The sequence below is a fragment of the Mesorhizobium sp. KACC 23794 genome (assembly GCF_052180275.1).
In the GTDB taxonomy this organism is placed as follows: domain Bacteria; phylum Pseudomonadota; class Alphaproteobacteria; order Rhizobiales; family Rhizobiaceae; genus Kumtagia.
Genome location: NZ_CP197465.1, coordinates 444,666 through 556,384, shown reverse-complemented (window position 1 = coordinate 556,384; position 111,719 = coordinate 444,666). Strand labels below are relative to the sequence as shown.

General features: G+C 64.2%; 112 protein-coding genes and 1 tRNA gene (1 of these 113 only partly in view). 44 read left to right on the top strand and 69 right to left on the bottom strand.

Annotated features, from left to right (window positions below; translation table 11 throughout):
• Positions 1 to 38: 38 nt before the first annotated feature.
• The 6 genes from rbsD to ACSBOB_RS02875 all read right to left on the bottom strand — a co-directional run bounded on the left by rbsD (position 39) and on the right by ACSBOB_RS02875 (position 6,227).
• Entirely contained in the window at positions 39 to 497 is a 459-nt protein-coding gene (gene rbsD / locus ACSBOB_RS02900; RefSeq protein WP_442580969.1) for a D-ribose pyranase, read from the bottom strand.
• On the bottom strand, positions 494 to 1,444 hold the full coding sequence (locus ACSBOB_RS02895) for a ribokinase (protein WP_442580968.1): 951 nt from the start codon (positions 1,442 to 1,444) through the stop codon (positions 494 to 496). Before ACSBOB_RS02895 ends, rbsD begins: the two co-directional genes overlap by 4 nt.
• A gap of 138 nt (positions 1,445 to 1,582) precedes the next feature.
• Entirely contained in the window at positions 1,583 to 3,100 is a 1,518-nt protein-coding gene (locus ACSBOB_RS02890) for a sugar ABC transporter ATP-binding protein (RefSeq protein ID WP_442580967.1), read from the bottom strand.
• A 206-nt stretch (positions 3,101 to 3,306) separates the two neighbouring features.
• Entirely contained in the window at positions 3,307 to 4,278 is a 972-nt protein-coding gene (locus tag ACSBOB_RS02885) for a sugar ABC transporter substrate-binding protein (RefSeq protein WP_442580966.1), read from the bottom strand.
• A 36-nt stretch (positions 4,279 to 4,314) separates the two neighbouring features.
• Entirely contained in the window at positions 4,315 to 5,337 is a 1,023-nt protein-coding gene (locus ACSBOB_RS02880; RefSeq protein WP_442580965.1) for an ABC transporter permease, read from the bottom strand.
• A gap of 113 nt (positions 5,338 to 5,450) precedes the next feature.
• Positions 5,451 to 6,227, bottom strand: a complete 777-nt coding sequence (locus ACSBOB_RS02875) for a phytanoyl-CoA dioxygenase family protein (RefSeq protein WP_442580964.1) — start codon at positions 6,225 to 6,227, stop codon at positions 5,451 to 5,453.
• A gap of 183 nt (positions 6,228 to 6,410) precedes the next feature.
• Between ACSBOB_RS02875 and ACSBOB_RS02870 the strand changes: the two genes are divergently transcribed.
• Together ACSBOB_RS02870 and ACSBOB_RS02865 are read left to right on the top strand one after the other, a co-directional pair.
• Positions 6,411 to 7,289, top strand: coding sequence for an AraC family transcriptional regulator (locus tag ACSBOB_RS02870; RefSeq protein WP_442580963.1), 879 nt, complete (start codon positions 6,411 to 6,413; stop codon positions 7,287 to 7,289).
• Between the two features lie 80 nt (positions 7,290 to 7,369).
• Complete coding sequence (locus ACSBOB_RS02865) at positions 7,370 to 7,666, top strand: hypothetical protein (RefSeq protein WP_442580962.1); 297 nt, start codon at positions 7,370 to 7,372, stop codon at positions 7,664 to 7,666.
• Positions 7,667 to 8,108: 442 nt separating this feature from the next.
• Here ACSBOB_RS02865 and atzF read toward each other — a convergent pair whose 3' ends face one another.
• The 8 genes from atzF to ACSBOB_RS02825 form a co-directional block, all read right to left on the bottom strand.
• The gene (gene atzF, locus ACSBOB_RS02860; RefSeq protein ID WP_442580961.1) at positions 8,109 to 9,911 is read right to left on the bottom strand and encodes an allophanate hydrolase; all 1,803 of its coding nucleotides are present in this window, start codon (positions 9,909 to 9,911) and stop codon (positions 8,109 to 8,111) included.
• Positions 9,908 to 10,258, bottom strand: coding sequence for a cupin domain-containing protein (locus ACSBOB_RS02855; protein ID WP_442580960.1), 351 nt, complete (start codon positions 10,256 to 10,258; stop codon positions 9,908 to 9,910). Before ACSBOB_RS02855 ends, atzF begins: the two co-directional genes overlap by 4 nt.
• The gene (locus tag ACSBOB_RS02850; RefSeq protein ID WP_442580959.1) at positions 10,251 to 10,919 is read right to left on the bottom strand and encodes a cysteine hydrolase family protein; all 669 of its coding nucleotides are present in this window, start codon (positions 10,917 to 10,919) and stop codon (positions 10,251 to 10,253) included. Before ACSBOB_RS02850 ends, ACSBOB_RS02855 begins: the two co-directional genes overlap by 8 nt.
• The gene (locus ACSBOB_RS02845) at positions 10,919 to 12,463 is read right to left on the bottom strand and encodes an ABC transporter ATP-binding protein (RefSeq protein ID WP_442580958.1); all 1,545 of its coding nucleotides are present in this window, start codon (positions 12,461 to 12,463) and stop codon (positions 10,919 to 10,921) included. The genes ACSBOB_RS02850 and ACSBOB_RS02845 overlap by 1 nt, the downstream gene beginning before the upstream one ends.
• Entirely contained in the window at positions 12,460 to 13,152 is a 693-nt protein-coding gene (gene biuH / locus ACSBOB_RS02840; RefSeq protein ID WP_442583949.1) for a biuret amidohydrolase, read from the bottom strand. The genes ACSBOB_RS02845 and biuH overlap by 4 nt, the downstream gene beginning before the upstream one ends.
• Positions 13,153 to 13,172: 20 nt before the next feature.
• Positions 13,173 to 14,099, bottom strand: coding sequence for an ABC transporter permease (locus tag ACSBOB_RS02835; RefSeq protein ID WP_442580957.1), 927 nt, complete (start codon positions 14,097 to 14,099; stop codon positions 13,173 to 13,175).
• Positions 14,099 to 15,217: an ABC transporter permease gene (locus ACSBOB_RS02830; protein WP_442580956.1), complete on the bottom strand. Its 1,119-nt coding sequence runs from the start codon at positions 15,215 to 15,217 to the stop codon at positions 14,099 to 14,101. Before ACSBOB_RS02830 ends, ACSBOB_RS02835 begins: the two co-directional genes overlap by 1 nt.
• A gap of 195 nt (positions 15,218 to 15,412) precedes the next feature.
• The gene (locus tag ACSBOB_RS02825; RefSeq protein ID WP_442580955.1) at positions 15,413 to 16,540 is read right to left on the bottom strand and encodes a BMP family ABC transporter substrate-binding protein; all 1,128 of its coding nucleotides are present in this window, start codon (positions 16,538 to 16,540) and stop codon (positions 15,413 to 15,415) included.
• A gap of 276 nt (positions 16,541 to 16,816) precedes the next feature.
• Between ACSBOB_RS02825 and ACSBOB_RS02820 the strand changes: the two genes are divergently transcribed.
• Positions 16,817 to 17,482, top strand: a complete 666-nt coding sequence (locus ACSBOB_RS02820; RefSeq protein ID WP_442583948.1) for a GntR family transcriptional regulator — start codon at positions 16,817 to 16,819, stop codon at positions 17,480 to 17,482.
• A 209-nt stretch (positions 17,483 to 17,691) separates the two neighbouring features.
• On the opposite strand, the gene ACSBOB_RS02815 is transcribed toward ACSBOB_RS02820, so the two are convergent.
• Positions 17,692 to 18,531: an aldose 1-epimerase gene (locus tag ACSBOB_RS02815; RefSeq protein WP_442580954.1), complete on the bottom strand. Its 840-nt coding sequence runs from the start codon at positions 18,529 to 18,531 to the stop codon at positions 17,692 to 17,694.
• A gap of 134 nt (positions 18,532 to 18,665) precedes the next feature.
• On the opposite strand from ACSBOB_RS02815, the gene ACSBOB_RS02810 reads away from it, so the two are divergent.
• The 10 genes from ACSBOB_RS02810 (at position 18,666) to ACSBOB_RS02765 (ending at position 29,899) form a co-directional block, all read left to right on the top strand.
• Complete coding sequence (locus tag ACSBOB_RS02810) at positions 18,666 to 19,406, top strand: FadR/GntR family transcriptional regulator (RefSeq protein WP_442580953.1); 741 nt, start codon at positions 18,666 to 18,668, stop codon at positions 19,404 to 19,406.
• A gap of 75 nt (positions 19,407 to 19,481) precedes the next feature.
• Positions 19,482 to 20,654: a galactonate dehydratase gene (gene dgoD, locus ACSBOB_RS02805; protein WP_442580952.1), complete on the top strand. Its 1,173-nt coding sequence runs from the start codon at positions 19,482 to 19,484 to the stop codon at positions 20,652 to 20,654.
• A 2-nt stretch (positions 20,655 to 20,656) separates the two neighbouring features.
• The gene (locus tag ACSBOB_RS02800; protein ID WP_442580951.1) at positions 20,657 to 21,433 is read left to right on the top strand and encodes an SDR family oxidoreductase; all 777 of its coding nucleotides are present in this window, start codon (positions 20,657 to 20,659) and stop codon (positions 21,431 to 21,433) included.
• Positions 21,434 to 21,509: 76 nt separating this feature from the next.
• Positions 21,510 to 22,499: a substrate-binding domain-containing protein gene (locus tag ACSBOB_RS02795; protein WP_442580950.1), complete on the top strand. Its 990-nt coding sequence runs from the start codon at positions 21,510 to 21,512 to the stop codon at positions 22,497 to 22,499.
• A gap of 52 nt (positions 22,500 to 22,551) precedes the next feature.
• A complete protein-coding gene (locus ACSBOB_RS02790; protein ID WP_442580949.1) occupies positions 22,552 to 24,075 on the top strand; it encodes a sugar ABC transporter ATP-binding protein in 1,524 nt (507 codons plus the stop codon).
• Positions 24,072 to 25,058, top strand: a complete 987-nt coding sequence (locus ACSBOB_RS02785) for an ABC transporter permease (protein WP_442580948.1) — start codon at positions 24,072 to 24,074, stop codon at positions 25,056 to 25,058. The genes ACSBOB_RS02790 and ACSBOB_RS02785 overlap by 4 nt, the downstream gene beginning before the upstream one ends.
• Before the next feature lie 2 nt (positions 25,059 to 25,060).
• Complete coding sequence (locus ACSBOB_RS02780) at positions 25,061 to 26,026, top strand: ABC transporter permease (RefSeq protein WP_442580947.1); 966 nt, start codon at positions 25,061 to 25,063, stop codon at positions 26,024 to 26,026.
• A 30-nt stretch (positions 26,027 to 26,056) separates the two neighbouring features.
• Positions 26,057 to 27,139 (top strand): ABC transporter substrate-binding protein, encoded by a 1,083-nt coding sequence (locus ACSBOB_RS02775; RefSeq protein WP_442580946.1) that lies wholly within the window; start codon positions 26,057 to 26,059, stop codon positions 27,137 to 27,139.
• An 8-nt stretch (positions 27,140 to 27,147) separates the two neighbouring features.
• A complete protein-coding gene (locus tag ACSBOB_RS02770; RefSeq protein ID WP_442580945.1) occupies positions 27,148 to 29,664 on the top strand; it encodes an ATP-binding cassette domain-containing protein in 2,517 nt (838 codons plus the stop codon).
• Position 29,665: 1 nt separating this feature from the next.
• On the top strand, positions 29,666 to 29,899 hold the full coding sequence (locus tag ACSBOB_RS02765; RefSeq protein ID WP_442580944.1) for an SMP-30/gluconolactonase/LRE family protein: 234 nt from the start codon (positions 29,666 to 29,668) through the stop codon (positions 29,897 to 29,899).
• A gap of 172 nt (positions 29,900 to 30,071) precedes the next feature.
• On the opposite strand, the gene ACSBOB_RS02760 is transcribed toward ACSBOB_RS02765, so the two are convergent.
• The 12 genes from ACSBOB_RS02760 to ACSBOB_RS02705 all read right to left on the bottom strand — a co-directional run bounded on the left by ACSBOB_RS02760 (position 30,072) and on the right by ACSBOB_RS02705 (position 39,457).
• Positions 30,072 to 30,146: transfer RNA gene (locus tag ACSBOB_RS02760), tRNA-Gly, on the bottom strand.
• A gap of 287 nt (positions 30,147 to 30,433) precedes the next feature.
• The gene (gene ruvB, locus ACSBOB_RS02755; RefSeq protein ID WP_442580943.1) at positions 30,434 to 31,474 is read right to left on the bottom strand and encodes a Holliday junction branch migration DNA helicase RuvB; all 1,041 of its coding nucleotides are present in this window, start codon (positions 31,472 to 31,474) and stop codon (positions 30,434 to 30,436) included.
• Between the two features lie 127 nt (positions 31,475 to 31,601).
• A complete protein-coding gene (gene ruvA / locus ACSBOB_RS02750) occupies positions 31,602 to 32,222 on the bottom strand; it encodes a Holliday junction branch migration protein RuvA (protein ID WP_442580942.1) in 621 nt (206 codons plus the stop codon).
• On the bottom strand, positions 32,219 to 32,635 hold the full coding sequence (locus tag ACSBOB_RS02745) for a type II toxin-antitoxin system VapC family toxin (protein ID WP_442580941.1): 417 nt from the start codon (positions 32,633 to 32,635) through the stop codon (positions 32,219 to 32,221). Before ACSBOB_RS02745 ends, ruvA begins: the two co-directional genes overlap by 4 nt.
• A complete protein-coding gene (locus ACSBOB_RS02740) occupies positions 32,613 to 32,882 on the bottom strand; it encodes an AbrB/MazE/SpoVT family DNA-binding domain-containing protein (protein ID WP_442580940.1) in 270 nt (89 codons plus the stop codon). The genes ACSBOB_RS02745 and ACSBOB_RS02740 overlap by 23 nt, the downstream gene beginning before the upstream one ends.
• Positions 32,883 to 32,904: 22 nt before the next feature.
• Entirely contained in the window at positions 32,905 to 34,383 is a 1,479-nt protein-coding gene (locus ACSBOB_RS02735) for an RtcB family protein (protein ID WP_442580939.1), read from the bottom strand.
• 132 nt (positions 34,384 to 34,515) lie between these two features.
• On the bottom strand, positions 34,516 to 35,028 hold the full coding sequence (gene ruvC / locus ACSBOB_RS02730; RefSeq protein WP_442580938.1) for a crossover junction endodeoxyribonuclease RuvC: 513 nt from the start codon (positions 35,026 to 35,028) through the stop codon (positions 34,516 to 34,518).
• Positions 35,029 to 35,095: 67 nt separating this feature from the next.
• Positions 35,096 to 35,632, bottom strand: coding sequence for a protease adaptor protein RcdA (gene rcdA / locus ACSBOB_RS02725; RefSeq protein ID WP_442580937.1), 537 nt, complete (start codon positions 35,630 to 35,632; stop codon positions 35,096 to 35,098).
• A gap of 284 nt (positions 35,633 to 35,916) precedes the next feature.
• Entirely contained in the window at positions 35,917 to 36,363 is a 447-nt protein-coding gene (locus tag ACSBOB_RS02720; protein ID WP_442580936.1) for a hypothetical protein, read from the bottom strand.
• A 210-nt stretch (positions 36,364 to 36,573) separates the two neighbouring features.
• The gene (locus ACSBOB_RS02715; protein ID WP_442580935.1) at positions 36,574 to 38,232 is read right to left on the bottom strand and encodes an acyl-CoA synthetase; all 1,659 of its coding nucleotides are present in this window, start codon (positions 38,230 to 38,232) and stop codon (positions 36,574 to 36,576) included.
• 76 nt (positions 38,233 to 38,308) lie between these two features.
• Positions 38,309 to 38,938, bottom strand: a complete 630-nt coding sequence (locus ACSBOB_RS02710; protein WP_442580934.1) for a pyridoxamine 5'-phosphate oxidase family protein — start codon at positions 38,936 to 38,938, stop codon at positions 38,309 to 38,311.
• 48 nt (positions 38,939 to 38,986) lie between these two features.
• Positions 38,987 to 39,457: a nuclear transport factor 2 family protein gene (locus ACSBOB_RS02705; protein WP_442580933.1), complete on the bottom strand. Its 471-nt coding sequence runs from the start codon at positions 39,455 to 39,457 to the stop codon at positions 38,987 to 38,989.
• A gap of 172 nt (positions 39,458 to 39,629) precedes the next feature.
• On the opposite strand from ACSBOB_RS02705, the gene ACSBOB_RS02700 reads away from it, so the two are divergent.
• Positions 39,630 to 40,544 carry a LysR family transcriptional regulator gene (locus ACSBOB_RS02700; protein WP_442580932.1) on the top strand — a complete coding sequence of 305 codons (915 nt, stop codon included), beginning with the start codon at positions 39,630 to 39,632 and terminating at the stop codon, positions 40,542 to 40,544.
• On the opposite strand, the gene ACSBOB_RS02695 is transcribed toward ACSBOB_RS02700, so the two are convergent.
• Entirely contained in the window at positions 40,504 to 41,688 is a 1,185-nt protein-coding gene (locus tag ACSBOB_RS02695; RefSeq protein WP_442580931.1) for an OpgC family protein, read from the bottom strand. The two genes, ACSBOB_RS02700 and ACSBOB_RS02695, sit on opposite strands and share 41 nt — an antisense overlap.
• Positions 41,689 to 42,029: 341 nt before the next feature.
• Here ACSBOB_RS02695 and ACSBOB_RS02690 point away from each other — a divergent pair, with 341 nt between their 5' ends.
• Complete coding sequence (locus ACSBOB_RS02690) at positions 42,030 to 42,881, top strand: SDR family NAD(P)-dependent oxidoreductase (RefSeq protein WP_442580930.1); 852 nt, start codon at positions 42,030 to 42,032, stop codon at positions 42,879 to 42,881.
• Between the two features lie 24 nt (positions 42,882 to 42,905).
• On the opposite strand, the gene ACSBOB_RS02685 is transcribed toward ACSBOB_RS02690, so the two are convergent.
• Positions 42,906 to 43,112 carry a DUF1737 domain-containing protein gene (locus ACSBOB_RS02685; protein ID WP_442580929.1) on the bottom strand — a complete coding sequence of 69 codons (207 nt, stop codon included), beginning with the start codon at positions 43,110 to 43,112 and terminating at the stop codon, positions 42,906 to 42,908.
• Between the two features lie 51 nt (positions 43,113 to 43,163).
• A complete protein-coding gene (locus ACSBOB_RS02680; RefSeq protein WP_442580928.1) occupies positions 43,164 to 44,039 on the bottom strand; it encodes an HpcH/HpaI aldolase/citrate lyase family protein in 876 nt (291 codons plus the stop codon).
• 96 nt (positions 44,040 to 44,135) lie between these two features.
• Here ACSBOB_RS02680 and ACSBOB_RS02675 point away from each other — a divergent pair, with 96 nt between their 5' ends.
• The 9 genes from ACSBOB_RS02675 to ACSBOB_RS02635 all read left to right on the top strand — a co-directional run bounded on the left by ACSBOB_RS02675 (position 44,136) and on the right by ACSBOB_RS02635 (position 51,605).
• Positions 44,136 to 45,305 carry an NAD(P)/FAD-dependent oxidoreductase gene (locus ACSBOB_RS02675; RefSeq protein WP_442580927.1) on the top strand — a complete coding sequence of 390 codons (1,170 nt, stop codon included), beginning with the start codon at positions 44,136 to 44,138 and terminating at the stop codon, positions 45,303 to 45,305.
• Positions 45,306 to 45,333: 28 nt separating this feature from the next.
• Positions 45,334 to 45,798 carry a GFA family protein gene (locus ACSBOB_RS02670; RefSeq protein ID WP_442580926.1) on the top strand — a complete coding sequence of 155 codons (465 nt, stop codon included), beginning with the start codon at positions 45,334 to 45,336 and terminating at the stop codon, positions 45,796 to 45,798.
• Between the two features lie 76 nt (positions 45,799 to 45,874).
• Complete coding sequence (locus ACSBOB_RS02665; protein ID WP_442580925.1) at positions 45,875 to 46,546, top strand: amino acid ABC transporter permease; 672 nt, start codon at positions 45,875 to 45,877, stop codon at positions 46,544 to 46,546.
• Complete coding sequence (locus ACSBOB_RS02660) at positions 46,546 to 47,217, top strand: amino acid ABC transporter permease (RefSeq protein ID WP_442580924.1); 672 nt, start codon at positions 46,546 to 46,548, stop codon at positions 47,215 to 47,217. The genes ACSBOB_RS02665 and ACSBOB_RS02660 overlap by 1 nt, the downstream gene beginning before the upstream one ends.
• A gap of 1 nt (position 47,218) precedes the next feature.
• On the top strand, positions 47,219 to 47,953 hold the full coding sequence (locus ACSBOB_RS02655) for an amino acid ABC transporter ATP-binding protein (RefSeq protein WP_442580923.1): 735 nt from the start codon (positions 47,219 to 47,221) through the stop codon (positions 47,951 to 47,953).
• On the top strand, positions 47,954 to 48,871 hold the full coding sequence (locus tag ACSBOB_RS02650; protein ID WP_442580922.1) for an isoaspartyl peptidase/L-asparaginase: 918 nt from the start codon (positions 47,954 to 47,956) through the stop codon (positions 48,869 to 48,871). It abuts the gene before it with no gap.
• A 27-nt stretch (positions 48,872 to 48,898) separates the two neighbouring features.
• Positions 48,899 to 49,690: a transporter substrate-binding domain-containing protein gene (locus ACSBOB_RS02645; RefSeq protein ID WP_442580921.1), complete on the top strand. Its 792-nt coding sequence runs from the start codon at positions 48,899 to 48,901 to the stop codon at positions 49,688 to 49,690.
• 63 nt (positions 49,691 to 49,753) lie between these two features.
• Positions 49,754 to 50,512 carry a copper homeostasis protein CutC gene (locus ACSBOB_RS02640; RefSeq protein ID WP_442580920.1) on the top strand — a complete coding sequence of 253 codons (759 nt, stop codon included), beginning with the start codon at positions 49,754 to 49,756 and terminating at the stop codon, positions 50,510 to 50,512.
• An 82-nt stretch (positions 50,513 to 50,594) separates the two neighbouring features.
• Entirely contained in the window at positions 50,595 to 51,605 is a 1,011-nt protein-coding gene (locus tag ACSBOB_RS02635) for a LacI family DNA-binding transcriptional regulator (RefSeq protein ID WP_442580919.1), read from the top strand.
• Positions 51,606 to 51,822: 217 nt separating this feature from the next.
• Here ACSBOB_RS02635 and ACSBOB_RS02630 read toward each other — a convergent pair whose 3' ends face one another.
• Positions 51,823 to 52,524 carry a fumarylacetoacetate hydrolase family protein gene (locus ACSBOB_RS02630; protein ID WP_442580918.1) on the bottom strand — a complete coding sequence of 234 codons (702 nt, stop codon included), beginning with the start codon at positions 52,522 to 52,524 and terminating at the stop codon, positions 51,823 to 51,825.
• A 122-nt stretch (positions 52,525 to 52,646) separates the two neighbouring features.
• On the opposite strand from ACSBOB_RS02630, the gene leuD reads away from it, so the two are divergent.
• The 6 genes from leuD (at position 52,647) to ACSBOB_RS02600 (ending at position 57,247) form a co-directional block, all read left to right on the top strand.
• Positions 52,647 to 53,252, top strand: coding sequence for a 3-isopropylmalate dehydratase small subunit (gene leuD / locus ACSBOB_RS02625; protein ID WP_442580917.1), 606 nt, complete (start codon positions 52,647 to 52,649; stop codon positions 53,250 to 53,252).
• An 8-nt stretch (positions 53,253 to 53,260) separates the two neighbouring features.
• The gene (locus ACSBOB_RS02620) at positions 53,261 to 54,103 is read left to right on the top strand and encodes a hypothetical protein (protein WP_442580916.1); all 843 of its coding nucleotides are present in this window, start codon (positions 53,261 to 53,263) and stop codon (positions 54,101 to 54,103) included.
• 11 nt (positions 54,104 to 54,114) lie between these two features.
• A complete protein-coding gene (locus ACSBOB_RS02615; protein ID WP_442583947.1) occupies positions 54,115 to 54,510 on the top strand; it encodes a RidA family protein in 396 nt (131 codons plus the stop codon).
• A 499-nt stretch (positions 54,511 to 55,009) separates the two neighbouring features.
• Entirely contained in the window at positions 55,010 to 55,600 is a 591-nt protein-coding gene (locus ACSBOB_RS02610) for a hypothetical protein (RefSeq protein ID WP_442580915.1), read from the top strand.
• Between the two features lie 89 nt (positions 55,601 to 55,689).
• The gene (gene leuB, locus ACSBOB_RS02605; RefSeq protein WP_442580914.1) at positions 55,690 to 56,802 is read left to right on the top strand and encodes a 3-isopropylmalate dehydrogenase; all 1,113 of its coding nucleotides are present in this window, start codon (positions 55,690 to 55,692) and stop codon (positions 56,800 to 56,802) included.
• A 91-nt stretch (positions 56,803 to 56,893) separates the two neighbouring features.
• On the top strand, positions 56,894 to 57,247 hold the full coding sequence (locus ACSBOB_RS02600; RefSeq protein ID WP_442580913.1) for a DUF1428 domain-containing protein: 354 nt from the start codon (positions 56,894 to 56,896) through the stop codon (positions 57,245 to 57,247).
• A 43-nt stretch (positions 57,248 to 57,290) separates the two neighbouring features.
• On the opposite strand, the gene ACSBOB_RS02595 is transcribed toward ACSBOB_RS02600, so the two are convergent.
• The 5 genes from ACSBOB_RS02595 to rplS all read right to left on the bottom strand — a co-directional run bounded on the left by ACSBOB_RS02595 (position 57,291) and on the right by rplS (position 60,200).
• On the bottom strand, positions 57,291 to 58,058 hold the full coding sequence (locus ACSBOB_RS02595; RefSeq protein WP_442580912.1) for a DUF805 domain-containing protein: 768 nt from the start codon (positions 58,056 to 58,058) through the stop codon (positions 57,291 to 57,293).
• 99 nt (positions 58,059 to 58,157) lie between these two features.
• On the bottom strand, positions 58,158 to 58,622 hold the full coding sequence (locus ACSBOB_RS02590) for a hypothetical protein (RefSeq protein WP_442580911.1): 465 nt from the start codon (positions 58,620 to 58,622) through the stop codon (positions 58,158 to 58,160).
• A 10-nt stretch (positions 58,623 to 58,632) separates the two neighbouring features.
• Positions 58,633 to 59,031: a DUF6152 family protein gene (locus ACSBOB_RS02585; RefSeq protein WP_442580910.1), complete on the bottom strand. Its 399-nt coding sequence runs from the start codon at positions 59,029 to 59,031 to the stop codon at positions 58,633 to 58,635.
• A 92-nt stretch (positions 59,032 to 59,123) separates the two neighbouring features.
• Complete coding sequence (locus tag ACSBOB_RS02580; RefSeq protein ID WP_442580909.1) at positions 59,124 to 59,654, bottom strand: GNAT family N-acetyltransferase; 531 nt, start codon at positions 59,652 to 59,654, stop codon at positions 59,124 to 59,126.
• A gap of 66 nt (positions 59,655 to 59,720) precedes the next feature.
• A complete protein-coding gene (rplS, locus tag ACSBOB_RS02575) occupies positions 59,721 to 60,200 on the bottom strand; it encodes a 50S ribosomal protein L19 (RefSeq protein WP_442580908.1) in 480 nt (159 codons plus the stop codon).
• 290 nt (positions 60,201 to 60,490) lie between these two features.
• Between rplS and ACSBOB_RS02570 the strand changes: the two genes are divergently transcribed.
• Positions 60,491 to 61,243 carry a sulfite exporter TauE/SafE family protein gene (locus tag ACSBOB_RS02570; RefSeq protein WP_442580907.1) on the top strand — a complete coding sequence of 251 codons (753 nt, stop codon included), beginning with the start codon at positions 60,491 to 60,493 and terminating at the stop codon, positions 61,241 to 61,243.
• Here the strand turns inward: ACSBOB_RS02570 and trmD are convergent.
• Both trmD and rimM read right to left on the bottom strand, forming a co-directional pair.
• Positions 61,225 to 61,929, bottom strand: a complete 705-nt coding sequence (gene trmD / locus ACSBOB_RS02565; protein ID WP_442580906.1) for a tRNA (guanosine(37)-N1)-methyltransferase TrmD — start codon at positions 61,927 to 61,929, stop codon at positions 61,225 to 61,227. The genes ACSBOB_RS02570 and trmD overlap by 19 nt on opposite strands.
• The gene (gene rimM / locus ACSBOB_RS02560; protein ID WP_442583946.1) at positions 61,926 to 62,513 is read right to left on the bottom strand and encodes a ribosome maturation factor RimM; all 588 of its coding nucleotides are present in this window, start codon (positions 62,511 to 62,513) and stop codon (positions 61,926 to 61,928) included. The genes trmD and rimM overlap by 4 nt, the downstream gene beginning before the upstream one ends.
• Before the next feature lie 144 nt (positions 62,514 to 62,657).
• Here rimM and ACSBOB_RS02555 point away from each other — a divergent pair, with 144 nt between their 5' ends.
• From ACSBOB_RS02555 to ACSBOB_RS02535, 5 genes are all read left to right on the top strand, one after another.
• On the top strand, positions 62,658 to 63,596 hold the full coding sequence (locus ACSBOB_RS02555; protein WP_442580905.1) for a tyrosine recombinase XerC: 939 nt from the start codon (positions 62,658 to 62,660) through the stop codon (positions 63,594 to 63,596).
• Positions 63,597 to 63,664: 68 nt separating this feature from the next.
• Positions 63,665 to 64,726, top strand: coding sequence for a TraB/GumN family protein (locus ACSBOB_RS02550; RefSeq protein ID WP_442580904.1), 1,062 nt, complete (start codon positions 63,665 to 63,667; stop codon positions 64,724 to 64,726).
• A 92-nt stretch (positions 64,727 to 64,818) separates the two neighbouring features.
• A complete protein-coding gene (locus tag ACSBOB_RS02545) occupies positions 64,819 to 65,019 on the top strand; it encodes a hypothetical protein (protein ID WP_442580903.1) in 201 nt (66 codons plus the stop codon).
• Between the two features lie 186 nt (positions 65,020 to 65,205).
• The gene (locus tag ACSBOB_RS02540) at positions 65,206 to 65,664 is read left to right on the top strand and encodes a hypothetical protein (RefSeq protein WP_442580902.1); all 459 of its coding nucleotides are present in this window, start codon (positions 65,206 to 65,208) and stop codon (positions 65,662 to 65,664) included.
• Between the two features lie 184 nt (positions 65,665 to 65,848).
• Positions 65,849 to 66,229, top strand: coding sequence for a hypothetical protein (locus tag ACSBOB_RS02535; RefSeq protein WP_442580901.1), 381 nt, complete (start codon positions 65,849 to 65,851; stop codon positions 66,227 to 66,229).
• A 57-nt stretch (positions 66,230 to 66,286) separates the two neighbouring features.
• On the opposite strand, the gene lpdA is transcribed toward ACSBOB_RS02535, so the two are convergent.
• The 22 genes from lpdA to ACSBOB_RS02425 form a co-directional block, all read right to left on the bottom strand.
• Positions 66,287 to 67,693: a dihydrolipoyl dehydrogenase gene (gene lpdA / locus ACSBOB_RS02530; RefSeq protein ID WP_442580900.1), complete on the bottom strand. Its 1,407-nt coding sequence runs from the start codon at positions 67,691 to 67,693 to the stop codon at positions 66,287 to 66,289.
• 80 nt (positions 67,694 to 67,773) lie between these two features.
• A complete protein-coding gene (locus ACSBOB_RS02525) occupies positions 67,774 to 68,331 on the bottom strand; it encodes a hypothetical protein (protein ID WP_442580899.1) in 558 nt (185 codons plus the stop codon).
• Between the two features lies 1 nt (position 68,332).
• Positions 68,333 to 68,761 carry a VOC family protein gene (locus ACSBOB_RS02520; protein WP_442580898.1) on the bottom strand — a complete coding sequence of 143 codons (429 nt, stop codon included), beginning with the start codon at positions 68,759 to 68,761 and terminating at the stop codon, positions 68,333 to 68,335.
• Positions 68,762 to 68,925: 164 nt separating this feature from the next.
• Positions 68,926 to 69,105 carry an MAPEG family protein gene (locus tag ACSBOB_RS02515; RefSeq protein ID WP_442580897.1) on the bottom strand — a complete coding sequence of 60 codons (180 nt, stop codon included), beginning with the start codon at positions 69,103 to 69,105 and terminating at the stop codon, positions 68,926 to 68,928.
• A 342-nt stretch (positions 69,106 to 69,447) separates the two neighbouring features.
• A complete protein-coding gene (locus ACSBOB_RS02510; RefSeq protein WP_442580896.1) occupies positions 69,448 to 69,678 on the bottom strand; it encodes a hypothetical protein in 231 nt (76 codons plus the stop codon).
• A 15-nt stretch (positions 69,679 to 69,693) separates the two neighbouring features.
• Positions 69,694 to 71,004: a 2-oxoglutarate dehydrogenase complex dihydrolipoyllysine-residue succinyltransferase gene (gene odhB / locus ACSBOB_RS02505; RefSeq protein WP_442580895.1), complete on the bottom strand. Its 1,311-nt coding sequence runs from the start codon at positions 71,002 to 71,004 to the stop codon at positions 69,694 to 69,696.
• Between the two features lie 31 nt (positions 71,005 to 71,035).
• Positions 71,036 to 74,029 (bottom strand): 2-oxoglutarate dehydrogenase E1 component, encoded by a 2,994-nt coding sequence (locus ACSBOB_RS02500; protein WP_442580894.1) that lies wholly within the window; start codon positions 74,027 to 74,029, stop codon positions 71,036 to 71,038.
• 136 nt (positions 74,030 to 74,165) lie between these two features.
• Positions 74,166 to 75,062 carry a succinate--CoA ligase subunit alpha gene (sucD, locus tag ACSBOB_RS02495; protein ID WP_442580893.1) on the bottom strand — a complete coding sequence of 299 codons (897 nt, stop codon included), beginning with the start codon at positions 75,060 to 75,062 and terminating at the stop codon, positions 74,166 to 74,168.
• Positions 75,063 to 75,070: 8 nt separating this feature from the next.
• A complete protein-coding gene (locus ACSBOB_RS02490; protein WP_442580892.1) occupies positions 75,071 to 75,442 on the bottom strand; it encodes a cupin domain-containing protein in 372 nt (123 codons plus the stop codon).
• Between the two features lie 22 nt (positions 75,443 to 75,464).
• Positions 75,465 to 75,764, bottom strand: a complete 300-nt coding sequence (locus ACSBOB_RS02485; RefSeq protein ID WP_442580891.1) for a hypothetical protein — start codon at positions 75,762 to 75,764, stop codon at positions 75,465 to 75,467.
• Between the two features lie 4 nt (positions 75,765 to 75,768).
• On the bottom strand, positions 75,769 to 76,962 hold the full coding sequence (sucC, locus tag ACSBOB_RS02480; RefSeq protein WP_442580890.1) for an ADP-forming succinate--CoA ligase subunit beta: 1,194 nt from the start codon (positions 76,960 to 76,962) through the stop codon (positions 75,769 to 75,771).
• A gap of 30 nt (positions 76,963 to 76,992) precedes the next feature.
• Positions 76,993 to 77,955: a malate dehydrogenase gene (mdh, locus tag ACSBOB_RS02475; protein WP_442580889.1), complete on the bottom strand. Its 963-nt coding sequence runs from the start codon at positions 77,953 to 77,955 to the stop codon at positions 76,993 to 76,995.
• A gap of 424 nt (positions 77,956 to 78,379) precedes the next feature.
• The gene (locus tag ACSBOB_RS02470) at positions 78,380 to 79,312 is read right to left on the bottom strand and encodes an acyltransferase domain-containing protein (RefSeq protein WP_442580888.1); all 933 of its coding nucleotides are present in this window, start codon (positions 79,310 to 79,312) and stop codon (positions 78,380 to 78,382) included.
• A gap of 5 nt (positions 79,313 to 79,317) precedes the next feature.
• A complete protein-coding gene (locus tag ACSBOB_RS02465; RefSeq protein WP_442580887.1) occupies positions 79,318 to 80,265 on the bottom strand; it encodes an AEC family transporter in 948 nt (315 codons plus the stop codon).
• A complete protein-coding gene (gene mdcB, locus ACSBOB_RS02460) occupies positions 80,262 to 81,131 on the bottom strand; it encodes a triphosphoribosyl-dephospho-CoA synthase MdcB (RefSeq protein WP_442583945.1) in 870 nt (289 codons plus the stop codon). The genes ACSBOB_RS02465 and mdcB overlap by 4 nt, the downstream gene beginning before the upstream one ends.
• 17 nt (positions 81,132 to 81,148) lie before the next feature.
• Positions 81,149 to 81,829: a malonate decarboxylase holo-[acyl-carrier-protein] synthase gene (mdcG, locus tag ACSBOB_RS02455; protein ID WP_442580886.1), complete on the bottom strand. Its 681-nt coding sequence runs from the start codon at positions 81,827 to 81,829 to the stop codon at positions 81,149 to 81,151.
• Positions 81,804 to 82,526 carry a biotin-independent malonate decarboxylase subunit gamma gene (mdcE, locus tag ACSBOB_RS02450; protein WP_442580885.1) on the bottom strand — a complete coding sequence of 241 codons (723 nt, stop codon included), beginning with the start codon at positions 82,524 to 82,526 and terminating at the stop codon, positions 81,804 to 81,806. The genes mdcG and mdcE overlap by 26 nt, the downstream gene beginning before the upstream one ends.
• Positions 82,513 to 83,457 carry a biotin-independent malonate decarboxylase subunit beta gene (locus tag ACSBOB_RS02445; RefSeq protein WP_442580884.1) on the bottom strand — a complete coding sequence of 315 codons (945 nt, stop codon included), beginning with the start codon at positions 83,455 to 83,457 and terminating at the stop codon, positions 82,513 to 82,515. Before ACSBOB_RS02445 ends, mdcE begins: the two co-directional genes overlap by 14 nt.
• Positions 83,454 to 83,768, bottom strand: a complete 315-nt coding sequence (mdcC, locus tag ACSBOB_RS02440) for a malonate decarboxylase acyl carrier protein (RefSeq protein WP_442580883.1) — start codon at positions 83,766 to 83,768, stop codon at positions 83,454 to 83,456. Before mdcC ends, ACSBOB_RS02445 begins: the two co-directional genes overlap by 4 nt.
• 13 nt (positions 83,769 to 83,781) lie before the next feature.
• A complete protein-coding gene (gene mdcA / locus ACSBOB_RS02435; protein WP_442580882.1) occupies positions 83,782 to 85,428 on the bottom strand; it encodes a malonate decarboxylase subunit alpha in 1,647 nt (548 codons plus the stop codon).
• A gap of 149 nt (positions 85,429 to 85,577) precedes the next feature.
• Positions 85,578 to 86,351 carry an alpha/beta hydrolase gene (locus ACSBOB_RS02430; RefSeq protein WP_442580881.1) on the bottom strand — a complete coding sequence of 258 codons (774 nt, stop codon included), beginning with the start codon at positions 86,349 to 86,351 and terminating at the stop codon, positions 85,578 to 85,580.
• Between the two features lie 228 nt (positions 86,352 to 86,579).
• Positions 86,580 to 89,408 (bottom strand): PAS domain-containing sensor histidine kinase, encoded by a 2,829-nt coding sequence (locus ACSBOB_RS02425; RefSeq protein ID WP_442580880.1) that lies wholly within the window; start codon positions 89,406 to 89,408, stop codon positions 86,580 to 86,582.
• A 309-nt stretch (positions 89,409 to 89,717) separates the two neighbouring features.
• On the opposite strand from ACSBOB_RS02425, the gene ACSBOB_RS02420 reads away from it, so the two are divergent.
• Positions 89,718 to 90,497 carry an SDR family NAD(P)-dependent oxidoreductase gene (locus ACSBOB_RS02420; protein ID WP_442580879.1) on the top strand — a complete coding sequence of 260 codons (780 nt, stop codon included), beginning with the start codon at positions 89,718 to 89,720 and terminating at the stop codon, positions 90,495 to 90,497.
• Positions 90,498 to 91,292: 795 nt separating this feature from the next.
• Positions 91,293 to 92,177: a hypothetical protein gene (locus ACSBOB_RS02415; protein ID WP_442580878.1), complete on the top strand. Its 885-nt coding sequence runs from the start codon at positions 91,293 to 91,295 to the stop codon at positions 92,175 to 92,177.
• Positions 92,178 to 92,301: 124 nt separating this feature from the next.
• Here the strand turns inward: ACSBOB_RS02415 and ybaK are convergent, their stop codons facing one another.
• The 4 genes from ybaK to ACSBOB_RS02395 all read right to left on the bottom strand — a co-directional run bounded on the left by ybaK (position 92,302) and on the right by ACSBOB_RS02395 (position 97,722).
• Positions 92,302 to 92,787, bottom strand: coding sequence for a Cys-tRNA(Pro) deacylase (ybaK, locus tag ACSBOB_RS02410; protein ID WP_442580877.1), 486 nt, complete (start codon positions 92,785 to 92,787; stop codon positions 92,302 to 92,304).
• Between the two features lie 156 nt (positions 92,788 to 92,943).
• On the bottom strand, positions 92,944 to 93,993 hold the full coding sequence (gene cydB / locus ACSBOB_RS02405) for a cytochrome d ubiquinol oxidase subunit II (protein ID WP_442580876.1): 1,050 nt from the start codon (positions 93,991 to 93,993) through the stop codon (positions 92,944 to 92,946).
• A 4-nt stretch (positions 93,994 to 93,997) separates the two neighbouring features.
• Positions 93,998 to 95,422, bottom strand: a complete 1,425-nt coding sequence (locus ACSBOB_RS02400; RefSeq protein ID WP_442580875.1) for a cytochrome ubiquinol oxidase subunit I — start codon at positions 95,420 to 95,422, stop codon at positions 93,998 to 94,000.
• A 2-nt stretch (positions 95,423 to 95,424) separates the two neighbouring features.
• Positions 95,425 to 97,722, bottom strand: a complete 2,298-nt coding sequence (locus tag ACSBOB_RS02395) for an FdhF/YdeP family oxidoreductase (RefSeq protein WP_442580874.1) — start codon at positions 97,720 to 97,722, stop codon at positions 95,425 to 95,427.
• A gap of 325 nt (positions 97,723 to 98,047) precedes the next feature.
• Between ACSBOB_RS02395 and ACSBOB_RS02390 the strand changes: the two genes are divergently transcribed.
• Positions 98,048 to 100,264 (top strand): hypothetical protein, encoded by a 2,217-nt coding sequence (locus ACSBOB_RS02390; RefSeq protein WP_442580873.1) that lies wholly within the window; start codon positions 98,048 to 98,050, stop codon positions 100,262 to 100,264.
• A gap of 477 nt (positions 100,265 to 100,741) precedes the next feature.
• On the opposite strand, the gene ACSBOB_RS02385 is transcribed toward ACSBOB_RS02390, so the two are convergent.
• Together ACSBOB_RS02385 and ACSBOB_RS02380 are read right to left on the bottom strand one after the other, a co-directional pair.
• Positions 100,742 to 101,254 (bottom strand): Dps family protein, encoded by a 513-nt coding sequence (locus ACSBOB_RS02385; RefSeq protein WP_442580871.1) that lies wholly within the window; start codon positions 101,252 to 101,254, stop codon positions 100,742 to 100,744.
• Between the two features lie 92 nt (positions 101,255 to 101,346).
• Positions 101,347 to 102,591 (bottom strand): cupin domain-containing protein, encoded by a 1,245-nt coding sequence (locus ACSBOB_RS02380; protein ID WP_442580870.1) that lies wholly within the window; start codon positions 102,589 to 102,591, stop codon positions 101,347 to 101,349.
• Between the two features lie 267 nt (positions 102,592 to 102,858).
• Here ACSBOB_RS02380 and ACSBOB_RS02375 point away from each other — a divergent pair, with 267 nt between their 5' ends.
• From ACSBOB_RS02375 to ACSBOB_RS02355, 5 genes are all read left to right on the top strand, one after another.
• Positions 102,859 to 103,617: a YoaK family protein gene (locus tag ACSBOB_RS02375; RefSeq protein ID WP_442580869.1), complete on the top strand. Its 759-nt coding sequence runs from the start codon at positions 102,859 to 102,861 to the stop codon at positions 103,615 to 103,617.
• A 68-nt stretch (positions 103,618 to 103,685) separates the two neighbouring features.
• Complete coding sequence (locus ACSBOB_RS02370; RefSeq protein WP_442580868.1) at positions 103,686 to 104,186, top strand: prolyl-tRNA synthetase associated domain-containing protein; 501 nt, start codon at positions 103,686 to 103,688, stop codon at positions 104,184 to 104,186.
• Positions 104,187 to 104,333: 147 nt separating this feature from the next.
• Entirely contained in the window at positions 104,334 to 105,308 is a 975-nt protein-coding gene (gene trxA, locus ACSBOB_RS02365; RefSeq protein ID WP_442580867.1) for a thioredoxin, read from the top strand.
• 84 nt (positions 105,309 to 105,392) lie between these two features.
• The gene (locus ACSBOB_RS02360; RefSeq protein WP_442580866.1) at positions 105,393 to 106,064 is read left to right on the top strand and encodes an LON peptidase substrate-binding domain-containing protein; all 672 of its coding nucleotides are present in this window, start codon (positions 105,393 to 105,395) and stop codon (positions 106,062 to 106,064) included.
• A 22-nt stretch (positions 106,065 to 106,086) separates the two neighbouring features.
• Positions 106,087 to 106,305, top strand: a complete 219-nt coding sequence (locus tag ACSBOB_RS02355) for a Trm112 family protein (RefSeq protein WP_442580865.1) — start codon at positions 106,087 to 106,089, stop codon at positions 106,303 to 106,305.
• A gap of 69 nt (positions 106,306 to 106,374) precedes the next feature.
• Here ACSBOB_RS02355 and ACSBOB_RS02350 read toward each other — a convergent pair whose 3' ends face one another.
• The 3 genes in view from ACSBOB_RS02350 to ACSBOB_RS02340 are tightly spaced (each overlapping or abutting the next) and all read right to left on the bottom strand, a layout consistent with a single transcriptional unit that may run on beyond the window.
• Positions 106,375 to 109,740: an error-prone DNA polymerase gene (locus ACSBOB_RS02350; protein WP_442580864.1), complete on the bottom strand. Its 3,366-nt coding sequence runs from the start codon at positions 109,738 to 109,740 to the stop codon at positions 106,375 to 106,377.
• On the bottom strand, positions 109,737 to 111,203 hold the full coding sequence (locus tag ACSBOB_RS02345; RefSeq protein ID WP_442583944.1) for a Y-family DNA polymerase: 1,467 nt from the start codon (positions 111,201 to 111,203) through the stop codon (positions 109,737 to 109,739). Before ACSBOB_RS02345 ends, ACSBOB_RS02350 begins: the two co-directional genes overlap by 4 nt.
• Positions 111,142 to 111,719, bottom strand: the 3' portion of a protein-coding gene (locus ACSBOB_RS02340) for an ImuA family protein (protein ID WP_442580863.1). It continues 394 nt past the right edge of the window; the window shows 578 of its 972 coding nt (coding positions 395-972); its start codon lies off the right edge, out of view; it ends in the stop codon at positions 111,142 to 111,144. Before ACSBOB_RS02340 ends, ACSBOB_RS02345 begins: the two co-directional genes overlap by 62 nt.

Here is a 111,719-nt window from a genome sequence, read left to right as displayed (position 1 = left end):
GGCATCGACCGGCGCGAGCGAGGCGGAAGTTCAATCCGTCACTTCATCTTCTTCGCATAATAGTCGGGCGCGACCACACCGGGCTTGGAAAACCATTTCGGCACGTCGACACCGGAATAGAGCAGGATATTGCCCCACGGATCGAAGGCGCCGGTGCGCACGATGACCTTGGCCTTGGCCGCCATCTCGCCCAGAATCGTCTCGTGCTTGATCGGCGCGTGCTCGGCGTCGGCGAACAGGCGCTTCACCTTCTCCAGTAGCGGCGCGTTATGAGCGGGCAGCGTGTCTGCATACGACACCTTCTCGGCGATGAAATTCTCGGCGATCGGGGTAAGCACCGTCTCCAGGTCCGGCACGTCGGGCGAAATCGCGAGATCGATGCGCCAGGCGCTGGACGGGATCGGAAAGCCGGCGTCGCAGATGATCATCAGGTCGCCATGACCCATCGAGGCGATGGCGTGGGAAAGCTCGGCATTGAGCAGTTTGTTGCGGTTCACGGTTTTTCCTTCCATGTGGTTTCGAGCGCGCGGGCATATAGGACATCGGCGCTGGCGCGATAGGGCAGGCCGGGGATGACGCCGAGTTTGGTGCAGGCGATGCCGCCGCAGACGACGCCGAAGCGCACGGCGTCGACGATATCGCGCCCTTCGGCCAGCGCAACCGCGAAGCCGGAATTGAAGGCATCGCCCGCGCCGGTGGTGTCGACCACCTCGACCGGCACTGCGGGAACCATAATGTCGAGATCGTCGGTGAGGATCAGCGCACCGGCGCGGCCGAGCGTGACGACGACGTTTTTGACGCCGCGCCGGCGCAACTCGCCGGCCAGTTCGCGCGACGAGCGCGGATCGTCGGCGGGCAGGCCGAGAAGGATGCGCAACTCACTTTCGTTGGGCGTCAGATAATCGACGGAAGCAAAGATGCTGTCCGGCAAGGCGCGCGCGGGCGCGGGGTTGAGGATGGTTTTCGCGCCGTGCTTGCGGCCAAGCTCCATGGCCCGCGAGGCCGCCTCGGTCGGCACTTCCAGCACGGTCATCATCACGTCGCTGCCGGCGATTCGGCGTTCGGCGGCGTCCACGGCTTTGGCGTCCAGAAGTTCGTTCGCCCCCATGTCGAGGATGATGAAATTCTCACCCTTGTCGTTGAGGATGATGAAGCCGACGCCGGTGGCGCGCTCGGTCTTCGTCAGCACGAATTCGGTGTCGACGCCCTCGGCAGCATAGAGATCGGTGGCGATGCCGGCGAGCTTGTCGGTGCCGATATAGGCGACGAGGCCGGAAGAGGCGCCCAGCCGTGCGGTGCCGACAGCCTGGTTCGAGCCCTTGCCGCCCGGCCCCATGTCGAAATCGGTGCCGAGCATGGTCTCGCCGAAGATCGGCAGTTTTGGCGCGCGCATGGTCAGGCCGACCGCGAAACTGCCGACGATGGTGATGTTGGGTTTTTTCATAGTTTGCTTACCGCCAAAGTCGGAGATTGCGCGAGGTCGGCAAAGCAGCGAAATCCTGGGACAGTTTACTTAATTCCGCCCCGCGCACAGGCGCGGAAAACGAACTGACCGGAATTAAGTAAACTGTCCCCGGATTTCTCACGACGCCATCGCCCGCGCCAAAATACCTTGCTCGTCGATGCCGGCGCCAGTCAGTTCGCCGGAAATGCGCCCCGCCCGCATGACCAGCACGCGCTCGGCGTTGAGGATCAGTTCGGGTATCTCGGACGAGATCATGACTACGGCGACGCCCTCGCCGGCAATGCCGCGCAGGATCGAATAGATCTCCGCCTTGGCGCCGACGTCGATGCCACGCGTCGGCTCGTGCAGGACGAGCAAGCGCGGATTGGTGACCAGGCTGCGTCCGAGGATGATCTTTTGCTGGTTGCCGCCGGACAGCGTGGCGAGCTTCTGGCCGAGATGCGAGATGCGCGCGTCGAGCCGCGCCACCTGGGCGCGCGCCTCGCGGCGGATCGCGCCGCGGCGCAAAAAACCCGACATGGAAAAGCGCGGCAGCGAGGCCGAGACGACATTGTCGGCGACGCTCATCGACAGCAGCCCGCCGGCGCCGCGCCGGTCGGCCGGCACGAAGGACATGCCGCCGCGGATCGAGGCCAGCGGATCGGCGGGACGCAGTTCGGCACCGTCGATAGCGACACGGCCTTGACGGTCGACCAGCCCGAACAGCGCTTCGCCCAGCCCGTCCTTGCCGGAATCCGGCAGGCCGCCGATGCCGAGGATTTCCCCGGCGCGGACCCTGAAGGAGATGTTATCGAGGCCGGGCGCGGTCAGGCTTTCGACCGAAAGCACGACGTCGTTGTCAACGGACCGGCCCTCCGCCTGCATCGACCATGGCACGGTCGCGCCGAGATCGCGGCCGACCATGGCGCGGATCAGACGGTCCTCGGATACATCCTCATTGACGATGGTCTCGATGGTGTGTCCGTCGCGCATGACCGTGATGCGATCGGCCAGGTCGATCACTTCGCTGAGGTGATGCGAGACGTAGATGACGGTGACGCCGTCGGCGCGAAGCTGGCGGACGACCTCGAACAGGCGGTCGCTTTCGCGCCTGGACAGCGCCGAGTTGGGCTCGTCCAGCACCAGCAGCCGGGCGTTCTGGCGAATGGCGCGAGCGATCTCGACAAGCTGCATCTCGGCGACCGATAGCCGGCTAACTTTGGTGTCCGGATTGAGCGTGCCCATGCCCAGCCGCGCCAGCGCGGCGCGCGCCTCGCGTCGCATGGTTTCACGCGGAACGAGAGAGGTCACCGAGCGGGCGGCCATGTCCGACATCATGATGTTGTCGGCGATGGTGAGTGTCGGGCAGAGTGCCAGTTCCTGGTAGACCACGGTGATGCCGGCGGCGCGGCTGACCAGCGGGGACGAAATCACGGTTGCCTTGCCGTCGACAAAAATCTCGCCGCCGTCCGGCTGATGGTCGCCGGCGAGAATGTTCATCAGCGTCGACTTGCCGGCGCCGTTCTCGCCGATGACGGCATGCACCTCGCCGGCGCGGAAGTCGATCGAGATCCGGTCGAGTGCCAGGACGCCGGGGAACCGCTTGGTTACCCCGGCAATCCGGACGATCGCATCTTGGGAGGATGGATGGGTCATACGCTGTTGTCGTTGGCAATTGGCTTACCCTCCCCCTTGTGGGGAGGGTCGCGGAGAGAACCGAGCGGAACGCGAGGTTTTCGGCGCGGGGTGGGGGTCTTCGAGGATAAGTTCTATCCGCAAGTACCCCCACCCCGGCTCGCTCAACTCCACTTCGTTGCGTTGGCTCGCCGACCCTCCCCTCAACGGGGAGGGTTAGGCCAGCGCTACTTCTTCGCCACCTCGCCAATATTCTCCTTGGTGTAAATGCCGACGCCGGTGTCGAGGTTGTCGATGGTCTCGCCCTTGATGAATTTCGCCAAGAGGTCCACGGCGGCATAACCCTGCTTTTCCGGTGCCTGGTCGATGGTCGCCTGGATATTGCCGCTTTCGACGAGGCCGACCGTCTGGTCGAGCAGGTCGAAGCCGACGACCTTGACCTTGTCGGCGGCCTTGTTGCGCTCGACCCAGGTGCCGGCGGCGGGCGTCGAGCAGCATTCCAGCGACAGGATGCCGGTGACGGTCGGGTTGGCGAGCATGGCGTTCTCGATCGCCGAATAGATCTCCTGCGGGTCGGTGCCGGTGTTGAGGGTCTGGATGACCTCGATGCCCCCCTCGGCGGCGAGCGCCTCGCGCGCGCCCTTTTCGCGGTCGAGCGACCACTGCGCGGCGGCGTCGATGGTGGTGATCATCACCTTGCCCTTGCCGCCCAGCGTCGTGGCCATCAGCTTGCCGGCCTCGCGGCCGGACTGGACAAGATCCTGGCCAGCGAAGGCGAGACGCTTGCTGTCCGGATTGTCGGTGTTGAAGGTCACCACCGGAATGCCCGCGGCGAGCACGCGGTCGATCAGCGGCGCCAGCGCGTCGGTGGAGACCGACGAGATGGCGAGGCCGTCGATCTTGCCAATCAGCGTCTCGATTTCGCTGATCTGGCCGTCTGCGTCCGCTCCGACCGGGCCGATGAAATTCGCATTGACCTTGTCGGCCTCGGCCGCCTTGGCGACGCCGGCCTTCATGAAGGGCGCGAACTCGTTGGAGACGTCATGGTAGGAAACGTAGATGTCGAGCGGCGTGCCGGCCGCGACCTTCGACTTGATGCGTTCGGCCAGCGGAAAGTCGGCCGGCTTGGATTCGGCATGGGCGTATTGCAGCGGCACCAGGCCGAGCGCCGCGGCCAGGAAAAGATGTCTTGCTTTCATGGATAGTCCTCCCTTTTGAAATCGTGGTGGTCGTGTTCAGGCCCGCTTGCGCATCGTCCATTTGTCGATGCCGACGGCGATGATGATGACGAGGCCGATCATCAGCTCCTGCACGAAGGGCGAGACGCCCATCAGCACGAGGCCGTTGCGCATGACGCCGATGATCAGCACGCCGAGAATGGTGCCCAAAATGGTGCCCTCGCCGCCCGACAGCGACGCCCCGCCGACGATGGTCGCGGCGATGACGTCGAGTTCCAGCCCGAGGCCGGTGCGGCCCGCCTGGCCGCTTGGCAGGAAGGCGAGGCTCAATATCCCGGCGAAGGCGGCGAGCACGCCCATCAGCACGAAGGCCCAGATCTTTACGGTATTGACCGAAATGCCGGAAACGCGCGCCGCCTTGGCGCTGCCGCCGACGGCGAAAACGCGAAAGCCGAAATTGGTATAGGACAGCACGATCCAGGCGAGTGCCGCGATGACGATGAAGAAAACGAGCTGCATCGGCACGACACCGAACAAATAGCCCTGGCCCATATAGCTGAAGGTTTCGAGCACGCCGGCATCCGCGCCGTTGCGCACGTTGACGGTGACCGGCTGGCCGTTGGTGAGGATGAGCGCCGCGCCGCGCACGATCGACAGCATGCCGAGCGTGGCGATCAGCGAAGGCAGGCGGCCATAGGTCGAAAGCACGCCGTTGATCAGCCCGATCGCCATGCCGGTGAGCAGGCCGACGCAGATGGCAGGGAAAAGCGCCCATCCGGCGATGATCAGCATGCCGGTGGCAAGGCCCGAGAACGCATAGGTCGAGCCGACCGAAAGGTCGACCTCGCCCGAGATCAGCACGAAGGTCATGCCGACGGCCATGATGCCGAGCAGCGACACCTGGCGGCCGACATTCAGGAGATTGGTGGAGGTCAGAAAGCCGTCGGTCGCGATCGCGAGAAACAGGCAAAGCACCAGCAGCGCGAAAAACACGCCTGTCTCGCGTGCGCGCAAAAGCCTCGACAGCGAAAATCGGTCCACGGCAGGCGCGCGCGCGCCGGTCCTGACCGCATCGGCCATAAGATGTCCTCCCGTTGGGTCCGGCGGGCGTTTTGGTAGCGCCGCCGTGCCTTACTCACTCAGGTCGAAAAGTCCGGGCGAGCTCCTGCCGGACTTTGCGGTTATTCCGCCGCTCAGGCGGCCTTTTCCGGCAGCATGCGGAAGGTGCCGGCCGGCACCTTCTTCAAGGCCTCGTAGTTTCCATAGTCGCGCACCCGTTTGAACGGCGCGTTCTCGACCGCATTGTAGGAGCTGATGTAACCCCAGCGGTATGTGTCGGAACGGTTCGCATCCGAACGGTGCAGCAGATTGCCGTCGAAGACCAGCGCGTCGCCGGCTTCCATCTCGACATAAATGTGTTCGTAGCGTTTCAGCGCAGCTTCGAGATGTTCCTGCTCGACATTGGTCTGGCCGTCCTCGCGGATGTGATTGAGCCGGCCGAGCTTGTGCGTGCCCTTGAGCACCTGAAGGCAGCCATTCTCTTTCGTCGCCTTGTCGAGCGCCAGATAGATGCTCATCATTTCCGGCGCGAGGCAGCCGTAATTGTACCAGTAGCCGAAATCCTGGTGCCATTCCCAGGCGCCGCCCTCGTTGGGCTGCTTCATCGTCATCTTGTGGCTGTAGAGATAGATCGGCTTGCCGACGGCGTCCTCGGCGAGGTCGACCATGCGCTCGTCGCGGGCGAGGTATCCGTATTGGTCGTCCTCGGCCGTATTCCACATCTTGAGAAGGGTCGTCTTGCCCTCCTTGTCGCCCTTCTGCATGACCGCGCCGGACTTGTTTTCGGCCTCAAGCTGCGCACGGGCACGGTCGCGGAACAGGTCGACTTCGTCCTTGGACAGAAGCCCCTTGCGGATGATGTATCCGTCGCGAGCGTAAAGCTCGGCTTCCTCTTTGGTCATCGCAAGCATCGGACTTCTCCCTGGCATGCACGAGCGCTTCGCCCGGAGGGCGCAGAACCAGCCGCGAAAAGCTCGAAATCCCTGCTTTCCCGACGTCCCGGAGAGTTTCCTCAAACTCTCGGCGGTTAGATTACGTCCGCTTGCAAACTAGGGAAATGGACAAACGGAACGCAGCTTTTGTATAAAACGCGCATGACTACGAAAACCACCTTTCTCGAAAGCCTGCACTACGTTCCGGAAGCCGGATGGACCCGCTCGGCACTTACCGTGCTGCGCGCCGGCAAGGTGGCCGCCGCACCCGACTACCGTGTCGCCCGCACTGCCCATCAGGGACAGGACATCATCTATTGCCTGGCCGGCAACGGCTTTGTGGAAACGCTGGGCCAGCGTGTGGCGGTCGGGCCCGGCCAGCTCGCCTGGATCGCCAACGAAGCGCCGCACGCCCATGAAGCCGATCCAGAGGCACCGTGGACGGTGCTGTGGTTCCGCTTCGATGGACCTAATCCGGCGGCATTGCGCGAAAAACTGTTCGGTGACGGTTTTCCGCATGTCGCCTTCGCCGATGGCACCCATCCGGGACCGTGGTTCGAAAAGCTATTTGCAGCGCTGCGGCGGCGCGATCCTGGACTGGACCTGCGGCTCAACCATCTGGTCGCGGAGTTTTTGACGATGATCGACCACGCGGTGGCGGGAACAGCCGCGCACGACTTTCCCGCGCCGCTCGCCGCCGCGCTTGGAGCGATGCGCGCCAATCTCGGCCTGTCATGGAGCGCAGCGGACCTTTCCGGCGCGAGCGGCCTCGGCCAATCGCAGATGAGGCGGCTGTTTCAAAAACATCTGCGCACCAGCCCCCGCCAATGGCTGATCCGCGAGCGCCTGATGCAGGCGCAGTCGCTTCTGCTGGAAAACGATGCGCCGCTGGCCGAGATCGCCGACCTCTGCGGCTTCTGCGACGTCTATCATTTCGGCCGCGAGTTCAAACGCTCGGTCGGCATCGCGCCGGCGGCGTGGCGCAAGAGCGAAGTCGGCGCGCGCCCGGCGGGAAAGATTAGCGTTGCGGAGGTGGCTTGAGGTCTGGATTGGGTAGATTGCGGACTGGCAGCATTTAGTATCCTTTCATCGACAATGGACATCCAGGAAATGAGGGGACCATGCCAGAGTTCATGGGCAAGACAATCACCCGGGCACAACAAAGCGCAAGGATTGCCTATAGAAAGGCGCTTCTAAAAGCAGTTCGGATTACGGCGAAAGGGTCAAGCTGGCGCTCCATCGAAGGATGTCTTTTCCAAGAAAGGTCTGGTTGGTTCGTCAGCGTAATCCCTTCAGTATACATCTTTGAAGAGGTCACAAAGGCGACCGTGTTTGCAAAGCCAATGGCCATCGATCCTTTTTTTGGGAGATTGTGGGCGCGCCGCAAAACCAACGCGCGCCGCTTTCATTCCGTTTAGGCGGCGCGTGGGTGTGTATGCCACCCGAATTTACAGAGGTAGAAGTACCCGAACAGGGCGAAGCAAGCGCCATCGCCGCGCGTCTATTGACGATTGCGGATGCACAACTCGAGCGTGTCGTAGGGTCATGGACTCCGCACGATTTCCTCGCGCTATGCGTCGAGCATGGCGCGGCACGCTATCTTTCGTGTGTTGTAGCGATGCTTGTCGCGACGGGCCGAGATGAAGAAGCTCTAATAGCTTGTGAGAACGCAATTACGGAAGACCGGGCTGGCGGCTTTTTCGCGCCGGAAGGCACATTCTCAGAAATGGCGCGGAAGTGGCTTAAAGCAAGGATTTCTCTCCGCATGGCAATTGAACGTCCGATTTAAAAGACTGCCTTCAGTCAGCCGGTTTGACCAAATAGGGACCGGCCGCAGCCGAACTCGCCAGCCGATAGCCCTTACGCAGCCGCGATAGCCTCGCGGACATAAGCGCGCCAGCCCCCGTAATGCGAAATGTCGGTCGCCCCATGCAATCCGGCGGTTTCCACCAGAAAACCCTTGCAGGCCGAACCGTCTTGGAGGTCGAGCGAGCCAATGCCGAGCGGCGCCGGTATGGCCGCAACGAAGCGACCGAACGAAGCCGGATCGAGACGCCAGATCTCGACCTCGATGGATTCGCCGCCGTCGGTCGTGCGCACAAGGCCGGGTTTCGGCACTTTCTGGCCGACCAGAGCGTAGAGCCTGTAGGAGGCGGCGGTGCGCGTCGTCCGGCAGAAGTGTGCGCCAAGGTCCTGGAGTTGCCAGTTCAGCGGCATGCCGGATAGATGCGCGCCGACGACGGCCAGTTCGATGCCGTCGGCGGGCTCGGCCGACTTTTCCCGAACGGCGGGAAGCGGCCAGCCGGTGGCGCCGAGCGTGACGCCGGCAAGCGCATGCACCTGCTCGGCAAGCGACGCGACAAGCCCGTCCTTGCCCGCCGTGGCAAGCAGGGTGACACTCATCGGCAGCCCGTCGGATCGTTTGCCTGAAGGTACGGCAATGCCGCACATGTCGAGCAGGTTGACGAAATTGGTGTAGGTGCCGTTGCGGCTGTTGGTGACGACCGGGTCGGCCAGCACCGCGTCGACCGTGTAATGCGTCGGCGCGGTCGGCACGCAGATCAGGTCGACCGAGGCAATCAGCGGCGCCAATTTCGCCTTGTAGGCCTGCAGCGCATAAAGGCCGCGAAACGCATCCGCCGCCGACAGTTTCCGCGCTGCGCCGATGATCTTTGCCGTCACCGGATGCATGTCGGCCTCATGCGTGTCCATGAAGCCGGCGATCGCCGCGTAGCGTTCGGCCACCCAGGCGCCTTCATAGAGAAGATTGGCGGTGTTGTAGAAATCGCCGAAAGGCATCTCGACGAGACGGCAGCCAAGCGACTGGAGTTTTGCCAGCGATGCGTCGAAACCGGCTTCCATGGCCGCGTCGCCGAAGAATTGCCGGTCGGCGCGTGCCGGGACACCGACGGTCAGGACCGGAGGGCTAGGGACGAGCGGCGCGACTGCCACGGTTTTCGAATAAGGATCCGAGGCATCCGGAGCCGCCGCCACCGAAAACACGGAATAGGCGTCGTCGACGGTTAGCGCGAAGATCGAAACGGAATCGAGGGTTTTGCAGGCGGGAACCACGCCGGTGGTCGACAGCGCGCCGACGGTCGGCTTCAGCCCGACGATGTTGTTCAGGCCGGCCGGCACACGCCCCGAGCCGGCCGTGTCGGTGCCGAGCGAAAACGAGACGATGCCGTGCGCCACGGCAACGGCGGAGCCGGAGGAGGAGCCGCCGGGCACCAGAGCCGGATCGACGGCGTTGCGCGGCACCGGATAGGGCGTGCGCACGCCGACGAGGCCGGTGGCGAACTGGTCGAGATTGGTCTTGCCGATCACCAGCGCGCCGGCCGCCTTCAGCAGCGCAACGACGGTCGCGTCCCTGTCCGGCGAATAGGCAAAGGCCGGGCATGCCGCCGTGGTCGGCATGCCCGCGACGTCGATATTGTCCTTGACGGCAAAGGGAATGCCCCACAGCGGTTTTGCAACCGGATCGAAGGCCCCAAGCCCGTCAGCCTCCGCGAGCACGGAAATCTTGTCGGCGAGATGGATGAAGATGCCGGGATCGTCGACCGCCACCAGCCGGTCATAGACCGCCTGGACCACCGCGCCCGCCGAAAGCCCCGCCGTATAGGCTTCGTGCAAGCTCCCGATGTCGAATGGAATGTCGGTCATATCGCCTCCCTTACGAAAATCACCGGCAGGTCCCACTGGATCAGCACGACGCAGCCCTTTTCCGTCCAGACGGAATGTTCGGTGCCCACCGGGTTGAGCACCACGCTGCCGGCAGCATAGTCGCCATTCTCGTCCGACTGGGTGCCCTCCAGCACCACGATCGTCTCCAGCCCGGCATGGCGGTGGCGCGGCACCCCGGCGCCGGGAGCGTATTTCAGCACCGCGACCGAGGGCTCCACCGGGCCGCCCTTGAGCAGCCAAAACACCCCGATGCCGTCGCGAAAATGCTCGAATGCCAAGTCGCGCCAGCCTCCAGCAAGGAGTCCAGCGAAGCTAAGATTAGGCATCCGCAATTCCCTGCAACACCTCGTCGGTGGTCGCCGTCCAGCCGACGATCGCACCCTGGGCGCGGATCATGGCAAGTGCTGCCGCCTTGAACTCTGGAAAATAACTTTCCGTGGCGTCCTCGGCGAGCAGGCATTCATAACCCCGGTCGTTCGCCTCGCGCATGGTGGTCTGCACGCAGACTTCCGTGGTCACGCCGGCAAAGACGAGCTGCTGCGCGCCGAGCCGTTTCAACTCGTCGCCGAAGGGCGTGGCATAGAAGGCGCCCTTGCCGGGTTTTTCGATGACGATCTCGCCGGGCAACGGCGCAAGCTCCTCCAGTATGGCCGTGCCCGGCTCGCCGGCGATGAGAACGCGGCCCATGGGACCCTCGTCGCCGATGCGGATTGTGGGGTTGCCGCGGTCGCGCTTGGCGGGCGGCAGGTCGGAAAGGTCGGGCCGGTGGCACTCCATCGTGTGGATCACCGGCAGGCCGGCGGCACGAAAGCCCTCGATCAGTTTCTTCACCGTCGGCACAATTTTCTGGACGCGCGATACGTCGTTGCCGAGGCTTGCCCCGAAGCCACCGGGCTCGGCGAAATCGCGCTGCATGTCGATGACCACCAGCGCCATCGACTTCGGGTCGAAGGTGAACGGAAAGGGAGCGGCTGGTATCTCGGCCATCAGTGGTGCCCCGCCATGTGCTCGCCGATGGTCTGCACGCTCGCCTGCGCGATCGGCGTTTCATAGACCAGCGCGCCGTCGGACATGACCAGGATGCGATCGGAGAGCTCCAGCAGCTCGTCGAGGTCCTCCGACATCAGCAGCACCGCGGCACCTGCGTTGCGCGCCTTCATGATGCGGGCGCGGATTTCGGCAACCGCCGAAAAATCCAGCCCGAAACAAGGGTTGGAGACGATCAGCAGGTCAACATCGCCCGTCAGCTCGCGCGCCAGCACGGCGCGCTGCACGTTGCCGCCCGACAGCGACTGGATGGGCGAGGCGAGCGAGGCGGTCTTGACCTTGAACTGCGCGACGAGCTGCGCCGCATAGGCCTTGATCGCACTTGCCGACACCCAGCTCACCGGTTCGCCTGACTTGCCGAGGTCGAAGGTGCGGAAGGCAATGTTTTCGGCGACCGTCATTTTCGGCGCGCAGGCGTTGCGCAGGGGCTCTTCTGGAATGAAGCGCACATTGAGCACGCGCGCCTCGCCCCGGCTGGCGCCATAGGGCGCGCCCTTGACCTTGACCTCGCCCGCATCGCGCTGGCGCTGGCCGGCCAGCACCTCCAGAAACTCCTTCTGGCCGTTGCCGGAAATGCCGGCGATGCCGACGATCTCGCCCGACTTCACGTCGAGATCGGCGATGTTGATGGTTTTCAGGCCGGTGCGGTCCGGCGCCTTCAGCCCCTTCACCGCCAGCACCGTCTTCGACGAGCCATTGAAGTGGGTGCGCGTGTCGAGCTTGGCGATCGGCTGGTCGCCGATCATCATCGCCGCCATGGCCTGCCGGTCATGCTCTGAGACCTTCCCCGTGCCTGTCATCCTGCCCTTGCGCAGGACCGTAAAATCGTCGGCGAAGGACGTCACCTCGTGGAACTTGTGGCTGATCATCAGCACCGTGAGGTCGCCCGCCACCGTCATGCCACGCACCAGGCCCAGCACCTCCTCCGCCTCGCCGGGGGTCAGCACCGAGGTCGGCTCGTCCAGCACCAGGAAATTGCGCCCGAGATAGAGCTGCTTGATGATCTCCAGCTTCTGCTTTTCGCCCGCCGCCATCTCGGCCACCTTGGCGTCGAGAGGGAGCATGAACGGCATCGTCTCCATGAACGTCGCGAGCGCCTTGCGCTCCCTAGGCCAGTCGATGACGCGCGGCACGTTCTCGCGCGAGATGACGAGGTTTTCCGCGCCGGTCAGTGACGGGACGAGGGTGAAATGCTGGTAGACCATGCCGAGCCCGAGCGCCGATGCATCCTTCGGGCTGGTGATCGGCTCCTCCTTGCCGTCGACCATGATCTGGCCGGAGGTTGGGTGATAAAAACCCATGATGCATTTGACCAGCGTCGACTTGCCGGCGCCGTTCTCGCCGAGCAGGGCGTGGAAGGAACCCGCCGGCACCTTGATCGACACGTCGTCCAGCGCGGTAAAGGCGCCGAAGCGCATGGTCATGCCAAGCGTCGAGACGCCGACGGCTTTGTTTTCGCGCGGGGCTGGGGGCGGAATGATCATGGCAGTTGCTCCACGAAGGTCTTCGAGTTCGACACCGCGCCGAAGACGCCGCCCTGCATCTTGATCATCTTGATCGCCGCGAGGTGGTTGCCGTAGTCGGTCGCGCCGCAGCAGTCCTCCAGCATCACGCATTCGAAGCCGCGGTCGTTGGCCTCGCGCATGGTCGTGTGCACGCAGACGTCCGTGGTGATGCCGGTGAGCACGATGTTGTCGATGCCGCGCTGGTTGAGGATAAGTTCGAGGTCCGTCGCACAGAACGAGCCCTTGCCGGGTTTGTCGATAATCGGCTCGCCCTCAACCGGATAGAGGTCGGGGATGATGTCCCAGCCCGGCTCGCCGCGCACCAGGATGCGGCCGCAGGGGCCGGGATCGCCGATGCCTGCATTGATGCGCCGCGAGCGCCAGCGCTTGTTGGCGGGCAGGTCGGCGAGGTCCGGACGGTGGCCTTCGCGCGTGTGGATGATCGTATAGCCCTTGGCCCGCATGGCTGACAGTACCGACTTGATCGGCTCGATCGGGGCGCGGACCAGCGACAGATCGTAGCCCATATGGTCGACATAGCCACCCGGGCCGCAGAAATCGGTCTGCATGTCGATGATGATCAGCGCCGTGTTGTCGGGCCTGAGCGCGCCGTTGTAGGGCCAGGGATAGGGATCGGCCTCGATGAATTTTTCGGAGATTTCCGGCATGGCATTCACAGCGAAAACTCCTATTTGGTGATCGACAGTTCGCCGGGCGCACCGGCCAGCGAGCGGCCACGCGACGAGGTGAGGATCATGATGCCGAGGGTCAGCACGTAGGGTGCTGCGTAGAACAAATAATAGCCCTGGGTGACGCCGACCGATTGCAGCGCCGGCCCAAGCGCTCCCGCTCCGCCGAACAGCAGCGCGGCGGCAAAGCAGCCGAGCGGATTCCAGCGGGCGAAGATGACCAGCGCCACAGCCATCAGGCCCTGACCGGACGACACGCCCTCGCTCCAGCTTCCGGGATAATAGAGCGACAGGTAGGCGCCGCCGATCGCCGCGAGCGCGCCGCCGGTCGCCGTGGCGAACAGGCGCACCGTGTCCGGATTGAGCCCCATGGCGCGGGCGGCATCCGAACTGTCGCCGACGACGCGCAGGATCAGCCCGGCGCGGGTGTTTTTGAACGCCCACCACAAGAACACGGCAAGCGCTGCGCCGATCAGGAACAGCACGTTGATGCTGAGCGCGGCCTGCACCTGCGGGATCGACGACCACCAGCCGAAGGAGATCGCCGGCAGGTCCGGCGCAGATGGCTGGATGAACGGTTTTCCGAAGAAGAAGGCGAGCCCCGACCCAAACAGCATCAACGCAATGCCGATGGCGATGTCGTTGACTTTTGGGAACTTGCAGATCCAGCCGTGGAACAGGCCGAAGACCGCGCCGGACGCCGCAGCCACCAATACGCCTAGCCATGGCGAGCCGGTGAGCACCGCGGTCGCATAAGCGGCCATCGCGCCGAACACCAGAATGCCTTCGAGACCGAGATTGATGCGTCCCGACCTTTCGGTGATCGCCTCGCCGAGCGACACGAAGATGAACGGGGTGGAAACACGGATCGCCCCGCCCAGAATCGCGAGCGGCACGCCCCAGAGGCCGATGTCGACGGGCTCCATCACGCGCTCCTTTTCCAGAGGTCCGGATTGAAGGCCTTGAAGCGGCCGTAGAACGTCTCGCTGAACAGGATGACGATGAACAACATGCCTTGCAGCACCTGCACGGTGGCGTCGGGCAGCTCCATGCGACGCTGCAGGAGGCCACCCGAGGCGTCGATGCCGCCAAGCAGGATAGCGACCGGGATGATCGCCAGCGGATTGTGACGCGCCAGAAAGGCGACCAGGATACCGCTGTAGCCGTAGCCGGCCGCCAGCGAGCCGTTGGCGTTGCCCTGCACCGCCGCCACCTCGATCATGCCCGCAAGTCCGGCAAAGCCGCCCGCCAATGCGCAGAAACCGAGGATCAGCGGTCCGACGGCAAGCCCCTGGACCTGCGCGGCGCGCACATTGCCGCCGGCGATGCGGGCGGCAAAGCCCCAGCGCGTCTTCTCGATGAGCAACCAGGAAATGACACAGGCGACAATACCGACGACCAGCCCCCAATGCACGTCCATTCCGGGCATCGGGCCGACCACAAACGCCGGATCGATCGGATGCGTCGACGGCTTGTTGAGTGAGGCCGGGTCGCGCAGCGGCCCTTCGACCAACTGGTTCATCAGCGCGATCGCGATATAGGCCATCAGCAGCGACGAGATGGTCTCGTTGACGGCGCGATAATGGCGAAGTGCGCCGACGGCGCCTATCCAGACGCCGCCGGCAACCGCCCCCGCGATCCCCATCAGAAGAATGCCAACGAAAGACGGCGCACCCTGCACCCAGACGGCGACGGCCGCCGCCGCTACGCCGCCGAGAACGATCGCCCCCTCGCCGCCGATCACCACCAGCCCGAGCCGGGCCGGCAGCGCCACGCATAGCGCCGCGAGAAGCAGGGGTGCTGCCCGCGACAAGGTATTCTGGACCGAGAACCAGGACCCGAAGCCGCCGCGCCACATCAGCTCAAACAGTTGCGCAGGCGATTTGCCGAGCAGCGCGATGAAGATGCTGAACAGCGCCATGCCGACGACCAGCGCGGCGAGAGGGATGACGAACCCTTCCGCGCGGCGCGCCAGCCATTCGAGCGCGGAGGAAAGCGCTGGCGACTGGAAGCTCGGTGCTGGACTCGACGCTATGTCTGTCATGGATGGCTCCGATGCGTAGGCAGTTCCATCGATGGGCTTAGGCCCCACCCTTCCCCTTGCGGGGAAGGTCGACGAAGCGTGGTTGCAAAGCGACGACGCTGAGGCGGAGTTGGGGGTGACTAGTATGGCGTGGACCCCCACCCCGGCGCGTATCGTGCCGACCCTCCCCACAAGGGGGATGGTGGGAGCACGACCCTACGATGTCGAGCCGACGACGCCCTCGACCAGATAGTCCATGCTTTCGAGTTCGGGAGCCGTTTCGACGAAGACCTGACCGCCCGCCGCAACCACGTCGCCCTTGTTGTTCTTCAGCGGTCCCTTGATGACGGCGAAGCCGCCCTTCATGATTTCCGCCAGCGTCGCGTCGAACTGCTTCTTGGCCGGCTCGCCAACCGCCGGTCCGAGCGGGCTCATCTTGACAAAACCATCGGCCAGGCCGCCGCGTGTAAAATTCGGCAGTTCCTCGCCGGCCATCAGTTTCTCGACATACATCTTGTAGACGTTCGCCCAGTTCCACTCGGCGCCCGTGAGGTATTTTTCCGGCGCGAGCGGCGACTGGTCGGCGTGGTAGCCGCAGATGAAGGCGCCCCGGCCGGCGGCCGTCTCGACCACCACTTTCGGGCTGTCGACATGGCAGGTGACGACGTCGACGCCCTGGTCGATCAGCGCGTTGGTGGCCTCCGCCTCCTTGACCGCCAGCGACCACTCGCCGGTGAAGATGACCTGGCAGGTGATCGACGGATCGACCGCGCGCGCGCCGAGCAGGAAGGAGTTGATGTTGAGCAGCACCTGCGGAATCGGTTTTGCCGCGACGAAGCCGATCTTTTTCGACTTCGACGTATGGCCGGCAACGATGCCGTTGAGATACTGGCCCTGGCCGATATAGCCGAAATACGACCCGGTGTTCTTCGGGTGCTTGCCCTCGGTCCACATGCCGCCGCAGTGGCGGAACTGGATGTCCGGGAATTTTGCCGCCATCGCCAGCATATGCGGGTCGAAATAGCCGAAGGAGGTCGGGAAGAGCAGCGTCGCGCCGTCGAGATTGATCATCGATTCCATCGTCTTCTGGACATCGACGGTTTCCGGCACGTTCTCTTCCTCGACGACGGTTATGCCCTCGATCGACTTAAGCGCGGCTGCGCCCTCGGCATGCGCCTGATTGTAGCCGTAGTCGTCCTTGGGGCCGACATAGATGAAGCCGATGGTGGCCGTGGCCGCGAAGGCTTGGCCGAACGGCAGCGCACCGCCGACGATGCCGAGAGCCGCGCCTGCGGCCGAGGTTTTCATGAAGCTGCGGCGATTGATCAGGAATTGCGGATTCATGATGATGCTCCGGATTAGCTGAGGATGAAGCTGGCGTCTGTCAATGTGTATGCAACCGGCGTGCCAGTTTATCTTTTTAAGGAAATCGGGAGGCCCAAGTTTTGGCCAAGTGCATGCACATATTGCTTAAATCTTGATCATGTTGACACATGCACAAACAGTAGGCATACCTGTTCGAGGCATCCATGCACGGCGCATGGTGCCTGAAGCAGGACGGGAGGAATTTTGGCCAGGGCAGCAAGGAAGCTCGTCAGGTCCGGCACCACGGTCGACGAGATGGTCCGCGCCATTTCGGATCGGATCGTGACGGGCGTGCTGGCGCCCGGCGAGAAACTCGACGAGCCGGCGCTGGCCGAGCGCTACGAGGTGTCACGCACGCCGGTGCGCGAGGCCTTGCGCCAACTGAGCGCCATGGGGCTGGTCGACCGCAGGCCGAACCGCGGCGCAATCGTGGCGATCGTCACGCCGCATTATCTGGCGTCGATGTTCGAAGGAATGGCCGAGCTGGAAGGAATTTGCGCGCGGCTGTGCGCCGAGCGCATGACCGTTTCGGAACGGCGCGCTCTCGAGCGCCACCACCAGGACGCCGCCCGCCTGGTGCGCCTGGGCGCAGAGGAAGAATACGAGCAGTTCAACACCGAGTTCCACACCCGGCTCTATCTCGGTGCGCACAGCCCCCACATCGCCGATCTGACGACACAGACGCGCGACCGGTTGTCGCCGTTCCGCCGCGCCCAGTTCCGCATCGCCGGCCGCCTGTCGAAATCCTGGCAGGAGCACGACGCCATCGTCACCGCGATCCTGCGCGGCGATGGCGAGACGTCGCAACGCGCCGCCCAGGCGCACGTCGCCATCGTCAGCGAAGCCAGCGCCGTGTTCGCCGCCGCGGGCAACCACACCGAGCGCCTTCGCGGGCTGGGCCGCAATGCGGCGACATTTTAGGCGCGCATCGCCAGTTGCCGCGAACGATCGCTCGTTCAAGAAGCCAAAGCGAATACCACGGGTAGGCTCGACGTCCTCCTCCAGCATAAAGCGTTGCGCCATCAACTGCTTTGCGGCATCGCGGATCTTGTCGCGGGATCGGCGTCGGAAACATCGCTTCGCTGATGGAAGCCAATCTTTGAGCAGCTTGCACCCTGTGACCATCAGGACTAGGCGACGGCGAACCTGCAGGAGCCTTGCAGTATTTCGCCGGGCTGCAGCGGGACCAGGCCAGCGAGTCCCGGACGATGATGACCGTCGACGCCATGCGTCATTGGCTCGAAACAGAAGTAGTCGTCCTCATATGTCGGGTCGAATTTCCGGCTGGAGACGAAGACCATACATTTCGAAAAGATCGGATCGGCCTCGATGACGAGATGCGAATTGGTTTCGGGCCAGACGATTTCGGCGCGGCCCGTCCAACCTTCGAACTCGGTGTTCATCCAGCCGCCCGCCGGCGACCGTCCCCGCGAAAAATCCATGCTGCCGCGAACCGGCTCGCTGCGGAGTGGAAGAAACGCCGCGTCCTGGAGCCAGTACCGCTCGGCTGCGAAAGTCAGGACCGTGCGTTTGGTGAGCGGGAAGAAAGGATGCAGCCCCAAGCCATAAGGCAGGGCACGTTCGCCCCGGTTCGTGACGGAAAGCGACACCGTAAGCTCCCGATCGCTTAGCGCGAAACGCTGTTCTGCGTGGTAGTGGTAAGGCCCCGCGGCGTCGTGACGATACTCAAGTGACAATGCGTTCCGACTGCGGGCAAGCACCGTCCATGAACCGAGCCAACCGTCGCCGTGGAGGTACAGGGGATCGGTGGCCGTGTTTGCCGACAGCTTGTAGACTGTGCCGGCAAAGTTGAAACCGTTATCCCGAAGGCGATTGCCGAAAGGCACCAGCGGGAAGCAGAGTGGTTGTCCGTCGCCAAGCCGGCCGCGGGAAAAGAGGGGCGTTTCGCCATGCGTGGAGATGCGGGAGAAGCGAAGCAAGCTCCCGCCCTTTGCGCTGACTTCGGCCACCAAAGGCCCGCTTGCAAGGCGAAACATCTCCAATGCCACACCAGATAGGTCGTATGATAAGGCGTTTACATAAGACGTAACGCCTCCTACAACATCGCGCAACAGAGCGTCATTGCGCGCGAAAGGATTTCTCCTTGGAATCACCCGTCTCTGCAGATGCGCTTGCCTGGGGCCTGGCCGATCAGCGGAACGCCACGGTGCATGATGCCGTGGTGAACGTTCTCGGCAACCGCATTCTCGCAGGCGAATATGCTCCGGGCGATGCTCTGCCGCGCGAGGACGATCTTTGCGCCATGCTGGGCGTGAGCCGCACGTCCGTGCGGGAGGCCGTCAAGGTCCTGTCAGCCAAGGGCCTGGTCGAAGCGCGGCGCCGCGCCGGCGTCAGGGTGCTTGCGCGCGACAATTGGCGTATTCTCGATCCGGTCGTGCTGAGCTGGCACCCGGCCATCCAGGACGACCAGGAACTGCTGGCAGGATTGCTGGAAGCGCGCCGAATATTCGAGCCGGCCGCGGCGGAGCTTGCGGCAAGGCGCGCGACCGGAGCCGACCTCGCCGAGATCGAGCGAGGCTACCAGGCCATGGTTGCCGGCATCCCGCACGATCCGGCGGCGGTTTGCCAGGGCGACCTTGCATTCCACAAGGCGGTGATCGCCGCCAGCCATAATGTGGTGCTCAGCGGCCTTGTCGGCATGCTGGAGGCCGCGTTGCGGGCCACTTTCATCGTCACCAATCCGCTCATGGAGGCCCAGTCCCGCGCCCTCTCGGCACACAAGGCGGTGCTCGATGCCATCCGCATCCGCGATACCGCCGGTGCGCGGCTGGCCATGAACCGGCTTCTGGATATCGCCGCCGACGATCTGCATCTTACTCCCTAGGCAATGCCTTGACGGCATTTTAGATCATATGATAATTTCCCGTCATATGATCTAAAGCTCTGGGAGGAGCTCCGGTTGAAAATCGTTTCGATCAGCACGCGCGTGGTGAACGCGGAGATGCGCAACTGGGTGTTCGTGCGTGTCGAGACGGATCAGCCCGGCCTGTACGGCTGGGGCGAGGCCACGCTGGAATGGAAGACCCAGGCCGTGGTCGGCGCGGTCAACGACCTCGCACCGCTGCTGGTCGGGCGCGATCCGCGCGACATCGAGCAGGCCGTCCGCATCCTCAAGAAACATTCGTTCTGGCGCCTCGGCGTCATCGGCATGTCGGCGGTCTCGGGCATAGAACTGGCGCTGTGGGACATCATGGGCCGCTGGCTTGGGCAGCCTGTCTGGCGTCTGCTGGGCGGCAAGGTGCGGGATCGGGTCAAGGTCTACACCCATCTCGGCCTCGGCGACATGCGCGCCGTCTACGAGTCGCTCGACGAGGAGCCGCTGGTCAGGCGCGCGACCGAGGTGGTGTCGAAGGGGTATCGCGCTCTGAAGGCGGTGTTCATCCCCTATACCCACTACTATGCGCCGCTGCCCGAAGTAGACAAGGTCGGCCGCCTGATGGAGGCCCTGCGCCGCGCCGTCGGGCCGGAAGTCGAGATCATGGTCGACTTTCATGGCAGGCCGGCCTCGGCCGCAACCGCGCTTGCTTATATCGATGCGTTGACACCCGGCCGACCGATGTTCGTCGAGGAGCCGCTGCCGCCCGGCGAGACGGCTGCACTTGCGCAGGTAGCGGCCAAGTCGCGCGTGCCGATCGCTTCCGGCGAGCGGCTGGTCGACCGGCCGGAATTCGACGATCTGTTCAAGGCGCGCGCGGTCGACATCGTCCAGCCGGACATCTGCCATTGCGGAGGCCTGCTGGAGGCCAAGAAGATCGCGGCGATGGCCGAGGCCGTATCGATCGGGGTGGCGCCGCACAATCCGCTAGGCCCTATCGCCGGGGCGGCGGCGCTGCATTTCGCCATATCGACGCCGAACCATCTGATCCAGGAGGAGATGGTGGGCGCCGTGCCGTGGTATTTCGAGGTGGTCAAGGGCCCGATCAGGATGATCGACGGCTGCTGGCAGGTGCCGGACGCGCCGGGGCTTGGCGTCGAGGTCGACGAGGAAGTCGCGGCGAAGCACCCCTACCGGCCCGAAGTCATGCATACGACGAACGCCGTTCTCGCTGACGGCACCATCGTGGACTGGTGACGATGGTCGGCCGGCTCGACGGAAAAGTGGCTGTCATCACCGGCGCAGGCCGCGGCATCGGCGAGGCCACGGCACGCGCCATGGCGGCCGAGGGAGCCATCGTCGTGGTCGCGGAAAAGGACGCGGAAAGCGGCGGCCGGGTGGTGGCGTCATTGACTGCCGGTGGCGCGCGGTCCTTGTTCATCGAGACCGATGTCGCCGACGCCGCATCCTGCGAGGCGATGGCTGAAGATGCGCTCAAAAAATTCGGCGGAATCGACATCCTTGTCGCCAATGCCGGCATAAACGTCTTCCATGAGCCCCTGGAGACATCCGAGGAGGAGTGGCGCCGCTGCTTCGCGGTAGATCTCGACGGCGTCTGGTATTCGGCCAAGGCGGTGCTCCCGGCAATGAGAGGCCGGAAGGCCGGTTCGGTCGTGGCGATCGCGTCCTGCCATTCATTTGCGATCATACCCTCCACCTTCCCTTATCCCGTCGCCAAGCACGGGCTGCTGGGGCTGGTGCGTGCGCTGGGCGTGCAATACGCGGCCGATGGAATCCGCGTGAACGCCATCGCGCCCGGTTACATCGAGACGCAGATCGCCGTCGATTACTGGAACACATTCGCCGATCCGCAGGCGGAGCGCCAGCGGACCTACGACCTCCATCCGCCGCGCCGGATCGGCAGGCCGGAGGAGGTCGCGATGACGGCGGTTTTCCTGGGCAGCGACGAGGCGCCTTTCATCAACGCGGCCTGCATCGTGATCGATGGCGGCCGTTCCGTTCTCTACCACGAGTGAGGTTTCGCCGGCGGCCGGTCGCCGGAGGCAGGAAAGCCCGATCGTTACCGGACCGAGATCGTCAAGGAGGAGACTTATGAACACGATGTTGAAGGCAGGCCTGCTCGCTGCCGCCACCGCCGCCGTCACGCTGACCAGCCAGGGCGCCGGCGCCCAGGACAAGATGAAGTTCGGCTATATCAACAAGATGGGCGACCATCCCTGGTTCGTCCGCGAGGTGCAGGGCGCCAAGGACAAGGCGGCGGAACTCGGAGTCGACCTGCTGGTCCAGGACGTGCAGTTCGACGCCAATCTCGCCGTCACCACCTTCGACACCTATGTCGGCGACGGGGTGAAGGGCATCGCCGTCGTCGTTCCCGACCGTGCGCTCGGCCCAGTCGTCGCCGACAAGGCCAAGGCCGCCAAGATCGGCCTGATCGCGGTCGACGACGACATCGCCTTCGCCGACGGCGCGCCGGTCGCCTATGTCGGCATGAACGCCATGAACATCGGCAAGCAGGTCGGAACCGAGATCGCCCGCATCCTCAAGGAGGAAGGCTGGGACAAGGATCTATCCAAGGTGCGGATCGGATCGATCGAGGACCAGAAGGCGGACACCTGCATGCGGCGCAACAAGGGCGCGCGCGAGGCGCTGGTGGCCGCGATCCCCGGAGCCGAAGCGCGCGTCCTGTCCATCCCCTACGACAACACCATGGTGAACTCGATCGACGTGGTCTCGACCACGCTGACCGCCAATCCCGACGCCGAGAAATGGGTGTTCTTCTCCTGCAACGACGACGGCGTGCTCGGCGGCGTGCGCGCCACGGAGAATGCCGGCCTTGCCGCGAGCAACGTGATTGGCATCGGCATCGACGGTTCGCGGTCCTGCGAGGCTTTCGCCTCGGGCCAGCCGACGGGCTTCCGCGGCACGATGTGGCTGGACAGCGCCAAGCACGGCGCCGCCGCCATCCAGGCGCTCTACGACGAGGCCAACGGCAAGCCGATGGCCAAGGAGTATTTCCAGGACGCCACCCTGATCAACGCGGCGAACTTCGGTCAGTACAAGGACACGCTGGGTTGCAAGTAACGGACACCCTCCGCTGCATGGCGCGCGCGGTTCCTATTGGAATCGCGCGCCGATGAGCCACGAGCACGTCGTTCAGGTAGCGGGCGTCTCGAAGCGCTTCGGCGTGGTCCAAGCGCTGCGCGACGTGTCGGTCGGCTTCGCGGCCGCCACCGTGACGGCGCTCATCGGCGAGAACGGCGCCGGCAAGTCGACGCTCATGCGCATCCTGGAAGGTGAGCACCAGCCGGACAGTGGGCACGTCCTTGTCGACGGCAAACCCGTTTCGCTTTCGTCGCCGCGCGCCGCGCACGCGCTCGGCATCCGGGTCATCCACCAGGAGCCCGAGATCATCCCGGAACTCACCGTCGCGGAAAATATCTTTATCGGCGACATGCGCTCGCGCGGCGCGGTCTTCCTCGACCGCGCCGATCTGATCCGCCGCACCGGGGACCTGCTGCGCACCTTCGCCATGGACGAGGTGCTGTCCCCCACGCAGCGATGCGAAGGGCTGAGCCCTGCGCTGCGGCAGCTTATCGAGATCATGCGCGCGCTGCGGCCCGGCGCACGGCTGATCGCTTTCGACGAGCCGACGTCTTCGCTTACCGAGGACGAGGCCGGACGCCTGTTCGGTGTGATCCGCCGCCTCAAGGCCGATGGCGTCGCCATCGTCTACATCTCGCATCGGCTGCGCGAGATCATCGGCCTCGCGGATCGCTGCGTCGTCATGCGCGACGGCCAGCGGGTTGCCGACGAGCCGATGACTAACCTCGACGAGGCGAAGATGGTCCGCCTCATGGTCGGCCGGCCGGTGAGCGACCTGTTCAACCGCCACCAGCGCAACCTCGGGGCTGTGCTGCTGAAATTATCCGGTGTGTCTACCGCGAAAGTCCGCAACGTCAGTCTGGAAATCCGCGCCGGCGAGATCGTCGGCCTGGGCGGCCTGGTGGGCGCGGGACGCACCGAGGTCGCCCGCGCCGTCGTCGGCGTCGATCCGGTGCTGGCCGGCAGCATGGAGGTCTCGGGCGCGGCGTATCTGCCGCGCGAGCCATCCGACTCGGTCCGCGCCGGCATCAGTCTGGTGCCGGAGGACCGCAAGCAGGAGGCGCTGCTGCTCCAGCAATCGGTGCGCGACAACATCAGCCTCGTCGTGCCCGACAAGGTTTCGCGCCTCGGCTTCTTCAGCCGCCGCAAGGAGCGGGCGCTTGTCGAGCATCATGTTTCCGAACTGCGGGTGAAGACGCCCTCGATCGACCAGGCGGTCGCAAAACTGTCCGGCGGCAACCAGCAGAAGGTGGTCTTCGCCCGCTGGCAGGCGCGAGGCCCGAAGGTGCTTATCCTCGATGAGCCGACACGCGGCATCGACGTCGGGGCGAAGGCTGAAATCTATCGGCTTATCGAGAGCCTCGCCGACCAGGGCCTCGCCATCCTGCTGATCTCCTCCGAAATGCCCGAGCTTCTCGGCCTCGCCGACCGGGTGATCGTCATGCAGGACGGCACGGTGAGCGGCGAACTTGCCTGGCAGGAGGCGACGGAAGAGGCGGTACTGGCGCTGGCGATGCGCCCCGAGGCCGAGTTGCGGGAAAGGAAAGCATCGTGACGGCCGACATCTCACAAATTCGCCCGGCATCGAGAGGCTGGCTCAATCGGATCGGCGTCCAGAACGTCAGCCTGCTGATCGCGCTGGTCGTGCTGCTGGCCATATTCGGCGCCTTGCGCCCCGACGTATTCTTCACGCCGCGCAATCTGATCAATATCGGGCTTGCCGTCACCATTCTCGGCATCCTCGCCATGGCCCAGACCGTCGTTATCGTGTCCGGAGGGCTGGATATTTCGGTCGGTTCGATCGTCGGCTTGAGCACGATGGTTCTGGCCGTCGCGGTGCAGGAGACCGGCTCGATCCCCGTCGGCATCCTTGCCTGCCTCGCCGCGGGCCTGCTGGCCGGCGCGGTCAATGGCCTGATCATCGTCTACGGGCCGGTGAACGCGGTCATCGCGACACTCGGCATGATGTCCGCCTTCCGCGGGCTGGCCTACCTGATGAACAACGGCAACTCGATCCCGATCGTCGGAGACGGTCTGCGTGTCCTCGGCACCGGCACGCTGCTTGGCCTGCCTTTCGCGATCTGGCTGCTGATCGCCGTGATGGCGGCATTCGTCGTGTTCACCCGCGAGACGATCGTGGGGCGAAACATCTATGCGATGGGTGGGAATCCAACCGTCGCCCGCCTCGCCGGCATCGCGGTGCGGCGCTACCAGGTCGGCATCTACGCCATGAGCGGCGGCGCGGCGGCGATTGCCGGAATCGTGCTCGCCAGTCGCACCATGTCCGGCCAGCCGGCCTCGGGCAGCCAGGGGCTCGAACTCGAAGCGATCACGGCGGCCATCCTGGGTGGCTGTGCCTTGCAGGGCGGCAAGGGAACCATCATCGGCGCCATGCTCGGCGTACTGATCATCGGCGTGCTGAACAACGGCATGATCCTGACCAGCGTGCCGACTTTCTACCAGTTGCTCGCAAAGGGCGCCCTGCTGATCCTCGCGGTGATCGTCCAGGAACGCCAGCGCGCGCGGACCGGGGAATAGCCATGTCGCTGGGTCGCATCCGTCAGATCCTGGGCAGCCTCGGCGCCGTCTGGATCGCCGTTGCCGGTCTCTACGTCGTGTCGGGGCTCCTGTCGCCGGCCATGTTCAGCACGGCGCAGGTGATCAACATCCTGCAGGTTGCCTCCTTTCTTGGCGTCATCGCCGCCGGCCAGACGATCGTGATCCTCACCGGCGGCATCGATCTTTCCCAGGCCGGCGTAGTGACGCTGACCAACATCGTCGCTGCCAGCCTGATGGCGGGCCTCACCGAGAACATCCCGCTGGCCGTGGGCATGGTCGTCTTCCTGGCGCTGGCCGTTGGCGCCATCAACGGGCTCCTGGTCGCCGCGCTCGGGATCACGCCGCTGATCGCCACGCTCGGCATGAACTCGATCCTGTTCGGCGCGGCGCTGGTCTACACCGGCGGAGCTCCGTCCGGCGGAACCCCGGCGTCCTTCCAGTGGCTGGGCAACGGCGCGCTGCTCGGCATGCCCGTGCCGACGCTGTTCTGGATCGCGCTGACCTTGGTACTCCTCGTGATGACCCGAAAGACGGTCTGGGGCCGGCGGCTCTACGCCACCGGCGCCAATTCCCGCGCCGCGAGCATGATGGGCGTGTCGACGCTCAGGATAAACCTCTCGGCCTACATGCTGTCGTCGCTGACGGCCGCGCTCGGCGGCCTGCTCCTGACGGCCTATACGGGCTCTCCCTCGCTCGGCATCGGCAACCAGTTCATGCTCACCTCGGTGGCCGCGGTGGTCGTCGGCGGAGCCGCGCTGACCGGTGGGGCGGGCAACGTGCTGGCCACCATGGGCGGCGCCGTCTTCATCACCGAACTGTCCAGCTTCACCAACATCATTCGCGTATCGAGCGGCACCCAACTGGTGGTGCAGGGATTGCTGATCCTGGTCAGCGTCCTTGCCTACCGCGCGCTGTCGATGTCGCGTCGTACGGGTTCGGCCAACTGAGCCGACTTACTGCAAACGGAGGAAAGCAGCATGACTACCTATTTTCACTCTTCGATAAGCCGCCGCGCCGTCCTGCGCGGTGCGGCGGGACTGGCCGCCGGCATGGCGCTCGGCACACGCGCATTCGCCCAGGAGGGCGCGCAGCTTGCGCCTGTCGGCGCGATGGTCAAGGGCACGGCAAAACCCGGCCCCTATCGCATCGGCTTCTCCAACGGTTTTTCCGGCAATTCCTGGCGCGCCATGGCGATCGCGGCGCTGCAGGCGGAAGCCAAGAAGACGCCTGACATCGCCGAGTTCATCGTCGTAGACGGGCAGGGCGACATCAACAAGCAGGTGAACGACATCGAGACGCTGGTGAACCAGCAGGTCGACGCAATCCTGGTCATCGCCAATTCCGGCTCGGCGGTGGCGCCGGTGCTGAAGAGCGCGACCGACGAGGGCGTGGTCACCGTGCCCTTCAACCTGCCGGTGGATGGGGAGGGCTGGAGCACCTATGTCGGCACCGATCCGGTCAAGAAGGGCGGGGCCTTGGGCAAGTGGCTCAACGACGCGCTGGGCGGCAAGGGCAAGGTGGTCGCGCTTGGCGGCCTGCCGGGCAACTCCTACACTGCCGCCGGCTGGGAGGGCGCGCAGAAGGCGTTCGCCCCCGGCATCGAGGTGTTGACCTTCAAGGACGCGTTCTGGGAGGAGGACAAGGCGAAGGTGGTGATGGCCGATCTCATCGCCGCCTATCCGGAGATCGACGGCGTCTGGTGCGATGGCGGGCAGAACGCGGCGGGTGCCATGAAGGCGCTGCTCGCCGCCGGCAAGCCGCTCGTCCCGGTCACCGGCGACGACTACAACGGGCTCTTGAAACTCTACAAGGCCGAGAAGCCGAACCAGCCGAAGTTCGACATCGGCCTGATGTCGGAACCGACCTGGCAGGGCATCTTCGCGCTCCGCGCCGCGGTCAGCCTGCTCAAGGGCGAGGAGGTCGCCAAGCAGCAAATCCTGACCCCGTCGCTGATCACCGCCGCGAACTATGAAAAGTACCTGCGGCCGGACCTACCGGACGGTGTTTTCGCCGATACGTCGCTCACAGACGACGAACTGCGCGCCATCTTCAAGTCGTAAGGCGGATCGTGGCGGCAGCACTTCTTACGGTTTCCGGCGTCCACAAGAGGTTCCCCGGGGTGCATGCCCTGAAGGGTGTCTCCTTCGATGTCTTCCCGGGCGAAATTCATGCTCTGGTCGGCGAGAACGGCGCTGGAAAATCGACGCTGATGCGGATCATCGCCGGCGTGCATCCCCCCGACGAGGGCGGGATGTCCGTCGAGGGCCGGGAAGCCGAGATCAACTCCCCGGCCGACAGCTTCGACCTGGGGATCGCCATGGTCTACCAGGACACGCGCCTGGTGCCGACGCTCGACGCGGCCGCCAACATCGCGCTCGGGCGTGAGCCCGGGCGCGTGCTCGTGAACCAGCGCAGGCTGCGCGAGGATGCTCGCTCCGCGCTTGCCGCCATCGGCTCGGACGTCGATGTGCGCCAGCCGGCCGGCGACCTTTCGCGGGCAGAGCGGCAGCAGGTCGAGATCGCCCGCGCCTTGTCGCGCAATGCCCGCATTCTCATTCTCGACGAACCGACCTCGGCCCTGACCGCCTCGGAAACCGAGGAGCTTTTCGCGCTGCTGAAGCGCTTGCGCGCCGAGGGCAGGGGCATCGTCTTCATCTCGCATCGTCTGAACGAGGTCATGGAACTGGCCGACCGCGTCACCGTGATGAAGGACGGAGAGGTGGTCGGCACCGTTCCAGTCGGCGAGACCTCCCCCGACCGAATGGTCGCCATGATGGTCGGCCGGTCCGTCGACCTCGTCTATCCGCCGCGCGCGGAAAAAGTTGGAGAGCCGGTTCTTACCGTCAACGCCCTCAATGTCGACGACCGGTCGCCCGGACTGTCGCTTGCAGTCCGAAGCGGCGAGATCCTGGGGTTGGCCGGCGTCCAGGGTGGCGGGCAGCAGGGCGTGGCGCGCGCCTTGTTCGGATTGGGCGGCGGTGCTTCCGACATGACGCTGGACGGCAAGCCCTATGCGCCGTCGTCTCCGGCGGAGGCGATTGCCGCCGGCGTGGTCTACGTGCCGGCCGATCGGCAGGCCGAGAGCCTGTTCCTCCATCATACCATCCGGGAAAATGTCGCGCTGCCCGAGATCGCACGCTTCGCGCAGGCGGGATTGCTCAACACCGCCGCCGAGCGCGCGGCGGTCACTGAGCAGACGACGCGCCTCGCCGTGAAGGCGCCGTCGATCGAGCAGGCCGTCGTCACGCTCTCCGGCGGCAACCAGCAGAAAATTGTCTTCGCGCGCTGGTTCCTGTCTTCCCCGCGCATCTACATTTTCGACGAACCGACCCAGGGCGTCGATGTCGCGACGAAACTCGAACTCTACCGGCTCATCCGGCAGCTTGCCGCGCAAGGCGCGGGCGTGGTCGTCGTCTCGGCCGATCTGATCGAACTCATCAACCTGTCCGACCGTCTTCTCGTCTTCTCGGAAGGCCACATCGTCGACGAGCTTGCCGCTACCGAGGCGACGGAAGAGCGGCTGGTTGCCGGTTTTACGCGTGGCGCGGCGGCAACGAGGACCGACGCCACGCCGGCGAAGCCGCGTCAGCACGCCAGGCGTCCGATGCTTGCGCGTTATGCCCCGACGCTGATCCTCGCCGTCCTTACGCTGGCCATCGTTGCCGCAACCGCGATGGCCACGCCCTATTTCCTGACGCCGCGCAATTTTGCGTCGATCGCCAATCAGTCCGCGCCGCTGATCATCGCGGCATTGGGGCAACTTGCCGTCATCCTGCTCGGCGGCATCGACCTGACCGTGGGTCCCGTGATCAGCCTGGTCACGGCCATCGCCTCGCATCTGCTGGCGCCGGATTCCGGCCTGCCCGTCCCCCTCGGCCTCGCCGCCTGCCTGGCAACGGGGCTGCTGGTCGGCCTGTCGAACGGCCTGATCATCGAGAAACTCAAGATACCGGATCTGGTGGCCACGCTGGCGACCTTTTCCGTGGTCCAGGGCCTCGCCCTGATCGTGCGTCCGGCGCCGGGCGGAGGGTTCGATGCCGATCTTGGCGCCGCCATCCTGGCCCGCTGGGGTTATGTGCCGCTTGTCTTCCTGGCCGCGCTGCTCTTCGCCCTGGCCTTTGAGCTAATCCTGCTGAGGGGACGCGCCGGCGCCCGTCTTTATGCCACCGGCGCGAGCCCCGAGGCGGCCAAGGTCGTCGGCATCTCGCCCGGCCGCGTACGCATCGCCGCCTACACCTTCAGCGGGCTTGCGGCCTCGGTGGCCGGGCTGATCATCGCGGCGCGCATCGGATCAGGCGATCCGCAGGCGGGTTCTGCTTTCACGCTCGCATCGGTGACGGCGGTGGTCGTCGGCGGCACGCCGATCTTCGGCGGGTCGGGCACGGCGTCCGGCACATTTGTCGGGGCGCTGCTCGTCATGCTCATCCAGAACGTTCTCAACCAGCTCCACGTCTCGGCCTATTGGCAATATGTCTGGACCGGGGCGCTGACCCTTGTGGCGGTCTGCTTCTTCGCCTTGCGCGGGGATGCGGCCCGAGGCGCGGCGGGACGCTGGCTGAGACGGATGTCGTCGGGGAGGTCGTGAAATGACTGTTGTACGCGAAGTCTATGCGGCGAAGGACAAGCTCGGCGAGGTTCCCGTTTGGGATGTCGCCGAGCAGGCGCTCTACTGGGTGGACATCGAGGGCTCTCGGCTGCGCCGGCTCGACCACACTTCGGGAAAGGTCGACGAATGGACTTTTCTGGAGCGGATTCGTTGGGGGTGCGCGGTGAACCACACGGACGAGCCTCAGGCATCAACAGCAAAAACCACAACGTGAGCCCCGCTCCGTTTGGCAGATGTTATACAAACTGAACTGATGCGGTGGATGCCCCCTTCGCCCGGCATCCGGTGACCGCGGCCCCGGAAATCCATTCGAGGCAGGTGCGATTTCACCCACTTCAGAAACGCAAAAGCCGCGGAGTTCCGCGGCTTTGAGTGGTTGGAAATTTTGGAGCGGGCGAAGGGATTCGAACCCTCGACCCCAACCTTGGCAAGGTTGTGCTCTACCCCTGAGCTACACCCGCTCGCGCGGCTCTGGGCCGCAAGTGGGGCCTATATGGCCGAAGCGACGCGCGATTGCAACGGGAAAAAACGCGCCTGTCAGGGCAATCTTTTCTGGCTGACGTTCGAAAGAGGCGGGATAGCGGACGGGGGTTATGGACGCTGGGGCCTGACGAGACCTCGTGACGGCGCCTCCAGCGGAAACGAAAGCAAAGGGTCAGCGGCCAACGCGGATTTTCATCGCATGGCGACGATGGGCGCAGTCAGCACGTACAATTACTCGTCTCCCCCCGAAGATCACGAAACCGGTTCAGGCATCGTCCTCGAACAAACTTGCCTGGATTGCCGCCAGATTGCGCGGCGGCTCAAGTCCGAGGTGTTTCCAGGCGTTGGCCGTCAGCACCCGGCCGCGCGGGGTGCGCTGGATGAAACCCTGCTGGATGAGGTAGGGCTCGATGATGTCCTCGATGGCGTCGCGCGGCTCCGAAAGGCCGGCGGAAATCGTCTCGATGCCCACCGGACCGCCGCCGAAATTCTGCGCAATCATGGTGAGGTAGCGCCGGTCGAGTTGGTCGAGGCCGAGCGCATCGACGTCGAGCCGGTGCAAGGCCTCGTCGGCGACCTTCCGCGTCACCTTTTCCGCGCCGTCGACGCTGGCGAAATCACGCACCCGGCGCAGCAGCCGGCCGGCGATGCGCGGCGTGCCGCGCGCCCGCCGCGCGATCTCCAGCGCCCCGTCGTCGGCGATCGGCATCTGCAAAATGCGTGAGCCGCGCCGCACGATCAGCTCCAGTTCCTCGACCGAATAGAAATTCAGCCGCACCGGAATGCCGAACCGGTCGCGCAGCGGATTGGTGAGCAGCCCAAGCCGTGTCGTGGCGGCGACCAGCGTGAACTTCGCCAGCTCGATCTTCACCGAGCGCGCCGCCGGCCCCTCGCCGATGATCAGGTCGAGCTGGAAATCCTCCATGGCGGGATAGAGGATTTCCTCCACCGCCGGGCTCAGCCGGTGGATCTCGTCGATGAACAGCACGTCGCGCTCTTCGAGATTGGTCAGAAGGGCGGCGAGGTCGCCGGCCTTGGCGATCACCGGGCCGGAAGTCGAGCGGAAATTGACGCCGAGCTCGCGCGCCATGATCTGCGCCAGCGTCGTCTTGCCCAGCCCGGGCGGCCCGACGAACAGGACGTGGTCCAGCGCCTCGCCGCGCGCCTTCGCCGCCTCGATGAACACTTTGAGATTGGCGCGCGCCGCCGCCTGCCCGACGAACTCATCCAGGGTCTGCGGACGCAGGCTCGCATCGGCGTCCTCGCCGCGCTTTTCGGCCGAGATCAGGCGGGCTGGCTGGCTCACGCTTCGCCCGCCCCGATTGCGATGTAATGCATGAGAATCATCCGACTTCCAGAGCGAAGGTTCCTCGACCGCTCATCCCCACCCTGGCCCCGGATGCCCGAGCGAATGTGACACCATACCATGCCACTCAACGCGCCAGTTCTTTCAATCCCAGCCGGATGAGCTTCGCCGAATCCGGTCCCTCGCCGGCCAGCTTCAGCGCCGCCGCAACGGCATTGGCCGCCACGTCGCGTGAATAACCGAGATTGGTCAGCGCCGAGACAGCGTCGGCGATCGGTGCGGGCGCGACGCCTTCGCCGAGCTCCTGCTTCAGCCCGATCGTCTCCGAAGCCGATCCAGCAAAGGCCGGAGCCTTGGTCCTGAGTTCGGTCACGATGCGCTCCGCCACCTTCTTGCCGACGCCCGGGGCGCGGCTGACCATCGCGATGTCGCGGAGCGCGATGGCGTTGGCGAGGTCGGACGGCTCCAGCGTCGACAGCACCGACAGCGCCACCTTGGCGCCGACGCCGGGCACGTAGTTCATCAGCAGCCGGAACCACTCCCGCTCCAGCGCGGTGCGAAAGCCGTAAAGGCGGATCATGTCCTCGCGCACATAGGTCTCGATGAACAGCGTCACCGCCTCGCCCGATCCTGGCAAGGCCGCCAGCGTGCGCGTCGAGCAATGCGCGACATAACCCACGCCATGTACGTCGACGGTGCAGCTATCCTCGCCGATCTCGTCGACGACTCCCTTGAGCTTGCCGATCATGAATGTGTTTCCGGCGAGATGATCTCGATCGAGGGGAAATAGGAGCGATAACGGGCCGCGTCGCGGGTAAGCAGCCTATGCCCGCTAATCGCGACGTGCGCGCCGATCAGGAAATCGGGAAGGGTCCGCTCGCGCGCGCCGCCAGCCCTACGGTAGGCCAGATGTACCTTTCCGGCGAGGAAAGCCGCCTCGTAAGGAATTGTATATTTCTCCAGCGGAAGCCCAGATAAGGCGTCCGCCAAGTCGCTCTCCGTAGCGAACGGTGTCGAGATTTCCGCCCATATCACCGGATTCACACCGAGCGAGGCGTCGCGTCCCGCCTCTGCCAATGCCTCGGCGGACCAACTGCTTTCCAAGCCGCCGGTGAACACATCCAAAAAGATGTTGGAATCAACGAGGACAGAGGTCGTCACGCGGTCCCCTTATCCATTCGAAATACTCGTCAGCCGTCATGCCGCCAAGGTCGAGGATCCCCGAAACATTGTCCGCCCATGCGCGGATCGAAGCGGCGCGCCGATCCTCCACAGCTTCCCCGTCAGCCACCACAATGCGTACCCCTTGTCGATCGGGAACGAAGTCCACCTCGGACCCGGGGCCTATACCCAATCGGTCCCTTATTTCCTTCGGGATGGTGACCTGGCCTTTTTCAGTGACACGCATGGTAATACCTCGCCGGTATTACTTAGAATCCGGACGTGAACAAGTCAAGAACACATATGTTGCTCTGCCGGGCGTTGCCGGCCGAGCCGGCCGCCGGGAATTGCTCCCGGCAGCCGGTGTGGCCATCACTTGGCAGCCAGCTTCTTCTTGCGCCACGGCGCGTCCTGTTCCCAATCGCCGGCCATGATCGACCCATAGGGATCGACATAGTCGACGATCTCGGCAAGTTTCTGCTTGCCGATCTGGCCACCACCTGGGCGGCGCTCTTGTAGCCGCCAGGCAGTTCGGACAGGTCCGGCTTACCGCACCAGAAGCGCACGTCGAGCCCCTCCGTCTCCTTTTTCAGCACGTCCTCGACGGCGCGGGCGCCGATCACCTCTCTGATGTAGCGGGTGCGGCTCATGTTGCGTCCCGCGCCATGCGGCGAGAATCCCAGCGCTTCCTTGCGGTCGCTATTGCGGGCGATCAGGATCGGCTCGCTCATGTTCATCGGGATCAGTGTGCGGCCGTCATCGTCCGGCGAGAAGCCGGCGAAGGACGGCGTCGCGCCCTTGGCGTGGTAGAACAGCCCGTCGCTGCGGCGGAACACGAAATTGTGCTCGTTCCAGAAACGGTCGACGATGGCGTTGCCGAGTGCGGCCGCGATCCGGTCGTGGATGCCCAGATGGTTGTTCTTGGTCCACAGCCGGATGGTCTGCAGAGCATCCCAGTATTCGCGTCCGACCTTGCTCTCCGCATCCAGCCACGCGGCCCCTTCCGGCGTGCGCGGCGACACGATCTTGGTGTGCCGCCTGGCCGCCGCCATGCCGCGCTTGTAGAGCAGCGCGCCTGGTCCGCGCGACCCGTGATGGGTAACGATCGCCGGCTGGCCGGTCGAGCGCAAATGGCCGACGAACAGGAAATGGTTGCCGTCGCCCTGCGTGCCGGTGTTGACGTGGCCGGAACCGACGATGTCGGCCAGGAACGGGTTCGCCTCGAAGGCCGCCGCGATCTCGCCCGGCATGGCGCGGCCGTTCCGGTGGTCGCCGACCACCGGTCCGAAATGCGTGATCTTGTGGGCGACGTCCATGATGCGCTTCGGATCGTCCTTGCGCTTGAACACGGTGATCGCCATCGAGCAGCAGATGTCGGCCGAGTGGAACCCCGGATGGATCGCGTCCTTGGCCGCCACGACGCCGCCGACCGGGATCGTGCCCGCCGGGCAGGCGTCCGGCATGATCACGCCGGCCTGCACCGTCGGCACGCGCATCAGCGCGTCCATCGCGCCGGTCACCAGCGCGAGGTTCTCGCGCTCGATGTCGCTTTCCGGCTCCAGGAAGACCGAGAAGGGCAGCCGGTTGGTCCGCGGCATGATCTCGACGGGCTGCAATGTCTGCAGATACGCGAAGATCGCGTCGGCGGACTGGCCGCCGCGGTCCATGCGCTGCGCAACCTCGATAGCCCCGGCAAACCACTTGCCCGGCTTGAAACCCCAGTCGATCAATTCCTTCCCGGTAATCATCGTCTATCTCAAGATCACTATTGCCTCATCGTTGGATCGTCCCTGCCGCACGGCAAAGGGCCAACGCGGATGCAACCGCAATTTGGCGCGAATACGGCTGTCGTCGAAATCTAGCGGATTGCAGAGCTGGGCCTATCCGGCCAGCGCCGCCAGCCGATAGGCCGGGCTCTGCCGGTGATGGGCGTGGCAGATGGCGATGGCCAGCGCATCCGCCGCGTCGTCGCCCTCGAAAATCGCCTTGGGCAGCAGCACCTTCACCATCATGTGGATCTGCTTCTTGTCGCCATGGCCGACGCCGATCACCGCCTTCTTCACGGCGTTCGGCGCATATTCGGCAACCTTGAGGCCGGCGCGCGCCGGCACCAGCATGGCGATGCCGCGCGCCTGCCCCAGCTTCAGTGTCGCCGTCGCGTCCTTGTTGACAAAGGTCGCCTCGACCGCCGCCTCGTCGGGCGCATAGGCCTGGAGAACGGCGCACAGCCCGTCGTGAAGCTGGCAGAGGCGATCGGCCAGCGGCGCCTTGTCGTCGGAGCGCACGGTTCCGGAAGCCACGAAGCGCAGGCTGTTGCCTTGCGCCTCGACGAGGCCCCAGCCGGTCCGCCTCAGGCCCGGATCGATGCCGACGATTCGAATCGTTTCCCGCATGCGCGAAGCCTACCTGTTCGCGGCATCCGTGTCAGGAAAATGTGAACGAAACGAAAACGAACGCGGATCAGCCCCGCGCGAACGCGGTGTTGAGCAGGCTGATCTGGTCGGAGACGGGGTTGCTGCGGCGTACCGGCGCGCTGCCCACGGCGGCCATGTCGCTGCCGTAGATCTCCTCGTCCATCAGCCGGACGAGATTCTGCAGGCTGAGCGAGCGGTTGACGAGTTCCATGAAGGCCGCCGGAAGCTCGCCCCACCCCACGGCGTTGTCGGGGGCAGATGCCGTGTCCAGCCGCACCTTGCATTTTTCGGACGCGACCTGGTCACGCGTCATCTCGCCGGAATTGGCGGCGCGCTGCAAAAGCAGCCAGGAGGCGATCTGCATCAGCCTCGTGGTCAGCCGCATGGATTCGGCGGCGTAGAGCGTCGCCGCCAGCCGCGACAGCTTTCGCGCCTCGGCGCGGCCGGGGCCGTCGAGATATTCGGCGGCGCGCTCGACCAGGCTCATGCCCTCATTGTAGAGCGGCTTGAACGAATCCGAGAACACCCGGCGTTCCGCCAGCTTGATCGGTTGTCCGCTTCCCATCGAAAGTTTGCCCGTCATCCTTGATCCTGCGGAGAAATCCGGCTCCGGCGTTGTTTGCCGGCTGCGCCGTTTCTTGCAGATTCCCCCTGTGTGGGAAAGATGCTCCGCCGCGGCGGCGAAGGCAAGCACATGTTTAATAAAGGGTTAACGAGGACGTTCCAAGTGATGAACAAAAAAAGAGCCGCGGAAAGCGGCTCTCGAGAGTTTAACAGGGAGGCGTCAAACGAAGTGGCTCCAACCACTCGGTAAGAATCCAGATAACTGGATACCCACAATAAACACCCATAATGCTTAACAGAGACTTAACGGGCTATGGATTCTTTTACCAACCGGCCCGACAATGTGCCATCCGGAGACAATCCGGCCGGACGGACCGGCTTGCGCATCGCCGAAAGGGCTATGTAGGCGAAGAGCAGGATGCTGGCGTAGAAGACCATGGAGCCGACCGCCACGACCGGTTCGATTGCCGCGTGGCCGGCCAGCAGGAAATACAGGCCGACGATCAGCATCACGCCGCTGACCGCCGTCAGCCAGAAATGCGCCGCCGCCAGCCGCGAAGACCCGGCCGCCGGAACGAGGTGGTAGAAAAAGGCAAAAACCGCCGACATCAGCCATCCCGCCACCATCGCATGGGCGTGGACGGGCATCTGCGAGTGATCGTGGGTGATCGACATGTGCAGCCCCAGCGCCATGCCGCAGACCGCGTAGAGGATGGCGAGCGTAAAGAATTTCCGTGCAACGCCGTGCATTGCTGTGTCCTTTTCAAATCCGGATATTGAGGGAAATACGCCGTCCGCCCCGCGCGGACCGGTCGTCTATCGGCGGCCATTCATCACCCGTTTCGAATCCGGGTCCAAAGCACCGAAAGCCGGTCGCCTCCTGAGAAGCTCGGCGGTGTCGTTAGACACCCGGCCCGTTTCGGATGCATGCCGGGCATGAGACGGGAATGAAACGGCCTGTTACCGCACGGATACGATATTCGCTTCCCTGGCCATGTCCCGCAGCCTGAACTTCTGGATCTTCCCCGTGGAAGTCTTGGGGATTTCGGCGAATGTCACGCTCTTCGGAACCTTGAAACGGGCGAGCAGCTTCCGGCAGTGCTCGATGATCTCCGCCTCGCTCGCCGCCTTGCCGGGCTTCAGCTCGACATAGGCCACCGGCACCTCGCCCCATTTGTCGTCGGCGCGCGCCACCACGCCGCAGGACGCGACGGCAGGGTGCTTGTACAGCGCCTCCTCCACCTCGATCGAGGAAATATTCTCGCCGCCGGAGATGATGATGTCCTTGGACCGGTCCTTGAGCTGGATGTAGCCGTCCGGGTGCATGACGCCGAGGTCGCCCGAGTGGAACCAGCCGCCGGCAAAAGCCTCGTCGGTCGCCTTGCGGTTCTTCAGATAGCCCTTCATGACGATGTTGCCGCGGAACATCACCTCGCCGATGGTCTCGCCGTCGGCAGGCGTTTCGGCCATGGTCTCCGGGTCCATCACCGTCAGGCCTTCGAGCGAGGCGTAGCGCACGCCCTGCCGCGCCTTCTTGGCCGCGCGACCGCCGCGGTCGAGCCCGTCCCATTCGCCGTGCCATTCGTTGACGACTGCCGGGCCGTAGGTCTCCGTCAGCCCGTAGAGATGGTTCACCACGAAGCCGGCGTCCGCCATTCCCGACAGCACGGATTCCGGCGGCGGCGCGGCGGCGGTGTTGAAAGTCACCTGCTGCGAGAAGGCGCGCTTGTCCTTGTCCTCGGCGTTGATCAGCGTCGCCATGACGATCGGCGCACCGCAGAGATGCGTGACTTTGTGGTCGGCAATGGCCTCGTACATCGCCTTCGCCCGCACCCAGCGCAGGCAGACATGCGTGCCGGCCTGCACGGCGAGCGTCCAGGGAAAACACCAGCCGTTGCAATGGAACATCGGCAGCGTCCACAGATAGACGGCATGTTTGCCCATGCCGGCGTGGATGGTGTTGGTGTGCGCCATGAGTGCTGCGCCGCGATGGTGATAGACGACACCCTTGGGATTGCCCGTCGTGCCCGACGTGTAGTTCAGGGAGATCGCGTCCCACTCGTCTTCGGGCATCGACCAGGCGAAATCAGGATCGCCGGACTGGACGAACGCCTCGTAGTCGAGCGTACCGATGCGCTCGCCCTTGGGATAAGGCGCGTCCGCCGGATATTCGGGATCGTCATAGTCGATCACCAGCGGCTGCACTTCGGCAAGGGCCAGCGCCTCCCGCATCACGCCGGCGAATTCGCGGTCGACGATGACGACCTTCGATTCCGCATGGCCGAGTTGGAAGGCGATCACCGCCGCGTCGAGCCGCGTGTTCAGCGAATGCAGCACCGCCTTGACCATCGGCACGCCGAAATGCGCCTCCAGCATCGCCGGCGTGTTGGACAGCATGACCGTGACGGTGTCGCCCTTGCCGATGCCCTTTTGCGCCAGTGCCGAAGCAAGCCGGAGCGAGCGCCGCCAGAAGTCGCCGTAGCTGGTGCGCGACGCGCCATGGATGATCGCCGGATGGTTGGGATAGGTTTTCGCCGCGCGTTCCAGCAGGGTCAGCGGCGTCAGCGGTTGGTGGTTTGCGGCGTTCCGGTCCAGCCCGATCTCGTAGATATTGGTCAAAGGTCCCCCCGTGCGGTCTGCTGCATGGGAAACCTAATGCATGCCCCTTTAAAATTGCAGGCCCTTCCACCGCAATTTACACGGCCGACGCGGAAGTCTTTTCCCTCAACGCCGCGATCTCGGCTTCGAGGGCCGCGATCCGGCCGTCACGCTCGGCAAGCGCCGCCGCCACATCCGCAGCCTCGAAGCGCTGGGGGATATGCTGCGGGCAGTTCATGTCCCAGGCCGACACGGAGAACAGGATCGCCTGCTCACCCCGCGCCTTGTAGCCGTCCGGCATCAGCCGGCCGACAAGCTCCGGATCGTCCACCACCCGGGCCGTGCCCCATATCTTGATACGCCGCCGATGCGCGTAGTCGATCAGGAACAGATAGGCCTTGGCGTTCTCGGCGAGATTGCCGGTGGTGATGTACTGGCGGTTGCCGCTGTAGTCGGCGAAGCCGATCGTGGTGTCGTCCAGCACCTTGAGGAATCCCGCGGGGCCGCCGCGGTGCTGGATGTAGGGCTGTCCGTCGCGGCTCGCCGTGCCGAGGAACACGCTGGTCTGCGCCTCCACGAAGGCGGCGAGGTCCGGCGTGATCCGCGTCTGCCAGCCGCCATTGGCCTCGACGCGCTCATAGGCGTGGCGCGATCCCTTGCGGCTCTGCACGGCTTTGACCGACGGCGTGAAGGCCACGTCGCTGGAATAGGTCGGATGGCTGTCCATGAAAATCCCCTTGGCGGGAACGGAGCGCTGTCCGTCATCCCGCCCTCTCTACAGGCCAAGCTCGCTCAGCGACGGATGGTCGTCGGGCCGGCGGCCGAGCGGCCAATGATATTTGCGTTCGCTTTCGGCGATCGGCAGGTCGTTGATGCTGGCAAAGCGCAGCCGCATCAGCCCTTCCGCGTCGAACTCCCAGTTCTCGTTGCCATAGCTGCGGAACCAGTTGCCGGCGTCGTCATGCCATTCATAGGCGAAGCGCACGGCGATGCGGTTGTCGTGAAAGGCCCAGACTTCCTTGATCAGCCGGTAGTCAAGTTCGCGGTTCCACTTGCGCTGCAGGAAAGCTTCGATGGCGTCGCGCCCCTGGATGAATTCGGCACGGTTTCGCCAGCGGCTGTCCGGCGAATAGGCAAGCGCCACCCTGGCCGGATCGCGGCTGTTCCAGGCGTCCTCGGCCATGCGCGCCTTTTGGGCGGCGGTCTCGGCGGTAAAAGGCGGCAGGGGGGGACGGCTCATCGGCATATCTCCTGTTTGAGGCATTGTCCGTATGCGCCACGGCGCCAGGCCCGTCTTTCGGTTTTGCCCAGCCTTTCCGCCCGAAACAAACCTTGTCTCCGCACCCCATATAGACCATTCCGAAATTCGAAATTAGAAGTCGATATTGATAGTCATCCTTCCGGGGAATGGAAGAATAATGGATCGGCTCCAAGCCATGACGGTTCTCCTCGACGTGGTCGACGCCGGCAGCCTTTCGGCGGCTGGGCGACGCCTGCACATGCCGCTCGCCAGCGTCAGCCGTCGCATCTCCGAACTGGAAGCGCATCTCAAGGTGCGCCTCCTCAACCGCTCCACCCGGCAACTGAGCCTCACCGAGGCGGGACACGCCTATGTCGCCGCCTGCCGGCGCATCCTCGAACAGGTCGGAGAGGCGGAGCGCAGCGCCGCCGGCGAATACAGCGCGCCGCGCGGCGAACTGACGCTGACCGCGCCGGTCGTGTTCGGCAGGTTGCATATGCTGCCCGTCGTCTCGGATTTTCTGAAAACCTATCCCGAGATCGATATCCGGCTGATCCTGTCCGACCGGGTGGTCCATCTTCTCGAAGACCACATCGATGCCGCCTTGCGCATTGGCCGGCTGCCCGAAAGCAGCCTCGTGGCCATGCGGCTCGGCACCGTCCGGTGCGTGGTCTGCGCCAGTCCCGCCTATCTTGCACTGCATGGCTCGCCGGAGACGCCGGCCGACCTCGCCGGCCGCGACTGCGTGGCCTTCGAGGGGCTGTTCACGCCGAGGAACTGGGTTTTTGCCGAGGGCAATTCCGAGATATCGGTGGCGATCCGGCCGCGCCTCATCGTCAACACCGCCGAGGCGGCGATCGATGCCGCCATTGCCGGCGTCGGCATCACGCGCGTGCTGTCCTACCAGGCGGCCGGCGCGATCGGCGATGGAAGACTTGCGATCCTGTTGCGCGAGTTCGAGCCGGAACCATCGCCGGTAAGCCTTGTCCATGCCGGACAAGGGCCTCTGCCATTGAAACTGCGGGCTTTTCTCGACTTCGCCGCACCCCGGCTCAGGGAGCGGCTTGCGCCAGACCGCGCCGTTCCCGGCTGACGCTGACGGCCGCTTGCTGCCCGGGCGCGCGGCTGGCCGGGCGCTTGCCGCCCCAGCCGATGGCCGGCAGCCATTCGAGCCAGTAGGCCAGCGCGAACTGCAGCGCGAGCCCGGCGGCGATCAGGGTGGTGTCGAAAGCCAGTCCGCCGCCGTACACCGCCTTCAGCACTTGGCCGATCATCGCCAGCACAGTGCCGGCGATGAACACCGGCAGCGAGTGCTTGCCGAGGATCGCCAGTGCATTGTCGGTGCGTGTACGGGCAAGGTTGGAGAGCGACGGGATCGCCACGACCAGATAGGCCAGCGCCAGCACGTGCAACAGGCGCGGCAGCGACAGGAACGTCTTGTCGAAGCCGGCCAGCACCAGCGGCAGGTCGAGCTTCGCCTCCAGACCCCACAGCGACCAGCGCACCCAGATCAGGGACAGCACGATGTAACCCAGCGAGATCGCCGCCAGCGGCGCACTGTAGCAGATCGTGCCGCCCCGCCGCACATGCATCATGCAGGCCATGCCGATGACGAAAAGCAGCTGCCAGGACAGCGGATTCAGGAACCAGAAGCCTTCGGTCGGATAGTTTTTCGGTGCCATCTGCCAATACCCGGCGGCGAACCAGACCAGCCCGGACACCGTCACCATCAGCACCAGGCTGATCCGGCTGAGCAGCAGGAACAGCGGCAGCATCAGCAGCACCACGGCATACATCGACAAGATGTTGTTGTAGCCGACCTGATGACCCAGCGTGGCGAGGCCGACCAGGGCGCGCGGCGTATCCTCGACCAGCGCGCCGATATTGATCATCTCCAGCAGTTTCGGCCGCGCGAACCAGAGGGCTGCGGCCGAGAAAATGGCGAGGGTGGCGACACTGGTCACGATATGCGCGACATAAAGCGTGCCAGCGCGGCGGAACGCCTTCAACGTCAGCAGCAGCCTGTTGCCCGGCTCGAACTTCAGCCCGTAGGCTAGGCCCAACGCGATGCCGGAAATCAGCACGAACGCCTCGGCCGAATCGGAAAAGCCGAAATTCTTGTGGGTGATGTGCTCGAAGATCGTACCGGGTACGTGGTTGACGAAGATCGTCAGCAGCGCCAGGGCGCGGAAGACATCGATGCGGGTATCCCGCTGTGAGGTCGCATTCGTGCTCATCGCGGCGTAAAGTTCCTCGTCCGGATAAAGTTCCCGCCGCGCTGCCCAAATCCCGCCTGCGGTCGCGATGCGGCAGCCATGTGGCGGGGGCCGCCGGGGCACCCGGCTTTTCATGGCTGGCCGGTCACGAAATATGTCCTCTTAAAATCAGCCGGCACTTCCGGCCTCCGTCAAAATGGCCGTGGCCGGCTCGGCGCGGCAGCCAGGAGACTTTTTGCGGACGGCTCCGAATTGCCGCGGTCCCTGCCGAAAGAAACCAAACCGCCCCTGTGCCCGGCCGCGCAAAAAGGCTAGCCTGCCTTCCCGTCTGGCGACGGTGATCGCCTTGCAAGGAGCCTCGCATGTCGCATCCCGTTCTCGTCCCCGGCGCCGTCGCCGTCATCACCGGCGGCGCCTCCGGCATCGGCCTCGCGGCGGCGAAAAAGTTCGCCGCACGAGGCATGAAGGTCTGCATCGCCGACATCGGTGCCAAGCGGCTGGCCGATGCACGGGCGCAGGTGATCCTCTCGGCAAGCAACAAGGAAGACGTGATGGCGGTCGAAGCCGACGTCAGCCGCGTCGACGATCTTGTTGCACTGGAGAAGTCGGTCGCCAAGACCTTCGGCGGCACGGACCTGCTAATGAACAATGCCGGCGTCCAGCCCGGCAGCGCGCTGTTCGGACCTGTCGAAAACTGGGAGCGCGTGCTGGCGGTGAACCTGTGGGGCGTCATCCATGGCAGCCGCATCTTCGGACCTGCAATGATCGCGCGCGGCCGGCCGGGACTGATCGTCAACACCGGCTCCAAGCAGGGCATCACGACGCCGCCCGGCGATCCGGCCTACAACGTCTCCAAGTCCGGCGTGAAAACCTTCACCGAAGCCCTGCAGCACGAGCTGCGCAATACCAAGGACTGCCGCGTGAGTGCCCACCTCCTCATCCCCGGCTTCGTCTTCACCCCGTTGGCCTCTGGCGGCCGCACCGAAAAGCCGGACAGCGCCTGGACGCCGGAGCAGACGGTCGATTTCATGCTGGAGAGCCTGGAGCGCGGCGACTTCTACATTTTGTGCCCGGATAACGATGTGCCGCGCGCACTGGACGAGAAGCGCATCCGCTGGGCGGCCGGCGACGTCGTCGAGAACCGCCCGCCGCTATCGCGCTGGCATCCGGACTTTTCCGACGCTTTTGCCGCCTTCGTGCGCGAAGGGGATTAGCGATTCCAGGCTGGCTTGAGCCGGCTAAAACTCGCTGAGCTTGATGCCCGGATCGTAATCCTTGCCGTCGACATCCTTGACCACCGCCTGGCCGGCCATCATCGTCTTGGTCTCGGCATTGTAGGAATAGGTCGGCGAGCCGAACAGGTGCCACCCCTTGTTCAGCGCCGCCGTCACCTTGTGGCAGAAGCTGGAATCGTCCGGTCCAGTCAGGAAACGATAGAGCTTCATCAGGGCCTCCTACGGTCAGGTGAATCAAAATTACGGTGCGGGCAGCCGAATTCAAGCCCGTCCGGCACGCGCCAGCAAGCGCTCGGCCTGCACCAGATGCAGCCGCTCGACCATACGGCCGTCCAGCGAGATCACCCCCTTGCCGGCATTTTCCGGCCGCGCGAATGCCTCGACGATCGCTTGCGCCTCAGCCACTGCTGCTTCCGACGACGAGAATGCCTTGTTGGCCGGTTCGATCTGCGCCGGATGGATCAGCGTCTTGCCGTCAAATCCCATCGCGGCGCCCTCCGCGCATTCGGGCCCGAAGGCGTCGAGGTCGCGGAATTCGTTCATGACGCCGTCCAATGCCACCAGCCCGCCGGCCCGCGCCGCCAGGACGATCTGCATCAGCCATGGTAGCAGGTAGCGCCGGTCCGGCGTCACCAGCACGCCGGTGTCTTTCGCCAGATCATTGGTGCCTGCGACCAAGCCGGCAAGGCGCGATGCCGGGTCGCGGCCAAGCTCGGCGATGCCGCCCAGATTGAGCATGGCCTTCGGAGTCTCGACCATCGCCCACAATTTCACCGTCTCCGCCACGGCCTCGTCGTCGAGCACGTCGCCGGCTTCGAGAATGTCGCGCGGCGTTTCGACCTTCGGCAGCAGGATGCCATCGAGTTCCAGGCTTCGCGCCAGGACGAGATCATCGGCGCCCCATTCGCTCGACAGCGCGTTGATGCGGATGATCGTGGTCGCCGGTTTCGTCTGGCGTGTCTCGAACCAGGCCCTCAGATTTTCACGCGCCAAAACCTTCTCATCGGGCGCAACGGCGTCCTCCAGATCGACGATGACCGCGTCGCTTGCGAGCGTCGCCGCCTTGGCCAGCGCCCTCGTATTGGTGGCGGGCATGTAGAGAACGGAGCGGAAGGAGCGATTGGGAGACGTGGACATGTGGCCTTCTTGCCCCGCGCCGCTGGCCCTTGCAAGAGCTTGCCTCGCGGCGCCGTTGCTGCATGCTAGGACCAACGAAACGATATGCGGAAGACCATGGCACGGTACGACATCGTCATCATCGGCGGAGCGATCGTCGGCAGCTCGATCGCCTACTATCTGCGCGAGGAGGGCTTTGCCGGCTCGATCGCGCTGGTCGAACGTGATCCGCAGTTCACGCATTCCGCCACGACCCTGTCGGCGGCCTCGATCCGCCAGCAGTTTTCCATTCCCGAGAACATCCGCCTGTCGCAGTTCACGCTCGGCCTGTTCCGCCGGCTGAAGCAGGAGTTCGGCGCCGACGCCGACATAACCTTCCATGAAAACGGCTACCTGATCCTCGCCACCGACGACGGACTTCCGGTCCTGAAGGCCAACCACGACGCGCAGACCGCCGAGGGCGCCGACATCCTGCTGGAGGATGCAGCGGCGCTGTCGCGCCGCTTTTCCTGGCTGTCGCCGGAAGGCATCGTCGCCGGCGCCTGGGGCCGGACCGGCGAAGGCTGGTTCGATGCCCATGCGCTGCTGATGCTGTTCCGCAAGGCGTTGCGGACAAGGAGTATCGACTTCATCACGGCATCGGCGTCCGGTATCGCCCGCGACGGGAATCGCGTCGCTGGCGTGACGCTGAACAATGGCGAGCGGCTGGAGGCAGGCATCGTCATCAACGCGGCGGGCCCGAATGCCGGAAAGGTCTCCGCCATGGCTGGGATCGCGCTGCCGGTCGAGCCGCGCAAGCGCAACATCTTCGTCTTCGAGGCCAATGATCGCTTCGCCGACATGCCGCTGGTCGTCGATCCCAGCGGCATCTGGTGGCGGCCGGAAGGTTCGGTCTACATCGTCGGCGGGGCCGAAATCGAGGAGGGCGAGGCGGCCGCCGATCCCACCGATTTCGATCCGGACTGGCCGCTGTTCGAGGAGACGATCTGGCCGGTGCTGGCGACGCGCATCCCGGCCTTCGAGGCGATCAAGGCGACACGCGCCTGGGCCGGTCACTACGACTACAACACGCTCGACCAGAACGCCGTCATCGGGCCGCATCCGGAGGTGACAAATTTCCTTTTCGCCAACGGCTTTTCCGGCCACGGACTGCAGCAGGCCCCCGCAGTCGGCAAGGCCCTGGCGGAACTCATCGTCCACGGCGGCTATCGCACCGTCGACGCGTCCGCCTTCGGTTATGAAAGGATCGCCGCGAACCGGGCGTTCCGGGAGTTGAACGTCATCTGAGTGCGGCGACAGGATAGGGAGGTCTGCCATGCGCGACTGGAAATTGCCCCGGGCGGGCGGCTGCCGTTGCGGCCGCGTGCGTATCGCGGTCAGCGCGCCGCCGCTGCTGGCCGCCGCCTGCCATTGCAACGGCTGCCAGAAAATGTCGGTCAGCGCCTATTCGCTGTCGCTCGCCATTCCGTCCGAGGGTTTTGTCGTCACGCAGGGCGAGCCGGTGGTCGGCGGGCTGCAGGGTCCTACGCGGCATTTCTTCTGCCCGTTCTGCAAGAGCTGGATGTTCACGCGACCGGAAGGGCTGGACTGGCTGGTCAATCTGAGCCCCTCCATGCTCGACGACCATTTGTGGTTCGTTCCCTTTGTCGAGACCTCGACCGGCCAGGGCCTGCCTTGGGCCCGCACTCCGGCCAAATATAGCTTTGCCGGCGAGCCCGAACTGGAGCGCTATCAGGCGCTGGTCGCGGAATATGCGGCACAGGGTGCAGGACCAACATAGGGTATTATCGACGGATTGACAGCTTCGCGCTAAAATCACAGACTGAAACCGGTTTCACTCGCGCATTTGGGGATACGTGCGGTTCGACCTGACCATTCTGCTGCCTCATATCGGCTTTCTGGCCGAAGGCGCGCTGCTGACTGTCGAGGCCTGTTTCCTCGCCCTTGTCGGCTCCGTCGTCCTCGGCATGCTGGTCGCCATTGCCCGTACATCGTCGACCGCCTGGGTGCGGCGGCTGGCCTTCGTCTATGTCGACCTCTTCCGCAACATCCCGTTCATCGTGCAGCTCTTTTTCTTCTACTATGGCCTGCCGGAGATCGGCATCTACATCGACGCCTTCACCACCGGCGTCGTCGCGCTGTCGATCGCCGGCGGTGCCTATGCGTCGGACATCATCCGCTCCGGCATCCTAGCCATCGACAACGGCATCCTAGAAGCCGCCGAGGTCAGCGGCCTGTCGAAACGCACGACCTTCACCCGCATCGTGCTGCCGATCGCGCTCAGAACCTCGGTTCGGCCACTGGGGTCGGTGCTGATCAACATGATCCTCACCTCGTCGATCCTGTCGACCATCACGCTCAACGAACTCACCGGCTCGGCCAAGATCGTCGCCTCCGACACGTTCCGGCCGTTCGAGATCTATGTCGTGCTGCTCGTCGTCTATGCTGCCCTGACCTGGCTCGTCTCGATCGGCATCGGACTGCTGCACCGGCGCCTCAACCGCGACATGCTGGAGCCGGTCGGCTGATGCGCTACAGCGATTTCACCAGCTATGACCTCCTCCTGCTGGCGCAGGGCCTCGCCACCACCATCGGGCTTTTCCTGGCGACATCGCTGATCGGCCTCGCCGTCGGCTCGGTCTGGGCGGTGATCCGCTTCTATCGCGTGCCCGGCCTGATGCAACTCATCACCTTCGTTGCCGAGATCCTGAAAAACTCGCCGGTGCTTGTGCAACTGTTCCTGGTCTTTTTCGGCTTCCCGGCCTTCTTCAAGGTCAATGTCACGCCGGTCGAGGCCGCCGTGATCACGCTGTCGGCAAACACAGCGGCGTTCGTCTACGTCATCGGCGTTTCCGCCATCGAATCGATTGCCCGCGAACAGGTGGAGACGGCCCGCGTCTTCGGGCTGACGCGCTGGCAGGTGCTGCGCCATGTGATCGCGCCGCAGGCGGCCGCTTTCTCGGTCGGCCCGCTGGTGGCGCTGCTGGTCAACCAGCTTCAGGTCACCTCGCTGATCTCGGTGATCGGCGTCGTCGACCTCACCAAGATCGGCAACATCCTCAATTTGCGGACGCTGAAACCTTTCATCGTCTGGTCGGTCGTCGGCCTGCTCTACTATCTCGCGGCAAAGCTGGTGGCGACGCTCGGCGCGCGCTTCGAGGACCGGCTCAGGGCGCACAGCGCCTTTAGAGGTCTCTGACATGCTGAAGGTCGAAAACGTCAAAAAATCCTTCGGCGCGGCGACGGTGCTGAACGGCGTCAATCTCGCAGTCCAGCCCGGCGAAGTGGTGTCGATCCTCGGGTCGTCGGGTTCCGGCAAATCGACGCTGATCCGCTGCATCAACGGTCTCGAAAAGCTGGACGCAGGCAGCATAACGGTCGACGAGTTCGATGTGAGCAAGCCGAAGGAACTTGCCGAGGCGCGCAAACGCTCCGGCACCGTGTTCCAGCTCTTCAACCTCTATCCGCATATGACCGCGTTGCAGAACATCACGCTGGCGCCGGTCGAGGTACTGAAGCGGCCACGCGCCGAGGCGGAGGCGGAAGGCCGCGCGCTGCTCGCCTCGGTCGGGCTCGGCGACCGCGCCGACGCCTATCCGGCACAGCTTTCGGGCGGCCAGCGCCAGCGCGTCGGCATCTGCCGGGCGCTGGCGATGAAGCCGAGCTACCTGCTGCTCGACGAGGTGACCAGCGCGCTCGATCCCGAAATGACCGCCGAGGTGCTGACCATCCTGGCCAAGCTGGCTGCCGAAGGCACGACCATGGTCTTCGTCACGCACGAGGTCGAGTTCGCCCGGCAGATCTCCAACCGCATCGTCTTCCTCGAGAAGGGGGTGCTGCTGGTCGACCTGCCAACCAAGGATTTCTTTGACCCTGCGGGCGGCCTCGCACAGCCGCGCGTCGCCCAGTTCCTGTCAAAAATGCGGAAAGACTGAATGCTGTTGCTTGCAAATGCCGAGGCCTGGCCTGGCTTTCCGCTGACCGTCGAGATGCTGAAATCCGGCGCGGAAAGCCTCGATGCGATGGTGGCCGGCATCGGCAGCGTCGAGGCGGAACCGAAAGTGCGCAGCGTCGGTTACGGCGGCTGGCCGAATATGCTCGGCATCATGGAATGCGACGGCGCGGTCATGGACGGCAACACGCGCGCCGTCGGTTCGGTCGGCGCGGTGCCGGACACGCTGCACGTCGCAGCACTTGCCCATGAGGTGATGAAGCGCCTGCCGCATGTGATGTTGACCGGCGACGGCGCGCGCCGCTTCGCCACCGAGATCGGCTTTCCGCTGGACGACATGCTGCTGGAAGACAGCAAACGCGTCTGGTGGGAACGGCTGGAGAAGGAGCTGCCCGCCGGCGAGTTGGAGAAATTCCCGAAAATCCCGCTGGCGCCGCTGAGCACCGCGATCACCGATCCCGAGCGGGTGCGCGACACCACCGTCTTCCTCAGCGCCGATGCCGAGCGCGGCATCCATGCCGCGACCTCGACATCCGGCTGGGCGTGGAAATATCCGGGCCGGCTGGGCGACAGCCCTATCCCCGGCGCCGGCTTCTATGCCGACAGCCGCTATGGCGCCGCCGCCTGCACGCATACCGGCGAGATGACCATGCGCTGCGCCACCGCGCGCTCGATCGTGCTCGCGATGAAACTGGGCCGGCCGCTGGGCGACGCCATAAGGCTCGCCGTCGACGAGCTTGCCGAACTGACCGGGGGTTTCCTGGGAGGCGTAGTCATCCACGCCGTCGACGCCCATGCCAACCACAAGGTCGTGAATTTCCGGTGCCAGGGCGAGATCCGCTACTGGTTCTGGGAGGAGTCGATGTCCGGGCCGGAACTCCGGGCAGCGAGCAACGCATAACAAGAGCCATCCAGAGAGGACTGCACCATGAAACGACTTCTGACTGCCCTTGCCGCGCTGGCCTTCGTCGCCGGCTCGGTCCTCCCGGCCCTGGCGGGCATGCTCGACGACATCCGCTCGCGCGGCACGGTGCGCATCGGCGTGTCGCTCGGCGGCGAGCCGATCGGTTTCCGCGATCCGCAGAACAACCCGGTCGGCTACGACGTCGACGTTGCGACGCTGCTGGCCGAAAAGCTCGGCGTGCCGGTGGAGTTCACCGACGTGTCGGGCGACGCGCGCATCTCCATGCTGGTCTCAGGCCAGCTCGACATCGTCGTCGCCAACACCTCGGCAACGCTGGAGCGCGCCAAGAGCGTCAACTTCACCATTCCCTACAACCGCGCCGGCCTGCGCGTCATCGTCCAGGCCGATTCCGGCATCAAGACGCTGGCCGATCTTGCCGGCAAGAAGATCGTCGTCGGCCGCGGCACCACCGGCGAAACCTTCATCAAGAAGGCGGCGCCGGAGGCCGAACTCGTCTATGTCGACCAGTTCGCGCCGGACGGCGTGCTGCAGCTCCAGCAGAAACGCGTCGACGCGGCGATCGAGGATTCCTCGCTGCTCGACTATCTCGCCACCAAGAACCCGTCGCTGGTGACGATCGATGGCCTCTATTCCAACGATCCGATCGGCATCGCGGTGGCCAAGGGCGATCCGGAATTCGTGCGCTGGCTGGACATGTTCGTCTCCGACTACATCCAGTCCGGCGCCTACGAAGCCAATTACAAGAAGTGGTGGGGAGAGACGGCCAATCCGCCGTCCCTGAACCCGCTCTGGTGATTTTTTGATCCTGCGTGGCCCGGCCTTCCGGTTGAGCCACGCTTCCATCCATAGGATTCTTCCATGACCGCCCATCCGCTCCGCGCCATCGAGATCTGCGTGGAAAACACCGACGGCCTCGTCGCCGCCCAGAACGCCGGCGCCGACCGCGTCGAGCTTTGCGCCTCGCTGCTGGAGGGCGGGCTCACCCCCAGCGTCGGCGTCGTGCGCGAGGCGCAGCGCCTGGCCAAAATCCCGTTCTTCGTCATGGTCCGGCCGCGTGGCGGCGATTTCCTCTATTCCGAGATCGAGTTCCGCTCGATGATCGAAGACGTGAAGGCGTTTCGCGACATGGGCGTGCAAGGCGTCGTCGCCGGCTGCCTCAGTCCCGACGGCACCATCGACGAACAGCGCATGAAGGCACTGGTCGAGGCTGCCCGACCGATGAAGGTCACCTGCCACCGCGCTTTCGACATGACCCGCGACCACAGAGAGGCGATCGAGGCGCTGGTGCGCGCCGGCGTCGACCGCGTGCTGACCTCCGGCCGCCACGACACCGCCATCGAGGGGCTCGACGTGCTGGCCGAGACGGTCAAGGTCGCCGCCGGGCGCATCGTCGTCATGGGCTGCGGCGGGCTCAACGAGCGCAACATCGCCCATGTCATCGATGCCACCGGTGTCGAGGAGATACACTTCGCCGCGCTGCGCGACGAACCCAGCGGCATGCATTTCCGCAACCCGACCATCGGCATGGGCGGTACCGACCTGGAGCGCGAGTACACCAACACGCTGACTTCGGAGGAAGGCGTGCGCGCCACGATCGCCGCTGCGCGGAACCGGTGACACAGTCCGTCGGAACGATGCAGGTAGCCGATGCTTTCGGGATGTAATTTGTTTACATCCTGATGCGTAGTGATGCTCTAATATGTCGACCACTATGGAAAACGAAACGGAACGTGGCGCCCTGACCATCGCCGATGTGGCGGAGCGGGCCGGGGTCTCCCGGGCGGTCGCGTCGCGCGCGCTGTCGCCGAAGCCGCGGCCCGTATCGGCGGAAAAGCGCGAACGGGTCCTCAAGGCGGCCGCCGAGCTCGGCTTCAAGCCGAACCTTCTGGCGCAGAGCCTGACCTCGAAATCGGTCAACCTGGTCGCGGTGGTGGTGAACCATATCCACGACCTGTCCGACCTCGACCTGTTCGACCTGCTGCTCGACCGCATCCAGGCGGCGGGCAAGCAGCTGATCCTGCTGCGTGTCGGCTCGGTGGCGCGCGTCGAGGAATTTTTGCGGCGCGGCATCGCCTATCATGTCGACGCCGCACTTGTGTTTTCCGATTTCGCCGATGCCGCGACGGTGCGCGAGATGTTCCACTCCGACCATGTCGTCATGCTGAACGGCCGCCATGACCGGCTGTCGCCGGCGATCATCCCCGACGAGGCGGTCGGCATCGAGCAGGCTGTCGCCGACGCCGCCGGCAAGGGTGTTCGCGAGGCCGCGCTGCTCACCGGCCGGCAGTCGTCGGAGGTCGAGCGCATCCGCATCGGCGCCTACCGTGCCAGCTTTGCCCGCCACGGCATCACCGTGATCCGCGAGGCGCAGGGCGACTATTCCTACGAAAGCGGCCACGCCGCCGCAGAGGCGCTGGTCGGCGAAAATCCGCCGCAGGCAGTGTTCTGCACCTCCGACGCCATGGCCATGGGCATCCTCGATGCACGGCGCGCCGATTTCCCCGGCAACCGCCCCGAACGCTTCCGGCTCTACGGTTTTGACAATTTGTCGCTCACCAGCTTCGACGCCTACCCGATCGCCTCGATCGGCTACGACAAGACGCGCTACGTCGACGAGATCGTCGGCATGCTGACGCAGCCGCAGGTCTTCGGGCAGCCACATGAGCCGGTGCGGATACCGACAGCATTCTTTCCGCGGGCAACCGCTTGATGGTGCCGATCGCAAACTGGCCAACAAGCACCCCCACTCCGGCCCTTCGGGCCACCTCTCCCGATAAGAGGGGTAGAAGAAGCCAAGCTGAATGAGCGCCGGCATCGCGGCAGCGCCTTTCCTCTACCCCTCTTAGGGGGAGAGGTGGCCCGAAGGGCCGGAGTGGGGGTGCTTCGGCCGAGCCGGCTGATCTGTGATGGGAACTTTTGGTGTGAGGCTACTCCGCCGCACCTATGGTCAGCGCGATCGGTTCCAGCCCGTCGATGCCGCCCTCCAGCCTGTCGCCGGCCACAAGCTTGCCGACGCCGGCCGGCGTGCCGGTGTAGATCAGGTCGCCGGCCTGCAGGTGATAGTAGCGCGACAGATGGCTGATCAGCGTCGGCACGCTCCAGATCAGGTCGGAGAGGCGGGAGTCCTGGCGCGTCTCACCGTTGACGGCGAGATGGATGCGCTGGTCGCCGATGGCGCCGAACACGTTTGCAGGCGTGATCGGGCTGATCGCGGCCGAATGCTCGAAGGCCTTTGCAAGGTCCCACGGCCGGCCCTTGTCCTTCGCCGCCTGTTGCAGGTCGCGGCGCGTCAGGTCGAGCCCGCAGGCGTAGCCGAACACCGCCGACATCGCGTCCGCCTCGGCGATGCGGAAGGCCGGGCCATCCAGCGCCAAGACAAATTCCATCTCGTGATGGAAATTCTCGGTTCCCGGCGGATAGGGGATCGTCGCGCCGGTCGCCAGGATCGCGCTCGACGGCTTGGTGAAATAGAACGGCGCCTCGCGGTCCACCTCGTGCCCCATCTCCTTTGCGTGCTCCGCATAGTTGCGGCCGACGCAGAAGATGCGGCCGACCGGGTAGAGCCTGGCGTCGCCGACGATCGGAACCGAAGCCGGTTCTGGCGGCGCAAAGAGGTATTTTCCGGCCATTCTTCGTCTCCTGCTGTGCCTGCCCCGCATTGGCGCCGATTCGGCTGGACAGGCTTTGAATCGCAATGCGCTTGCTGTAAAGCGTTGCCAGCGAAAATCCCGAACGCTGACGGAAGATCATCATGGACAAATTCACCACCCTCACCGGCGTCGCGGCTCCAATGCCCATCGTCAATGTCGACACCGACATGATCATCCCGAAGGATTATTTGAAGACGATCAAGCGCACGGGCCTCGGCACGGGCCTGTTCGCCGAGATGCGCTACAACGAGGACGGCTCCGAGAACCCGGATTTCGTGCTCAACAAGCCGGCCTACCGCAAGGCGCAGATCCTCGTTGCCGGCGACAATTTCGGCTGCGGCTCGTCGCGCGAGCACGCGCCCTGGGCATTGCTCGATTTCGGCATACGCTGCGTGATCTCCACCTCCTTCGCCGATATTTTCTACAACAACTGCTTCAAGAACGGCGTCCTGCCGGTCACCGTCAGCCCGGAAGATCTGGAAAAACTGCTGGACGACGCCTCGCGCGGCGCCAATGCGACGCTCACCGTCGACCTGGAAGCCAAGGAAATCCGTGGACCGGACGGCGGCACGGTGAAATTCGACCTAGACGATTTCAAGCGCCACTGCCTGCTCAACGGCCTCGACGACATCGGCCTGACGCTGGAGAAGGCGTCGTCGATCGCCGCTTATGAGAAGACTGCAGCAGCCTCGCGCCCCTGGGCGTGAGAAAAGATATGTCCACCTTTGAGACTGTAGTTTCCGAGGCAATGAAGCTTCTGGAGTCAAAAGGGGCGTATTCAAGGGACAAATCGATTCCTGGGCCAAAAATAGTTGATGCGCTTGCTGGTATTGATGGTATAAATTTAAAGCGCGGCAGCTTATTTAGCTATCTTAGCTTGGCCGCCAATGATTCGTCGGTTTCCAATATTGTAACTGGCGGCTCGCGATCTGGGTATTGGCTGCAAAAGGAACTTGAGACAGCCTCGCCCCCGGAAAAACCGGAAACGGTAGAAATTGAAATAGGCAAAAAGAAAAAGGAATACTCGGAGAAAAGTTTATACCCGCTGATAGAATTGTGGCTATCGACGAAGGGTTTCCGCTCAAAAGATACATCTGCGTCCAAGTCGGGTGGCAAATGGGGTAATCCTGATATTATTGGGCTAAACCGAATTCAAGCATTTGGAATATCGGACATTGAAATAGCCTCGTGCGAAGTCAAGATAAATGTAATCGGATGGGAGCAGTATATTTTTGAGGCTATTTCTCACAAACGATTTTCAGACAGATCGTATTTTTGTTTTCGCCATGACGGCGAATCCGAAATTCCTAAATCTATGCAATATTATGCTGAAAAATTTCGTATTGGCATTGTTCAAATAGAACTAAGCGATGAGGAGATAATTAATGTTGAGAAGGCCGGGGATAACTTGACGAAACTTGAACCCTACCTTCAGAATATAGTAGAGGCATTTCCGGCCCTATACGACGCAGTATCAGCTCAAGAGAAGGTTTTGCTTCTTGATCGTTTGGGTATTAAGGACGAGAGAACTTTCTATGGCTTTGGGCGTGAATATTAGTATTGGTGAAAGTGGATAGAAGGCTCATCTCCACCGGTTCGCCTTTCGAGAAGACGGCGGGCTATTCGCGTGCCGTCGTGCAGGGCGACTGGTGTTTTGTCGCCGGCACGACCGGCTACGACTATGCGACCATGACCATGCCGGAGAGCGTCGAGGATCAGGCGCGCAATTGCCTCGCGACCATCGGCAGGGCGCTTGCCGAGGGCGGCTTCTCCTTTGCCGACGTGGTGCGCGCGCATTATTACGTCACCGATCGCGCCTTCGTGAACCGCGTCTATCCGATCCTCGGCGAGACTTTCGGCGATATCCGTCCGGCCGCGACGATGGTCGTCTGCGACCTCGCCGAGCCGGAAATGAAGATCGAGATCGAGGTGACGGCGCTGCGCCGCGACCAAAAAGGGGGATAAAGATTCCGCCCTTCGCTGAAATTTTTCAGCCCGCGCTGTCTTCGATCCGGCCAAACCCTTGAAATCGTTCACGGCCGCTTCCGCGTTTGACTCGGTCGCCGAGAAAAAACCGCGAAAATCATCCCCGCCCCCGAAACCTCCCGCATAATTGTCCGCAGTTTCTCCCGCCGGGAACGCTTCCGGAGTCGTTCGAAAGTGGGGAGGAACCGGCGCCTCCGTCATGCTGCCGACGAAGCAGCATGGCCGGGGAGGCTTTGTCCGAAGGTCCTCCCTCCGCAACTACGTGCGGTGTGCGCTGGACGAGGCGCTTAAGCACGGCCAGCCGAGGCACAAACGCCGGAGCCGGAGCTGTCGCGAAGCAGGACGGGGCGGAGCCCAAAGTCGCCGGCGGGGCGCGAAAGTCGCGCCACGTATTAACTAAACTAGGAGGCACGGCCTCGCGCCCCGCTTCCCGGACATCTTTCAACAACCCGGCCCAAAAGCGCGGGAGCGAGAACCCATGCCCAGACGAAACCCGGCTCCCCAAGCCGTCCCCCAGGTAGCAGACGACACGATTCCGCCTGACGAGCAGCGCTGGATGGAGAAGCTCGCCAACGTGCCGTGGATCGGCGAGACGCCCCCGGGCATGACCGAGGCAGAGTATTTCACGCCGAAGCCATACGAGAAGACCGACTGGAGCGACCCCAACATCACCGGCGTCTATGAGCATTTCGAGATTCCGCCAGGCTACCCGCGCTTTCGCGTTCTCCACGCCGCGCGCTCGCAGTTCAAGACCGACGAACATTATCGGGCCGACCGGCACAGCATGGAAAGCTACTACTACAGCCTCTCCCTCTCGCTCGGCATCGCGCAGCAGGCGGCGACCATGCTGGGGCTGCACGCGGACTGCCGGAAGTCAGCCTGCCGGCGGGCCCGTCGCTGCGTGTCGCGGCGGGCCGAAGACGATTGGACGGTGTTTCCAGGCCCCGGCCTGCCGCCCTGCTGCAACACCTTCGAGCGCACCGCCACGGTTCGCCACTGGCTCAACGTCAAGTTAGAGCAGCACAATGAGCAGGTGTTGGCCGCGCAGCACGGAACGGAGGGAGGCTGAGGTGAAATGCAGCGGGTTTTGCGCCTTGCGCGTCCGCCCTACGCCCGCTAGCAAGGCGGCGTTTTCTCCAAGATATCAAGGATAGCGTCATGGCCTCGAAAAAACTTCTCCTGCTGCCCGGCGACGGCATCGGTCCGGAGGCGATGGCGGAGGTGGAGAAGCTGATTGCGGTCATGAATACCGATCTCGCCGCCGGATTCGAGACCGAACGCGGACTGGTCGGCGGTTGCGCCTACGACGCGCATGGCGCGGCGATCTCGGAAGACGACATGGCCAAGGCGCTGGCGGCCGACGCCGTCCTGTTCGGCGCCGTCGGCGGGCCGAAATGGGACAGCGTTCCCTACGAGGTGCGCCCAGAGGCCGGTCTGCTGCGCCTGCGCAAGGATCTGGCGCTGTTCGCCAATCTGCGTCCCGCCATCTGCTATCCGGCGCTGGCCGCCTCCTCCTCGCTCAAGCCCGACGTCGTCGAGGGGCTCGATATCCTGATCGTGCGCGAGCTGACCGGCGGCGTCTATTTCGGCGAGCCGAAGGAGATCATAGACCTCGGCAACGGCCAGAAGCGCGGCATCGACACGCAGGTCTACGACACGTTCGAGATCGAGCGCATTTCCGGCGTCGCCTTCGAGCTGGCGCGCACCCGGAAAAACCATGTCACCTCGATGGAAAAGCGCAACGTCATGAAGTCCGGCGTGCTGTGGAACGAGGTCGTCACCCAGACACACAAGGCGCGCTATTCCGACGTGAAACTCGACCACATGCTGGCCGACGCCGGCGGCATGCAGCTTGTGCGCTGGCCAAAGCAGTTCGACGTGATCGTCACCGACAATCTGTTCGGCGACATGCTCTCCGACATCGCCGCGATGCTCACCGGCTCGATCGGCATGCTGCCCTCGGCGTCGCTCGGCGCGCCGGACGCCAAGACCCGCAGCCGCAAGGCGCTCTACGAGCCCGTCCATGGCTCGGCGCCCGACATCGCCGGTACGGGCGCCGCCAACCCGATCGCCATGATCGCCTCCTTCGCCATGTGCCTGCGCTATTCGTTCGGCATGGTGGCGGAGGCCGACCGGCTGGAAGCCGCCATCTCGGCGGTGCTCGACAGCGGCCTGCGCACCCGCGACATTCTTTCGGAAGGCATGACCGAGGTCGGCACGGTGGCGATGGGCGACGCCATCATCGAGAAATTCCGGGCGCTGTCGGCCTGACCGGACCGCGCTGCGATAAAAATCCAGGGAGCCTGTCGGAACCGGAGCGTTTGTTTCGTCCTTTGACCATCGTGATCGAAAGGAGAAGAAAATGTCCTATGTCGACGGGTTCGTCCTGGCCGTGCCGAAAGCCAATCTCGACGCCTACCGCAAGCTGGCGGCAGACGCGGGCGCGGTGTGGAAGGAATATGGCGCGCTCGCCTATGTCGAATGCATCGGCGACGATGTTCCCTATGGCGAACTGACCTCCTTCCCGCGCTCGGTCCAGGCCAAGGACGACGAGGCCGTGGTCTTCTCCTGGATCGTCTACGAGTCGCGCGCCAAGCGCGACGAGGTCAACGCCAAGGTCATGGCCGATCCGCGCATGAAGCCCAACTTCGACACCATGCCGTTCGATACCAAGCGCATGATCTTTGGCGGCTTCGAGGCCTTCCTGGAACTTTAGGATCCACGGCGGTGGAGCGGAAAGCGCTGCGGCCCGCTCGCCATCAGACCTGCTGCGCCGCAGCATCTGCGGCGCCAAGGCGCGTCGGCGCCACGACGATGCCCTCCGGCACCGGACCCCACTTGTTCTCCTGCTTGCGCGACGGGATCAGCGCGAAGATCAGCGCGACCACCATGCCCATCGGGATGGAAACCACCAGGAAGAACCAGCCCGAAATGCCGATGTCGTGCTGGCGGCGCACGGCCATCGCGAGGCTGGGGACCAGCGTGGCCAGGATCCATCCCGCCATGCCAAGCCCCATGAGCACCGGCGCCTCATAACCCGGCTCCATGTTGCCGACCTGATAGTCCAGCGTGAGGCTGGCGATCGACACCCCGACAAAGGCCAGCATCCAGAACAGGACGTAACCCCAATATTCCTTGCGGCGGGCACGATCGACGAAGTTCGCGTAGTTGGCTGTCAGTGCCCGCCAGAAATAATGCCCGAGCCCGGTTCCGGACGAGGCAGCGGCAGAAACCGGAGCAGGGCCGGAGAACGGAGTGGCGTTGCGGCCGAAACGCTGCGATTCGGCTGGTTGCGCAGCGACGGTTTCCGCTTCGGCGCCTGCGGTCGGCGTGCGGATCGCAAGGACGTTCTTCGCCTGGCTGCCGCTCGGCTGGAACTCGACCGACGCGCCGCTGGCGAGCGCCGAACCGCGCCGCAAATCCTCTCGCTTCACCGTATAGCGGCTGCCATCCGCGCCGCTGATGAAGCCAAAACCCTGGCTGTCGTCGTAGTGAAGCACTTCCCCGCGCACAGCCCGGCCCCGCATTCATGTCGATTTGCCCGCGAAGGTGTTGCAAGTCGCATTGGCCTGTCAACGGAAACCGGACAGCGTTGCAGCGCTGCGCCTTCTGTCGTCCCGACGGATTTAGGCAAAGCCGATAAAGCGTCCGGCAAACAGCGCCGCCGTCCATAGCGTCGCGGACAGGACGGCCGTCAAGCGCATGGCTGCGGAAGGCGCCCTGCCTGCCGGGCGTCCGGCGTCGAGCGCCGCGAACAAAGCGAGATTGAGGCCGCCGAGAAGGATGAGGCACATCTTGGCAAGGAAGACCGGCAAACCGATGTACTCCGTCGCCCGCACGGAAAACAGCGCAAGGCCGGTGATCGCCGCACCCGCAAACGCGCCAAGCGCAACCCACCGCAACACCCGCAGGAATGGCTGTTCCGGCAGGGTACGCAACGCGCCGAGGATGCGCAGGTCCACCAGCCAGACCGAGGCGAACAGCACGCCGATCGAAGCGATATGCAGCGCGTTGACGACCGGATAGGCGTAGAACGAAGCCTTCAGCAGCCGCACCAAGGCGTGCTGTTCGACCCCAGCGAGCAACTCCATCGGCGTCAGGTCAAGCCGGCGGCACGCGATTTGGATAGACGTCGTAGGTCTTGCCGTTGACCGTCAGGCGAACCGCCTTCATGCGTTTTTCCGTCGAGTCGCGTGAGCGATTGCCGACCGCCAGCACCTCGTCGCCGGCTTTCGCCACATCTTCGGTGAAGCCGGCCCGGATGGCGGCGGATGGCGGCGCCAGTTCGACACGCCAGATCTCGCCTTCCACATCGACATCGAGCGTTGCATGCGGATTGCCGATATAGATGTCGCGGATGATGCCCTCGAGCTGGAAGAACCCATCCTCGGTCCACGACCAGCCGTGATGCGCCAGCGCCGGAACCGCCGTCGCCAGGGCGAACAATGCCGCCAGCAAGGATTTGCGGGAGTAGATTCGACTTTCACGGGTCCGCAACATTTCGCTACTCCGTCTGAAGATCGCAGAGAAGCGTAGGGACGGTTGCCGGTTCGTCAAATCAAATTAGGATGAACGGCTCGTCCGTGCGCGGGTCAGCCGCCGTGGGCCGGATTGCTTCGCAGGTCCAGCGCCAGCAACTCGTCGTCGAAATAGCGGCCGTTGGCGAAGATCGCATCGCGCTCGAGGCCATAGGGGACGAAACCCAGCGAAAGATAGAGCCGCCGCGCCGGTGTGTTGTCAGCCCTCACCGCGCAATGCAGCAACAAAGCGCCGACCGAGCGCGCATGTGCGATCACCGCCATCACCACTTCGCGCCCAAGCTTTGCCGCCCGCCAGTCCGGCGCGACATAGACCGCAACCATCACGCCCTTGTGCAGGGTCTTCGGCCGTTCGTTGGCGATGTGGCCGGCCATGCCGACAAGCTGCCGATCTGCAAAGGCGCCGAAGAAGACGCCGGGTGATGGAGGCACGGCACGAGCCGCCATCTCGGCGTCGCTCAGCGCCCGCTCTTCCTCGACGCTTGCGGTGAAGGCGTCTGGACTTTCCTCAAGGGCCGCGATCCGCAAGGTTCGAAACGCGGCGGCATCATCGGCGGTCAGGGGCCTGATCACGACATCGTTCATCCGCTCGACGCTCCCAATAAAAAAGGCGGCCCGAAAGCCGCCTTTCTCGAAAATATGCGTCGAGACCTACTCGGCGGCCTTCTTCTCGGCGGCGAGCGCCTGGGCGGCGGCGACCTTGTCGGCCTCCAGCTTCGCCTTCTCGGCATTCAGCGCCTCGCGCTCGGCGTCGTTCAGCTTGCGGGCGCGCACGCCGGTGTTTTCCGAAATACGGGCCGACTTGCCGCGACGATCACGCAGGTAATAGAGCTTGGCGCGGCGCACCTTGCCGCGGCGGACGATCTCGACGCCCTCGACCATCGGCGAGTAGACCGGGAACACGCGCTCGACGCCTTCGCCGTAGGAAATCTTGCGGACGGTGAAGCTCTCCTGGAAACCGGCGCCGGAGCGGGCGATGACCACGCCCTCATAGGCCTGGAGACGGGTGCGGGTGCCTTCCGTGACGCGCACCTGGACGCGCACCGTGTCGCCCGGCTGGAATTCGGGCAGCGTGCGCTTGGCTTCGATCTTGGCGGCCTGCTCGGCCTCGAGTTGACGGATGATGTCCATCGGTAAAAACCTCTTCTTGCTTCTCGACAGCCAGAGCGCCCAACGCTTGCCTCGCAGCACATTTGCCGCTCGGCTATGCCGTCTCACTGGGAGAAGCAGGGGCGAATTCACCGTCCTTATGACGGGCTCCGGTCGGTTTGTCCTTCCGGTTGCGTGCGCGGCGATACACCAAAACATCCGGCTTGTCACGCCCGCGATGGCGGTTTTTCGCGGGAAGCAAGCGCTTGCGCCGCCGTGCAGCGTTCCGTACAGGTTCTCAACCCGCCGATCCAGTCGCCAGACACCCGCTCATGATATTTGCCGACATCCTGCTTCTTGCCGTCGCCGGCTTCGTCTCCGGCGCTGTCAATGCCGTCGCGGGCGGCGGCACGTTCCTCACCTTCGGGGCACTCTCGATCGCCGGCATTCCTGCGATCTCGGCCAACGCGACGTCCTCGATCACCCAGTTCCCAGGCTACATCACCTCGACGCTCGCCTACTGGAGCGACATCAAGACGTTCTGGCGCGGCGCCCTGCTGCTCTCGTTGATATCGGCCATCGGTGCGCTGGCAGGTGCGTTGACCCTGCTGGCACTGAACAATCTGGAATTTAGCGCCATGGTGCCATGGCTGCTGCTCGCCGCCACAGCGATGTTTGCGGCGGGACCGTGGCTGAAGCCGAAACCCAAACCCGGCAAACCGGCAACGGTCGGCTCGGTGCCTGGTGCAATCATCCAGTTCGCGACAGCCGTCTATGGCGGCTTCTTCGGCGCCGGCATGGGCGTGATGATGCTGGCCACGCTCGGCCTCACCCAGACCGGCGACTACCACCGGCTGAATGCGCTCAAGAACATGCTGTCGATCGTCATCGCGGCCGTCGCGATCATCGTCTTCGTCTCGGGCGGCGTCGTCGCCTGGCCGCAAGCGATCGTCATGATCCCGGCCGTGGCGCTTGGCGGCTATGCCGGCGTCTGGATGGCAAAGCGCGTTCCACAGACCGTGCTGCGCGGCTTTGTCATTGTCGTCGGGTTGCTTTTGGCAGGGTATTACTTCTGGAAGGGGTGAACGACCGCAGCGAGCAGGTCCGGCCGCCGCTCCCTCGTCAGCCTTTCCGATTGCTCATGTCGCCATGCGGCGATCTTCGCATGATTGCCTGAAGTCAGGACATCCGGGATCGGCACGCCTTCGAATTCCTGCGGCCGCGTATAGTGCGGATGTTCGAGCAAGCCGTTCTCAAAACTTTCCTCGTCGCCCGACAGCGCGTTGCCCATGACGCCCGGCAGGAGCCGCACGACGGCATCGAGCAGCACGATCGCCGCTGGCTCGCCGCCCGACAGGATGAAGTCGCCGACGGAAATTTCCTCCAGCCCGCGCAGGTCGATGAGGCGCTGATCGACGCCTTCGAAGCGCCCGCACAGGATCATCGCGCCCGGCCCGGCGGCCAGTTCACGCACCCTCGCCTGTGTTAGGGGCTTTCCACGCGGGCTCATCAGCAGGCGCGGACGCGGGTCGCCCTCCGGCGAGGCATGATCCACGGCGCGCGCCAGCACGTCGGCGCGCATCACCATTCCCGCGCCGCCGCCGGCCGGCGTGTCGTCGACACTGCGGTGCCGGTCGGTGGCGAAGTCGCGGATCTGGATCGTTTCCAGTGACCATGCGCCTTCCGCCAGGCCGCGTCCCGCGAGCGAGACGCCGAGCGGCCCCGGAAACATTTCCGGATAGAGCGTCAGCACGCTGGCGCGAAACGTCACCGGTTGCCTCCGGCGTCCTTCGGCCCACGCGGGCGGCGATCGAGATCGCGCTTGCCTTGGCCGGACGGTTCTTCCAGAGCCGGATCATCCTGTTCTTCGTCGGCCAGGCCGGCGGCGACGGTATCGATGCGGACGAAACCGCCCGCAATGTCGACGACCGGCACCGCCGCCTGTGTGAACGGGATCAGCACGCCTTTCGTCCCCGAATGGGTTATTTCAAGGATGTCGCCGCCGCCGAAATTCTGCACGCTGGTGATCTTGCCGACGGCCTCGTCCGTCTCGTCGCGCACCGCCAGCCCGATGAGGTCGGTGTGATAGAACTCGCCCTCTTCCGCATCGTCCGGAAGCGCCGAGCGGTCGACGAAAAGCTCGGTTCCGTTGAGCGCCTCGGCAACGTTGCGGTCGGCGACGCCCTTGAAGCGGACGACGACGACGTTGCCGGCGGGCCTGATGTCGAGCACCTCGAAGGAACGGCCATCGGAGGAATGCAGCGGCCCATAGTCGCCGAGCGCCAGCGGGTCGCCGGTAAACGTCTTCACGCGCAGTTCGCCGCGGATTCCGTGGGCCGCGCCGATCACGGCCATCTGGACGGGGTTTTTCACGATCGCTTTTCCCGGTTGCTTGCGGGATGCTCTATCCCTGCGGCCCTCGCGTTTCAATCGCGGTACTGTTCACGCCTTGCTAACCTCGGCAGCGCAAGCATTTTCGCGACCATCCGGATCGATCGCATGCAGGAATTCCTCATCGCCGCGAAGCCCGACCTCCAGGCTGCGCGTGAAAACTGGTTGAAGATGCTGGGCAGGGAGCGCCGGCTATCGGCGCTGACGGTTGAGGCCTATGAGCGGGACACGCGGCAGTTCCTGCATTTCCTCACCGGACATTGCGGCGGCGCGCCGGGCATAAGCGACATCGCCAATCTGCGGCCCGCAGACTTGCGCGCCTATCTCGCGGCGCGGCGCAAGGACGGCGTGGGTGCCCGTACCCTCGGACGGGGGTTGGCAGGGGTTCGCTCGATGCTGCGTTTTCTCGAACGCAAGGGACTGGTCAATGCGGCGGGCGCATCAGCCCTGCGTGCGCCAAAACAGCCGAAATCGCTGCCGAAGCCGCTCACCGCGCCGGATGCGCGGCGCGTCGTCTCCACCGAGGAGCAATTGGCGGAAGAACCCTGGGTCGCGGCGCGCGACGCCGCGGTGCTGACGCTGCTCTACGGTTCCGGCTTGCGCATTTCCGAGGCGCTCGGCCTGCCCGCAGGCGTGCTGGCGTCACCTGGCGAAAGCGTGCTGCGCATTACCGGCAAGGGCGGCAAGACCCGGCTGGTGCCCGTCCTGCCTGTCGCCCTGCAGGCGGTGGTCGAATACCGGCGGCTCTGCCCCTATCATCTCGATGGCGAAGGCCCGCTGTTCCGTGGCGCACGCGGCGGGCCGCTCAATCCTGCGATCGTGCAGCGGGCGATGCGAAAGATGCGTAGCGCGCTGAACCTGCCCGACACGGCCACGCCGCATGCGCTGCGCCATTCCTTCGCCACCCACCTGCTTGGGAGAGGTGGCGACCTGCGTGTGATCCAGGAACTGCTCGGCCACGCCAGCCTGTCGACCACGCAGGTCTATACCGGCGTCGACACGGCCCGGCTGCTCGAGATCTACGATGCCGCCCATCCACGGGCGTGACGCCCGATCGATGGTGTTTTCATCAGGTCCTTAACCGTTTGACCGTTTTTGGCCGCTAGTCTCGCGGCATGAACCGTCTGCTGCCTCTTGCCGATCGCGCCGCGCTGCCGCTGCTGAAGCTGCTGGCGGCCGCCAGCCTGCTGTTCCTGCTCGCCTTCGCGGCAACGCTCGTCATGGCCGTCGGCCGGGCGAATGCCGAGCCTGTCGCCTGCACGGGCAAGGACATGCTGGCCGAACTCAAGCAGGGCGATCCGGCGAAATACGCCGCCGTCGAAGCCGAGGCGGCAAAGGTCGAAAACGGCAAAGGCCTGCTGTGGAAGATCGAGAAACCAGGCGTCGCCCCCTCCTTCTTGTTCGGCACCATGCATGTCACCGATCCGCGCGTGACGACGCTGATGCCCGCCGCGCAAGCAGCCTACGATGCGGCCGGCACCGTCGTCATTGAGACGACGGAGGTGCTCGACCAGCGGAAGATGATGGCTTCGATCATGCAGAAGCCGGAACTCATGATGTTCACCGACCAGACGACGCTGGCATCGTTGCTGCCGCCGGGCGAGGCCGACTTCGTCAATAAGGCTCTGGAGGCGCGCGGCATCCCGCCCTACAGCGTCGTAAAGATGAAACCGTGGATCATCACCACCATGCTTAGCGTGCCGGCCTGCGAGTTGCAGCGCAAGGCGGGCGGCGCGCCTGTGCTCGACGCCAGGCTGGCGCAGGATGCGGTCGCCGGCGGCAAGAAGCTGGAAGGGCTGGAGACCGCAGTCGAACAACTTGAAGCCATGGCCTCGCTGCCCATCCAGTTCCATGTCCAGGGCTTGATCGATACGCTGAAGGTCGGCGCCCGCATGGACGACGCCAACGAAACCATGATCCTGCTCTATGTCAGCGGCGACATCGGCACGGTCTGGCCGCTGTTTCGGGCAACGCTTCCTGGCGGCGAGACCGACGTGGCGTTCGAAAAAACGATGATAACGGCCCGCAACCACACCATGGCCAGCCGCGCCGGTCCGATCCTCGACGCCGGCAATGCCTTCATCGCCGTCGGCGCCATGCATCTGCCGGGGCCGGAAGGTCTCGTCTCGCTGCTGCGCCAGGCAGGCTACGCCGTATCGCGCACCGATCAGGGTTGAGCGGCTTCTCCGTTCACGAAAAGGGTGATTTGGAGCCGGCTCATACTTTTGTTAGCGTCCGTATGTCGCCAATAGCCAAGAGGATCATGCGGATGAAGAGACTTCTGTTGATTGCGGCCGGCATCGGCCTTGCCACTTCCGGCGCCAGTGCCTGTGAATTCCAGCGCTCTGCCAAAGCGGCTCAGGTCGACACGACGGTGGTGGCGAGCATCGCCATTCCGCAGTCCGAGCCCATAGCCCTGCCGGAAACCCCGGCCCAGACGCCACAGCAGATCGCGCCGACGGCTGAATAATCGGTTGCTTGCCGTTTCCGGCAGGCTGCGCGCATGGCCCACGCCATGCGCTTTTTGTTTCGGCCCATGGCCCCGGTGCGACGTCTGCATGGCTTGCAACGTCGGTTCGGACCTCCTGTCAGGCGATTGTGAAACCGAATCGCTTGTTGCGCGTTGTCCTGCCATCGAAAGTGATGGAGGACGACAATGGCCAATCCCGAACGCGTGCCGGATCCACGTTTCAATGATCCGATCAATCCGGTGCCGCCGCTCGGCGCCGACCCGCTCGATCCGCGCCTGACCCCTGCCAATACGCAGGATCCTTACATCGACAACCGCACCGTGGTGCAGGAACGCAAGAGCGGCAGCGGCGTGCTGATTGCCGCCATCGTGCTGGTTCTTGCCGTCGTGGCCTATTTCGTCTTTGCCCCGGGCACGGCGAACACACCGGCTACATCCGAGCAGCCGGCGGCCACCGAGCCCGCCACGCCGGCACCCGATGCATCGGCTCCCGCAGCGACCGCTCCGGCGACGCCTGCCCAGCCCGCGCCTGACGCTGCTGCGCCCGCGGCGCCTGCGCCGGATGCAACCGCCCCGGCCGCTCCGAATGCAACGGCTCCTGCCGAACCGGCTCCCGCTCCTGCGCAGCCGGCCCCGGCCCAGTAACCCAAACCCTATCCCGGAATGGACGGCCCGCTTCGGCGGGCCGTTCTCGTTTGCGCAATACCTGCACAACCCAGCCTCATTGTTGGCGGTCGACGATGGCAATCCGTCAAGGAAGAGATCCTCACTTCATAGCGAGACGGGATAGAGGACGATAAGACTGCGCATATTAGCCTCCAAATACTCATTGATACTCCTCTCGGCTGCAGCGATTTGGTTCCTCGGTCCTCCGGCGCTGCGGTTTGCGGTAGGCATCGCGACCGACAAATATTATCACTCCAGAGAAGTATGCGGCCCGAGTGAAGGGTGCGCCACCATCGTCTATGAGAGCAAGTTATCGGTCAATTCATATGTCAAGAAATATTTCTTCATCGGAAGTTGGTTCAATCACCCCGTCGTAAACGATGACTACTTCATGTTTGAAGATGGCGCCGAATTCTGCTTCATCGACACCGCTGAGGGCCGGTACAAAATCTATGCAAGTATGCAGCCTGCGGTGAACAACCTCGTACCCTATGTAGAAATCCATCCTCTCAATGAAGCAGGGGACCACTGCAGATCGTTTTGAGGCGAGTTGCACCCGACAGCATTGGCTGTCAGGCGCAAGCGCTCCCAAGGCCTACGATCAGATATGGATCGGCTTGAACCAGGCGGCGAGCGCCGCTTCCTTGATCGCTTCCGACATGGTCGGATGCGGGTGGCAAGTGCGGGCGAGGTCTTCCGCCGAGCCGCCGAATTCCATCAGCACCGTCGCCTCCTGGATCAGTTCGCCGGCGCCAAAGCCGACGATATGGCAGCCCAGCACCTTGTCGGTGGCCTTGTCGGCCAAAATCTTCACGAAACCGTCGGTGTGCAGCATGGCGCGGGCGCGGCCGTTGGCGGTGAAGGGGAATTTGCCAACCTTGTAGTCGATGCCAGCCTTCTTCAGCTCTTCCTCGGTCTTGCCGACCGAGGCAACCTCGGGGCTGGTGTAGACCACGCTGGGAATGACGTCGTAATTCACGTGGCCCTTCTGACCGGCGAGAATCTCGGCCACCGCCACACCTTCGTCTTCCGCCTTGTGGGCCAGCATCGAGCCCTCGATCACGTCGCCGATGGCATAGATGCCTGGCACGCTGGTCTGGAAATGGCCGTCGGTCTTCACCCGGCCGCGCTCGTCCAGCGCGACGCCGGCCTCCGCCAGGCCGAGACTGTCCGAATAGGGCCGGCGGCCGGTGGCGATCAGCACGGCGTCGGCCTCGATGGTCTCGGCGTCGCCGCCCTTGACCGGCTCGAAAGTGACGCTGGCGCCCTTCTTCGACTTCTTGACGCCGGTGACTTTCGAGCCGAGCTTCAGGTCGAAACCCTGCTTAGCGAGCATGCGGGCGAACTGCTTCGCCACCTCGCCGTCCATGCCGCCGAGGATCGTGTCCAGATACTCGACCACGGTGACCTTGGAGCCGAGCCGCGCCCAGACCGAGCCGAGTTCCAGGCCGATGACGCCGCCGCCGACGACGACCAGATGCGCCGGCACCTTGTCGAATTCCAGCGCGCCGGTGGAGGAAACGATCACCTTCTCGTCGATGTCGACCTTGACGCCCGGAATGCCGGCGACGTCGGACCCGGTGGCGATAACGATCGCCTTGGTCTCCAGCTCCTGCGTGCCGCCGTCCTCGGCTGTCACCAGAACCTTGCCGGCGGAGACGATACGGCCGGTGCCGCGAATGCCGTCGATCTTGTTCTTCTTGAACAGGAAGGCGACGCCGTTGACGTTGGCGGCGACGGTCGTGTCCTTGTGCTCCATCATCTTCTTCAGATTGAGTTTTGGCTTTGCGACCTCAACGCCGAGGGCTTCCAGCCCGTGGTCGACTTCCGAAAACATTTCGGACGCGTGCAGCAGCGCCTTCGACGGGATGCAGCCGATGTTCAGGCAGGTGCCGCCATAGGTGGCGCGCTTCTCGACCACCGCGACTTTCAGCCCGAGTTGCGCCGCCTTGATGGCGCAGACATACCCTCCGGGGCCGCTTCCGATGATGACGACGTCATAAGCCATTTTGTGCTTCCCTATCGCGCCGGCGCCGGACGCCCGGCGTCACAGATATAATGTCGAATGCCCTTCTTTCACCGACACCGTCACTCCTGGCAACCGTTTAGCGCGAAAACGTCCCATGGAAGTTTTGCAAGGCTCGCGACCTCGGGCACCGGGGAGAAGCGGAGCGAATGCGTCAGGTCGGCGAAGATCAGTTTTTGAGGCGCATCCTGCCCCTCGGCGGGCAACAGGCCGATAGTGCCGGAAACATCCGACGTGTAGATGACACCCTGCCAGACGGTGCAGGCTTCCAGCTCGGGACCAGTCACGTCTCCAATCGGGCATTTGTAGCTCAGCACCCCGTTCGGCCGGGCGACGCCGTCGCTCCACATGACGATGCCGTCGAGCACGACATCGCCGATCAGCAGGCGAAAACTGTTGGTCACGGTGGCGTTGCCGCCGGTTGGACGGAATTCAAGCGAGCCGGCGTCCTCGACATCGCGATAGGTGGAAAGCTCGATCGGGCAGGCGGCGAGGGTAGGAGAAGAGAGGGTGACGGCAACTGCGGTGATTGTTGCTTTCCATAATCGCTGCGCAATCGTAGGCGCATCTGCTCTGCGTTTCCAAAGCCCCACAGATGAAAATAGGCTGCCGGTCCTCATCTCATCCCGCCTGCACCAGCGGTGCGCTGAAGGCCCAGACATGGCCGAACGGATCGCGGATCCTGCCGTAGCGCGCGCCCCAGAACTGGTCGCCGACCGGCATGGTGATCTTGGCCCCCGCGGACGCGGCACGCTTGATCGCGCGGTCGACGTCGATGGGGAAAGCCAGGTTGACGTTGACCGTCAGCCCGGCGCCGCCGCGCGACGGCGGCGACATCACGTCGGGCGCGAGTTCGGGGAACTCGTCATGCAGCATGATTTCGGAGCCGAACATGGTCAGGTTGGCGTGCATCACACGCTCGCCATCCTCAGCCATCTGCTGGAAAGTCTCGACTGCCCCGAACGCCTTTTCGTACCAGGCGATCGCCTCCTGTCCGCCCTTGACGCACAGATGCACCTGGATCGGCGGGATGTCCGGTTCGAAAGCCATCGGCATCCTTCTGAAGGCCTGGAGCATCCTGTGCTCCACGCCTCGAATGTAGCGGAGAGGACGTGAAACGGAAGGCACAGTGTGGCGCGCGGGCCGGTCCAGCAAGGAATGATGTGGCGCCGACCGCTTCGGGCACTATGGACGAAGCACCTGTTTGATGCCGCTCAAAAGACGAGCGGGATCAACATCAGCAGCAGGCCGGCGATCGAAACCAGCCAGACCAGCGTCCTGACAACCGGCACGCCCGTTGCATATATCGGAAAATAGATCACCCGCGCCGCAAGCCATATCCAGGCGCCGGTCGCGCCGAGGCCTCCCGTCTTGCCGGCGACGACCAGTGCCACCACAAGCGCGACGAACGCCGGATAGGTTCTCCAGCAAGTTGCGCAAGGCCCGTCCAAGCCGGCCGGCAACGATGCTGCGTGAGATGCGGCCCTCGTCCCGCGGACTGAAGAGATATTTGGGGCCGAGGTCATATGTGGCAAAAGCCTGTGCCATGACCTGGACCAGCAACAGCACGACGCTCCAGGCGAGAACGGTGATTTCCGCGGATGCTGCTGCGGCTTCCATTACGAACCCTTCCAGCCAAGCGATACGACGAGCATTACCTATCGAACACTTGCAGGTGAACGCCGTTTAGGAAAGCCCGATTTTGATCGTCGTGGCAGATTTTCAAGAAAGCAAATTCACCGACGCCAAGGCAATTGAGCGGTTACGAGGCTCAAAATGAAGAGAACGATCGAGGCGATGAAACTTGCCGCTCCCAGTGCCAAGAAGAGAAACACTTCCAGCGGAGCAAGCACGCCGGAATAGGTTAATCCGAGGGCGCCGCCATAAACTATCGCGCCACTGACCCCCAACCACGCCGCATAACGGCGTAGTAGTCGAATTGCTTCTGTGACGAGGTCAGTATCCACGTAGGCTGAGGCCTCCTACAAATCCAGCACCAGGCGTTCCGGATCCTCCAGGCTCTCCTTCACCCGCACCAGGAAGGTCACCGCCTCCTTGCCGTCGACAATGCGGTGGTCGTAGCTGAGCGCCAGGTACATCATCGGGCGGATGACGATCTGGCCGCCGACCACCACCGGCCGGTCCTGGATCTTGTGCATGCCGAGGATGCCCGACTGCGGCGCGTTGAGGATCGGCGTCGACATCAGCGAGCCGTAGACGCCGCCATTGGAGATGGTGAAGGTACCGCCCTGCATGTCGGCGACCGTGAGTTTTCCGTCGCGGGCGGCGAGGCCCAACCGGCCGATCTCCTTCTCGATCTCGGCGATCGACATCTTGTCGGCGTCGCGCACCACCGGCACGACAAGACCTTTCTCCGTGCCGACGGCAACACCGACATGGGCAAAGTTCTTGTAGATGATGTCGGTGCCGTCGATCTCTGCATTGACCGCCGGGATCTCCTTCAGAGCATGCGTCACCGCCTTGGTGAAGAAGCCCATGAAGCCCAGCTTCACGCCGTGCTTCTTCTCGAACACGTCCTTGTACTTGGTGCGCAGATCCATCACCGCCTTCATGTCCACCTCGTTGAAGGTGGTGAGCATGGCGGCGGCGGACTGCGCTTCCTTCAGGCGTCGCGCGATGGTCTGGCGCAGTTTGGTCATGCGCACGCGCTCCTCGCGGCCTTCGTCGGCAGGCGAGGAAGGGGCGCGGGCGGCCGCCGGAATGGAAACGGGAGCGGCGGGAGCCGACGCGGGAGGGGCAGTGTTCGCACCCTTGGCGATGGCTTCCAGCACGTCGCCCTTAAGCACCTGGCCACGCTTGCCGGAGCCAGTAACCTGATCGGTCGCAAGGTTGTTTTCGGCCAAGAGTTTCGCGGCCGACGGGGCCGGCGGCATGTCGCGCTTCTCGACCGGCGCTTCGCCGGCGATCGCCGCGGTCTTGGCGGCGGCTTCCTTGGTCGTGGAGGCACCCGCCGCCCCGGCGGCCTGGGCCACCGCTTCAGGCTTCGTGGGCACGGCTTTCGGTTCCTCGGCCTTGGCTGCAGGCTTTGCGCCCGCGCCCTCCGAGATCGAGCCGAGCAGCGCTCCGACGCGGACCGTCTCGCCATCCTTGGCAGCGATTTCAGAAAGCGTACCGGCGGCAGGCGACGGCACCTCGATGGTCACCTTGTCGGTTTCCAGTTCGAGCAGCGGCTCGTCTGCGACGATCGTGTCGCCGACCTTCTTGTACCACTTGCCGATCGTCGCTTCGGAGACCGATTCGCCGAGGGTGGGGACGCGGATTTCGCTGGCCATTTGGTTCCTGCCCGTTGGTGCCTGGTGGGTTCTATTCGCCGAGAGCGTCGTCTAGGAAAGCCTGCAGCTGCGCCAGATGCTTCGACATCATGCCGGTCGCCGGCGAAGCGGCTGCCGGCCGTCCGGTGTAGCGCACGCGCTGGTGCTTTGCGTCGATATGGGCGAGCACCCATTCCAGATAGGGGTCGATGAACGACCAGGCGCCCATGTTCTTCGGCTCTTCCTGGCACCACACCATCTCGGCGCCGCGGAAGCGCGACAGCTCGTTGATCAGCGCCTTGGCCGGGAACGGATAGAGCTGCTCGACGCGCAGCAGGTAGACGTCGTTGATGCCGCGCTTCTCGCGTTCCTCGAACAGGTCGTAATAGACCTTGCCCGAACACATGACGACGCGGCGGATCTTCGAATCCTTGGCCAGCTTCACGCCCTCGCCGGACGCCGCATAGGTCTGCGCGTCGTCCCACAGCAGGCGATGGAAGGCGCTTTCGCCGGACATTTCCGACAGCGTCGACACGGCCCGCTTGTGGCGCAGCAGCGACTTCGGCGTCATCAGGATCAGCGGCTTGCGGAAGTCGCGCTTGAGCTGGCGGCGCAGGATGTGGAAATAGTTGGCCGGCGTCGTGACGTTGGCGACCTGCATGTTGTCCTCGGCGCAAAGCTGGAGGAACCGCTCCAGCCTCGCCGACGAGTGCTCAGGCCCTTGGCCCTCATAGCCATGCGGCAGCAGGCAGACGAGACCCGACATGCGCAGCCACTTACGCTCGCCCGACGAGATGAACTGGTCGAACACCACCTGCGCGCCGTTGGCGAAGTCGCCGAACTGGGCTTCCCACAAGGTCAGCGCCTTCGGCTCTGCCAGCGAATAGCCGTATTCGAAACCGAGCACCGCCTCTTCAGACAGCATCGAGTTGATGACCTCGTAGCCGGCCTGCGCCGGCGAAAGGTTGTTCAGCGGGATGTAACGGGTCTCGTCGCGCTGGTCGTAGAGCACCGAATGGCGTTGCGAGAAGGTGCCGCGCTCCGAATCCTGGCCGGAAAGCCGGATCGGGTTGCCGTCGAGCAGGATCGCGCCGAAGGCCAGAGCCTCGGCGGTCGACCAGTCGATGCCTTCGCCGGAATCGATCATCTTGCGGCGCGTCTCAAGGAAGCGCGAGATGGTCTTGTGCGCCTCGAAATCCTTCGGCGTCTCGGTCAGCTTGCGGCCGATCTCCTTCAGCGTCTTCAACGGCACGGCGGTCTTGCCGCGGCGCAGCTCGTCCTGGCTGTCGGCGGTGCGCAGGCCGGACCACACGCCGTCCAGCCAGTCGGCCTTGTTCGGCTTGTAGGCCTGGCCGGCCTCGAACTCGGCCTCCAGTCTCGCGCGCCACTCGGCCTTCATGCGGTCGAACTCGGCCTGGTCGATCAGGCCTTCGCCGATCAGCTTCTCGCCATAGATCTGCAGCGTCGTCTTGTGGGTGCGGATGGTGCGATACATGATCGGCTGCGTGAACGCCGGCTCGTCGCCCTCATTGTGGCCGAAGCGGCGGTAGCAGAACATGTCCACCACCACCGGCTTGTGGAATTTCATGCGGAATTCCACCGCCACCTTGGTGGCATGCACGACCGCTTCAGGGTCGTCGCCGTTGACGTGGAAGATCGGGGCCTCGATCATCTTGGCCACATCCGACGGATAGGGCGACGAGCGCGAGAAGCGCGGATTGGTGGTGAAGCCGATCTGGTTGTTGATGATGAAATGCAGCGTGCCGGCAACGCGGTGGCCGCGCAGGCCGGACAGGCCGAGGATCTCGGCGATGACGCCCTGGCCGGCAAAGGCCGCGTCGCCATGCAGCAGCAGCGGCAGCACTTTTGCGCGCTCCTCCAGCGGCACGATCTCCTCGCGGTTGCGGCCGTAGAGCTGGTCCTGCTTGGCCCGCGCCTTGCCCATCACGACCGGGTCGACGATCTCCAGATGCGAGGGATTGGCGGTCAGCGACAGGTGCACCTTGTTGCCGTCGAACTCGCGGTCCGACGAGGCGCCGAGGTGGTATTTCACGTCGCCCGAACCCTCGACGTCGTCGGGAGCAGCCGAGCCGCCCTTGAACTCGTGGAACACCGCGCGGTGCGGCTTGGCCATGACGTTGGTCAGCACGTTGAGCCGGCCGCGATGCGCCATGCCGAGCACGATCTCCTTCATGCCCAGCGAACCGCCGCGCTTGATGATCTGCTCCAGCGCCGGGATCAGCGATTCACCGCCGTCCAGGCCGAACCGCTTGGTGCCCTTGTATTTGACGTCGATGAATTGCTCAAAACCCTCGGCCTCGATCAGCTTCTGCAGGATGGCCTTCTTGCCCTCCTTGGTGAAGGTGATCTCCTTGTCGGCACCTTCGATTCGCGCCTGGATCCAGGCCTTCTCCTCGGGGTCGGAGATGTGCATGAACTCGACACCCAGCGTTGAGCAGTAGGTGCGGGTGAGGATCTCCAGCATCTGCCGGATGGTCGCCGATTCCAGCCCCAGCACGTTGTCGAGAAAGATTTTCCGGTCGTAATCCGCCTCGGTGAAGCCGTAGGCGGTGGGCGACAGTTCGTTATAGTCCTCGATCGGCTTGGCGAGATGCAGCGGGTCGAGGTCGGCGTGCAAATGGCCGCGCATGCGGTAGGCGCGGATCATCATGATGGCGCGCACCGAATCGCGGGTGGCCTGATGCACCTCGTCGTCCGACATGACCTTGCCGTTGGCGACGGCCTTGTCCTTAACCTTCTTCTCGATGACCTTTTCGATCAGGCCCCAATTGCCGTCGAGCGCCGAGACCAGCTCCCCATTGGCGGCGATCGGCCAGTTGGGCTTCGACCAGGACGCGCCCTTGGCGTTCTTGCGGACGTCGCCGGCATCGTCCTTCAGCGCACCGAAGAAGTCCCGCCATTCGGGCGACACCGACTGCGGATCGTCCTCGTAGGCGGCCTGCAACTGCTCGATGTAATCGGCATTGCCGCCATAGAGGAACGAGGTGATGGAAAATTGGTCGTTGGCCTGATCTTGTCGTGCCATCTGCCTGTTCGAAGCTTTTGGGCTTCGTCTCCTTTTAAGAGCGAATAGCGAGTAGCGAATAGCGAGTAGGGGAAAATGGTACCCGCCCGCTTCACCTTCTTCCCTATTCGCTACTCCCTATTCGCTATTCGCTCTCTCAACCCTTGATCGCTTCCACCAGCGTCTTCCCAAGCCGCGCCGGGGAGGGCGAAACCTTGATGCCAGCCGATTCCATTGCCGCGATCTTGTCCTCGGCGCCGCCCTTGCCGCCGGAGATCACCGCGCCGGCGTGGCCCATCGTGCGGCCGGGAGGGGCTGTGCGGCCGGCGATGAAACCCGCCATCGGCTTGCTGCGGCCCTTCTTCGCCTCGTCCTTGAGGAACTGCGCCGCGTCTTCTTCCGCCGAGCCGCCGATCTCGCCGATCATGATGATCGATTTCGTCTCGTCGTCGGCCAGGAACATTTCGAGGATGTCGATGAATTCCGTGCCTTTCACCGGGTCGCCGCCGATGCCGACCGCCGTCGACTGGCCTAGGCCTTCATTCGTCGTCTGGAACACAGCCTCATAGGTAAGCGTTCCCGAGCGCGAGACAACGCCCACCGAGCCCTTGCGGAAAATGTTGCCGGGCATGATGCCGATCTTGCACTCGTCCGGCGTCACGATGCCCGGGCAGTTCGGTCCGATCAGCCGCGACTTCGACTTGTCGAGCTTTGCCTTCACCTTGACCATGTCCATCACGGGGATGCCCTCGGTGATGCAGACGATCAGCGGGATTTCCGCCTCGATCGCCTCGATGATCGCCGCAGCCGCGCCTGCCGGCGGCACATAGACGACCGAGGCATTGGCGCCGGTCTTCTCCTTGCCTTCGGCGACGGTGGCGAAGATCGGCAACGGCACCGAACCGTCCCAGGTCGTGCCGCCCTTCTTGGGATGGATGCCGCCGACCATTTTTGTGCCGTGATAGGCCAGCGCCTGCTCGGTGTGGAACGAACCGGTGTTACCGGTCAGCCCCTGCACCAGGATTTTTGTGTTCTTGTCGATGAGAATGGACATCGAGTCTCCTAAAGCCGCTTCAGTTCCGTGACCGTCAGGTCGCTTTTGGCATTTCCGGTATTCAGGGTCGTCGCCGGTTCGAACATCAGAACCACCGGTTCCTCGGTCAGCGAGCGCGGCCGGTGCTCGACGCCGCGCGGCACGACGATGAAATCGCCCTCGTCGAGTTCCACCGGCCCGTCGCGGAAATCGATGGCGATCTTTCCGCGCAACACCAGGAACGCTTCGTCTTCGTTCTCATGCGCATGCCAGTCGAACGCCGTGCCGAATTTCGCCACCTTGGCCTGGCTGTCGTTCACGTCACCGGCGATATGCGGATCGAAGACCTTTTCGATCTTCTGGTCCGCCGCGGTGACGAGGTTGATCTTGCGGGGAGGCATCTTCTCAGGTTCCTCTGGCGCGTCAGCGCAGACTAGGGGCGATGCGAGCCTTGTGCCAAACAAACCACCCAACCACCGCGACGCCAAAAAGCCAAACGATGCCGAAGAGGAATATTGAAGCCTGTCCGCCTATGCATTCGCTTTCATCTATCGCGCAGGTGGAGGTTAACCCCCGATAAAGCCACAGAGTTACTGCGGCCGAACACAGAAACATGATGGTGCCCGGGATCAAGGCTCTCAACATCGCCACGCTGACAGATATCAGCATCGCCAACAGCGGCCCGGCCAGCACAACGACCACCGTTGATAGGCCGAGGCTCATGGCCTTATCCCTTCACCGCCGCCACGATCTTCTTGGCCGCGTCATCCAGATCATCCGCCGAGGTCACGTTCAGGCCGCTCTCGTTGATGATCTTCTTGCCGAGCTCGGCATTGGTGCCTTCCAGCCGCACCACCAGCGGCACTTTCAGCCCGACTTCCCTCACCGCGGCGATCACACCCTCGGCGATGATGTCGCACTTCATGATGCCGCCAAAAATGTTGATCAGGATACCCTTCACCGCCGGGTCCTTGGTGATGATCTTGAAGGCCGCCGTGACCTTTTCCTTGCTGGCGCCGCCGCCGACGTCGAGAAAATTGGCCGGCTCGGCGCCATACAGCTTGATGATGTCCATGGTGGCCATCGCCAGGCCGGCGCCGTTCACCATGCAGCCGATATTGCCGTCGAGGGCGACATAGGCGAGGTCGTATTTCGACGCCTCGATCTCCTTCTCGTCCTCCTCGGTGGTGTCGCGCAGCTCGACGACCTCCGGATGACGGAACAGGGCGTTGTTGTCGAACGACACCTTTGCGTCGAGCACGCGCAGCCGGCCGTTCTTCATGACGATCAGCGGGTTGACCTCGAGCAGGCTCATGTCCTTCTCGACGAACGCCTTGTAGAGCGCCGGGAAAACCGTTTCGCCGTCCTTCGCCGCGTCACCGTCGAGCCCGTAGGCGGCGTTGATCTTCTTCACGTCGTCCGCAGTGACCCCCGTTTCCGGGTAGATCGCCAGCGTGATGATCTTTTCCGGCGTGTCGTGGGCGACGCCCTCGATGTCCATGCCGCCTTCGGTCGAGACGACGAAGGCGATCTTGCCCACCGAGCGGTCGACCAGCAGCGACAGATAAAGCTCGCGATCGATGTCGGCGCCGTCCTCGATATAGAGACGGTTGACCTGCTTACCGGCCGGGCCGGTCTGCTTGGTCACCAGCGTGTGGCCGAGCATCTCGTTGACGTTGGCGACCACGTCGGCCACCGACTTCGCCAGCCGCACGCCGCCCTTGGCGTCGGGGCCGAGTTCCTTGAACTTGCCCTTGCCGCGCCCGCCGGCGTGGATCTGGCTCTTCACCACATAGAGCGGGCCGGGCAGGGCCTTCGCCGCTGCTTCCGCTTCGCTGGCCTTGAGGATGGCGACGCCTTCGGCCACCGGCAGCCCAAAGCCCTTGAGCAGCTGCTTGCCCTGGTATTCATGGATGTTCATGGCTGGCCTCTCGCTTGCTTCGGGGCTCGATTATTTCAGGCTGGACGCGATGGCGACGCAGGCGTCGCAAAGACCCTTCACCGCGGCGACCGACTTTTCGAACATCGCCTTCTCGGTGGCGTCGAAGTCGATCTCGACGATGCGCTCGACGCCGCCGGCGCCGATCACAACCGGCACGCCGACATACATGTCGCTGATGCCGTACTGGCCGGAGAGATGCGCGGCGCAGGGCAGCACGCGCTTCTTGTCCTTCAGGTAGCTCTCGGCCATGGCGATCGCCGAGGAGGCGGGCGCGTAGAAGGCGGAGCCGGTCTTCAGCAGGGCGACGATCTCGCCGCCGCCTTTCCGGGTGCGCTCGACGATGGCGTCCAGCTTCGCCTGCGAGGTCCAGCCCATCTTGACGAGGTCGGGCAGGGGGATGCCGGCCACGGTCGAGTAGCGCGTCAGCGGCACCATGTCGTCGCCATGGCCGCCAAGCGTCATCGCGCTGACGTCCTCGACGGAAACCTTGAACTCGTCGGCGAGGAAATAGCGGAAGCGCGCCGAGTCGAGCACGCCGGCCATGCCGACGACATGGCTCTTCGGCAGGCCGGAGAATTTCTGCAGCGCCCACACCATGGCGTCGAGCGGGTTGGTGATGCAGATGACGAAGGCGTTCGGCGCGTGCTTGGCGATGCCGGCGCCCACCTGCTCCATCACCTTCAAATTGATGCCGATCAGGTCGTCGCGGCTCATGCCCGGCTTGCGCGGCACGCCGGCCGTGACGATGCAGACGTCGGCGCCGGCAATGCCCGCATAGTCGTTCACGCCGGCATAGCTGGCGTCGAAACCTTCGACCGGCGAGGATTCGGCGATGTCGAGGCCCTTGCCCTGCGGGATGCCTTCGGCGATGTCGAAGAGAACGACGTCGCCCAGTTCCTTGAGTCCGATCAGATGGGCGAGCGTGCCGCCGATCATTCCGGAGCCGATGAGGGCTATCTTGCTGCGTGCCATTTCGGAAGGGATCCCTGTCTTTGAACTGTCGCGGAGAACGCGCTAGAAGTTGGCGACGGGCTGGAGAAAGCCCGGGATATCGCCGCTGCAATAGACCGGTGCGCCGTCATTTTCAACCGGTTATTTTGACCTCAATAGTTTCAATCGGTTAGATTGATTTGTGTTTACGTAAACGTCAAAAATACAAACTCCATGACATCTCTGGAGGGGTGCATGGAAGGCGTCGTTGGCGCGGGTCGAATATACTGGAACTGCATCGGACAACGCCGGTATCGCCAACATCGCGCCCGGCTGGGAACATTCAGAGACAGATTGACGGCCCATGTTCGACATCCCTGTCGGCCGTCAATGGCCTTCAGGCTTTCCTGCCGGAACTGCGCGCGGGAGTCCGGCTGCATCCTCGACAGCGCTCCCGGCATCAAAGCTAGGCCTGCCGCACCAGCCATGCACGAACGCCCTGGAGCGTATTGAAATCCTCCAGGCTTCGCGCCGGGATGTCGCGATACGCGCTGGCCGCCATGTCGCTCAGCGCCCGCCCCGGTCCAAGTTCCAGAAAGGCCGTCGCCCCGCCTTCGACGCAGCCTTGCAGGCAGTCGGCCCATTGCACCGTTTGAGACAGTTGCGCCGCCAGCCCGTCGAGACCGGCTTCGGCCTGGATGACAGGGGAGCCATCCACGCCGCTCAGCAGCCGCGCGCCGGATGTCGGAGAACGCAACAGGCTGACATGGCGCAGGCTTTCACGAAACAGCCCGGAAGCGCCTGCCAGCCGCTTCGTGTGGGATGCGACCTCGACCGGCACGTCGACGACGCGGATGGCGTTCATCGCCCTAGCCTCGCCGGCGAGCGCATCCAGCGCGGCGCGGCTTCCGCCGAGCACGAACGCATCCCCGGGGTTGACGATTGCGATCGCGGCATCATGCCTTTCGCAAAGGCTTTCGATCGCCTCGCGGGAAAGGCCGCGAACGAATAGCAGCCCGTCACCTGCGGGAGAAACGGCGTCCATGGCGTCCGCCCGGCGCGCGACCAGGTCCAGCGTGTCGGTCATGCCGAACAGCCCTGCGACACCCCAGGCAGCGACCTCACCGACGCTGTAGCCGGCGACGATCGGCCGGCCGGGCAGCGCGTCCCGAAGCGCCACGGCGGCGGCCAGCGCCTGGAGCGTGCAGAGGATCTGGCCGGTGCGGTTCCTGTGGAGGGCCTCTTCGGTTTCGGCCCGGACGAAGTCGCGCGGGTCTCGGCCGCCGAGCAATGTCGCAGCATGGGCAAACAGGCCTGCTGCCTGCGGGGCGTCGCTGGTCAGGGCGAACATGTCGGCATGCTGCCGCCCCTGGCCGGAACACAGGATCGCGAGAACCATGCCGGCTACGGAAACAAGAGGGCGATGGCGACCGCCATCGTGGCGATGCTCACCATGGTGCTGCCGATCACCATCGAGCCGACCGTCGCCGAATCGAGCCGGTAACTCACGGCGAAGAGAATGCCGAAGAACCCCGCCGGCACGGTGGCGAACAGGATTGCCGTCCTGGCGATGTCGGCCGGCACGGGCAGCAGGAACACGACGGCAACCGTGAGCAGCGGCCGGACGATGTCGGCCAGGACGGTCGCGCCGGCGATCTTCCAGTCGAGCTGGAACGCCTGTGCCGAGAGGATGAGGCCGGTCAGGAACAGCGCCACGCCGGCGGCCGCCTGCCCCATCACCGTCAGGCAGGCCTGGACGACGGGATTCAGCGTGAAACCGCACAGCGACAGCAGGATACCGAGCGCCGGGCCGAGAACGATGGGTTTTGTCAGCGCACGCCGCAACGCGCCGGCCATGCGTCCCCTCGCGCCGCCAGCCTCGGTCCCTTCCTTCCGGTTGCCCATTTCGGCGATCACCAATGTGATCGGGCTGACCAGGATAGAGCCCGCGGCCATGGCGACCGCGAGCGCCACCGGGCCTGTCGGCCCGAGCAGCGCGGATGCGATCGGCAGTCCGACGCCGCCGAGATTGGGAAAGGCGATGGTCAGAGCCTGAGCCGATGCGCTTGCCTTGCCCGTCGCCAGGAAGAAGCGGGCGATGCAGTACCAGGCAAGATACACGAGCAGCATGACGCCACCGAGAATGGCAAAGAGCGGCGCCTGGGCAAGCAGTTCGCCGCGCGGGGCCGACGCGGTCGCCGCAATCAGCGACGCCGGCAGGGCGAAGCTCATGACCAGGGTGTTGAATCCGTCGACTTGATGGTTTTCGACGATTTTGAACCTTCCGGCGCCGTAGCCGAGGGCCATCACGAAAAACACGGGGGCGAGCGCCAGCAGGATCGTGTTCATCATCGGGGAGAGGTCCGTTCCTGCGCCTCGACGAAAAGCGTCATGGCAAGAAGATCGGCCGAACCGCCGGGGCTGAGACGGCGGGCGACGAAGCCATCGTGGATCGCGCTAGCCCGCTCTCGCCAGCCAGGCATGCCGACGCCGCCTTGCTCGATAAACCTGTGCGCAGCGTGGCGCGCGAAGTGCAGGCCGCTCGACCCGCCGCGATGCAGCAAATTGGTATCCTCGACGGCTGCGATGAGGGCAAAACAAGCCTCCACCCTTTGAGCCTCGACATCGCCGGGGGCCCTGAGCGCACTGCTTCGCAACGCCGGCAAGCCGACATGGTAGACGCTGGGAAAGCCCAGCGCGGCCTCCATCCGGGCACCGCCTGCGCCGAAGCGGCGACGCGCCATGACGCCATGGCTATGCGGGATCACCGGTCCGTCGACGATGCTGCGGCCCCAGAGCCGCAAGACCACCGTTCCCAGCGGCGACGCGGATTCGACAAGTCCGCCGGCCTTCGCACCGGCGGCGGCGCACAGCAGCCCCAGGCCGAATATCGCACCGCGATGGGTGTTGATTCCCGATGTCGCGGCGAGCATCGCGGCTTCCGCCTCGAGGCCAATGGTCCGCAGCCGTCCCATCGCGCAGCCGTTCGCACCGGCTTCGGTCAGGGCTTCGAAATACGGCTCGATGGCCCTCGCGCTGGCGCGGAACATGTCGGCGTCCATGTCGTCGTGGCTGCCGCAATCGATGTGACTGACAAGGCCCGGCTTCGGCCATGTCTCCAGCTCCTCGACAAGGCAGCGCACCGCGCACGCCGCGATAGCCCCGGCATCGGAAAGGCGGGGCGCATGCAACCCAAGCGGAAGCGGCCGCTCGGCGATGAAAGCCAGGGCGGTGCTCACGACGGAATCCTTTCGGGAAGGAAGAGCCTTGCGTCGAGCAAGGCGACGTCCGAGGCGGTCTTGACGAGGATCTCCTGCGCGCCGGCATGGAATTCCCGCCAGTTTACCGCGGCGCCGTCATAACGGACCAGTTCCCCGTCCAGCCGCATCGGCGCAGCCCTCTCGATCCGCGCCATACCGGCGGTCAGGCGGCGAAGATCGGTTGCGCGGTGGACCTGTAGGAGCAGGTCGAGATCGGAACGTTCGGTCAGGTAGTCCAGTCCCGTCAGCGCTTGCCACGCGAGGCTGCCGAACACCCTCGCCTCCGCCGCATGCCGCGAGGCGAGATCGTCGAGGCCGTCAAGCGTCGGCCACCATGCGCGCGGCGCCGATCGGGCGGCTTGCTGCAACGCAGGCGGCGGAGCTGCCGAGACGACATCCTCCGGCCGAACGAGGAACGAAAGCCGCTTTTTCCCGGCGGACGGCGGCAGCGGCAGGCCCAAGGGCACGCCGTGTCCTTCGCCGGGCATGGCGCGGCGCAGGACGAGCGGCCAGCCTTTGTCGGCCCAGAGTGCGACCAGCGGATTCGCGGCGAGATCACGCCGCGTCGCAAGCATCGAACGCCACGCCGCCTGATTGACGAAGATCAGGTCATGGCGCCGCATCGGCGGTTCAGCGGGCTTGAAGTGCGAGCTCACGGACGCGCTCCGCGATGTCATGTGCCTTCGGGCGACCGCCGCGCTCATTGCCTAGAGCATCGCGGCGGTCATGCGCATCCGGCATTTCAGCCAGCAGCGGCTCCAATTGTTGCGACAACGGTGCGGCCTCATCCCAGATGATATGAACCGCTCCAGTCTGGGCGAGATTTTCGAGACCCGGCGCAAAGACGGGCGTCGACTTGGCCTTCTGTTCAAGCACCTCGACCGAGAGCTTCGTGACCTTGGACATCGACGGCAGGTCCATCACCGCTGGCGTGGCGCCGGGCAGTCCGACCAGCACCCTGGTGGCGAGCGCCGTCGCGAGGAATGCTCCGGCGGCCGAGTGCCCGTAGAGCAGGCCGATTGTCGGTCGGCCGTGAAGATCGGCGTAGAGCAGGGACTTCCCCAGATGGGCAAGGAACTCGTTCAGGCCCAGAAGTTCGTCGCGTTTGCTCATGCGCTGGCTGTCGCTGTCGACGACGACGAGGATCGGGCCGCTTCCGCCTTCGACAGCTTCCAGCACGTATCCGGAGAGGCGGATGGCCTCGTCGATCCCAAGCGCGGTCATGTCCGCGACACCGATGACGAGCGCGCGGCCGCCGGACCGGAGCGTGCCCGATCCGAGAATGACGCCTTTGTCGTTCTTCACATCGTGGCCGTCGGGAAACAGCGAGGAGAGGATATCATCGAGCGTCACGGCTGGACCTCCGGACTTTGTCGGCGAGAGCGATGAAGCGGTCGGCAGGCAGCGCGGGGACGGATGCCGCGTCTGGAACGCCTTCCGCGGTCCAGATATCGACCGCATCCGGACAGGCGCCGAAACGCAGCAGCCGATCCTCAAGGCGCGATTGCTCGGCCCGCAATGTCTCGATGCCGAAGGACCCGGCCGAACCGAGCAGTTCCAGCGCGGCATCGCGAAAATCCTGCACGGTGTCGTCGACGAAGGTTTCGGCGGCGCCGAGAAGCCGCCGATGCTTGCCGCCCATCGTGCGCCAGACCAGAGCGTGGTCGCGCGAGTCGAATTCCTCGACGCCGCGGTTGGTCTCGATCACCTCCGGGCCGGACACGGCGATGCGGCCCTGCTCGGACACGGCCAGCGCCGAACAGCAGCCGGCGATCAGTCCGCCGCCGCCATAACAGCCGGCGCGGCCGCCGATCAGCCCGATGACCTTTGCGCCGGCCGTGCGCGCTTCGATGACAGCGCGCATGATCTCGGCGATGGCCAGTTCGCCGGCATTGGCCTCCTGCAGGCGCACCCCGCCGGTCTCGAACAGGATCAGCACCGGCATCGAGCCGATGTCGCGGGCGGCGCGCAGCAGGCCGGTCAGCTTGGCCCCATGCACCTCGCCGAAGGCGCCACCCATGAAGCGGCCTTCCTGCGCCGCGACGAAAACCGGCGAGCCGTCGAGGCTGCCGCGCCCGACGACGATGCCGTCGTCGAACTGCTCGGGAAGATCGAAGACCTTGAGATGCGGGCTGACCTCGCGCATCTCAGGCCCGATGAATTCCACGAAGCTGTCGGGGTCGAGCAGAAGCCGGACCCTGGTCCGCGCCGACGCTTCGTACCAGCTTGCAGCCCGGTCCGGTCCCGCCGAGAACGTGGCTGTCCGTGTGGGAGACCCGCTCATTGGTGCTCCTCCATCAGGCGAACGGCGTGGGCCAGGCGAAGCGACACGGTGTCCGGTCGCGCGCCACCATCGTTGATCGAAAACTTGAGACCACCGGGCGAATAGCGCTCGACGAAATCGGCCACCACGGCATCCCACACGTCGCCGAACCCATTGGCGGCGGTGCGAATCTCGACGAGGCATTCGTGATCGGGCAGGACGCGCTCCACCAGCACTTCGAGATTGCCGGACGCCACCACGCCAATGATCGCCATCTTCCGAGCCCCCGCGGCAGGCTGGCGCGCGTCGTGGCGCAAGCTGAGATCTTCCATCGGATTGCTCCTGTCACCAGTTGCGGAATTTCGAGGGCGGCGCGTAGAGGCCGCCCGACCAGTGCACGAGATCCTTGATCGACCGGGCCGCCAGCATGCTCCGGTCGGCATCGAGCGGATCGATGCCGAGGTCTTCCGGCCGTCGGATCGCCCCGCGCTCGCGCAGGCGCTGGACCATTTTGGCATCGCGGCGGCGGCCCGCCTCCGTGTAGCCCGCCACGCCGCGGATCGCCTGCTCGCGCTCACGGGAGTCGCGGCAGAGCAGCAGGTTGGCGATGCCCTCTTCCGTGACGATGTGCGTGACGTCGTCGCCGTAGATCATCACCGGCGCCAGTTCGAGGTTCAGCTTCTCGGCAAGCGCCAGGGCGTCGAGCCGTTCGACGAACAGCGGTGCGTTTTTCTCGCCAAAAGTCTCGCCGATCTGCACGACCAGCTTGCGTCCGCGCCGCAGCAGCGGCGAACCGTCGGGATCGGCTTCGCGGCCGGCCTGCAGCCAGGGTTCGCTCGGATGGCGCCGTCCTCGCGCATCGGACCCCATGTTCGGCGCGCCGCCGAAACCGGCGATGCGGGACGTTGTGATCGTCGAGGAGTTGCCTTGAAGGTCGATCTGCAGCGTGGAGCCTATGAACATGTCGCATGCATAGAGGCCGGCGGTCTGGCAAAAGGCCCGGTTCGATCGCAGCGAGCCGTCGGGTCCGGTGAAGAAGACGTCCGAGCGGGCGCGGATGTAGTCGTCCATGCCGACCTCGGAACCGAAGCAGTGGATCTGCTCGACCCAGCCGGATTCGATCGCCGGGATCAGCGCCGGGTGGGGATTGAGCGCGAAGTGGCTTGCCACCTTGCCCTTCAGGCCGAGCTTCTCGCCGTAGGTCGGCAACAGAAGCTCGATCGCGGCGGTGTTGAAGCCGATGCCGTGGTTCAATCGCCTGATGCCGTAGGGCGCATAGATGCCCTTGATCGCCAGCATGGCGGTCAGGATCTGCGACTCGGTGATGGCGGCGGGATCGCGCGTGAACAGCGGCTCGACGAAAAACGGCTTGTCCGCCTCGACGATGAAATGCACGCGGTCGCCAGGTATGTCGACCCGCGGGACCATATCGACGATCTCGTTCACCTGGGCAACGACGATGCCATCCTTGAAGGCTGTCGCCTCGACGACGGTCGGTGTGTCCTCGGTATTGGGTCCGGTATAGAGATTGCCTTCCCGGTCCGCACTCACCGCGGCGATCAGCGCGACGTTCGGCGTCAGGTCGATGAAATAGCGCGCGAACAGCTCGAGATAGGTATGCACCGCCCCGAGCTCGATCTTGCCGCCGAACAGCATCGTCGCGATGCGCGCCGATTGCGGTCCGGAATAGGCGTAGTCCAGCTTCTTCGCCACGCCACGCTCGAAGACGTCGAGGTGCTCCGGCAGCACGACCCCCGACTGCACCATGTGCAGATTGTTCACTTTCGCGACGTCGACTGCCAGCAGGGCTGCCGAGAGCAAGTCCGCCTGCTTCTGGTTATCGCCTTCCAGGCAGACACGATCCCCCGGCCGAAGGATCGCTTCAAGTAGCCGCGTCACGTCGCAGACTTCTACGATCTTTCCTTTCGCCATCGCCGAACCGGCCTGGAGGCGAGCGTCGCGTGCCGTTCTCCCAACCTGCCAACTCGCCATTACCTGCTCCTGTATCGGACTAAACGGACGCCGTATCGGACAGCCGACCACCCACGCTCGCGATCCTCGCGAGACCCCTTGAGGGCCTGCCGGGCGGGCTGGTCGGGGACCCACATCCCCCCGCCATCTCGACCGAGGGTCGCGTGGTCCTAATCCTTGAAAGAACGGGCGGCTTTCGTGATCACCTCGGCCACTTCCCGGGCGTGCGACTCGTAGACCGAGTGGCTGGCCCCGGGGATCTCGATCGTTTCGCTGTTGGCCCTGGCATAGTACCAGCGCTCGAGATCAGGATTGATGATCTGGTCGTCGCCAGCGACGATGCCCCAGCTTGGTTTGGTTTTCCACGCGGCGGCGGTGAGCGGAGTGCTGAAGACACTGGCTTCCGCGAACACCTGGGACCTGGAGGCGAAGACTGCCTGGTCATGCGGCAGGTCTGGCGCAAACAGCTTCGGGAATTCCGAGGGATTGAGATACGTATATCCGTCCGGCGTTACCTTGATTGCCCCTGGGGTCTTTGCGAGCACGCTCGGCGTCTTCTTGCCAAGCGCGCTCTCGTCTTCGCCCACGTCGGGGGCATGTGCCGCCACATAGACCAGCCCGGCGACATTCGAATGAATTCCGGCCTCGGTGATGATCGAGCCACCGTAGCTGTGCCCGACGAGAAGTGTCGGGCCGTCCTGCATGTCGAGGACGCGCTTCGCGGCCGCGACGTCGTCGGCAAATGAGGTTTCCGGCTCCTGCACCATGGCGACGTTGAAGCCCTCCTTGACGAGAATCTCATAGACGGGCTTCCATCCCGACGCATCGACCCAGGCGCCGTGCACCAGCACGATGTTCCTGAGCGGCTCGGCGCGCGCCTGGATTGTTGCGGAAGCAAGAGAAAGGGCGGCCGCGATGGCCAGACCGGCTTTGGAAAGCTTCATGACTGATGCTCCTTGGTTGATGCCTTGACCTTATTCGCAGGCCGGTCGCGGGTATTTTCCCGAAGAAGCATGTTTTCGACTTCGCACTCTCCTGGCCCGGATTGGCGCGAAGGCTCGCGTGCCCGGGCGTGTAGAGACACCAGCTCCGGGAGTGGATCCGATCGGGAACTGCCGTGGATCGAACCGACGGTGCCTGAGCCGCCCGACAACGGCCTCCTTCCGCCGCGGTCACGCAGCCTGGGTCGGCTGGGCCGGCAAGGTGAAGGAGAACACGGTTCCTCTCGGATCGACGCGCTCGGCCCAAAGGGCACCCTCGTGGGACTCCAGGATCGAGCGGCAGATCGCCAGTCCCATCCCCATGCCCTCCTCCTTGGTCGTGAAGAACGGTTCGAAGATCCGTCCCGGTTCGTCAATTCCCACGCCGTTGTCACGGACCTCGACGCGGATAATATCGGCTCCATGCCAGCACGATCTGACAACCAGCGATTTCGGCGCGTCGGTGTTCGCCTTCATCGCATCGATTCCATTGCGGATCAGATTGACCAGCACCTGCTGCATTTGCACCCGGTCGGCGAGAACATGCGGCAGTGCAGTGTCGGCAAGCACCTCGAGCAGGACGCCCTCGGACTTGACCGTATCGATCATCAGCTGGTGCACCTCTGCGATCACCTCGTTGAGATCGACATGTGTCCTCGTCGAGGCCTTTTGCTTGAAGAGCGTTCGTATCCGGCGGACGACCTCCGCCGCCGTCATCGAGTTGCGAACGATCCGCTCGGCGGTCGCAAGGGCTTGCTCGATGTTGGGAGGATCGGCCGACAGCCAGCGCCGCAAGGCATGGCTGTTGGTGACGACGGCCGCGAGCGGCTGATTGACTTCATGTGCGATCGAGGCCGAAAGCTCGGCGAGGCTGGCGATCTGCGAGGCGCGCGAGAGCTTGTCCCGTGCCCCGCGAAGCGCCTCCTGCGCCTTTATCTCGTCATCGATGTCGGTGCTGACCCCATACCACTTCACGATGCGCCCGTCGTCGTCCCGCAGCGGTTCGGCGCGTGCGTCCACCCAGCGATAGACGCCATCGGCCCGGCGGTTGCGGTAGCGCATGGCGAAAGGCGTTCCCGTCGACAATGAGTGCAGCAGGTTTGCATGTATGGCCGGCAGATCGTCGGGATGCATGAGGACCTGAAGGGACCAGGTCAGGTTGGATCCCTCGACGGTATGGCTGTGATCGATCGTGCGGCCATAATAATCCGCCAGCCGCTTGTTGATATAGGCGGGCTCGCCGTCGGGCGTGACGCTCCAGACAAGGCTCGGTATGGTCTCGATGATCGACTCGAGCTCGCGTTGTCGCGCTCGGAGGCCTTCTTCAGCCTTTTGACGCTCATCGACGTCGACGTTCACGCTGTACCATCTGAGAATCTGGCCGTCGCCGTCCCGAAAGGGCTCTCCGCGCGCTTCTACCCAGCGGTACTCGCCGTCCGAGCGCCGAACCCGATGCAGGTAGATGAACGGTTCTCCGCTTTCGAACGATCGGCCCAGGGCGGCTTTTACGTGAGGCTGATCGTCCGGATGCACCAGGTTTCGAGTGGCGTTCGCCAGACGGCCATGATCCGGAACACCAAGGTCTTCGAGCTCGGCGATACCCACGTAATCCATCAGGCGCTTGTTGACGTAGGAAGGCTCTCCGTCGGGTGTCAGGACACAAATCATTGCCGGTATGGCGTCCACGAACTGCCGCAGGTCGCGCTCCCTTGCGCGGAGGGCCTCTTCTGCCCGCTTGAGGTCATCGATATCGGCGTTGCTTCCAAACCACCGGGCCACTGCGCCCGAGGCGTCGCGTACCGGTTCCCCCCGGAACAGGAACCAGCGGTATTTTCCGTCGGAACGCCGCAGCCTGGCTTCGATCTCGCCCGGAGCGCCGGCTGCCAGAAGCGATCGCCAATAGCCGACGAGCCGGTCCCGGTCATCGGGGTGGACGGCGACGGTCCAGCCCCAGCCGATTGCCTGTTCCCGAGGCAGTCCGGTGTATTCGATCCACCGCTCATTGAGGAACTCGGCAAACCCATCACTGCGAGCTGACCAGACGAGCGTCGGAATGGCGTCGATGAATTGCTGGAGCTGATGCTCCCTGGCTTCCAACGCCTCTTCGGCCCTCTTCTGGGCGTGGGCATCGGTAATCAATCCGTACCAGCGCTCGACTTTCCCGCCATTGTCGAAAGCCGGTTCGACGCGCGCGCGGAACCAACGGTATTCGCCATCGAAGCGCTGAAGGCGGTGAATGACATCCATCGGTTCGCCGCTCTGCACGGATTGCCGCCACGCCGCCGCCACACCGTCCCGTTCCTCCGGATGGATGATCTTGAGCCAGCCGTGCCCGGTGAACTCCGGCCAATCCATCCCGAAATAGTCTCGATTCTTCCTGTTCGCGTAGTCGTGATTGCCCTGCGGGTCGGCTGTCGCGATGATCCCGGGAATATTGTCGAGAATTGCCCGAAGGCCGGCTTCGCTCGCGCGCAGCCGTTCCTCCGCAAGCTTCTGGTCGTCGATATCGATCAGGGTCCCGATCCATCCGATCGCTGCGCCTTTCCGGTCGCGCCTGGCGCGGGCCACTGCACGGAACCACCGATAGGTGCCGTCGGGGCCGCGAAAGCGATGGCTGCTGCGGAAATCTTCGCCGCTCGCCAGCGATCGCGACCAGAGACCCGCGGCTTTCTCCAGATCTTGCGGATGGATGGCCTCTCTCATTATGTCGGCCGTCCCGAAATACTCCCGGCAATGCGCATTCGCGATGTTCAGCCGGCCGTCCGTACCGGCAGCCCATGCCAGACCGGGCATGCTCTCCACGATCTCATGTGTATCGTATCTGGCGCGCTCCGGCGCACGCCATACTTGCAAATCCTGAATTAGAATGCCGGTTGCAACGGCAATTCCGGCGAGGAGAGCCATTCGAGCGTAGATGTTCGATTCGGCGATCACCAATTCACCGAACAGCCAGAACAGCAGCAGGCCGGCGCCGGAAGCAACTATTGTCCGGCCATATGTCTGCAACGGCAGAGCCTTCATTACGAGCACTCCCGACATGGCCCGCTGCCACCCGAAAAAAGCGGCATCCAAGGCTGCGTCGCCCCGAAACGTCGAAGTTCTACAGCATCGTAGCAGATTGGAAGGATATTCAACGGCGGAATCCCAAGACATCCCGCGAGGCCTAAACAACACTTTGCGCATGACAGGCCAACGCGCCTGGGCCAATTCTCCGTGCCAATCGGAAATATCGCCTGTTTGGAACGAAGTATTCCTCCCACGGCATCAATACGGGTGCGCCGGCAGACCTGGTTCTGCCGGGCGAATATCGAACCATGACCGGAGATTCCGATGCCTGCAGGAAGCACCGACAACGCACATCCGAGGATCGCAGTCGTTACTGGCGGCAGCCGGGGACTCGGGCGCAACACTGTGATCAACCTCGCCCGGCGAGGCATCGACTCCATCTTCACCTACAGGTCGAATCGAACAGAGGCCGACAGGGTCGTCGCCGAAGTGGCGGAGGCCCGCCGCAAGGCCGTCGCTCTTCAGCTCGATACGGGAGATGCCACTTCCTTCGATGCCTTCGCGGAGCGGTTGCGGCAGGCGCTTGCGGAACTTGGCGCCGAGCACTTCGACTATCTCGTCAACAACGCCGGCACCTCGCATCACAACGCCATCGACCAGACGACCGAGGAAGAACTCGATACGCTCTACAGGATCCACTTCAAGGGCGTGTTCCTCCTGACACAGAAGCTTTTGCCGCTGATCAATGACGGAGGACGCATCGTCAACCTGTCGACCGGCCTGACGCGCATCATCGTGCCGGGCAGCGCCGCCTACGGCTCGATGAAGGCAGCCGTCGAGGTTCTGACCAGATACATGGCGAAGGAGCTTGGCCCGCGCCGCATCGCCGTCAACGTCGTCGCCCCCGGCGCGATCGCGACCGACTTCAGCGGCGGTATGGTTCGCGACAATCCAGACTTGAACCGGCGTGTTTCCGAAGCAACCGCGCTCGGCCGCGCCGGTGTCCCCGACGATATCGGCCCGATGATCGCGGCGCTGCTTTCGGACGACAACCGCTGGGTCAATGCGCAGCGCATCGAGGTTTCGGGCGGGATGTCGATCTAGACGCGTTCCGTCCTGCGGTGTGATCGATGCCTGGACACGGTCATGCAGACTGTTCGGACAGTTGGCCCTCTGCCGGCTTTCCGGACACCAGGGCAGGCTGGCATGGCCCGCTCCTTGAAACCGATTGCGAGTCGGTGCAGGGGAATCTCCTCAACGGGCTTGGTGGAGACCAGGCGATTGGGCGGGCGTGTCGCCTCTCCATTTCGCCCTGAAGGCCGCAATCGGCCAGCCTGCTGGAACGCCCTCAATCGGAGTGTTGGATGTCTGTATAAATTCGGATGTCTGTATAAATATGGAAGCATGGAAACCTAAGTGCGGCAGTGAATTGCAGCCAGGCAAGTCGGGCCGGCTTCGCCAGCGGTTGGCCTGCCGATGCAGTTCGATGTCATGCGCTGGCCAAGGCGCGGATACCTGCATGTCTCCCTCAACCGCCTGCGCCGCCCCCCTCCCCTGCCTGCGTCCTTCGAACCCTCTCCTCGTAAGAACGGGGCGAGGACGGCCTGCCGCACGCTCTTCGCAAATCTCCAGCGGAGCCGGTTGGCGAAAGCGGTGAAGCTTGGCCCTCTCGCCCCGTTCTTACGGGGAGAGATGTCCGGCAGGACAGTGAGGGGCAGCGCCGACGGCTGAAGCAAAGCGCCCATAGCAAGACGCTGGAATTGCGCGAGAAATCTTGTCCCGGATAGTCCCTCAACAACCGTCCTTGTCAGCACCTGTCAGGACTATTTTCCCGAGAAATTTCCCCACCACTTTCGAGCCGAGCGATAATTGCCGTGCCTGTGCTGGAAGGAAGCGGTGATGGACTGGACTGCGGCGATCGACAAGAACAGGGAAGCGCTGAAGCGCGTTCTCGCCATGCTCGTGGCCATGGCCGGGCTTGGCGCTAGGGGACAGTTTCCTTTCTTTCCGCAGAAGGACGCAGCCGCTTCAAGGTTTTCGCAAGCGGAAAAAAGGAAACTGTCCCCGGCGCTTACCCTTCCCCGAAACCTCCACCGCGCCATCGCAAAGCTGCTGCGCCCGGCCGAAGCCGCCGTGCGGCGATTGATCATCGTGGCCGCGCGCGGCCTGGTGATCACCTTGCCGCCGCTGCGTCCGCGAAAACCGAAGCCGCTGCGCAAGCTCCGGCGCAAAACCGGCCGCACCAGCGTCGCGACGCCTGCGGAAGCCGATCCCCCGCGCCCTCCTTCGCTCCCGCTGCTCGATCCGCTGCGCATGCCCCGGCGCTTGAGCGGCTGGATCGGTCCTGCCGGGCGCATCGCCAGAACCGTGCCGCGCATCTCCTCGCTCGATGATTACGCGACGCTCAGCCCCTTGCCGCCTCCGCCATCACCACACGATCTGGTTAGCGCGGAGCGTATCGCCTTGCGCCTGCAGGCGCTGGCCTCGGCGCTCGACGACCTGCCGGGCCAGGCAAGACGGTTCGCCCGTTGGCGGGCTCGGTCCGACGCTGCGCTGGCGCGAGAGCGAAAAATCGGCGGCGCGGTGGCTCAGGACCAGCGGCCTCGCGACGCGGCTGCCAAAACGAGGCAGGCCGGCAAGCCGGCGCGGTTCCAGCGGATATGGCCGCTGAAACCCGGCCGGCCGCCGGGCTGGCGGCCAAAATCCAGCCATGAGGTGCAGGACGTGCTGGAGGTCGTCCACGGGCTGGCGCAATGGGCGCTGGAGAAACCGAACACGTCCTGAAGGCGTGTTCGCCGAAGCCATAGCGAAGCATGGACGGCCAGCGCGGATTTTTCCGCGGCGGGCGGCGATCCATGCTGTCCGCGAATACCGCTGCTCGCCAGATGGCGAATCCGGCCAAACCTGCCTAGTCCCCGGCGAACGCGACGACCGGCGCGGCGATGGCCTTGAGCACCGAGACCACGCTGCTCGGGCTCAGCCTGACCTGCAGCCCGCGCTGGCCGCCATTCATGTAGACAAAGTCATGCGCCATCGCCTGCGCCTCGATGGCGGTGGGCAACCTGCGCATCTGGCCGAACGGGCTGATGCCGCCGACCTTGTAGCCCGAGATGCGCTCGGCGTCGGCGGGTTTCATCATCTGCGCCGACTTGCCGCCGAAGGCCGCCGCGAGCTTCTTCATCGACACTTCGTGGTCGGACGGCACGATCACGCAGACCGGCCTTCCGTCGACCAGCGCCATCAACGTCTTCAGCACGCGGGCGGGAGGCTCGCCCAATGCCTCGGCCGCCTGAAGGCCGATATGGTCGGCGTCTGGATCGTAGTCGTAGGTGTGCACGGTAAAGGCGACGCCTGCCTGCTCCAGCATCTTCGTTGCGCGCGTCGCTTTCGACATGGCGTCCTCCTGCATGCGGACCGTGCCGACGCACGCCGCCGCATCATTCCAGACCGTCGCTCGTGGTTTCAAGAGGGGAGGCCGACGCCAACGGCGGGGCGGTGGACGGTGCAGGCCAGCCCGCGCCGCTCGGGGAGGCCGTGATCAACGCCGGCTTCAGTCGCCTTCGTGGAGAGCCGGCCCGGCGTCGCCATAACCGCCACTGTGATGGCGGGTCTTGCCGCGAAACACCCAATATGCGTGGGCTTGGTATGCGAGCACGATGGGGATGATGATCACGAGGCCGGTGCCGGCGAAAGCCAGCGTCTGGGGGTCGGATGCGCCGTCCCAGATGGTGACGTGGCGCGGCACCACATAGGGCCACAGACTGACGACGAGGCCGCCGAAGCCGAGCAGGAAGATGGCGATCGCCAGCAGGAAGGACTCCGCCTCGCGGCCGACCCAGATGCGCCGCCAGATTGTCAGCAGCGCGGCTGCGGTGAGCACCGGCACGGGCGCCAGCAAGGCGAGGTTCGGCCAGGCGAACCAGCGCTCGGCGACTTCGGGGACGCTCCAGGCGCTCCAGGCGCTGACGACGAGCATCATGGCCGCGGTGAGGATCAGCGCCGAACGGGCGATCTCGCGGGCGAAGACCTGCGTCGGCCCGTCGGTCTTCCAGATCAGCCAGCCGGCGCCGAGCAGCGCGTAGCCGCCGACCAGCCCGGCGCCGCAGGCGAGGCCGAGCAGGCTGACGAAATCGAAGGTGCCGCCGGCAAACATGCCGTTCTCCACGTTCACCCCGTTGATCAGGCCGCCGAGGATAAGCCCCTGGCAGAGCGTGGCGAGCAGAGAGCCGCCGGCGAAGGCAATGTCCCAGACCCAGCGGAACTTTCCGGCCTGCAGGCGGAATTCGAAGGCGATGCCCCGGAAGATCAGGGCAAACAGCATGAACATCACCGGCAGATAGAAGGCGGGCAGCAGGATGTAATAGCCGGCGGGAAAGGCGGCGAGCAGCAGCGTGCCGCCCATGACCAGCCAAGTCTCGTTGGCGTCCCACACCGGCTCGATGCTTGCCATCATCAGGTCGCGGTCCTCGTTGCGCGGCGCAAGAAGGAACAGCATGCCGACGCCGAGATCAAAGCCGTCGGCCAGCACGTAGACGGTCACGCAGAACGCGGCGAGTGCTGCAAACAGCACCGGAAGGTCGGCTGCGAAGGATGCGGACATGGCCTTACTCCCCCGATGCGAGGCGGGTTTCGACGGCGAGAGCGGCAGCCGGAGCCGACCCGACGATCGCCGGACTGCCCCGGTCGAGGCCCGGACGGACAAGGCGCGGATCGGTGGCGCTGGTGTCGCGCGGCCCGCGGATGGCGATTCGTCCGGCGAACCACAGGAACGCCAGCAAAAGCACCATGTAGACGACGACGAAGATGGCGAGCGTCGTCGCCACCGCGCCGGCCGCGACCGGCGCGACCGCATCGGCGGTGCGCAACTGGCCGTAGATGATCCATGGCTGGCGGCCTGCCTCGGTGGTCGTCCAGCCGGCGAGCACGGCGATGAAGCAGAGCGGCGTCGTCGCCATGGCGATCAGTTGGAACCAGCGCGTGTCGTAGAGCCGGTGGCGGAAGCGCAGAACCGCGCCGGTGACGGCGGTCGCCAGCAGGATCAGGCCGATGCCGACCATGATGCGGAAGGCGAAGAAGACGATCGGCACATAGGGCTGGTCCTCGCGCGGCACCGCCTTCAGGCCCTCGACCTCGCCGTCCCAGGAATGGGTGAGATAGAGGCTGGCGAGATGCGGGATGTCGATCGCGTAGAAATTGCGCTGCTCGTCCATGCTGGGCCAGCCGATCACGGTCATCGCCGGTCCCTTGGTGGTCTCCCACAGCCCTTCCATCGCGGCGAGTTTTATCGGCTGGTGGACAAGCGTGTTGCGGCCGTGCAGGTCGCCCAGCAGAACCTGAGTCGGCGTCAGCACCAACGCCATCCACATGGCCAGCGAGAAGGCGACACGGCTGGCCTCGACATGCTGCCTGCGCCACAGATGAAAGGCCGAGACGCCCGCCACGACGAAGGAGCCGGTGATGAAACTGGCGCAGACCATATGGGCGAGCCGGTAGGGGAAGGACGGATTGAAGATCACCTGCCACCAGTCGACGACATGAAAAATGCCGTCGGCGTCGGCCACCGCGCCCTGCGGCGTCTGCATCCAGCTGTTGGCGGCCAGAATCCAGGTGGCCGACGTCAGCGTGCCGCCCGCCACCATGCAGCAGGCGAAGAAATGCAGTCCCCTGCTGACCCGGTTCTGGCCGAACAGCACGATGCCGATGAAGCCGGCCTCGAGGAAGAAGGCGGTCAGCGCCTCGTACATGAAGAGCGGGCCGAGCACGTTGGAGACGGAGCGCGAGAAGCCGGCCCAGTTGGTGCCGATCTCGTAGCTCAGCACGACGCCGGTGATGACGCCCATGCCGAAGGCCAGCGCGAAGATGGAAATCCAGAAGCGCATGAGATCGCGATAGATCTCGCGTCCGGTGCGCCACCACAGTCCGCTGAGCAGCGCGACGAAGCAGGCGAGCCCGATCGTGACCGTCGGCCACAGGATGTGGAAGCCGATGGTGAAGGCGAATTGCAGCCGGGCGAGGATGACCGCGTCCATGGTCAGGCTGCCTCGGCCTCGGCCCGCGCCCGCACGATTCGGATCGGGATGCCCTTGTAGGAGGGCGTAAAACTCATCGGATCATGCGCCGCGAGCGGCACCAGCGGATTGGTCTCGGGATAGTAGGCCGCGCAGCTGCCGGCCGGGAACGCATAGGCCACCAGCTTGAAATTGCGCACCACCCGCTCGACGCCGTCGTCCGACACGGTGACAAGGTCGACGCGGTCGTCCGGCTTGAAGCCGCGCTTCTCGATCTCCTCCGGGCTGATGAACAGCACGTCGCGCTGGCCGAAGACGCCGCGATAGCGGTCCGAGAGCGAATAGAGCGTGGTGTTGTACTGGTCGTGGCTGCGCACGCTGGTGAGCCACAGCACGTCCTCGGCCTCCTCCGGATCCTCGCCGAGCCCGTCGAACAAAAGGAAGTTCGCCTTGCCGGAAGCCGTCGCCCAGATGCGCTCACGCGCCGAAGAGGTGAGATGGAAGCCGCCGGGAACCCGGATGCGGGCGTTGTAGCCCTGGAAGAACGGGAACACCGCCTCCATGGCGTCGCGGATCAGGTCATAGTCGGCGACGAATTTCTCCCACTCCACCACGGAGCGCTGCCCGAGCGTGGCGCGCGCCATGGCGCCCACGATCGCCGGCTCGCTCATCAGATGCTCGGAGGCGGGTTCGTTCATGCCGGCCGAGGCATGCACCATCGACATCGAATCCTCGACGGTGATCGACTGCGGGCCGGTCGCCTGCACGTCGATCTCGGTGCGGCCAAGACAAGGCAGGATCAGCGCCTCGCGGCCATGGATGATATGACTGCGGTTGAGCTTGGTCGAGACATGGACGCTGAGATCCAGCCGGCGGAACGCATCCTGCGTGACCTGCCAGTCGGGGATCGCGGCGACGATGTTGCCGCCCATGCCGATGAAGACACGCGCTTCGCCCTTGATCATCGCTTCGAGCGCGGTGACAACGTTGTGGCCGTGGGCGGCGGGCGGCTTGAAGCCGAACCGCTTCTCCAGCCGGCCGAGGAATTCGGGCGTCGGGATCTCGGTGATGCCGACCGTGCGGTCGCCCTGCACGTTGGAATGGCCGCGCACCGGGCACAGCCCGGCGCCGTCCTTGCCGATATTGCCCTTGAGCAGGCAGAGATTGGCAAGCTGCTGGACGTTGCGTGCGCCGCGCCGGTGCTGGGTGATGCCCATGCCGTAGACGACGATCGCCTTCTCCGCTTTCAAATAGACATGGGCGGCTTCCTCGATCGCCGCACGCGTGAGACCCGAGCGCCGCTCGATGTCTTCCCAGCGCGCCGCCTTGAGGTCGGCGACGAGCGCTTCGACGCCAACGGTATGGCCGCGGATAAAATCCCAGTCGAGGGTGTCGATCCGGTGCTCGACGCGCTGCCGCTCGTCTTCTTCGACCATGACCTTCATCAGGCCCTTGAGCACGGCGACGTCGCCGCCGACCTTGACCTGGTGCAGCCGCGAGCTGATCGGGGTGGAGGTCAGCGTCGCCATCTCGATCGGGTTCTGCGGCGCCTGGAAACGTTCCAGCGCCCGCTCGCGGAACGGATTGAACGAGATGATGGTGGCGCCGCGCCGCGAGGCGTTGCGCAGGCTTGTCATCATGCGCGGGCTGTTGGTGCCGGGGTTCTGGCCGAAAATGAAGATACAGTCGGTCTTGTCGAAATCGTCCAGCAGCACCGTGCCCTTGCCGACGCCGATCGACAGCGGCAAGCCGACGCTGGTCGCCTCGTGGCACATGTTGGAGCAGTCGGGAAAATTGTTGGTGCCGTATTCGCGCACGAACAGCTGGTAGAGGAAGGCGGCCTCGTTGGAGGTGCGGCCGGAGGTGTAGAACTCCGCCATGTTCGGCTCGGGAAGTGCTGCGAGATGCCGGCCGATGGCGGCGAAGGCGTCTTCCCAGCTGACCGGCAGATATTTGTCGCTGGCCGCGTCATAGGCCATCGGATGCGTCAGGCGCCCGGCCATTTCGAGCTCGTAGTCGCCCCATGACGCAAGCTCGGTGACGGTGTGCGCGGCGAAGAATTCCGGCGTGCAGCGTTTTGCCGTCGCCTCCCAGGCGACCGCCTTACCGCCGTTCTCGCAGAACTCGAAGGATGAGGTGTGTTTCGGATCGGGCCAGGCGCAGCCGGGACAGTCGAAGCCAAGCGGCTGGTTCATGCGCAGCAGCGTCGTCGCGCCCTTGACCGGTATATCCTGCTCGACCAGATGTTCGCCAAGCGCCTTCAGCGCCCCCCAGCCGCCCGCGGGCTCGTCATAGCGGCGAATGCTCTTCTTCTCGGACATGGCAGGCTCCTGAACTTTGGACGGCACAAAACCATGACGCAGAACGCGGCCGGTTTCTTTCGAAGGACTCCGCTTCTTTTCAGATGGCACGATGATAACCTGATCGTCGTCCTCAGGTCCGACGTTCCCCAGATATCAAGCATAAGTATCGACGACAGGTTGCAGACGTTACCCGAGCAATGCCGGCACGTACAATAGCCAACGGAAGCCAGGAGCCGGCCAAGCCTTCGAATGGAGATCGTCCACCGGATTCAGCTTGCGCCTGATCTCCAGGCCTATATGATCTTTAATGGATACATTTCGCTCTCGAAATCGGAGAGTCAACATGATATTCTTCCTGATATCTTCGGTAATATCATTTGCTATTTTCGGATTCGTACTGTCGTTACAGCGGATATCGTCCCGCGATGGGAGGAAATATGTTCTGAATCACGCCTGGATATCGGTGGAGATTCAAGAAACTTTTTTGCGGATAGTCATTCTATTTCTGCTCTCAATCCTCCTCGGATTGGGATTTTACTTCGCGATGGCGGACGTCATGCGCCCGAGCAGTTCCCTCTACGGGCTGTTCGCATTCGTCACCGGCGATGTTTTCAACCGGATGGTGCTTGGTTTCGCCTTTGGCGGTCTCTCGGCCGTTTGGCTCACCCGCATCTATCGCAAGGGCGGCAGCGTCGACGCCGCCCCCCAGAATCCGGGAGATCCCGCTGTCGCAAGCGATCGACTTAGCTTCGTCGAGAAGCTCGAGGGGATCATCCTGATCGTTCTGTTCATCATCGGCACGACCCCATACACCCTCCAGGATCTGTTGGGCGGGCTAAAGGTGGATGCCGTCGGCGTGAAGTTCGAACTTCAGTCAAACAGCCCGAACCAGTCCGGCAGCAACGCCCCCGACATGTCATCGATCGTATTGGGCCTGCGTGAAAATTCGGACATCGCGTCAACCGTCTTCGCTCCGAATGTGCTTCGGTCCATGGCTGTCTTCGTCGACCGGGACAACAGCTATCTGAAACTGCACAGAAGCCGCTGCGGGAACGATGCTGCTGCGGAAACCTGCAAGGCGGCGGCGGACAAGGCGATCGAGACGCATACACAGATCCAGCGTGATATAGGGGCTTCGTTGGATATCTTCGGCAAATGTTTGCTGGAGTTCCGCTCGGAGACTGCCAGCGAGGCAGAATTCACCGATATCGTGGCGTCTTTGCTCCCCGACATCCAGGAGCTCTACGTCAATCAGATACAGTTGAAGCAGGACGCAGAGCCGAGCCAACTGTTCGAGGACGCTATCAGGCGCAGCGAGGCCCACTTCGGCAAGGTGGCGCAGGATATCATCGGCCACCTGAGGCGATTGGGTCGTCTGCCGAAACAGGCTGTCGCAATCAACGCCTCCTCATGCGAGGAAGTCGAGAAGCGCTTGGTGAAAACCCCTGTCGACGACATCGGACCCCTTCCGGGACCGAAGAAAGAGTTCGGCGACTGGAGCTTTCCCATCAAGGCGGCCGTGCTCAACAGTTCGCGCGAAAGACCGTATTTCACCATCCTTTACGCGGCATTGCTGTCGATATGCGACCAGCGCGAGCAGGCGATTGCCTTACTCGAAGAATGGCAGGCGCAACAGGAGCAGCTTCGCAACCTGCCCTCAGGGAGTTATGCCAAGTATGCCGCCGGCAACGTCGCATCCATGGACTTCTGGTATCTGCTGCGCGTTCGCGTCGTCGAAAGCTCGCTCTTCCAGGACTGGAAAATAGACCGAAGCCCCGCTCCGCTGAGCGCCGCCAGCTATGACGACTACGTTTTGCTTCTCAACGCCTATCGCAACCAGTTGGAAACCATTCCGGCGATCGTAAACCGTAACACTTACTATCCGATGGACGATGAAGCCGGCATCGAGGCCGATTCTTCCAGCAGCCATGTCTCTGTCAGAATACCGCCGTCAGGCAAATGCAAGGCGGAGACCGAGCGCGAAAATCCGCAACCCGTCGTAGCGTTGCCCACAGGGCATGTGCTGACCGGCGGCACGGGCCAGCAAGACGAGGCGGCGGCTGCCGACGCAATAGAAGCGCTTCGGATCGAGCAACCGCTGTTGGCAGCCTACTATTCTGCGCTGCTCAGCTTCACGCGCCGCGCCATTGATCACCCCGACTACGTCAACGACCTGCTGCCGCCGGTTGATACGATCCTGGACGACCTGACCAGAACCGACCTCTCGTGCCTGGCGGCTTATGTGCCGGGACAATTCAACTTCTTCCGCTCGGAAGTGTTCAGGATCTACGGCATGGCGCAGGTCACCCAGGTACGCGCCCGTCGGCCAGTGGGCGGCGACTATGACGACTGGGTGAAAACCCGCCTGAAGACCGCGCTCTCCGCTTTTCAGGCCAGCAAGTCCATCGTCATCGACGACGCGCAGCAGGCAAAGCGTCAGCGTTTGGCAGGCGGCCTGAAAACGCGCTGGCAACTTTCCGATGCGGAAGGGCAACTGGACGACATCAACGCCCGCATCGACCAGGTCAGCAGGGCGCTTGCGGCATTCGATCGGAAATAGATAAGACCGCTCGGCGGCTCTTCGTCCACCGGCCTTGCGTTACGGGACCAGCAGCGGGGTGTCCGCGAGAGCGATGTTGACCGTCATGAACGCCGCGGCGACGGCCATAAGCACCGTATACAACCTGAACATTCACGATCTCCTTCGATCTTCCAGCTGCTTATATATAGTATTTTGCACCTGAACGCCAAATGAATGTTTCAGACAGGCAACGTCTCCGGACGTTCCAGGGTCGAGCCCCGGCCGCAGCACCGCCGCTGCAGATAGGCGAGAGCAACCCGGCCGGGATCGCGACTGTTCCGGTTATCGTCTGCCAGACGTGCTTTTCGGTGGCGGTCTGTTCCGTGAAGGGCGGGCGGGATATGGTTTGCATCCCTCCTCGGAACGAAACACGAGAGGACCTCCTCAAGGGCATGTGCTGCTGAATCGAACGCGGCTCGCCATCATACGGGCTTGCCGCGCCGATCCGATTTGAGATCAGTCAGTCGACCGGCCGGCCTCGAACAGGAACCAGGTGCGCCGCTCGGCCTCATCGATCCAGACTTCCAGCAGGCTGGTCGTGGCGACATCACCGTGTTCTTCGGCGACGGCATGCACGGAGCGCAGCAGGCCGGCGAAGGTACGGTTGTCCTGGGCGAGTTCGGCCAGCATGTCGCGCGGCGTCACATAGGCCGCGTCATTGTCGGGGATGCGCTGCTCCCTGGCGATCTGCCCGACGGAGCGAAGGGTCGTGCCGCCGATCTTGCGGCAGCGCTCGGCGATGTCGTCGGTGATGCCGAAGATCTGCTCGCCCTGTTCGTCCAGCAGCAGATGGTAGTCGCGGAAATGCGGGCCGGACATGTGCCAGTGAAAGTTCTTGGTCTTGATGTAGAGCGCGAAGGCGTCGGCAAGCAGGCCGGTGAGGGCGGCGGAGATGTCCTTGGCGGCGTTCTCGCCAAGGTCGGACGGGGTGCGGAGCTTTGCGGTGCGCAGGCGGGCGGTGTCGGTCATGACGGTGGGCCTTTATGGTTAGCGGTTGTCGAAGGATGTAACGCGGGGAGAAATCTAGGCGGTTTTTGCCACGAGGCGAGCCTCGTCGCGGATCAGCGCGGCAGAATGCCGGGCCGGTCGTTCGGAAATTTCGCCAGCACGGCGGGATCGATGTTGAGATGCTGGGCGACCAGTTGCGGCGGGGTGTGCGTGAGCCAGTTGGAAAGGCCGACCTCCTGGTATTCGGCGATCTTGAACACCGCCAGGAAGCGCAGTTCGGTCGTTCCGGTGTTCTGGATGAAATGGCCCTGGCCGCGCTTGACGTAGCCGATGTCGCCCGCGTGGAAGTCGCCCGTCTGGGCGCGCGGCCCGGCGTCGAACACGGTCATGCGGCCTTCGCCCTCGATCCAGTATTGCCATTCGTCGGCGTTGGGATGCCAGTGCATCTCGCGCACCGCGCCGGGCGCCAGCGTCTCCAGCGCGGCGGCGATCGTCTTCGAGACCTTGAAGGTCGAGCTGTCGGCCAGTTGCAGCTTGCCCGACTTGTTGTTGCGGATCGGCTCGGACTGGCCGAGGCGGAATGTGAAGGGTTCCGGCGGCGTTCCGCCCGAGGCGACGGCGGCCTGGTCGTCCGCCAGCGGGCCGGGCTCCTTGCCCTGGAAAATCCAGAGATCGTTCAGCGGGATCGACTTGAAGGTGTCGGCCGGCACGCCGAAATTCAGCGCCAGTACCTCCGGCGGCGTGTGCGCCAGCCAGTCGGTGACGAGCAGCGTGTTGTATTCCGACTGGTTGCCTTGGTCGAAGACGATGACGAATTCGCAGCCGTCCGGGCCAAGCCCCTGCAGAGAGTGCGGATAGCCCGCCGGGAAATACCAGAGGTCGCCTGCTTCCACGTCCTGCACATAGGCGCGGCCCTGAGGGTCGAGAACCGTGACGCGGCAGCGGCCGTTGGTCATGATCGCCCATTCGGCGGCGAGGTGCCAATGCATCTCGCGGATGCCGCCGGGGCCGAGCCGCATGTTCACGCCGGAGACGGCCTCGGAGATCGCGAAGTCCGACTGGGTGACCTGTCGCGCCCAGCCGCCGTTCTGGATGCGCTTTGCGGCCGTGTTGAAGGACGACCAGAACTGCGGCATGTCGCCGATGTCGGTTGCCGGCGGGCTGCCGCGCGAGGGGAACTGGCTGTCGAGGACCGGGTTCTTCGGCCCGGGATCGGAAAGCCCGGCGGGATTGGCGTTGATCGCGCCCTCAGCCGGCTGATCCGGATTGCCGAAGCTGGCGGCGTGGGCGGTCGCGGCAAGCACACCGCCTCCAACCGCGCCCAGCGCCAGCACGACGCGGCGTGAAATCTGGTCCATTCGCAATGTCTCCTCTCTGCTCGGGACTGGCCGGGATATCGGCACTGCCTCGCATCGCTTCGGTCTTGATGCAGTCGATAGTCGCTGAAGGAGGGCTCGTGGTATTTTGGGAATGCCGGTCCGGTTTCGAGAATGCCGGGAGAGTTGGGCCGGCGCCAGCGGGAAAAATGACCGATATGGAAAGAATTGCGCCCGATCCCGTGCAAGAAGGTTTTTGCGCCGGCTGCGAGCTATGCTGTAGCGCGAGGCAGGTTACGGGGGACGATCATGAATCTTCAGCCGCACACCACAACCGGAGAGTCGGCCGCGCGGCACGAACCTCCGCGGGATGTGGGGCTGCTGCTCCTGCTCAGCGCAACAGCCGGCGCGACCGACGCGATCGGATTCCTCGGCCTGCACGGCCTGTTCACCGCGCACATCACCGGGAACATCGTCGTGCTCACCAGCCACCTCGTCGCTGGTGGCGAGGCCGGAGTGGGGCAGTTGCTCGCGGTGCCGATGTTCATGGCGGTGGCCGCACTTGCCCGGCTGCTCGGCCTCGCGCTCGATCGGCGTCGGCGGTCCGCCCATGCATTCCTGGCGCTTCAGTTTGTCTTCCTGCTGGCGTTCCTTCTGCTCAGCCTCCCGCTTGGAGAGACCTTCGGCATGAACGCGCCCTGGGCCGTGGCCGCCGGCATGTGCGGCGTCGCCGCCATGGCCGTCCAGACCGTCCTGGTGCAGACCTCGCTGCCGGGCGTCGCCTCGACGTCGGTCCTCACCACCAATGTCGGGCGTTTCACCATTGCCGCCGTGGAAGCCACCGCTGGTCCGACGGAGAAACGGGCCGAAGCGCGCAGCAAGGTCGCGTCCACATTCCCCCAGATCTTCGGGTTCATCGTCGGATGCGCGGCCGGCGGGGTGCTGGAATGGCAGGTCGGGCTGCCGGCGCTGCTCCTGCCGATCCTGCTCAGCCTCGCGGCGCTGATCTGGTTTGTCCGCGACACGCTGACGTCGGGCATGTCATTTTTTGCGCGTGGCAAGGCATAGTCGACCAGACTTGTGCCGCGGCACACCTTTGGCCATAAGACCCGGCAGCAGACACGAGCGCCCAGCGTATGCCGAAGACTCCTGACGATCTTTTTGCCTTTCTGGATTCTCTCGGCATCAGCGTGTCGACGAGGAACCATCCCCCGCTCTTTACCGTCGCCGATTCGCAGGCGTTTCGCGGCGACATCGCTGGCGGACACACCAAGAACCTGTTCCTCAAGGACAAGAAGGACAATTTTTTTCTCGTGACCGTCGACGAGGGCGCGACCGTCGACCTGAAACAGATCCATCATCTGATCGGCGCCACAAGCCGCGTCTCCTTCGGAAAACCGGAAGCGCTGATGGATCTGCTCGGCGTGGTACCCGGCTCAGTCACTGTGTTCGGGCTGATCAACGATGGTGAGGCGCGTGTCAGGCTCGTCCTCGATGAAGCGCTGATGGAGAACGCGGTCCTCAACGGACACCCCTTGACCAACGAGGCAACGACGTCGATCGGCAGGACCGATCTGCTGCGCTTCGTGCGGGCGACCGGTCACGAGCCGGTGATCTTGAAAGTGGCGCAAGGATAGCCACATGCTGGGGCAGTTCCGGCCGGACGAGGTGCGAGTGCCTGGGCATGGGCCGGATTGTTTGATGGATCATGACCAACCGTGGGATGGAGTCTCGCTTGGCCCGTCTCGAAGGATCGGTTTGGAACGGCGGATGAAGGGTTCGAGATGAGCAACCAGGACAATCCCTACGCAGGCGCTGCGGGTTCCTATTCCGCGAACGTACAGTTCGGTGCCGCGCCCGGCGGCAACAGCCAGTCCGTGAGCGATGCAGGCCCCGCCTACAAGGACACGACGACAGCGACCTTTGCCGCCGACGTCATCCAGGAGTCGCGAAAACAGCCCGTGCTGGTGGATTTCTGGGCGCCGTGGTGCGGCCCCTGCAAGCAGTTGGCGCCCGCCCTCGAAAAGGTGGTCCGTGCGTCGGGCGGCAAAGTCAAGCTGGTCAAGATGAACATCGACGATCATCCGTCCGTTGCTGGACAGCTCGGCATCCAGTCGATCCCGGCCGTCATCGCCTTCAAGAACGGACAGCCTGTCGACGGCTTCATGGGCGCCGTCCCGGAGAGCCAGATCCGGGAATTCGTCGACCGTGTCGGCGGCAAGGGGGCAGGCCCGCAGGTCGCCGAGACGCTTGCCGCCGCCGTCCAGGCTCGCGAGGCAGGGGACTTGCAGGCGGCGGCCGGCCTGTTCGACGCGGTGCTTGGCGAGCAGCCCGACAATCTCGATGCGCTTGGCGGGCTTGCCGACCTGCTTTTCGAGAACGGCGATCGCGCCGCGGCCGAGGAACTGCTTGCCGACGTGGCGGAAGACAAGAAGGACACCCCGGCCATCGCTGCCGTGCGCGCTAAGATTGCACTGGCGGATAAGGTCGGCGAGCTCGGCGATCCGGCGGAGCTGGAACGGCGGCTGGCGAAGGACCCGAAGGACCATCAGGCGCGGTTCGACCTTGCGATGATCCAGAACGCGCTCGGCCAGCGGACCGAGGCAGCCGACAGCCTTCTCGCGATCGTCAAGGCCGATCGCAGCTGGAAGGACGATGGCGCCCGCGCGCAACTGCTCCAGTTTTTCGAGGCGTGGGGGCTGATGGACGAGGTGACGCTGGCGACCCGGCGCAAGCTGTCGTCCATCCTGTTCTCTTGAGCCGGCATCGGCCATAGTACGATCTGGCCTTGCCGATCTTGGCCGCTGCTCCAGATTCCGGGGCAGAGCCGCACGGAGGAATGGATGCAGGCGGGAAACGCCCACTATCGGCTCGCTTCGGACCTTCCGGTGACGGTCGCCGTCTTTCCATTGCCCGAGGCGCTGCTGCTGCCGGGCGGGCGGATGCCGCTCAACATCTTCGAGCCGCGCTACCTGCAGCTGGTGGACGATGCGATGCGCGGCGACAGGCTGATCGGCATGGTGCAGCCGGCGCTCGACGGATCGAAGCGCCAGGACGACGAGCCGCAACTCTGCGAAGTCGGGTGTCTCGGCCGCATCATCTCATTGTCGGAGACGGGCGACGGCCGCTACCTGATCTCCCTGCAAGGTGTCTGCCGCTATCGCATCCTGCAGGAACTCGCTGTCAGGACACCGTTCCGGCAATGCCGCATCGCGCCTTTCGTCGGCGATCTCGAAGAGGACCGCGGCGCCGGCGAGGTCAACCGCCCGGCCTTGCTGAAGGCTTTTCGCGCCTACCTGCAGGCCAACGAACTGGACGCCGACTGGGAAAGCGTCAGCCGCGCCGACAACACGATGCTCGTGAACGCGCTGTCGATGATGGCGCCTTATGGCGCCGCAGAGAAGCAGGCGCTGCTTGAGGCGCCCGATCTCAAGACCCGCGCCGACACGCTGATCGCCATCACCGAGATGACGCTGGCGCGCGACAACGACGAATTCGGATCGAGCCTTCAATAGTTTTCTTCTTGCAGGGACTGTCATGCGCGAAGAGGCGGACAGGAACAAGGTCGACGTCAGGCTCCTGGAACTTCTGGTCTGTCCGCTGACCAAAGGACCACTGACCTTCGACGCCGGGCGCTGCGAACTCGTCTCGCGCATGGCCAAGCTGGCCTATCCGATCCGCGACGGCATTCCGGTCATGCTGCCTTCGGAGGCACGGCAGATCGGGGACGATACCGGGAAATCCGCCGGTGTCTGATCGATTCTGTCCGCGGCAGGGTTGCTTCCCTGCCCAACTCCATCCTCCCCTGGCTGTTTCACAAATTCGCTACTGAAAATTGCGCCCTTTCGGCATGACCGCTCCCGCCTTGCGGGAAAGCGTCTCGATATCCTCCATTGCCCGGACAGGCATTTCGATGAGGCGGGTGGCGCGCGGATGCGAACCGACCCTGCCTTGTCCGATCTGCCCCGAGACGTCGCCGCGAGCGATCCTGCCGCCTTGCGCCTCCTCGGAAAGGTCCGCGAGCCAGGGCGTAAGATCTTCCAGGCTGTCTGCTACCACATGGATGACGTCGGATTGGGCCTGCAGCTTGCCCTTCACACGCACGAAGCGGGCACCCAGCACGATCGAGCGGAAGCGCTCGAATGTCTTCTTCCATACGATGATGTTGGCTACGCCGGTTTCATCCTCGATGGTCATGAAGATGACCCCCTTCGCGGAGCCCGGGCGCTGCCGCACCAGCACGAGGCCGGAGACGGAAACGCGGGCTCCCGAGGCGCAGCCCCCGAGTAGGCCGTTACGGAGAACGTGCTCCGTCTCAAGCCGTTCGCGCAGGAACCACACCGGGTGCGCCTTCAGCGAAAGCGCCAGCGTCCGGTAATCATGGATCACATGCTCGCCAAGGGGCATGACCGGCAGTTGGGTGTGCGGCTCATTCTCGCGCAGGCTGAGCGATGGACGCTCGAAGAGCGGCAGGCGCTCCGTCGCACTGCCGGCATTCAGCGCACGAACCTCCCAAAGCGCCTCGCGCCGGTCGATCCCCAGCGAACGGAACGCATCCGCCGCCGCGAGACGCTCAATCACGCTGGCAGGCAAGCCGGAGCGCAGCCAGAGATCACGCACCGATTCATATCCGTCGCCACGCCTTTGCGCGAGGATATCCATGTCTTCTTCCACCAGCCCCCGGATCTGCCGGAAGCCGAGGCGTACGGCATGACGGCTGCGAATCACTTTCCTCATATCGGCATGGCGACCGGCGACTTTCGACGGATCGAAATCGGCCTTTTCAAGCAGGCAATCCCAGGTGGAAAAGTTCACGTCGACGGCGCGGACCTCCACGCCATGCTCGCGAGCATCGCGCACCAGTTGCGCCGGCGCATAAAATCCCATCGGCTGCGAATTGAGGATCGCGGCGCAAAAGACGTCCGGGTAGAACGTCTTGAACCAGGAGGAGGCATAGACGAGAAGGGCGAAGGACGCCGCATGGCTTTCCGGAAAGCCATACTCGCCGAAACCTTTTATCTGATTGAAGCACCTCCGGGCGAATTCCTCAGGATAGCCCTTTTTGACCATCCCATCGACCATCCTCTCTTCATAATTGCCGATCGTCCCTGTCCGTTTGAACGTCGCCATTGCCCGGCGAAGTTTATCGGCCTCGCTCGCCGAAAAACCGCCAGCATCGATGGCGATCTTCATCGCCTGCTCCTGGAAGAGCGGTACTCCCAGGGTCCGTTTAAGGATCGCCTCCAGTTCCGGGCCTGGATATTCCTCCTTCTCAAGCCCTTGTCGACGCCGCAGATAGGGATGCACCATGTCGCCCTGGATCGGTCCGGGGCGGACAATCGCCACCTCAATGACGAGGTCGTAAAACTTTCGTGGTCTGAGCCGCGGCAGCATCGACATCTGGGCACGTGATTCGATCTGGAAGACGCCCAGCGTGTCGGCGCGACAGATCATGTCGTAGACGGCCTCCTGCTTCTGGGGGATCGTGGCAAGGGTCAGCTTGTCGGCATAATCATGCGGATAATGACCGTGTAAAAGGTCGATCGCCCGTCGAAGACACGACAGCATCCCAAGCGCCAAAACGTCGACCTTCAGAAGGCCGACCGCGTCAAGATCGTCCTTATCCCATTCAACCATCCTGCGTTCGTCCATCGCGGTCTTCACGATGGGGATGATCTCGTCGAGCCTGTCCTTGGTGATGACGAAGCCACCGACATGCTGGGATAAATGACGCGGGAACTCCAGGATTTCATTGGCCCGGTCGATCAGATGTCCGGTGATCGTATCGACTTTGTCGAGCCCTCCGGCCTTTGCCTCCTGGTCGCCCAACTTTGATGAGGACCAGCCCCAGATCGAACCGGAAAGCGCACTCTGGACGTCGTCCGACAAGCCAAGGGCCTTGGCGACCTCACGCAACGCCGATCGATTTCGGTATGTGACGACGGAAGAGGCAAGTGCCGTGCGCTCGTCGCTGTATTTCTTATAGATATAAGCGATTACCTGGTCGCGTCGCTCGTGCTCGAAATCCACGTCGATGTCCGGCGGCTCATCGCGTTCGGTCGAGACGAAACGCTCAAAAAGCACATCCATCAGATTTGGATCGACTTCGGTAATTCCCAGGCAGAAGCAGACGACGGAATTGGCTGCCGAACCACGCCCTTGACAAAGAATTCCTACATCCTTCGACCGGGCAAATCTTATGATGTCGTGAACGGTCAGAAAATAACGGGCATATTGTTTGTGATCGATGATCTCGAGTTCCCGCAGGATCAGGTCCTGAACTTTTCTCGAAATGCCTTCGGGGTAGCGTCTATGAGCTCCCTCCCAGGTCAATTTTTCCAATTCGATTTGCGGATCGGCCCCCGGCTCCGTCGTTTCCTCTGGATAATTGTGCTTCAATTCACTGAGACAAAAAGAAAGGCTTTGTTCAAACCGAAGCGTCTCGGCCAAAGCCCTCGGATATGGGCGGAAGAGACGCGCCATTTCGAACGGCAGCTTCAAGTGTCGCTCGGCATTTTCCTGAAGATCCAGCCCCGCCTCCGCCACCGGAACATTGAGGCGGATGGCGGTCAGCACATCCTGCAACGGCCGCCGGCCGGGTTCATGGTAGAGAACGTCATTGACCGCCATCATCGGCACTCTGGCAGCGGCGGCGATTGCTGCAGCCTGCGCCAGTCTGAAGACATCGTCGCCTCCATAGCTGGGTGAAACGGCGAGCCAGACGGCATCGCCAAATCGCTCTCGCAACTGTCTTATCAATTCGAGTGCAGCTTCGGGATCCCCGTCGATATCCGGCAGGACCGCCAGCGAAAGCTCCGCCCCCCATTCAAGAATGTCGCCGCGGTAAAGCACCGAGGCTCCCTTTTCGCTCTCGTCGCGTAAATTGGCTTGCGTCAGCAGGCGGCAGAGATGCCCCCATCCCCTACGGTTTCGCGGATAGGCGAGAATGTCTGGCGTTCCATCGGAAAACACGAGCCGCGAGCCGGGATGATACCGGATGGTTCCGGTTTTCGACTGCTGCCAGGCCCTCACCACGCCGGCGACCGTGTTTCGATCGGCAAGTCCGATCGCCGAAAGTCCCAGCCGCTCGGCGGTAACCACCAGTTCCTCGGGTTTGGAAGCGCCGCGCAGGAAGGAAAAATTCGACTGGACGGCGAATTCGGCATAAGCGGGAGAAGCCGGCTTGTTCATGCGAATATTCCCTGCAGGAACCACTGCGGCGGCATTTCCGTTGGGCGGCTGTCGCCTTGACGGTAGAGCCAGTAACGCCGGCCTTCATCATCCTCGATCCTGAAATAGTCGCGTGCGCCAATCCCTTTCTCCTCTCGCCACCATTCGGGCGCGATGCGCTCCGGCCCTTCGGAACGGGCCACGCGATAGGAAGCCCGCCGCCATTGGAAATGCATGGAAGGCCCTTCCCTTGCTGCCTCGAAGATGACCTCGACACATTCGGGGGGATTGAAGAGCCGAACCGGACGGTCCTTTGCCGTGCGTGGGCTGGGTTCCGCGATAGCCTTCCTTTCCGCTGAAGCAACCTTTGTCGGCCGTCTTTCGAAAGATTCCGATACCACCGCCCGCTCGGGGATATGGCTCTCCACCAGACGTGGTCGCCGGATCGCCTCATCGCCAAGGCGCGCGCGTACCCGGTCTGCGAAAAGCGCGATGTCACCGGCAGAATCCGACATGGCGCCATCGAGATCGGCTTGCGCGGCGTCCAGACGGGCCGCGACCACCACGCAAAGCCGCACCAGGTCGAAGCCGTAACCCGCATCGATATCCGACTCGAGCGCGATCAGCCTTTCATGGAACAGTTTCTGGATAAGCTTCGGATCGCGCAACGGGCGCGAGGCGCCGACGCTGATCCGGGTTAGCGCACCATCGACGCGGAAAAGGTTCAATTGCAGCCTCTCGGCCCCTTCGCAGCGACGTTCGAGATCGATCTTCAACTGCCGAGCAAGCAGCGCCACCAGCGCTTCGATGTCGTCCAGCAGGCTTATCGGTTCCGGCAGCGACCGCTCCGCCGAGAGAGGCGGCACCGGCAGGCGTGGCGAAATCGCTTCCTCCACACGGCCCAGCGCCTGATCGATCCTGAGCACGACCTCCTTGCCGAAGCGGCGCACCAACGGCGCCCGTGGCGCGGCCATGAGCGCGCCCGACGTCCGGAGCCCGACGCCTTCGAGCCTGACACGGGTTTCTAGTCCCAGGCGCAGCGCCGCAAGCGGCAGGGGGGCGATCAATTCCTCCTCCTCGCCCGGAGCGACAATGAGGGCGCCCCCGAACCGGGATGCCGCCCAGGCAGCGCCGGGCGTCGAGGCAAGTCCGGCGCGAACGTCGAACCCTTGATGGAAAAACCGCGACAGAAGATCGTCGAACATCGCCCGCTCACCACCGAAAAGATGCGCGCAGCCCGAAATATCCAGAAAGAGCCCATCCACCCCGTCGAGCGCCACCAGCGGCGTGTAGCGGTCGCACCAGTCGGCGAGGCCTTCCTGCAAACGCCGGTCCGCCTCGGGGTCCGCCTCGACCACCTCGATGAAAGGATGCATGGCGCGGGCTTCCGCTATGCCCATGCCGGGCTTGAGCTTCAGGGCCCTAGCGCGCGTATCCAGCGCGGCGACGCGCTGCGTGTTGTGTTCGTGCTGGCTGAAGACCAGCGGCGGTGTCCGACTGAGGTTCCTGGAACGCCACGACTTCCCGTGGCGCTGCCTCAGCAGCCGGTCTGCCGGCAGATGAGGGAACCATAGCGCCAATATCCTTTGCGGGGCGCTTCCGCCGTTCCTGGAAGGCATTGTCGTTCCACTCCAGCGTGAATGTTGCGGGGATTGCAGTGCGGCTCTTGCTGATCGCCACATGGAAGGCCGGTGGACCGATCGAACCGGCGAGAGGCCCCGCCAGCGTGATGCGCGATCCGGCCGGGGCGGGGGCGACGAGGAGCCGGACGGGCGCGGCCGTAGGCTCCGCCTCGCCCGCCGCCCGAAGCAGGAAGAGTGGATGCCCGGCGATCAGCGCGCGGCTGTGCAGGCGCCGCGTCGCGGTAAGGTCGAGCCGGGGCGAACTGCCGCGAACCTCCAGCAGGATAGCCCGGAATGCGTCGAGCCCCGCGGCTTCCTCGGCGATCCACAGGACGTCGGCCAGCTTTTCGGCCTCGGCGATCAGAAGACTGGCCGGCG

Coding starts and splice junctions, on each gene's coding strand:
- ACSBOB_RS02895 (WP_442580968.1), bottom strand. CDS start 1,444: ATGAAAAAACCCAACATCACCATCGTCGGCAGTTTCGCGGTCGGCCTG.
- ACSBOB_RS02890 (WP_442580967.1), bottom strand. CDS start 3,100: ATGACCCATCCATCCTCCCAAGATGCGATCGTCCGGATTGCCGGGGTA.
- ACSBOB_RS02885 (WP_442580966.1), bottom strand. CDS start 4,278: ATGAAAGCAAGACATCTTTTCCTGGCCGCGGCGCTCGGCCTGGTGCCG.
- ACSBOB_RS02880 (WP_442580965.1), bottom strand. CDS start 5,337: ATGGCCGATGCGGTCAGGACCGGCGCGCGCGCGCCTGCCGTGGACCGA.
- ACSBOB_RS02875 (WP_442580964.1), bottom strand. CDS start 6,227: ATGCTTGCGATGACCAAAGAGGAAGCCGAGCTTTACGCTCGCGACGGA.
- ACSBOB_RS02870 (WP_442580963.1), top strand. CDS start 6,411: ATGACTACGAAAACCACCTTTCTCGAAAGCCTGCACTACGTTCCGGAA.
- ACSBOB_RS02865 (WP_442580962.1), top strand. CDS start 7,370: ATGCCAGAGTTCATGGGCAAGACAATCACCCGGGCACAACAAAGCGCA.
- atzF (WP_442580961.1), bottom strand. CDS start 9,911: ATGACCGACATTCCATTCGACATCGGGAGCTTGCACGAAGCCTATACG.
- ACSBOB_RS02855 (WP_442580960.1), bottom strand. CDS start 10,258: ATGCCTAATCTTAGCTTCGCTGGACTCCTTGCTGGAGGCTGGCGCGAC.
- ACSBOB_RS02850 (WP_442580959.1), bottom strand. CDS start 10,919: ATGGCCGAGATACCAGCCGCTCCCTTTCCGTTCACCTTCGACCCGAAG.
- ACSBOB_RS02845 (WP_442580958.1), bottom strand. CDS start 12,463: ATGATCATTCCGCCCCCAGCCCCGCGCGAAAACAAAGCCGTCGGCGTC.
- biuH (WP_442583949.1), bottom strand. CDS start 13,152: ATGCCGGAAATCTCCGAAAAATTCATCGAGGCCGATCCCTATCCCTGG.
- ACSBOB_RS02835 (WP_442580957.1), bottom strand. CDS start 14,099: ATGGAGCCCGTCGACATCGGCCTCTGGGGCGTGCCGCTCGCGATTCTG.
- ACSBOB_RS02830 (WP_442580956.1), bottom strand. CDS start 15,217: ATGACAGACATAGCGTCGAGTCCAGCACCGAGCTTCCAGTCGCCAGCG.
- ACSBOB_RS02825 (WP_442580955.1), bottom strand. CDS start 16,540: ATGAATCCGCAATTCCTGATCAATCGCCGCAGCTTCATGAAAACCTCG.
- ACSBOB_RS02820 (WP_442583948.1), top strand. CDS start 16,817: ATGGTCCGCGCCATTTCGGATCGGATCGTGACGGGCGTGCTGGCGCCC.
- ACSBOB_RS02800 (WP_442580951.1), top strand. CDS start 20,657: ATGGTCGGCCGGCTCGACGGAAAAGTGGCTGTCATCACCGGCGCAGGC.
- ACSBOB_RS02795 (WP_442580950.1), top strand. CDS start 21,510: ATGAACACGATGTTGAAGGCAGGCCTGCTCGCTGCCGCCACCGCCGCC.
- ACSBOB_RS02790 (WP_442580949.1), top strand. CDS start 22,552: ATGAGCCACGAGCACGTCGTTCAGGTAGCGGGCGTCTCGAAGCGCTTC.
- ACSBOB_RS02780 (WP_442580947.1), top strand. CDS start 25,061: ATGTCGCTGGGTCGCATCCGTCAGATCCTGGGCAGCCTCGGCGCCGTC.
- ACSBOB_RS02775 (WP_442580946.1), top strand. CDS start 26,057: ATGACTACCTATTTTCACTCTTCGATAAGCCGCCGCGCCGTCCTGCGC.
- ACSBOB_RS02765 (WP_442580944.1), top strand. CDS start 29,666: ATGACTGTTGTACGCGAAGTCTATGCGGCGAAGGACAAGCTCGGCGAG.
- ruvA (WP_442580942.1), bottom strand. CDS start 32,222: ATGATCGGCAAGCTCAAGGGAGTCGTCGACGAGATCGGCGAGGATAGC.
- ACSBOB_RS02740 (WP_442580940.1), bottom strand. CDS start 32,882: ATGCGTGTCACTGAAAAAGGCCAGGTCACCATCCCGAAGGAAATAAGG.
- ACSBOB_RS02735 (WP_442580939.1), bottom strand. CDS start 34,383: ATGATTACCGGGAAGGAATTGATCGACTGGGGTTTCAAGCCGGGCAAG.
- ruvC (WP_442580938.1), bottom strand. CDS start 35,028: ATGCGGGAAACGATTCGAATCGTCGGCATCGATCCGGGCCTGAGGCGG.
- rcdA (WP_442580937.1), bottom strand. CDS start 35,632: ATGACGGGCAAACTTTCGATGGGAAGCGGACAACCGATCAAGCTGGCG.
- ACSBOB_RS02720 (WP_442580936.1), bottom strand. CDS start 36,363: ATGCACGGCGTTGCACGGAAATTCTTTACGCTCGCCATCCTCTACGCG.
- ACSBOB_RS02710 (WP_442580934.1), bottom strand. CDS start 38,938: ATGGACAGCCATCCGACCTATTCCAGCGACGTGGCCTTCACGCCGTCG.
- ACSBOB_RS02705 (WP_442580933.1), bottom strand. CDS start 39,457: ATGCCGATGAGCCGTCCCCCCCTGCCGCCTTTTACCGCCGAGACCGCC.
- ACSBOB_RS02700 (WP_442580932.1), top strand. CDS start 39,630: ATGGATCGGCTCCAAGCCATGACGGTTCTCCTCGACGTGGTCGACGCC.
- ACSBOB_RS02695 (WP_442580931.1), bottom strand. CDS start 41,688: ATGAGCACGAATGCGACCTCACAGCGGGATACCCGCATCGATGTCTTC.
- ACSBOB_RS02690 (WP_442580930.1), top strand. CDS start 42,030: ATGTCGCATCCCGTTCTCGTCCCCGGCGCCGTCGCCGTCATCACCGGC.
- ACSBOB_RS02685 (WP_442580929.1), bottom strand. CDS start 43,112: ATGAAGCTCTATCGTTTCCTGACTGGACCGGACGATTCCAGCTTCTGC.
- ACSBOB_RS02680 (WP_442580928.1), bottom strand. CDS start 44,039: ATGTCCACGTCTCCCAATCGCTCCTTCCGCTCCGTTCTCTACATGCCC.
- ACSBOB_RS02675 (WP_442580927.1), top strand. CDS start 44,136: ATGGCACGGTACGACATCGTCATCATCGGCGGAGCGATCGTCGGCAGC.
- ACSBOB_RS02670 (WP_442580926.1), top strand. CDS start 45,334: ATGCGCGACTGGAAATTGCCCCGGGCGGGCGGCTGCCGTTGCGGCCGC.
- ACSBOB_RS02660 (WP_442580924.1), top strand. CDS start 46,546: ATGCGCTACAGCGATTTCACCAGCTATGACCTCCTCCTGCTGGCGCAG.
- ACSBOB_RS02655 (WP_442580923.1), top strand. CDS start 47,219: ATGCTGAAGGTCGAAAACGTCAAAAAATCCTTCGGCGCGGCGACGGTG.
- ACSBOB_RS02650 (WP_442580922.1), top strand. CDS start 47,954: ATGCTGTTGCTTGCAAATGCCGAGGCCTGGCCTGGCTTTCCGCTGACC.
- ACSBOB_RS02645 (WP_442580921.1), top strand. CDS start 48,899: ATGAAACGACTTCTGACTGCCCTTGCCGCGCTGGCCTTCGTCGCCGGC.
- ACSBOB_RS02640 (WP_442580920.1), top strand. CDS start 49,754: ATGACCGCCCATCCGCTCCGCGCCATCGAGATCTGCGTGGAAAACACC.
- ACSBOB_RS02635 (WP_442580919.1), top strand. CDS start 50,595: ATGTCGACCACTATGGAAAACGAAACGGAACGTGGCGCCCTGACCATC.
- ACSBOB_RS02630 (WP_442580918.1), bottom strand. CDS start 52,524: ATGGCCGGAAAATACCTCTTTGCGCCGCCAGAACCGGCTTCGGTTCCG.
- leuD (WP_442580917.1), top strand. CDS start 52,647: ATGGACAAATTCACCACCCTCACCGGCGTCGCGGCTCCAATGCCCATC.
- ACSBOB_RS02620 (WP_442580916.1), top strand. CDS start 53,261: ATGTCCACCTTTGAGACTGTAGTTTCCGAGGCAATGAAGCTTCTGGAG.
- ACSBOB_RS02610 (WP_442580915.1), top strand. CDS start 55,010: ATGCCCAGACGAAACCCGGCTCCCCAAGCCGTCCCCCAGGTAGCAGAC.
- leuB (WP_442580914.1), top strand. CDS start 55,690: ATGGCCTCGAAAAAACTTCTCCTGCTGCCCGGCGACGGCATCGGTCCG.
- ACSBOB_RS02600 (WP_442580913.1), top strand. CDS start 56,894: ATGTCCTATGTCGACGGGTTCGTCCTGGCCGTGCCGAAAGCCAATCTC.
- ACSBOB_RS02595 (WP_442580912.1), bottom strand. CDS start 58,058: ATGCGGGGCCGGGCTGTGCGCGGGGAAGTGCTTCACTACGACGACAGC.
- ACSBOB_RS02590 (WP_442580911.1), bottom strand. CDS start 58,622: ATGGAGTTGCTCGCTGGGGTCGAACAGCACGCCTTGGTGCGGCTGCTG.
- ACSBOB_RS02585 (WP_442580910.1), bottom strand. CDS start 59,031: ATGTTGCGGACCCGTGAAAGTCGAATCTACTCCCGCAAATCCTTGCTG.
- ACSBOB_RS02580 (WP_442580909.1), bottom strand. CDS start 59,654: ATGAACGATGTCGTGATCAGGCCCCTGACCGCCGATGATGCCGCCGCG.
- rplS (WP_442580908.1), bottom strand. CDS start 60,200: ATGGACATCATCCGTCAACTCGAGGCCGAGCAGGCCGCCAAGATCGAA.
- ACSBOB_RS02570 (WP_442580907.1), top strand. CDS start 60,491: ATGATATTTGCCGACATCCTGCTTCTTGCCGTCGCCGGCTTCGTCTCC.
- rimM (WP_442583946.1), bottom strand. CDS start 62,513: ATGGCCGTGATCGGCGCGGCCCACGGAATCCGCGGCGAACTGCGCGTG.
- ACSBOB_RS02555 (WP_442580905.1), top strand. CDS start 62,658: ATGCAGGAATTCCTCATCGCCGCGAAGCCCGACCTCCAGGCTGCGCGT.
- ACSBOB_RS02550 (WP_442580904.1), top strand. CDS start 63,665: ATGAACCGTCTGCTGCCTCTTGCCGATCGCGCCGCGCTGCCGCTGCTG.
- ACSBOB_RS02545 (WP_442580903.1), top strand. CDS start 64,819: ATGAAGAGACTTCTGTTGATTGCGGCCGGCATCGGCCTTGCCACTTCC.
- ACSBOB_RS02540 (WP_442580902.1), top strand. CDS start 65,206: ATGGCCAATCCCGAACGCGTGCCGGATCCACGTTTCAATGATCCGATC.
- lpdA (WP_442580900.1), bottom strand. CDS start 67,693: ATGGCTTATGACGTCGTCATCATCGGAAGCGGCCCCGGAGGGTATGTC.
- ACSBOB_RS02525 (WP_442580899.1), bottom strand. CDS start 68,331: ATGAGGACCGGCAGCCTATTTTCATCTGTGGGGCTTTGGAAACGCAGA.
- ACSBOB_RS02520 (WP_442580898.1), bottom strand. CDS start 68,761: ATGGCTTTCGAACCGGACATCCCGCCGATCCAGGTGCATCTGTGCGTC.
- odhB (WP_442580895.1), bottom strand. CDS start 71,004: ATGGCCAGCGAAATCCGCGTCCCCACCCTCGGCGAATCGGTCTCCGAA.
- ACSBOB_RS02500 (WP_442580894.1), bottom strand. CDS start 74,029: ATGGCACGACAAGATCAGGCCAACGACCAATTTTCCATCACCTCGTTC.
- sucD (WP_442580893.1), bottom strand. CDS start 75,062: ATGTCCATTCTCATCGACAAGAACACAAAAATCCTGGTGCAGGGGCTG.
- ACSBOB_RS02490 (WP_442580892.1), bottom strand. CDS start 75,442: ATGCCTCCCCGCAAGATCAACCTCGTCACCGCGGCGGACCAGAAGATC.
- ACSBOB_RS02485 (WP_442580891.1), bottom strand. CDS start 75,764: ATGAGCCTCGGCCTATCAACGGTGGTCGTTGTGCTGGCCGGGCCGCTG.
- sucC (WP_442580890.1), bottom strand. CDS start 76,962: ATGAACATCCATGAATACCAGGGCAAGCAGCTGCTCAAGGGCTTTGGG.
- mdh (WP_442580889.1), bottom strand. CDS start 77,955: ATGGCACGCAGCAAGATAGCCCTCATCGGCTCCGGAATGATCGGCGGC.
- ACSBOB_RS02470 (WP_442580888.1), bottom strand. CDS start 79,312: ATGGTTCTCGCGATCCTGTGTTCCGGCCAGGGGCGGCAGCATGCCGAC.
- ACSBOB_RS02465 (WP_442580887.1), bottom strand. CDS start 80,265: ATGATGAACACGATCCTGCTGGCGCTCGCCCCCGTGTTTTTCGTGATG.
- ACSBOB_RS02445 (WP_442580884.1), bottom strand. CDS start 83,457: ATGAGCGGGTCTCCCACACGGACAGCCACGTTCTCGGCGGGACCGGAC.
- mdcC (WP_442580883.1), bottom strand. CDS start 83,768: ATGGAAGATCTCAGCTTGCGCCACGACGCGCGCCAGCCTGCCGCGGGG.
- mdcA (WP_442580882.1), bottom strand. CDS start 85,428: ATGGCGAGTTGGCAGGTTGGGAGAACGGCACGCGACGCTCGCCTCCAG.
- ACSBOB_RS02430 (WP_442580881.1), bottom strand. CDS start 86,351: ATGAAGCTTTCCAAAGCCGGTCTGGCCATCGCGGCCGCCCTTTCTCTT.
- ACSBOB_RS02425 (WP_442580880.1), bottom strand. CDS start 89,408: ATGAAGGCTCTGCCGTTGCAGACATATGGCCGGACAATAGTTGCTTCC.
- ACSBOB_RS02420 (WP_442580879.1), top strand. CDS start 89,718: ATGCCTGCAGGAAGCACCGACAACGCACATCCGAGGATCGCAGTCGTT.
- ACSBOB_RS02415 (WP_442580878.1), top strand. CDS start 91,293: ATGGACTGGACTGCGGCGATCGACAAGAACAGGGAAGCGCTGAAGCGC.
- ybaK (WP_442580877.1), bottom strand. CDS start 92,787: ATGTCGAAAGCGACGCGCGCAACGAAGATGCTGGAGCAGGCAGGCGTC.
- cydB (WP_442580876.1), bottom strand. CDS start 93,993: ATGTCCGCATCCTTCGCAGCCGACCTTCCGGTGCTGTTTGCAGCACTC.
- ACSBOB_RS02400 (WP_442580875.1), bottom strand. CDS start 95,422: ATGGACGCGGTCATCCTCGCCCGGCTGCAATTCGCCTTCACCATCGGC.
- ACSBOB_RS02395 (WP_442580874.1), bottom strand. CDS start 97,722: ATGTCCGAGAAGAAGAGCATTCGCCGCTATGACGAGCCCGCGGGCGGC.
- ACSBOB_RS02390 (WP_442580873.1), top strand. CDS start 98,048: ATGATATTCTTCCTGATATCTTCGGTAATATCATTTGCTATTTTCGGA.
- ACSBOB_RS02385 (WP_442580871.1), bottom strand. CDS start 101,254: ATGACCGACACCGCCCGCCTGCGCACCGCAAAGCTCCGCACCCCGTCC.
- ACSBOB_RS02380 (WP_442580870.1), bottom strand. CDS start 102,591: ATGGACCAGATTTCACGCCGCGTCGTGCTGGCGCTGGGCGCGGTTGGA.
- ACSBOB_RS02375 (WP_442580869.1), top strand. CDS start 102,859: ATGAATCTTCAGCCGCACACCACAACCGGAGAGTCGGCCGCGCGGCAC.
- ACSBOB_RS02370 (WP_442580868.1), top strand. CDS start 103,686: ATGCCGAAGACTCCTGACGATCTTTTTGCCTTTCTGGATTCTCTCGGC.
- trxA (WP_442580867.1), top strand. CDS start 104,334: ATGAGCAACCAGGACAATCCCTACGCAGGCGCTGCGGGTTCCTATTCC.
- ACSBOB_RS02360 (WP_442580866.1), top strand. CDS start 105,393: ATGCAGGCGGGAAACGCCCACTATCGGCTCGCTTCGGACCTTCCGGTG.
- ACSBOB_RS02355 (WP_442580865.1), top strand. CDS start 106,087: ATGCGCGAAGAGGCGGACAGGAACAAGGTCGACGTCAGGCTCCTGGAA.
- ACSBOB_RS02350 (WP_442580864.1), bottom strand. CDS start 109,740: ATGAACAAGCCGGCTTCTCCCGCTTATGCCGAATTCGCCGTCCAGTCG.